The sequence below is a fragment of the Enterobacter sp. BWH64 genome, assembly GCF_001037645.1.
Taxonomy (GTDB): Bacteria; Pseudomonadota; Gammaproteobacteria; order Enterobacterales; family Enterobacteriaceae; genus Enterobacter; species Enterobacter hormaechei_C.
In genome coordinates, this window is sequence record NZ_KQ089922.1 from 1663872 (window position 1) to 1777115 (window position 113244).

The following is a 113244-nucleotide window of genomic DNA, read 5'->3' on the forward strand; positions in this document are numbered from 1 at the left end:
GGATGAGAAAAAAGAGGACACCATCGTGGTCCAGTCCACGGCGGGGAGTGATTTCAAACCCGGTGGTGACCAGCTGCTTCCAGCCTTCCTCGACGGCCAGGTGGCGAACGGCGGGCGCATGGGTATGCTCGGTCAGCAGAACGCCATGGACGTGCCGTTCAACATCATCAGCTACACCTCGAAGCTGGTGGAAGATCAGCAGGCAAAAACCATTGCTGACGTGGTTGCCAACGACGCGGGCGTACAATTTGTTCAGGGTTACGGCAACAGCGCGGAAACCTTCCGCATTCGCGGCCTGAAGTTTGACGGCGACGATATGACCTTTGGCGGATTGTCCGGGGTGCTGCCGCGTCAGGTGGTGGATGCCCAGATGGTCGACCGTATCGAGATCTTCAAAGGGGCCAACTCCCTGATGAACGGCGCCGCAAGCTCCGGCGTGGGCGGGATGATCAACCTTGAGCCTAAACACGCGGGCGACACCCCGCAGGCGAAAGTGGGCGTTGACTACACCTCGGATTCCCAGATTGGCACCACGCTGGATGCGGGTCGTCGCTTTGGCGATAACGACCAGTTTGGCGCGCGCGTGAACCTCGTGCATCGCGAAGGGGAAACCGGCGTGCCGAACGACCGCCGCCGCACCACGCTGCTCTCCACCGGCCTGGATTACAAAGGCGACCGCTTCCGCACCTCGCTGGACCTGGGCTACCAGAAAAAAACCTTCCACGGCAGCCCAACCAGCGTCAACATCTCGGCGGTGGACTTTGTGCCTGAACCGCCGAAGAACGATCGTAACTTCTCGCAGAAGTGGGCCTACAGCGATATCGAAAACGAGTTCGGGATGTGGCGCAGCGAGTATGACATCACCGATAGCTGGACGGCATATACCGGTCTCGGCGCGCAGCACGCGCACGAAGAAGGGATCTACAGCGCGCCGAAGCTCCTCGATAAGAGCGGTAATGCGACGGTCAGCCGCCTTGATACCAACCGCATCAGCGATTCCGTCAGCGGCATGGCGGGCATTCGCGGTAACTTTGACACCGGTTTTGTCTCGCACAAGGTCAACGTCGGGTATTCAGCGATGACCAAAAACGAAAAAATCGCGTGGAAAATGTCGGCGGCGGCAGATAACCCGACCACCAACATCTATCACAACACCGGCGTTGATATGCCGGACAGCACTAACTTCAACGGCTTAGGCGGGAAATACAGCGATCCGCTGACCAGCGGGCGCACCCGTACCCAGGGCTGGCTGCTGAGCGATACGCTGGGCGTACTGGACGACAAGCTGCTGTTCACCGCAGGCGCACGTCATCAGAAAGTTGTCATCCGCGGGTACAACAAAATCACCGGCGCGGAAAACGACGCGGACGGTTTCGACGGCAGCCGCTGGATGCCAACCTACGGCGTAGTCTATAAACCGTGGGAGGAAATTTCCCTCTACGCCAACCACACCGAGGCGTTACAGCCCGGTGAAACTGCGCCGAACACTGCTACTAACTACGGCCAGAGCACCGGTATCGTGCACTCTAAGCAGAACGAAGTGGGCGTAAAGGCGGACTTTGGCCGCGTGGGCGGCTCCCTGGCGCTGTTTGAGATCAAAATGCCGTCGGCGATCCTTGACGACAGCGGTCACTACGGCCTGGATGCAGAACAGCGTAACCGCGGCGTGGAGCTGAACGTCTTCGGCGAGCCAATGCTTGGGATGCGTCTGAATGCCAGCGCCACCTGGTTGCAGGCCGAGCTGACCAAAACCAAAAACGGCGTCAATCAGGGCAACGATGCGATCGGTATTCCGAGCTTCTACGCCGTGCTGGGCGCAGAGTACGATATCAAGCCGATTGAAGGCCTGACGGCGACCGCACGCGTTAACCACTCCGGCACGCAGTATGCCGATCTTGCGAACACCAAAAAGCTGGACAGCTACACCACGCTGGATCTGGGCATGCGCTATCGCTTCGCGGTGAACCACAATGAAAACCAGATGACCGTGCGGGCAGGCATCGACAACGTGACCAACGAGAACTACTGGTCAAGCGTGGACGATTCCGGTACTTACATCACTCAGGGCGAGCCGCGTACCTTTAAGGTCTCGGTTGGCTACGAGTTCTAAGCGTTCCACCTCGTTATCCGGGGCAGGGACGCCCCAATCCCTTCGTTGTCGTGTTATAAAATTGTAATAAAAGCTTCTTACACTGGTCGCCACATCCTTACCTCTTGGCCAATGACAGGAAGCCGCTATGGGCAGACCCCTCAAATCCGTATTTAAAAAAGAACATCGCGACGATATCAGTAACCGCAGCGCTAACCCGGTATTCTCCGAGGTTGCAGAGGTGTTCCTCTCCCGCCGCCGTTTTCTCCAGATGGGGGCCGTAGCGGGGGCCGCCGTATCATTCCCGTATCTGATCACACCCGAAAATGCCATTGCCGCGGTATCGAAGTCTTCCGCGCTGGCAAAAGCGGTTTCCCTGGGCTTTACCAGCATCGAGGTCTCCACGGAAGACACGGTCAGGGTGCCAGAAGGCTATATTGCCCGCCCGTTCTATCGCTGGGGTGATCCGACGGGAATCAAAGACAACATGCCGGCATTTAAGCCGGACGCCAGTAATACCACAGACGAACAGGCTGTGCAGGCGGGCATGCACCACGACGGCATGGCGTGGTTTAGCCTGCCGCAGGGGGGGCAAAATCCGGAGCATGGCCTGCTGGCGCTGAACCATGAATACATCGATAACGGGATGCTGTTTACCGACGGTACGGCGAACTGGAGCCTCGACAAAGCCCGCAAGGGGCAGAACGCGATGGGCGTGTCGGTGGTGGAAGTGAAAAAAACGGGCAGCGGCTGGGAGGTGGTGCGTCCGTCATCCTTCGCCCGGCGTATTACCGTCAATACGCCAATGCAGCTTACCGGCCCGGCGCGGCATCAGGATTTAATGAAAACCGCCGCCGATCCGCAGGGGGAACGCGTTCTGGGCACCATGCAGAACTGCGCCAACGGCCACACGCCTTGGGGCACCTATCTCACCTGCGAGGAGAACTGGTCGGACATTTTTATGAAAAAAGCCGATCTCAATCCGCTGGAAAAACGCTACGGCATCAGCGACAGCGATGAGTCCTACCGCTGGAACGAGGTGGATGAGCGGTTCAGCGTCGATAAAACCCCTAACGAACCCAACCGTTTCGGCTGGGTGGTGGAGATCGATCCCTACAACCCGACCTCCACCCCGCGCAAGCACACCGCGCTGGGCCGCTTCAAGCATGAGGGGGCCGCCGTCACGCTCGCCGCCGATAATCGCGTGGTGGTCTACATGGGCGACGACCAGAAGTTTGAGTACATCTATAAGTTTGTCTCCGACAAAAAATACGATCCCGCGAACCGGGAAGCCAATATGCAGCTGCTGACGTCCGGCACGCTGTACGTCGCCAGGTTCAACCAGGACGGAAGCGGCGACTGGCTGCCGCTGATCTTCGGGCAAAATGGCCTGGATAAAAGCAACGGGTTTGAAAGCCAGGGCGATCTGCTGATCAAAACCCGCCTGGCGGCCGACGCGGTGGGGGCAACGAAAATGGATCGTCCCGAGTGGATTGCCGTCGATCCGCACGCCAGCGGCAGCGTCTACTGTACGCTCACCAACAACAGCGATCGCGGTAAAGAGGGGAAGGCACCGGTCGATGCCGCTAACCCGCGCGCCAACAACGTGTTTGGTCACATCATGCACTGGCACGAAGAGGGTGCAGATCCTGCCGCCGCACGCTTTAAGTGGGATATTCTGGTTATGGCCGGGCGTACCGACGGCGACGATCCGAAGGCCAAAGGCTCCATGCAGGGCGCGGCATTCGGCAGCCCGGATGGGTTGTCGTTCGATCACCAGGGCGTCCTGTGGATCCAGACCGACGTCTCCTCCAGCACCATCAATAAGAAAGCGTACGAGGGGATGGGCAATAACCAGATGGTCGCCACCATTCCGGGCACCAACGAGTATCGCCGTTTTCTGACCGGGCCGCGCGGATGTGAAATCACCGGCATTGCGTTTACGCCGGACAACCGCACGCTGTTTATCAACATTCAGCATCCGGGGGAGGGCGGGGATGATATTACCGACCCGGCCAATCCGCGCGCTGTTTCCAACTGGCCAGACGCCAGCCCGAACGGGCGTCCGCGATCGTCAACGGTGGTGATTACCAAAGCGGACGGCGGGATCATCGGGTCGTGACGTTTATCCGCCGGGCGCATGCGCTGGCCCGGCGTTAAGCTTGCTACCACCAGCATGAAGTGTTAAAACGTGCCCCTTCTAAAAAAGAGACAGGGGTAGGGCGTGAAAGACGCGTCATCCGCTTCAGGCCATGGTAGCGCTGAAGCTTCGTCGGATCAGAGTCCGACGCTGCAACGTGGTTTGCAAAATCGACATATTCAGTTAATTGCCCTTGGCGGCGCGATCGGTACCGGGCTGTTTCTCGGCATCGGCCCCGCCATTCAAATGGCTGGCCCGGCGGTTCTGCTGGGTTACGCTATCGCCGGGATTATCGCCTTCCTGATCATGCGCCAGCTCGGCGAGATGGTCGTTGAAGAGCCGGTGTCCGGCTCCTTCGCACACTTTGCCTATAAATACTGGGGGCCGTTCGCAGGCTTCCTCTCCGGCTGGAACTACTGGGTGATGTTCGTGCTGGTGGGCATGGCAGAGCTGACCGCCGCCGGCATCTATATGCAGTACTGGCTCCCGGACGTGCCGACGTGGATTTGGGCCGCGGCCTTCTTCATCATCATTAACGCCGTTAACCTTGTGAACGTGCGCCTGTATGGCGAGACCGAGTTCTGGTTTGCGCTCATCAAGGTGCTGGCGATTATTGGCATGATCGGCTTTGGCCTGTGGCTGCTGTTCTCCGGTCACGGCGGCGAGCGTGCAAGCATCGACAACCTGTGGCAGCACGGCGGCTTTCTGGCGACCGGCTGGAAAGGGCTGATCCTGTCGCTGGCGGTCATTATGTTCTCCTTCGGCGGGCTGGAGCTGATTGGCATCACCGCGGCTGAAGCGCGCGATCCGCACAAAAGCATTCCGAAAGCGGTCAACCAGGTGGTGTACCGTATCCTGCTGTTCTATATCGGCTCGCTGGTGGTGCTGCTGGCGCTCTATCCGTGGGTAGAAGTGAAATCTGACAGTAGCCCGTTCGTGATGATCTTCCACGATTTGAACAGCAACGTGGTGGCTTCGGCGCTCAACTTCGTCATTCTCGTGGCGTCATTGTCGGTTTACAACAGCGGGGTTTACTCCAACAGCCGCATGCTGTTTGGCCTCTCCGTACAGGGCAACGCGCCGAAGTTCCTCACCCGCGTCAGCCGTCGCGGCGTGCCGATCAATTCGCTGTTCCTTTCTGGCGCTATCACCTCGCTGGTGGTGCTGATTAACTATCTGCTGCCGAAAGAGGCGTTTGGCCTGCTGATGGCGCTGGTTGTCGCCACGCTGCTGCTGAACTGGATCATGATCTGCCTGGCGCACCTGCGCTTCCGCGCGGCGATGCGCCGCAAGGGGCGCGAGACGCAGTTTAAAGCGCTGCTCTATCCGGCGGGGAACTACCTCTGTATCGCCTTCCTCGGGCTGATTCTGGTGCTGATGTGCACCATGGATGAGATGCGCCTGTCAGCGATGCTGCTGCCGGTGTGGGTGGTGTTCCTGTTTATCGCATTTAAGCTTTCACGCAAAAAGTAGCGCGGTTTTCTCCCTCTCCCTGTGGGAGAGGGCCGGGGTGAGGGCACCAGACCGCACCAAACCAGACCGCACCCGCCTTCACGCCCGGTGGCGCTGCGCTTACCGGGCCTACATGTTCGGGGACGTTATTTAGTAGGCCGGGTAAGGCGCAGCCGTCACCCGGCACCTCCCCTTCACCGTTATCGTGACTCCCCTCCCAATTCTGTTTTGATCCAGAGGATCTTTGTTTTGTAATCGATTACTTTTCATTTGAACGAATTTGTAATCGATTACTTTTTCCGGGTGAGGCTTATCATGGTGTCAACTGAGAGTAGTGAAAAGGCGATAACGCAGCACCGGCTGCTGGTGCCGCGTCTGTCGCTGATGATGTTTCTGCAATTTTTTATCTGGGGTAGCTGGTCGGTCACGCTTGGCCTGGTGATGACCCGGCACAACATGTCTTTGCTGATTGGCGACGCGTTCTCTGCCGGACCCATCGCTTCCATTCTTTCGCCGTTCGTGCTCGGGATGCTGGTGGACCGCTTCTTCGCCTCGCAGAAGGTGATGGCGGTGATGCACCTCGCGGGCGCGGCGATCCTCTGGTTCGTGCCGGGGGCGTTGATTGCTGAGAACGGCGCGCTGCTGATTGGCCTGCTGTTTGGCTATACGCTCTGCTATATGCCGACGCTGGCGCTGACCAACAACATTGCGTTTCACAGTCTGGCGAACGTGGATAAAACCTTCCCGGTAGTGCGCGTGTTCGGCACCATCGGCTGGATCGCGGCGGGCATTTTCATCGGCGTCACCGGCGTGGCGTCCAGCGTCACCATCTTCCAGGTGGCGGCGGTCAGCTCCGTGTTGCTGGCGATCTACAGCCTGACGCTGCCGCATACGCCCGCCCCGGCGAAAGGCCTGCCGGTAAAGGTGCGGGATCTCTTCTGCGCGGACGCCTTCGCGCTGCTCAAAACCCGCCACTTCTTCGTCTTCTCCGTCTGCGCGATGCTGATCTCCGTCCCGCTCGGCACCTATTACGCCTACACCGCCTCGTATCTGGCGGATGCCGGCATTGCCGACGTCAGCACCGCCATGTCCTTCGGGCAGATGTCTGAGATCGTCTTCATGCTGGTTATTCCTCTGCTGTTCCGCCGCCTGGGCGTGAAATATATGCTGCTGATCGGCATGCTGGCGTGGTTCGTGCGTTATGCCATGTTCGCGCTGGGCGTCAGCGAGGAGGGGCGCATTCTGCTGTATCTCGGCATTCTGCTCCACGGCGTCTGCTACGATTTCTTCTTTGTCGTTGGCTTTATCTACACCGACCGCGTGGCGGGCGAAAAGGTCAAAGGCCAGGCGCAGAGCATGATCGTGATGTTCACCTACGGCATCGGCATGCTGCTCGGCTCGCAGATTTCCGGCGCGCTCTACAACCGTCTGGTGGCAGGGCAGACCGTGCCGCAGGCGTGGGTCACATTCTGGTGGATCCCGGCGGTGGCTGCCGCGGCGATCGCGCTGATTTTCCTTCTCACGTTTAAGTATGACGATGACAAGGCGTAACGTTCAGGAGGTAGTATGAGGACAATGAAAGGACCGGGCATTTTTCTGTCGCAGTTTATTGGCGGGGAAGCGCCCTTCAACACGCTCGACGGGCTGGCTGGATGGGCGGCGGGGAAGGGTTACAAAGCGGTGCAGATCCCCTGCAACCATCCGCATATCTTTGATGTGGAGAAAGCCGCAGAGAGTCAGGCCTACTGCGACGACATCACCGCCAGGCTGGCCGCGCATGGGCTGGTCATCAGCGAGCTGTCGACCCATCTGGAAGGGCAGCTTGTTGCGGTAAACCCGGTTTACAGCGAGGCGTTTGACCACTTCGCCCCTGCTTCCGTGCGGGGTAACGAGGCGGCGCGTCAGGCGTGGGCGACGGAAAAGCTGAAGCAGGCGGCGGTCGCCTCGGCCCGATTAGGCCTGAAAGCACACGCCACCTTCTCCGGATCGCTGGCCTGGCCGTTTTTCTACCCGTGGCCGCCGCACAACGAGCAGCGTTTTCAGGATGCATTCGGGGAGCTGGCAGCCCGCTGGCGGCCGATTCTGGATACCTTCGACGAGCAGGGCGTGGACGTCTGCTTTGAGCTGCATCCGGGGGAAGATCTGCACGACGGCGTCACCTTCGAGCGTTTTCTGGCGCTGGTCGATAACCATCCGCGCTGTAATATTCTCTACGATCCAAGCCATATGCTGCTCCAGCAGATGGACTATCTGACCTTTATTGATATCTACCATGCGCGCATTAAAGCGTTCCACGTGAAGGACGCCGAGTTCCGCCCCAGCGGGCGCAGCGGCGTCTACGGCGGCTACCAGCCGTGGATCAACCGCGCCGGACGCTTCCGCTCGCCCGGCGACGGACAGATCGACTTTAAGGGCATTTTCAGCAAGCTGACCCAGTACGACTACGACGGCTGGGCGGTGCTGGAGTGGGAGTGCTGCCTGAAGGATGGCGATACCGGCGCGAGTGAGGGCAGTGAATTTATCCGCCGTCATATCATCCCGGTTTCCGGACGGGCGTTTGATGATTTCGCCGCAGGGGGCAGCCATGATTAACGTCGGGATTATCGGCAGCGGGTTTATTGGCCCGGCGCATATCGAGGCGCTCAGGCGTCTCGGGTTTGTGCAGGTGGTCGCGCTCTGTGACGGCTCGCTCGTTAAGGCGCAGGAAAAGGCGCACCAGCTCAATGTGCCGCACGCCTGTGCCAGCGTGGAGGAACTGCTCGCGCTCCCTAATCTGCACGCGGTGCACAACTGCACGCCGAACCACCTTCACGCGGAGATTAACCGCCAGATCCTGCGTGCGGGCAAGCACGTGTTTTCCGAAAAGCCGCTGTGCATGACGCCGGACGAGGCGCGTGAGCTGGTGGCGCTGGCGGAGCAGGCAGGCGTGGTGCATGGCGTGAGTTTTGTCTATCGCCAGTTTGCGATGGTGCGCCAGGCGGCGAGCATGATGCGTGCGGGCAGCCTCGGGCGGCTGTTTGCCTCGCACGGCAGCTATTTACAGGACTGGATGCTGCTGGAAACCGACTACAACTGGCGGGTGGATGCCGCGCTCGGCGGCGCGTCGCGGGCGGTGGCGGATATCGGCTCCCACTGGTGCGATACGGTACAGTATGTGACCGGCAGGCGTATTACCGGGGTGATGGCTGATTTATCCACCGTCTGGCCAACGCGCAAGGCCAGCGCGGGCGGTCATCAGACCTTCTCCCATGACGAGCAGGCGGAGTATGAAGACAAACCGGTCACCACCGAAGACTTTGGCTCGGTGCTGTTCCGCTTTGACGACGGCAGCAAGGGCAGCTTTAGCGTCTCGCAGGTGAGCGCGGGGCGAAAAAATCGCCTGACCTTTGAAATTAACGGCAGTGAGCAGTCGGTGGCGTGGGATCAGGAAATCCCGCAGCAGCTGTGGGTCGGCCATCGCGCCAGGGCAAACCAGATACTCTGCGACGATCCGGGCCTGATGAACCGTGACGTGGCCGACAGCGCCCACTTCCCCGGCGGGCACATTGAAGGCTGGCCGGATGCCTTTAAAAATATGATGGCGCAGTTTTACCGTGCCGTGCAGGCGGGCGCGATGCCGGATAATCCGCAGTTTGCCACCTTCCACGATGGCACCTGTGTGATGTATATCATTGATGCGATTATGAAAAGTCATCAGCAGCAGCGCTGGGTGCGCGTGGAATACTGACGCATTGCCCGGTTCGCCGGGCAATCAATTTATGGTAGCCTGCACAAAACGCTAACCGCAGGATGTATCGTCGCTATGTCAATTCAGAAAATCGCTCAACTGGCCGGGGTATCCGTGGCAACGGTCTCCCGCGTACTGAATAACAGCGATACCGTGAAGGCGAAAAACCGCGAGCGCGTTTTGCAGGCGATCCAGGAGAGTAACTATCAGCCCAATCTGCTGGCGCGTCAGCTGCGCACTGCCCGCAGCTATATGATCCTGGTGATGGTCTCGAACATCGCCAACCCGTTCTGCGCCGAAGTGGTGAAGGGCATTGAAGCCGAGGCAGAAAAGAACGGCTATCGCATTCTGCTGTGCAACTCCGGCTCGGATATTGAGCGCTCCCGCTCGGGCTTAAGCCTGCTCTCCGGCAAAATCGTCGACGGCATTATCACCATGGATGCATTCTCGAAACTGCCGGAGCTGGCCGCGCTGATTGGCAACGCGCCGTGGGTGCAGTGCGCTGAATACGCCGATGCGGGCGCGGTCTCCTGCGTGGGGATTAATGATGTTGATGCCTCCCAGCACGTTGTCAGCCAGCTTGCCGACGGGGGACGCAAACGCATTGCGCTCATCAACCACGACCTCAGCTACAAATATGCCCGTCTGCGCGAGCGCGGCTATAAGAGCGTCATACACCTGCGGGATCTGGACTATCAGGCGGTGGAGTACGCCAGTGAGCTCAGCTCTGGTGCGGGCATGGCGGCGATGCAAAACCTGTTAAAAGCAAACCCGCCGGATGCGGTATTTGCCGTTTCCGATACGCTGGCGGCGGGGGCGCTGCGCGCCATACAGCAGGCAGGGCTGCGGGTGCCAGAAGATATCGCGGTGGTCGGCTTTGACGGCACTGAGCTGGCGGAGATGATTTCACTCACCACCATTGAACAGCCGTCGCGGGATATCGGGCGCAAGGCGGTCGATCTGTTACTGAACAAAATCGACAACCCGGATGCGCCCACGGAAAGGGTCATGATGGACTGGCGCTTTATTTCCCGCGCCAGCGCCTGATTATCTGGCGATGACGCCAGCCAGCGAGCGAATATCGTTTCCGGTTGGCGACTGGTGAATACGCAGGCCAAATTCATCTACCACCGCGAAAATATGATCGAAGATGTCGGCCTGAATATCTTCGTATTCCGCCCAGATCACCGTGTTGGTAAAGGCATATATTTCAATCGGCAGCCCGTTGGCATCCGGCGCGAGCTGGCGCACCATCAGCGTCATATCTTTGCGAATGCGCGGGTGGTTACGCAGATATTCATTCAGGTAGGCACGGAAGGTGCCGATATTGGTCATCTTGCGCAGGTTTAATACCGATTCCCCTTCGCCGTTCTGCTGATTCCACAGGTTAATTTCCTCATGACGCGCCGCCAGATACGGCTTCAGCAGTTTCGCCTGAATCAGTTTCTGCTGCTCCTGCTCGTCGAGGAAATGAATGCTGGTGGTATCGATATTCAGGCTACGCTTGATGCGGCGACCACCGGAGGCGGACATGCCGCTCCAGTTGATGAACGCATCGGACACCAGCGCCCAGGTCGGGATGGTGGTGATGGTGTTATCGAAGTTGCGCACTTTAACGGTGGTCAGGCCGATGTCGGTCACCGTGCCGTTGGCGCCGTACTTCGGCATCTCCAGCCAGTCGCCGAGCTTGAGCATGTCGTTGGCGGAGAGCTGAATGCCCGCCACTAAGCCCAGTATCGGGTCTTTAAAGACCAGCATCAGAACGGCAGCCATCGCACCCAGGCCGCTTATCAGAATGGCGGGTGACTGACCGATCAGCAGGGAGATAATCAGTATCCCCACCAGAATGGCACTCACCAGCTTAACGCCCTGGAATATCCCCTTCAGCGGCAGCTGCGAGGCGGTAGCCATTTTCTGCGACAGATTGAAAATCACGTCCAGCAACGAGAAGAAGGAGAGCAGGGCATAAACCATCACCCACAATTTCGCGCAGGTGGTGAGTAATTCCGCCGCTTCGCTGCCTTTTTGCAGCCACAGAACCGCCTGAACGTTGACGATTATCCCCTGGAGGGTAAACGCCAGACGGTGAAATAATTTGTTCTGCGTAATGATCTGCAACCATAAATGACTGCTGGCCTGGGCGCGTTTCTCGAATGCGCGCAGCACCACTTTGTGCAGAATAAAATGAACGATAATGGCCGTAAGAAAAATAATACCAAAGATAATCACTAAAGAGGTGGTGTGATTAATTTCAATCCCTAACTCTTCAACCTGAGCAATTAATTCCTGCATAACGTCTCCTGTATTGATGCAGCCCCATAATGGCGGCTGCGGATCTATTATGCAAATTCAGGCAGTTTTATTTTGTCGCCGGACAGGCCTTGACGACCGGTAAACACAGACGATGACGCATACGCAGCGTGACCAGCGCCAGCACCACCATCATGGCCGTTTCCACCATCAGGAAGACGTTGACCGCCTGGGTATAATCTCCGTGATGATTTTGCAGCCCGTGCAGCAAAATCGCGCCGAAAATGGCCGGGCCAAGCCCCAGCGCAGCCTGTTGCAGCGTGCTTAAAATCGCGCTCGCGGCCCCCGCGTCGTCAGGCTGAATATCGCGCATCCCGATACGGTAGAAGCTGTTTACAATCAGCGCCTGCCCGTAACCCACCAGCCCGGTGGCTGGGGCCAGCGTCAGCGCGGTATTCTGCATTCCCCAGTGACGGAACGTGGCGATCAGCGCCACCAGGCCGACAAGCTGAATCGCAAGCCCGGTCAGCAGGATGGCGCTGGTGCTGTAGCGGGCAATCAGGCGTGGGGCGAACCAGGCAGAAATAAAATAGGTGACGCCAAGCGCGATAAAGCTGTTCCCGGACTGCCACGGCGCCATCCCCAGACCGCTTTGCATGGTCAGCGCCATACAGAACATGAACCCGGACCAGACGCTGAAAAAGAGTATCCCGATCAGCACGCCAAAGCGGATGCTGCGCAGCTGTAACAGGCGCGGCGCGATGAGCGGGTGGGCATTCTCACGCTCTTTTTTGCGCGCGTTCAGCACCATCAAACAGCCCAGCGGCACAATCGCCAGCAGTGCGGCCTTCAGCGGCCACGACCAGTGCCACTGCGGGCCGAGCGCCATCGGGAACAGCAGACAGCACAGTATTGCCGTCAGCAGGACAGTCCCGGTCCAGTCAATGCGCGACGGCGTGTCGCGGCGGGTTTCCGGCACGTAGCGACGGCTCAGCGCCAGCACCACCAGACAAATCGGCACGTTGATAAAGAAGGCGTTGCGCCAGCCCAGCCCGGCGATGTCCGCCGACACCAGCCAGCCGCCACCCATCTGGCCGACGATAAACGCAATTCCGCCGATACCCCCGAACAGGCTGATCGCTCTGGCGTGTGCCGTTCCTTTTAACGTCACATGCAACGTCGCGAGAATTTGCGGCATGATCAGCGCGGCGCCTGCACCCTGCATAATGCGCGCGCCAAGCAACTGTTCGATATTTCCCGCCATGCCGCACAGCAGTGAGGCCAGGCCAAAACACGCCACGCCCCACATAAACAGGCGACGGCGGCCAAGGTTATCGCCCAGCTTGCTGCCGGGGGCCAGGCAGACGGCAAAGGCCACGCCGTAGAGGGCGACGATCAGCTCCAGTTCGGTGGCGGTGGCGTGTAACGAATGGGTGATGGAATCCAGCGCCACGTTGGTGATTGAGGTATCAATCAGCGGCAGCATCTGGCCGGTTAACAGCAATATCAGGCCCGCACGACCCGGTGAAACAACTGACGTATTCATGGTGACTCCATTGCGTCAAACAGCGTAGAGTCGTAGCATCAACCATCTAATAAACGGGTACCAGTTCTTGCTTATACTGGTACTGACACTACCATGCAGGAGATGTTATGGCGCTGATGTCTGAACCTGTCACCTCTCTTCAGGATGACACCCGCAAGCAGCTGGGCGCGTTTTTGCGTGCCCGGCGCGAAAGCCTCGATCCGCAGCGGCTCGGCTTACCGCGCAGCGGCCGCCGCCGCACGCCGGGCCTGCGCCGGGAGGAGGTGGCGATGCTCGCGGATGTCGGCGTGACCTGGTACACCTGGCTGGAACAGGGCCGGGACGTCAATCCGTCCAGCGCGGTGATGGCCGCCATCGCAAAAGCGCTGCAATGCACCCCGACCGAAGCCCGGCATCTTTTTGTGCTCGCCGGTTTGCCGCCGGGCGAAGCCCCGCAGGCGGTGTGCTGCGAGGGGATCAGCGAAGGCACGCGTCGCCTGCTGGATACCCTGATGCCGAAACCTGCCAGTATTCAGAAACCGAATTTCGATATCGTGGCGTGGAACGACAGCTTCGGCCACCTGATGGGCGTCGATTTCAACGCCATCCCGCCGGAAGATCGCAACTGTATTTACCTGTTCCTCACCCATCCGGCGTGGCGCGCGCGGCTCGGCAAACGTGACGACGTGCTGCCGATTTTCGTCTCCTACTTCCGCGCGGCCATGGCTGAGCACCGTGGCGACCCGCTCTGGGAAGCGAAGCTGGCGCGTTTTTTTGCGGTGTCCGAAGAGTTTAAAACCCTGTGGCACCAGCGTAACGACGTGCGCGGCGTGGAGAACCAGCTCAAGCTGTTCACCCATCCCGAGCTGGGGGATTTTCATCTCCAGCAGATGTACTGGTACTCTGCGCCGCGAAACGGATCGCGGCTGCTGGTCTATTTACCCGTGGATGAGGCAGGGGAGAGGGCGATGGCGTGGCTGGCGGAGCAGGGGAAATAAGTTTTTTGCGAGGGGCTTTCAGGGAATCAACGCGGATCCGGTCCTGCCTGGAATAAGCTGGTAAGGTGAATCACGAAAGGCAAAATTAGCCTTTAATGCAAATTGCCTTACATGCTAATATTATCAGGGATGAAATACAGTGTTCAGACTTATCGTTCATGCGGCAGTCAGGGAGGAGATCCTCTCATTGCCTGCGGGAGTACAGGCGAAGCTGATTCGCCAGCTTGATAAATTACGCAACAACCCGACAGTATTGCGTGAACCTGACAGCAAACCCTTACCCAATGGTTTGTTCGAAATCCGAACCGTCGGGCTGATCCATACTCGTGGGATCTACGTTTATCAGCGGGAAAGAACCATTTTTCTGCTGCGGGTGTTTATCAAGAAGACGCAAAAAACGCCCTCTGCTGAACTCCGTCTGGCACTGAAACGACAACAGGAGATGTTGGATGAGCAAAAAGATTATTGACTGGGACGAACTCAGAGCTGAACTGTTAAGCGATTCAGAAGTTCAGGCTTCCTTTGATGCAGAAGAGCGCAAGGAGCGTCTGCGGGAGATGCTGGCGCAATGGCGCAATCATGCTGGTCTGACGCGCGCCCAGGTGGCGGAGCGGATGGGCGTCAGCGCCCCGACGGTATCACGAATGGAAGCAAATATTACCCGGGCGAGTCTCGATACATTAACGCGTTATGCGCTGGTGTGCGGGGTAAAGCATCCGCAGATAACGCTTTACTGAAAACGGGCACGCCGATAGCCGGCGTGCCAGAAGCGCTTAGCATTCAGTCACAATCGTGCTCAGCGGCAGGCGAGATTTCGGCAGCGTGGCGTTGAAATCTTCCACGCTGTGATGCCCGACCGGGACCACCACCAGGCTGGTGAAGCCTTTCTCTTTCAGGCCAAACTCTTCGTCGAGGATCGCGGCGTCAAACCCTTCGATGGGTACCGCATCCAGGCCCATAGCGGCCACGCCCAGCAGGAAGTTGCCGACGTTCAGGTAAACCTGCTTCGCCATCCACTGGTCGTCATCTTTCAGATCCACGCGGTGCATGTCGGCAAAATAGCAGCGGCCTTTGTGGTTCGCGGCTTTTGCTTCTGGCGTGGCGAAACGGCCGTCAGCCTCTTCCTGATCGACAACGCGCTCAAGCCAGGCATCGTCCATCGCGGTTTTCGCGCAGAACACCACCACGTGAGAGGCATCCAGCATTTTGCGTTCGTTAAACACATAGGTGCCCGCCGCGGATTTTGCCACGCGCGCTTTACCCTCTTCAGTGCTGGCAACAATAAAGTGCCACGGCTGGGAGTTGGTGCTGGACGGGCTGTATTGCAGCAGCGTTTTGATTTTTTCCGCTTCTTCTGCGGTCAGTTTTTTGGCTGGGTCGAACGCCTTGGTAGAGTGGCGTTTCAGGGCGACAGAAATAATATCCATAACAACTCCTGGTGATGAAATTCGCCCGCGGGCGGGCGTGAAAGGAAAGCAGATTACCGCGCGAAGCGGGAAAAGATAAGTGCGATTCGAGCGCTTATTCTGTTCGTCTCAGACGAACAATCAGGCTGGCCGAATCCACTTCTGATCTTTTTTCGGCAGTTTATCAACGACCAGATTCCACGAATCCGTAATCAGGTCGGTGACCAGTTCAGGCGTGATGTCGTCCGTGCCATAAAGTGAGATCCAGTGTTTTTTATTCAGATGGTAACCGGGCTCCACGCCACGGTAGATCTGCTGATTGAGCAGCGATTTTTCCGGATCGGATTTCAGGCTGACGTGGGCCCGACCGTGTGCGGTCGCCATCAGCATAAAAATTTCCCCGCCCACCTTAAACACGTCATACTCCGGGCCAAACGGCCAGCAATGTTCGGTAAAAGGCATCTCCAGCGCGACGCGTCTGGCATGTTCCTGCAAGGATCTACTGTCCATGGTTATCTTCCTCAGCAAGCCCGCGCCACATGGCTTCAAAGCCCAGCGCTTTAAAATCGACGGCACGGGACGGATCGCGCGCGGCAAACTCCATGGTGGTTTCAGCCAGCGATAAGAACATTGCATCACCGAAGGTCTTAAACTCGTCAGACATAAACACCGGGCGGATCGAACGACGACACAGTTCATGCAGTTCCGGGAACATGTCTTTCACCGCCTGCTCGGTTTCGGCGTTCAGCTTTTCACTGACGCCAATCTGGCGGATAGCCGCATGCGCCAGGGGGTTACGAATGCCCCAGTCTACATAGCTGTTCCAGATATTGCGGGTATGCTCTTTTGGCTCGGTGATGGTGCGATCGAGATTCGCCAGCATGGTCTGGCAGAGATCCTGCTTCAGATGCAGGTAGAGGGCATTCAGCAGATCGTCTTTGGTAGCAAAGTAGCGAAACAGTGTCCCTTCAGCGACGCCCGCATTACGGGCAATTAACGCCGTTGAGGCGGCAATACCTGACTGCGCAAACGCAGCCGTTGCTGCTTCCAGTAAGGCCTGTTTTTTATCTTCACTCTTCGGACGTGCCACTAAATTTTTCCTCCCGTCAATTGTAAAAGCCCTGATTGAAACACGAGCCTTGATACGCTGCAACGCGGAATGTCAAAGAACGAAAACCTTCTTGACGGCGTAATCATCCTATCTATAATGAGTGCTTACTCACTCATATTCAAGTGTCACCCGCGCAAACCATCGGATGGGGCGCGTAGGCGGGTCAGGAAATGAAAAAGCCTCTATTCATCTGCGTGGTGTTAGTCATGATTATTGCTTCAGCTGCCAGTTTACCGTTTGTACTGAATGCCGGATTTGGCCAGCCACCGCAGGGTGCGCAGCTCTCTGAAGTGGAAGCCTCTCCGCACTATCGCGACGGGCAATTCCATAACACGCTCCCTACGCCGGGCTTTACCGGGCAACAAAATATGCTGGTGGCGTGGTGGCAGTTCCTTACCCGTAAAACCGAAAACGCCCGTCCTGCGCAGCCGCTGCCGCTGGTGAAAACCGATCTGGCGAGCCTGTCGCCTGAACAGGACACGCTGGTGTGGCTCGGCCACTCCTCCTGGTATATGCAGCTGGCGGGGAAACGCATCCTGATCGATCCGGTTCTGAGTAGCTACGCCGCACCGTTCTCCTTCCTCAATAAAGCGTTTGCGGGGGAGTACCCGTGGCGTGCGGAGAGCATGCCGGAGATCGACCTGCTGATTATCTCCCACGATCACTATGACCATCTGGATTACGCCACCATCAAGGCGCTGCTGCCGAAGGTTAAGCGCGTGGTCACCCCGCTGGGCGTGGGGTCGCATCTGCGCTACTGGGGGATGAACCCTGAGATTATCGACGAGCGGGACTGGAACCAGTCGGTGCATATCAGCGATACGCTGACGGTGCACGTTCTGCCGGCGCGCCATTTTTCCGGGCGCGGCATTAAGCGTAACCAGACCCTGTGGGGCAGCTTTATGTTTGTCACCCCAGAGCGAAAGGTCTACTACAGCGGAGACTCCGGTTACGGCCCGCACTTCAAAGCGATTGGCGAGCAGTTTGGCGGAGTTGACTTAGCCATCATGGAAAACGGCCAGTACGACCAGGACTGGAAGTACATCCATATGCACCCGGCAGAAACGGCGCAGGCCTCGGCAGATCTCAATGCCAAAGCGGTCGTACCGGGACATAACGGGCGTTTTGTGCTGGCGAAACATACCTGGAACGATCCACTGATCCAGCTGGCGAAAGCCAGTAAGGATAAAAACTACCGGCTGCTGACGCCGGAGCTGGGCGAGCCCGTGCGGGTGAGTGATATCACGCAACAATTTCGCGAGTGGTGGGAATAATGTTTAAGCGAGAAGCAGAGGGGGAGAGCAGTATGACGATTTCCGCTCAGGTCATTGATACGATTGTCGAATGGATTGATGACAATCTACACCAGCCGTTACGCATCGAAGAGATTGCCCGCCATGCGGGTTACTCAAAATGGCATTTACAGCGGCTGTTTATGCAGTACAAAGGCGAAAGTCTGGGGCGCTACATCCGCGAACGCAAGCTGCTGATGGCGGCGCGCGATCTGCGTGAGTCAGACGAGCGCGTGTACGATATCTGCCTGCGCTACGGGTTTGACTCGCAGCAGACGTTTACCCGCATCTTTACCCGCACCTTCAACCAGCCGCCCGGGGCGTATCGCAAAGAAAACCACGGTCGGGCGCACTGAAAAACATCCCCTCACCCTAACCCTCTCCCCAAAGGGGAGAGGGGACGATTACACCCTCGCCCCTTTGGGGAGAGGGCCGGGGTGAGGGGATCAGACAGCACCATGCTTACCAGCTGTAATTCACCGTCGCCGTCACCGTCCGGCCAATCCCGTAGAAGCACGCCGTATCGCTTGCGCATGACGCCACATACTTCGTGTCTGCCACGTTATTGACGTTGAACTGCACGCTTGCCCCTTTCAGGCTGCGGTTCATCTCGCCCAGATCGTAGCGCAGCATCGCGTCATACAGATCCACCGATGGCACCTTGAAGGTGTTCTTCGCATCGCCGTAGCTGGTGCCGATGTAGCGCATCCCCACGCCAGCGGTCAGGCTCTTCAGCGCTCCGCCCGGAACGGTATAGCTGGCGAACGCCGATGCCATATGCGCTGGAATGCGCGCAGGCGTTTTGCCTTCAGTTCCCGCCACCGTGGTGCTTTCGGTTTTTGCATCGGTGTAAGTGTAGGAGCCAATCAGGTTGATGTTATCCATCAGCGTGGCGTGGATTTCCGCTTCAGCGCCTTTCGAACGCACCTTGCCCGCATTTTCGAACCAGCCTTCAGCGCTGTTATAGGTCGCGACGTTGTCCTGAGTCAAATCGTACAGCGCCAGGGTCATCAGCGTGGTGTCGACCGGCTGATATTTCACGCCAATCTCGGTCTGCTCCCCGGTAGTAGGCCTGAATGGCGCAACGCCCGGCGCACGGTTGGTTTGCAGGTTCGGTTCAAACGAGGTGCTGTAGCTGATGTACGGCGACAGGCCAGAATCAAACGCGTACAGCAGGCCAGTGCGCCAGGTAAATTTGCTGTCGTTCTGCTGCGTAAAGCTGTTGTCGGTGTAGTCGTTAGTACGCACTTCGCTCCAGTCGTAGCGCCCGGAAACCAGCCACTCCCAGTTGTTCCAGCTCATCTGATCCTGAAGATACAGGCCCATCTGGTCGAGATTTTGCTGCTCGTCGGTGGCCGTTTTGAAGGTACTTTCATCCACGTTCACGCCGTAAACCGGGTTTGTCCAGTCGAGGTCATACTGTGAGCCGCTCCCGCGCGCCAGCAGCTGTTTATCCTTACTGGTCTTGTAATCAAACCCGCCGAGCAGGGTGTGGTTGACGCTTCCGGTCTCCAGCAGATATTCCAGCTGGTTATCAAGGCCAAATTCGTTGGTCGTGCGCTCTTCACGCTGGGCGCGACGGGTCAACACCGTGCTGTTGGCCGCGCTGTTGGCGTAAACCAGATAACGATATTTCTGCTTGATGGTGGCGTAACGGGCGTTCTGGCGGAAGGTGAGGTTGTCGGCGAACTGGTGTTCCAGCTCGTAGCCAATCATCGTCTGCTCGCGCCAGGATTGATTGTAATTCGGATCGCTGACGTTAAAGTCGCGCGGGATGTACTTCCCGTCGGCACTTTTCACCGTGCCATACGCGGGCAGGAAGTTGCGGTATCCGGCATCCGGATCTTTCTGGTAGCTGGTCAGCAGCGTAAAGCGGGTCTGATCGTTCGGGTACCAGGTGATCGCCGGGGCGATCGCCATCCGCGTCTCTTTATAATCGTCCACCTGATTATGCTGCGTACGGGCGATACCGTTCACGCGATACAGCACGCGGCCGTCGTCGCTCAGCTTGCCGCCGAAATCAAACGCACCTTCGGCGAGATCGTTATTGCCGGTGCGGAACTGCACGTTGTGAATGGCCTCCGCCGTCGGGCGCTTGCTGGTCATACTGATTAACCCGCCCGGATTCACCTGTCCAAACAGCACCGACGCCGGGCCGCGCACCAGCTCCACGCGCTCCAGCAGCCACGGGTCAACTGTGCCCGTCTGTGAGGAAGCCGTTGCGCCAAAGCTTAAGCCGTCGAGGAATTTCGGCACGTAGCTAAAGCCGCGCACAAACACCTCGTCGTTACGGTTAGACGAGCCCCGGTACTCGGTAAACACGCCCGCCGAGTAGCGCAGCGCCTGCGAAACGGAGGTGACGTCCTGCATGTTCATCTGATCGCGGGTGATCACCGATACCGACTGCGGCGTCTTCACGATCTCCGCGCTGGTCTTGGTGGCGGAGAGCGTTTTCGTCGCCACAATGCCTTTTACGGGCGCAGTGGGCTCTTCACTCACGCCCTGCGTCACCGTAATCGTTTCTTCTTTCGTTTCTGCCTGAGCCGCGACGCTGGTCGTCGCCAGACTCAGCAGCCAGAGCTGCATTATCTTATTATTTTTAAACATTTTTATTGAACATCCTTGGTTGCTATCGCCATAAAAACACCGGTAAAACGCCGTTGATGATATTGCAAATTATTACCATTTGCATTAGCGTTGTTAACAAATTTCGTTGGGGAACAAGCGGTAATGAAGAGGGTATGGAGTGGGTTGCTGCTGGGGATCGGCGCGCTGCCCGCCGTGGCGGCAACGTGCGAGCAGTCGTCCCGGCAGGGCGATGTTCAGGGAAAGTTTGATGCCAGCGGCGAAGTCTGCTTCTCCCTGCCCGAGCTGGATGAAAATTACGTTTCCGCCACGCTGCATGGCGTGACGGATGCGCGCCTGCTGGATGGGCAAAACCGTCGCATCCGCACGCTGATCGAAAACGGTCCTGCGGACGGGGAACACACGCTGCTGTTTGCCCTGCCGGTGAAACAGAACACCTCGCTGGTGCTACACGGCGAAGCTGGCAAGCCGTGGCGTTTTCAGTGGCGGATGAAAGAGACCTCTCCGTTACCACGCGTGCAGATGCTGGCGCCAGAAAGCCCGACGCTGAAGGCGCTGGCAAACGTCATTTCTGCCGGTGGAAGTACCGAGGCGTTCTGGCAGGCGCAGCGTCGACAGGGAACGCCGATGGTGGAGCCGGTAGATGCGAGCCATAAGCGGGTGACCTTTCTGTGGCGCGGCGCGCGGGATAACGTCTTCATTCTCGGCTCTCCGGCGGGGGATCACGATCCGCTGTTCTGTCTGGGCAACAGCGACGTCTGGTTCCGCAGCTACGTGGTCCCCGCTGATACGGTGATGCAGTACAAGCTCGCCCCCGATGTGCCGATCGTTGAAGGCTCTGCCCGCGATCAACGCCGCGCCATCCTGGTAAGCGCGCAGGCCGATCCGCTTAACCCGAATAGCTTTGGGGAGCAGAAGACCGATCGCTGGAATCGCTATTCTCTGCTCGATCTCAGCCCGGCGCGCTACTGCTCCGTTCGGGCTACGGCACAGCCGCTGTTACACGGGACGTTGAGCCGCCAGAGGCTGAGCAGCAACATCCTCGGCAATGCCCGCGACGTGATGATCTACCAACCGCGCGGCGCACAGCCTGCACGCTGGACGCTCATCCTTTTCGACGGACAGGTTTATCAGGACGAATACCATTTTGCCAACGTGCTGGACGGTCTGATTGCCCGACATCACCTGCCTCCGATTAACGTGGTGTTTATCGACAGCCTCGATCACGCCCGTCGCGGCAACGAGCTGCCGCCGAACCCGGATTTTGCTGACTTTATGGCGCACGAGCTGCTGCCGTGGCTGCGGGGGAAGGGCATCGGCATGCAGCGGCAGAAAACCGTACTGGCAGGATCAAGCTACGGGGGAATTGCCTCTTCATGGGTGGCGCTGCGCTATCCGCGCCTGTTTGGCAACGTGCTGAGCCTTTCCGGTTCTTACTGGTGGGCGCCGGAAGGTGACGCTCCCGGCTGGCTGACGCGCCAGTACCAACAGTCTCCACCGTATCCGGTGCGTTTCTGGTTACAGGCCGGGAAGTTTGAAACCACGGGGCCGGGCGGCGGCATCTATCGCACCACGCAGGATTTTGAACAGGTGCTGAGGAAAAAAGGCTATCGCGTCAGCTTCCACCCCTCATCCAGCGGCCACGACTACGCGGCCTGGTGTGAAGCGCTGATCCACGGGATGCGCGATTTCACTGGCTTACGACGCCAGTGAAAACCAGCGGCGCCAGATGAAACGCAGGATAAAGAATTCGATGGCGCCGAGCACCAAAAACCACAGACAGAACAGAATGGTGTACAGCTGATTCAGATCGACCATATGAAAGGTCTGAACCAGCTTCTGCGCCAGCACCAGACCCAGCGACGGCGCGGGTAACAGCAGGCAGGAGAGCAGGGCCATCAGCAAAATGCCCCCTGCGGTGAGCAGCGATTCTAACGGGTGTTTCATCGTAATGTTAATCGTCAGTTAAAAATGTCATTGTCCGGCATCCTGAAACGTAAAGCAATATCATCCCCGCTGGCAAAATTGGGTAAAAGGCCACCGTTATTCTGCGAATTAATAACAGAAAATAGATAATATTTTCGGGGCGATTAAATTAATATCGCGTTATGTAAATAAACGTCTTTCTCACGAAAATAATTTTACAAAGCTATAGGTGCTATATCCAATTAACGTCGCAATAACAATGGCTGCGACAATGTATAACGCCAGACGCCGTCCGCGATAAATACCAAACATGCTTCCTCCTCGTTTAGTGTTGGTTTAGAAATATTTTGTAAAAATCAACGCGTCGAAATAATTTTAATCAGTTTTGAATAACCGGGTAGTCAATATATTGCGGTAGATCAATTTAACCCGCAAGACTTAAAAATGAATTATTTAAAGCCAGAAAGGAATTCCGGCTTCCGTCCACCGGATATTGAAGGAAAAATACCATGACCAAAAAAAATTTCTCGCAGAATATGCCACCCGCAGGCGGGCAGGCGTACCAGCAGACCGTAGAGCAGGTGCTTGCTCAGGCGCAGAGCCAGGCTAATGGCCTGGACCGTGCCGAGGCGCAGGCGCGTTTACAGAAGCATGGCCCGAACGCGCTGCCGGAGAAAAAAGGCAAGCCGGGCTGGCTGCGTTTTCTCGCGCATTTTAACGATGTCCTGATTTACGTCCTGCTGGCAGCCGCCGTATTAACGGCAGTAATGGGACACTGGGTTGATACGCTGGTTATTCTGGGCGTGGCGGTAATCAATGCCTTAATTGGCCACATTCAGGAAAGTAACGCGGAAAAATCCCTGAAGAGTATTCGCAATATGCTCTCCAGCGAGGCGCGCGTTATTCGTAACGGCAACCATGAAACTATCCCGACGACGGAAATCGTCCCGGGCGATATTATTGTGTTGCGCGCAGGAGATCGTATACCGGCGGATATGCGCTTAATCGAAGCGCATAATTTACGCGTGGAAGAGGCAATTCTGACCGGTGAATCCACCGTGGTGGATAAACACACGAACCCGCTGAACGGCGAATTACCGCTGGGCGACCGCACGAACCTGGTCTTTTCCGGTACGACGGTAAGCGCGGGCGGCGGCGTTGGCGTGGTCATTGCCACGGGCCAGGAGACCGAACTCGGCCACATCAACCAGATGATGGCGGGCATTGAAAAACACCGCACCCCGCTGCTGGTGCAGATGGACAAGCTGGGCAAAGCGATCTTCGCCATCATTCTGGCGATGATGGCCGCGCTGTTTGTCTTCAGCCTGGTGTTCCGCGAGATCCCGATGGGCGAGCTGCTGCTCTCCCTGATTAGCCTGGCGGTAGCCTCCGTGCCGGAAGGTCTGCCGGCGATTATCTCCATTATCCTCTCCCTGGGCGTGCAGGCGATGGCGCGCAAGCGGGCGATTATCCGCAAGCTGCCGACGGTTGAAACCCTGGGCGCGATGACCGTGGTCTGCTCGGATAAAACCGGCACCCTGACCATGAACGAGATGACGGTGAAAGCCATCATCACCGCCGACACCTGCTATCGCGTGGACGGCAACAGCTACGAGCCGGTGGGCAACATCTACCTCGAAGGCAGCGACGAGCCGGTGCAGATCCAGCCGGGCACCGTGCTGGAGCAGTACCTGCGCACCATCGACCTGTGTAACGACAGCCAGCTGATTCAGGACGAGCGTGGCCTGTGGGGCATCACCGGCGGGCCAACCGAGGGCGCGCTGAAGGTGCTGGCGGCCAAGGCCCACCTCGAGCCGGTCGTGACCACGCTGGTTAACAAGATCCCGTTCGACTCTCAGTACAAGTACATGAGCACCCACTACCAGATTGGCAGTGAGGAGCAGATTTTGATTACCGGCGCGCCGGACGTGATTTTCGCCCTGTGTGAGCAGCAGCAGACCCGCAACGGTGCGCAAGCCTTTGACCGCGCGTACTGGGAAACGGAGATGGAGCGCTATGCGCGTCAGGGGCTGCGCATGGTCGCCGCGGCGTTCAAGCCAGCGAACGGCGAGCAGGCATTAACTCACGACGACCTGAGCCACGGTCTGATCTTCCTCGGCATTGCCGGGATGATGGATCCGCCGCGTCCGGAAGCGATTGAGGCGATTAACGCCTGCCAGCAGGCGGGGATCCGCGTGAAGATGATCACCGGGGATCACCCGCAGACGGCAATGAGCATCGGCCAGATGCTGGGGATCACCAACAGCGAGCAGGCGGTTACCGGCTACCAGCTGGAGAAGATGGACGACGCCGAGCTGGCGGAAGCGGCGGTGAAGTATGACATCTTCGCCCGTACCAGCCCGGAGCATAAGCTGCGCCTGGTGAAAGCGTTGCAGGACAAAGGCGAAATCGTCGGCATGACCGGTGACGGCGTGAACGATGCCCCGGCGCTGCGCCAGGCGGACGTGGGTATCGCGATGGGCATCAAAGGCACGGAAGTGACCAAAGAGGCGGCGGACATGGTCCTGACGGACGATAACTTCGCCACCATCGCCAGCGCGGTGAAAGAGGGACGTCGCGTTTACGACAACTTGAAGAAGACCATCCTGTTCATCATGCCGACCAACCTGGCGCAGGGGCTATTGATTGTGATTGCGCTGCTGGCGGGGAACATCATTCCGCTGACGCCAGTGCTGATCCTGTGGATGAACATGGCGACCTCCGCCACGCTCTCCTTCGGCCTGGCCTTCGAGGCCGCCGAGCGCAACATTATGCGCCGCCCGCCGCGTCAGACCGGGCAGCACGTGATGGACGCCTACGCCGTCTGGCGCGTGGCCTTCGTCGGCACCATGATTGCCATCGCCGCCTTTGCGCTGGAAGCCTGGCTAGCCCCACGCGGCCACAGCGCGGAGTTCATCCGCACCGTGCTGTTGCAGATGCTGGTCTGCGCCCAGTGGGTTTACATGATTAACTGCCGCAACACCGACGGGTTCTCCCTGAACCGCGGCCTGCTGGCGAACAAAGGGATCTGGCTGGTAACGGGCGTACTGTTCCTGCTCCAGGCGGCGATTATCTACCTGCCGTTTATGCAGATGCTGTTCGGCACCGAAGCGCTGCCGCTGCGCTACTGGTTCGTGACGCTGGCGGTGGCGGGCGTGATGTTCTTCGTCGTCGAAATCGAGAAGCGACTGACCCGCAGGTTCCGTAAGGCTGCATAACCTTTTGCCCTCACCCTAACCCTCTCCCACAGGGAGAGGGAACTCTGACCTCCCTCTCCCTGTGGGAGAGGGCCGGGGTGAGGGAAAACAACGCCGAGGTACTCCCATGAAATTCCCACTCCTGTTCGCGCTCCTCGCCTGCACCCTGCCACCCGCATTCGCCGCGGCCATTCCCGTGCGTGTCGCCACCGTGGAGCAGACCGCCCACGCCGCCGAGCGTCAGATCCCGGGTCGCATTGAAGCTATCCACACCGTTGAACTGCGCGCCCGCACGGAAGGCGTCATCACCAGAATCCACTTCCGCGACGGGCAGTACGTGAAAAAAGGCGACGTGTTGTTCGAACTGGACGACGCCGAGCCGCGCGCCGCCCTGCGTCTGGCGCAGGCCGAAGTGAGAAGCGCCGAAGCCACGCTGCGTCAGGCGCAGCAGCAGCTGTCACGCTTCGAAAGCCTGGGCAGCAGCAACGCCATCAGCCGCCACGACGTGGACAACGCCCGCATGCAGCGCGACGTAGCGAGCGCCGCGCTGGAGCAGGCGAAAGCCCGGCTCGACACCCGCAGCGTCACCCTCAACTACACGCGCATTACCTCACCGATTGACGGGCGCGTGGGGCACAGCAACTTTCACGTCGGCAGCCTGGTGAATCCTGCCAGCGGTGTGCTGGTGGAGGTGGTACAGCTCGATCCCATCCGCATTGCCTTTGCGCTGGAAGAGGGCACGTTTGCCACTAAAGCCGGACAGCATGCGGATATCAGCGCCATGAAGCAGGCCTGGCAGGCGCTGATTGACAGCAACGGCCAGCGCATCAGCGGGGAACTCACCTCCGTGGACAACCGCATCGACCCGCGCACCGCCAGCGTGATGCTGCGCGCCGAGTTCGCCAACCCGCGCCATCAGCTGCTGCCCGGCGGCAACGTGAACGTCTACCTGCGTCCGTCAAGTGAGCAACCAGTGCTGACTCTGCCCGCCGCTGCCGTACAGCAGAATGGCGACGGGTTCTTCGCATGGGTGGTTAACGCCGAGGATAAAGCCGAAATGCGTCCGCTGAAGGTCGCCGTACAGATCGGCCAGCAGTTCCAGATTGCCTCCGGCCTGAAGCCCGGTGAGCGAGCGATTACTGACGGTGCGCAGCGCGTGCAGCCAGGCGTTGCCGTCCAGATACTGAATTAAGGAGCCATCATGCTGACGTTTTTCATCAAACGCCCGCGCTTTGCGATGGTGATTGCGCTGGTCATCACCCTGCTGGGGGCCATCGCGCTGAGGATTATTCCGGTGGAGCAGTACCCGCAGATCACCCCGCCGGTCGTGAATGTGTCAGCGTCATGGCCGGGCGCCAGCTCGGCTGACGTGGCGGAGGCCATCGCCACGCCGCTGGAAACCCAGCTGAACGGGGTGGATCATATGCTCTATATGGAGTCCACCAGTTCGGACGAGGGTAGCTATAGCCTGAACATTACCTTTGCGGCAGGCACCGACCCGGATCTCGCCGCCATCGACGTGCAGAACCGCGTGGCGCAGGCCGTGGCGCAGCTGCCGACCGAGGCGCAGCAAAACGGCGTGCAGGTGCGCAAGCGCGCCACCAACCTGATGATGGGGGTAAGCCTTTACTCACCGAACAACACCCACACGCCGCTGTTCGTCAGCAACTACGCCAGCACCCAGGTGCGCGAGGCGCTGTCGCGTCTGCCGGGCGTCGGGCAGGTACAGATGTTTGGCGCACGGGACTACAGCATGCGCATCTGGCTGCGCCCGGACCGCATGAACGCCCTGAACGTGACCAGCGATGACGTGGCGCAGGCGCTGCGCGAGCAGAACGTGCAGGGGGCGGCAGGCCAGGTCGGCACGCCGCCGGTGTTTAACGGCCAGCAGCAGACCCTGACCATTAACGGGCTGGGGCGCTTAAATCAGGCCGACGACTTTGCCAACATCATTATCCGCGCCGGGGAGATGGGTCAACTGGTGCGCCTGAAGGACGTCGCCACCATCGAGCTTGGCTCGCGCAGCTATAGCTCTGGCGCGCAGCTGAACGGGCACGACTCCGCCTACCTCGGCATCTACCCGACGCCGTCCGCTAACGCCCTGCGCGTGGCCGATGCGGTGCGCGCGGAGCTGGAAAGGTTATCCACGCGCTTCCCGGACGATCTGGTCTATGAAGTCAAATTCGACACCACCTCGTTTGTGGCCGCCACCATCAAAGAGATTGGCGTCTCGCTGGCGCTGACGATGCTGGCGGTGGTGGTCGTGGTGTCCCTGTTCCTGCAAAGCTGGCGCGCGACGCTGATTGTTGCCCTTGCCATTCCGGTGTCGCTGGTGGGCACCTTCGCGGTGCTCTATACGCTCGGCTACTCCGCCAATACGCTGAGCCTGTTCGCTATCATTCTGGCGCTGACCATGGTGGTGGATGACGCCATCGTGGTGGTGGAGAGCGTCGAAACGCTGATGGCGGAAGGGCAGAGCCGTACGGCGGCGACCGCGCTGGCGCTGCGCCAGATTGCCGGGCCAGTGATTGCCACCACGCTGGTGCTGCTGGCGGTGTTTGTGCCGGTGGCGCTCCTGCCGGGGATTGTCGGCGAGCTGTACCGCCAGTTCGCGGTGACGCTCTCGACTGCCGTCACGCTCTCAAGCCTGGTGGCGTTGACTCTTACGCCCGCCCTGTGCGCGCTGTTGCTGCGCCCGCGACCGGAGAAACCTGCGGCACTCTATCGCGCCTTTAACCACGGGCTGGACGCCACGCGCGGTTTCTACACCCGCATCGTGAACGTTTTAAACCTGCGCCCGTGGCTGGCGCTGCTGGCCACCGCAGGCGCGGCGGCGGTGGTGGTATTCAGCTTTATGTCGATGCCAAAGGGCTTCCTGCCGCAGGAGGATCAGGGCTACTTCTTCGCCAGCGTCCAGTTGCCGGAGGCAGCCTCGCTGGAGCGCACCGAAGCGGTGATGACCACCGAGCGCGAGCTGATCGCTAACAACCCGGCGGTAGAAGACGTGATTCAGGTCTCCGGGTTTAACATCCTCAACGGCACCAGCGCATCGAACGGCGGGTTTATCTCCATCATGCTCAAAGACTGGAGCGAGCGTCCGCCGCTGGATGAGGTGATGGGCACCCTTCAGCACCAGCTGCTGGCCCTGCCGGAAGCCACCATCATGACCTTTGCGCCGCCGACGCTGCCGGGGCTGGGCAACGCCTCCGGCTTCGACCTGCGCATTCAGGCGCAGGCGGGGCAAAGTCCGGCGGAGCTGGAGCGCGTGACGCGTGAGGTGCTGGCGAAAGCCAACCAGAACCCGCGGCTGAGCCGCGTGTTCACCACCTGGAGCAGCAACGTGCCACAGATGACGCTCACCGTTGACCGCGAGCGCGCGGCCCGCCTCGACGTGCCGGTGTCACGCATCTTCAGCAGCCTGCAAACCGCCTTTGGCGGCACGCGCGCCGGGGATTTCAGCGTCAACAACCGCGTCTACCACGTAGTGATGCAGAACGAGATGCAGTGGCGCGAGCGCGCGGAGCAAATCAGCGAGCTGTTCGTGCGCAGCAACAGCGGCGAGCGGGTGCGTCTGAGCAACCTCATCACCATCACGCCGACCGTCGGCGCGCCATTTATTCAGCAGTACAACCAGTTCCCGTCGGTATCGGTGAGCGGCTCGGCAGCGGAAGGGGTGAGCAGCAGCACCGCAATGGCGGCGATGGGCGAGATTCTGGCGGAAAACCTGCCAGCCGGGTACGACTACGCCTGGAGCGGCATGTCGTATCAGGAGCAGCAGACCGGCAATCAGGCGATATGGATCGTGCTGGCGGCGGTGGTGATGGCGTGGCTGTTCCTCGTCGCCCAGTACGAGAGCTGGACGCTGCCGGCGAGCGTGACGCTCTCGGTGCTGTTCGCCATCGGCGGGGCGCTGGTCTGGCTGTGGCTGGCGGGCTATGCCAACGACGTATACGTGCAGATAGGTCTGGTGCTACTGATAGCCCTCGCCGCCAAGAACGCAATTCTTATCGTGGAGTTTGCCCGCGCCCGGCGCATGGATGGAATGGCGATTGTCGATGCCGCACGGGAGGGGGCATCGCGCCGCTTCCGCGCGGTAATGATGACCGCCGTGTCGTTCATTATCGGCGTCCTGCCGATGATGCTGGCGACCGGGGCGGGTGCCCAGAGCCGCCGCATCATCGGCACTACGGTGTTCAGCGGCATGCTGGTGGCGACCGTGGTGGGGATAGTGTTCATCCCGGCGCTGTTCGTGCTGTTCCAGCGCCTGCGCGAGTGGGGCCACGGCCTTACGGACTCGTCGCCCACAGCTCACAGTGCTTCTGCACCAGAGAAATCAGCGAGCCGCCATCGGCGATAAAGTCCCGCATGCGCTGCGCCTCGCTCTTGCCCTGCTTTAACAGCAGGGCAATCTCATTGATTGCGCTTGTCGCGCCGAGCTTCTCGGCCGACGGCGCAACCTGCTCGAGCAGCCAGGCGATATCTTCCGCCACGGTTTTGTGCTCGCCGGTATGTACGTCCGTCAGAATGCCTTCCAGCCCGTAGCGACAGGCCTGAAAACGGTTAAAGCGATAGAGCAGAAAATCCCGTTCCTGATGCTTATACGGCCGCGCGGTCAGCAGCCAGTGCGACGTCGCCTGAATAAGCCCGGCGATGTTAATGGCGTGGCTGAGCGTCAGCGGCGTATCCATCACCCGCACCTCGACGGTGCCGAAGTGCGGGCTGGGGCGGATGTCCCAGTGCAGATCCTTAATGCTGTCGATCATGCTGGTGGAGCTCAGGCGGCGGAACAGCCCCTCGAACTCCTGCCAGCTGTTGACCCACGGCATCTGACCGTTATCCGGGAAGCCCGAGAAGATGTTGAGACGCGATGAGGCGAACTTCGTGTCCGTGCCCTGCATATACGGTGATGCGGCGGCCAGGGCGATAAAGTGTGGCACAAAGCGCGACAGGCCGTGCAGCAGGTAAATGGCGTCGTCCCCGGTCCGACAGCCGACGTGTACGTGCTGGCCGAACACCGTCGCCTGCAAAATCAGATAGCCAAAGCGCTCCAGCGTGACGTTATAGCGCTCGTCGTCGCACACTTCCTGCCGCTGCCATTTCTGGAACGGATGCGTCCCACCGCCGCAGATCTGGATATGCTGATCTTCCGCCGCGCGCAGGATGCTCTGCTGCATCACTGAAAACTGCGCCGCTGCCTGGTCGATGGTCTGGCACACGCCGGTGGCGATTTCGAGCATGCTTTCGGTGATGTCGTGTTTGACTTCCCCCCCTTTGATGTAGTCTTTGACGGCGGCGATGAGGGCAGAGGAGTCCTGGCTCAGATCGTAACCCGGCGGGTTAACCACCTGGAGTTCGAGCTCAATGCCGAGGGTATAAGGTTCAGAGGATTTGAAGTCGGGTAAAGGCATGGCGCACTCCGTTGTCTGTTATGAGTTGAGTATAGACAATGGGCGTGGCGCGCTCGTCTCAGGATGGTATAACTGATAGCAGGCTTAGCAAAAGGGGAGTGATCCATGTCTGACTATCCAACCATTGCGCTGACAGGACCCGGGGCGATAGGGACCACCATCGCCGCGGTGCTGCATGAAGCGGGCCGCACGCCGCTGCTGTGTGGGCGCACCGCGCATCCGGAACTGCGCCTGCGTCATGATGAGGGTGAAATTGTGGTGCCCGGTCCGGTACTCACCGATCCCAGCGTCATTACGCGCCCCGTTGACCTTGTTTTTTTGGCGGTCAAAACGACGCAAAATGCCGACAGCGCCGGGTGGCTGCGCGCTCTGTGCGATGAAAACACCGTGGTCTGCGCGCTGCAAAACGGCGTGGAGCAGAAAGCCCAGCTTGCGCCTTTGGTCAATGGCGCAACGGTGCTGCCCTCGGTGGTCTGGTTCCCTGCCCAGCGCGAGCCGGATGCCTCCGTCTGGCTGCGCGCCAAACCACGTCTGACGCTGCCGGACGTGCCGCAGGCGCAGCGGGTGGTGGAGGCGCTTCGCGGCACGCGCTGTGACGTTGAACTCTCGGCTGATTTCCCCACCGTCGCCTGGCGCAAGCTGCTGCAAAACGCGGTCGCCGGGCTGATGGTGCTGGCCAATCGCCGCGCCGGGATGTTCAGGCGCGAGGATATCAGCGAACTGGCGCTGGCCTACCTGCGCGAGGGGCTGGCCGTCGCCCGCGCCGAGGGGGCGAAGCTGGCCGATGACGTGGCGCAGGAGATTCTGGCGAACTTTCAGCGCGCGCCAGTGGATTTGGGCACGTCGATCCTCGCCGACCGTCAGGCGGATCGCCCGATGGAGTGGGATATCCGTAATGGCGTCATCCAGCGCTACGGCCGCAGGCACGGGATTGCGGTGCCCGTCAGCGATGTGGTGGTGCCGCTGCTGGCGGCGGGGAGCGAGGGGCCGGGGTGAGCCAGGGTCTGGCGAGAAGGAAGACCCGGCCGTTGTGCGCCGGGTAACTCTTACTTACCCTGACGGGCTTTCTCAGCGTTTAGCTCTTCCATTGTTGCTTCCAGGATCCAGAGGCACTGAGCACCCTCAACCGTATCCAGCAGCGCCCGGCGGGTGCGCTGATAGAACGCGTCGACTTCGGCGGGGGATTTCTCTAGAGGCGGCGTGCAGACGATATCGCTGCCAACCATGTGCGGCCACTTTCCCGCGTCAATGGTCTGGAGCGCTTTCAGTGTGGCGCTGGTGTTTGTTGTGAGCGCTGCGGCCAAAGCATCCTCCAGCAGTTGCGCCTGCCTGGCGTCAGCCGTGGCAGCCAGCGTTGGGGCTTGCTCAATCCAGTGTGTGTCACCTGAGGCGATTCCATGAAGTGCTGATGGCCAGTCAGTGCTGGCTGCAATGGCTGGGACAGTGAGCGCACAAAGCAGCAGGACGATTGGGTATTTCATCGCACTACCTCAAGCTCACCGCCGTCACGAAGGATTTTACGTCGCGTTGACAGTGAGAGAATGATGCACCCCTCCGAAGCAAATCCGGCTGGACCGTACTTATGGTCACCATGAATGCGGAACTCTGAACGACCAAAACTCTCTCCCGAAGTTTGCTCAAGGATAATGGTAATGGGTCCTTTAGAATTCGAATGTCCCGCAATTTTATATGTTCCGCGCGGCAATGGACCCAGACCCTTCACATGCTGACGGTCCGGATTATTTTTATTGGTAAGGGCACCGGAATATCCTGTCTCAATTAATTTGCCGTCTTTATACATCTTGCCAGTTGATTGCTCATACTTCCATCCCATAACGTTCTCCTTATGCCGTCTTACGGTCATTCCAGCTATCTGAATGCATGATGTTACCGTCCACGTAGCGCCAGGTAATTTTTTCATAGAGCAGCTCTACCAGCTCAAGATGGTTATGCTTCTCATAGTCAGGATCTTTGATATCAAGCATCATTGGACAGACGCTGGCGATCTTCACGCCTTCCAGAAGGGTGGAAAAATATTCCACTTCCTGACCAGCATCGTTGATACGGTAAAACTTTATCTCTGCGGATTTTAGCTTCTGGCCCGTGCTAACAGCCTTGTACAAATAGGGGCTGGAAGCGTCGATCTCTTTATCGAAAGAATAGGGGGAATGGATGCGAAGACTTGTCGCCTTGCCGTTATGCTTGTCCGTGGGCTGCATTATGGCGTGATTTAAGGCGATAATCTCGATGCTACCTTCACGTCCATATATATCGACAGAGCCTTTTATATCGGCGCCGCCGTCATCTTTAAGCCATAAATAAGCGGGAATAGCCATTTGTTTAAAACTCCATTTAAGGAAATCCTGAAAAGACCTTATGGTTTAGCTAGTTACGTAACTAGTGCAACGCTAGCGCGTACAAAATTGGCCGTCAATTTTGTACAGGGTGGATATAAAACGATCTGCGGTTTCGTTGATGTAAATTAAGAAAGTATGGGGGCTTATGGTTTGGATCTGGATAAATTGTTAATGATTAATACGGTGGTTTTGCTTAAATAATAATTAAGTGAATATTAATTGAAGATGTAATAAATACTTGAATGTTTATTGGGTATTCTGTCTATTTGACTCTTTATTAATTGTTTAAAAACTCATAACGGCTCGTCTGAATATCCACCTATCCGTAGCGACACACCTGAAAACGGTAAAGAGGTACCGCAGAAAATCCCGTTCCTGATGCTTATAAGGCCGCGTGGTCAGCAGCCAGTGTGACGTGGCCTGGATCAGCCAGGCGATATTAATCGCGTTGTTGAGCGTCAGCGGCTTATCCGTCGACCGCACCTGCATGGTGCTAATGTGCGGGCTGGGGCGAATGTCCCAGTGCAGATCTTTAATGCTGTCGATCCTGTCCGACCGTCAGGCGGATCGCCTGATGGAGTGGGACATACGCAACGGCGTGATCCAGCGCTATGGCCGCAGGCACGGGATTGCGGTGCCCGTCAGCGATGTGGTGGTGCCGCTGCTGGCGGCGGGGAGCGAGGGGCCGGGGTGAGAGAGATAGTGGTATTAACGTCTGGGGAATTGGTCTGGGTGAAAACCTCGCATCAGTTCCCTACAAACGCACTCACCGGCAAACCAAAACGCTTCGCCAGCGCGCATATGATCCAGCGTTAACGTGCCTGATCTATCTTGGTCTGAAATATTTGTTTAATTTGCGTAGCGTATTCAGGAATTGCTTGCTGAGAAGAAGTGCAGCGGAGATAGTTTTGCTAACCAGGTTATATAGAAACGTGTGAAAGATGCGTCCGCTATGTGCCAAAAGCGGACGTCATGATGTTTATTCAGCGAACGCCAGTTGAACGTTTCATAATGATATCTCTCTGCGGATCTGACCCAACCTGGAAGATATGCTCACCCACCTCGGTAAACCCAAGCTTATGATAAAAAGAAATTGCCCTTGGGTTATGTTCCCAGACGCCTAACCAGACAACATCCGATCCCTTTGCCTCAAATTCAGCAAAGCACATCCGCATAAGTTCTTGCGCAAATCCTCTACCATGATAGGGAGCATCAACATATAGACACAGGATTTCCCCGGCGTGAATGCTATTGACACAGGGAGGAAACTCTTCCCACCTCAGTTGGGTATACCCAATCAATTTGCTCTCGTGTTCACAGACTAATGTAACCCAGTCTTGTCTGAGGATCTCTTTCAACTGGATATGTGTTGAATAGCTTGCCTGGCAGTGAAGTTCCATATCCTCCTGAGTATTCCCATCCTGGAAAGTCTTTCTGAAGGTTCGTTCAGCTAAAATGGCAAGCTCTTCTGCATCAGAGGTATTTGCCCTGCGGATCAACATTTGTCTTTGCTTTCTGAAAGTATTCTTAGTTTTTCCCGGGTTTACGATAAATGTCTGGTCGATTGATCTGCCAGACAAAATCTGGCCGGTTCAAAGGGTTATACCCCAGTTTCTGATATAGCCAAGGCGCACTGTCGGTTACCAGCATTATTCGTCGCAGACGTGACATCAACGGATGTGCGTGACAGCATTCAATCAGCCAACGACCAAGACCACTTTTCTGATAATCGTTTAACACGTAGACATCGCACAAATAACCAAAAGTAGCATAGTCTGTGACCAGACGGGCGAAGCCGATTTGCCTTGTTCCATCCAAAAGTGCAAAGCAAAGGCTGTTCTGGACGGATAACCTTACCGTTTCGGCATCAATGTCTGGAGCCCAGGACGATTGGGAGAGGTAATCGTGAATGGCTTCCAGCTGAAAAAAAGCGGGATCGGTTGTGACAGTAAATTTGTCTTTGGTAAATCGCAGGTGCTGATTATTCACTGAACTTCTCCTTCAGGACTGACTCGCGATGAGACAGCAGGGCTGACCACTAAACCGGGGAGCACTCAGGATGCTCTTTCATGTACTGTCATGATAAATACCAATGGGTTCTCCCCCCGATTTTCATAGAAATGAGGAACGTCTGTTCTGGCCGTTGCCGAGCAGCCAGCCTTCACCAGATACAGGTGATCATGTACGCCGAGTGTGAGAGTGCCAGTTTGTACATAAAACAATTCAAGCGTTCCTTCCGGGTGACCAGGTGAAGCAAATTTTTCCCCTGGCTGCATTTCCCACATCCAGAGCTCGGTCATATCAGGGCCACCGGATCCGGCAAGCAACCTTGCTCTTCCGCCTTTTTCGCCTTCCCACAATTGAGGAATCTCATCTTCAGCAATGAGATGTACGGTCGGTTTGGCGCTGACATCCACAAAGTCAGCCACCGAAACACCCATCGCGGCAGCGAGGCGGCATAACAGGGCAATGCTGGGGTTCGCCCGGCATCCCTCAATCTCAACCAGCGCGCCCTTGCTGACGCCCGCCCGACGGGAGAGTTCATCGAGGGATATTTTCTTTTGCTTGCGATACAGCTTAATCCGCTGAGAGACGGCTTCGTTTACGGTGCTGGCTATCGCATTAGCATCGGTCATTAAATTGACTTTCTTAGTCATCGGTCATTATCATGGAATAAATTGGTCATAACAGGATTATCACGTGTTAACAGTCTCTCCGTCAATTGCCCCAGAAATCTATCGTATCGCTCCCGGCTTTCGGGCACTCAGTATCTGCGTAAAAGCCGCGCCGATTCTGAACCCTGGTATAGGGGAAACGGTACTGCTGGAAGCCTGTGAAGCGGTTCTGGCCGGCGAACCTGAATGGGCTGAATCTCATCTGGTCGCCTGGGCTGAGGTTTTCCAGACGTTTGGTGCTAAACCGAAACGCACACCATGTTCAGCGGATGCCTTACGTAAGCGCGTATTACGTGACAGTACGATGCCCGCACTCGATCCCATCGTTGATCTCTATAACGCCGTTAGCCTCCGCTATGCCGTTCCTGTGGGGGGAGAGAATATCGCTGCCTATCAGGGTTCACCGCGTCTGGTTGTGGCAAAAGGAACCGAGCCTTTTGATACCGTCAAAGACGGTGAGACCGCCATTGAATACCCGTCGCAAGGTGAGGTTATCTGGTGCGATGATGCAGGCGTGACCTGCCGTCGCTGGAACTGGCGACAGGGGGTCAGAACCCGCCTGGATGTGGAAGCTCAGCAAATGTGGTTCATTCTGGAGAGTCTGCCGCAGATGCCACTGGAGAAGCTTCATGAAGCCGGGAAGATGCTGACCGATGGCCTTGAAAAAATGATGCCCGGTCTGTGGTTTGAGGTGGCTCTTATCGAAGAGCAATACCAGTAATATCATTCAGGAGAAACACAATGTTCACCGGCTTGTCTGCTTTTCCGCTAACTCCCGTCACCGCCAGCGGCGTCGACGAACAGGGGTTCAGTAAGATTCTGGCCCGCCTGACGGCGGCCCGTGTTGATTCTCTGGGCATTCTGGGTTCAACCGGAAGCTACGCGTATCTGACCCGGGAGCAGCGCAATCGCATCGCGACTCTGGCTAAACAGCTTGCCGGAGATATCCCTGTGATGGTGTGCGTGGGGGCAGTCAGCACCGATGCCATCCTGCATCTGGTTGATGATGCGCAGGCAGCAGGCGCAGATGCCCTGTTGCTCCCGGCGGTCAGTTACCAGTCACTCCGTGATGAAGAGGTCTTCGCGCTTTTTGAGGCGGTGACCCGGCATGCGTCTGTTCCGGTCTGTGTCTACGATAATCCGGGTACCACACATTTTACCTTTACGGATGAACTGCACGGTCGTCTCTCATCACTGGCGGGGGTTCGTTCGGTTAAGATCCCTGGCGTCCCGGATAGCCCGGCAGCGGCCGCTGAGCGGGTGAATGCGCTACGCCAACATCTTTGCCCGGGAGTGACAATCGGTATCAGTGGCGATATGTATGCCGGACTGGGATTAAATGCAGGCTGCGAGGTCTGGTACTCTGTGTGTGGCGGTCTGTTCCCGCAAACCGCAAAGCAGATCACCGAGGCAGCAGCAGCAGGGGATCACGCTCGTGTTATGGCATTGACAACCCGACTGGAACCGCTGTGGGCGCTGTTCCGTAAACATGGCGGGAGTATTCGTGTGATTGCCGCTGCCGCTGGTGTGCTTGGACTGACCGATACAGATTGCCTGCCTCGTCCTCTGCAACCGCTGTCAGCGGGTGATATCGCGGATATTGCCCGAGTGATCACCGCGCTGGAGCTGAAGTAACCCACCGACAGGACCGGCACTCTGGCGGTCCTCCTGAAACCTGGCCAGGCAATAATCTTCATGACGACCCTTCAGTGTACAAACGCGCCTGTTAAGGCAGGTCTTGTCCGCTATGCCTGTGCCGCGATGCTGGCACGCATTGCGGATGGCGGCGGGGTGCTGGCAGTGATCTTACTGTGCCAGTCATCTGAACAGTATTACACAGTGACGGGGTGGATGGCTGCCTGCATTACCCTCCCACATATGCTGGGGCCGTTTATTGCCCGCAGGATCGATACCGCCAGCGACGGGCGCAGGGTCATTGCGATGGCCTGCCTGGCGTATGCCTTTATTACAGGGATTATGACAGTGACTTTCGGCCACGTCCCTTTACTTTTGACGGCATTACTTCTTATCGCCGCAGGACTCTGTGGCCCACTCCTGACAGGTGGGATCAGTGCTTTCCTGCCTGCCATGGCAGGGCCGGACCAGCGAAGTCAGCGCCGGGCTCAGGGTCTTGATGTGGCAACCTACGGTTTCGGTGGCACGCTGGGTCCCTCTGCTGTTGCCGCCATATCCGCCTGGGCTTCGCCTTCTGCGGCGTTTTACCTTCTGGCCGTTGGTACTGTTTTCGCTGCTTTCTTTATCATGCGGCTACCGGTTTCGCCGGTTACACACAGCGGCAAGCCTACAAAGGTTGCCGGTGCCATCACAACGATGAGTATGATGATCCGGTACACACCGCTGTGCAGGACACTGTACCTGACGATGGCCGTCGCTTTGCTGTCGCCGTCCTGCCGGTTGTTGCGGTGAGTATGGCTGATGTTCTTGGTGTTCCAGCAGCCACAGCCGCTTTTCTTACCGTGGCCTACGGAGCGGGCAATCTGGCGGGATCGGTATGCCTGATGGTTATCCCACTGAGAGGTGAACCCGACAGGCTGATGCTGAGCTCCGGAGGGCTGATTGTCGCAGGCCTGCTTTCCATTCTGGTGGTCAGCAGTTTTTTACCCGTGTTTTTCTGCTTCTTCATAACCGGAGTGCTTAATGCCGCTTTTTTCGCCGCCACGCTTGCCGCACGCAGTGAATACTCCCCACCATCCTGCCGGGGGCAGGTCTTTGTCTGGGTGGGTGCAATGAAAATTACTGCGGGCTCACTTGGCACCGCAGCTGCGGGTCAGTTGATGACGTTGGGAGCTTATGCGCCACTGGTGTTAAGCCTGTGCACGCTGTCGACAGTACTGGTTATTTCTCTGTTGGCCCGTATCTGGCCATCGTTCAAATCTCATTGCTGATGGTTTAAGCAGGGATTCCATTTTATTCAGGCCGTAGCGGGACGACCCGTTACATCAGAGGCTTTCTTCGGGACGACCCGGACATATATTAAGAGGAGAAATTATGGCCTGGTTAATGCTGACGGCTGCGGGTTTGCTTGAAGTCGTATGGGCTTATGCGATGAAATTGTCTGACGGGTTTACCCGCCCACTGTACTCGATAGTGACTCTCGTCGGTATGATAGCGAGTTTTGCCTTACTCTCGGCAGCAATGCGCTCATTACCACTGGGCACGGCATATACCATCTGGACCGGGATAGGGGCAGTAGGCTCATTTGTTGCAGGCCTTATTATGATGAAACTGGCATCCTGAGGTATGTCTTGTGCCAGGATGGAGCAACCTGTCCTGGCAGGAGAGTAATTATCATCATATTTTTGACGCGACATATTTATGTCCGCTTTTCGCTCACAGCGGACCTCCAGCTCAGTTAACTAGTCCGCTTCGTGCCAAAAGCGGACGTTATAAATTTCTTTTAGGGCAACCAAAAAAAGTATACGACCTATACTTGATTTGTATTTTAGATTACGCCTGTATCAGTATAAATTTAACCCAAGCTTACTAATTTCTTTTCTACGCATTCCAAAAATAACATCACCACTTCTAGAAATGAATGAAGCAATGCGTCGGTCATTGTCATCTACACCTTCCCAGAAGAAAGGGACGTTATTGTTCATCAGACTTTCTGCAAAGGTTAAATGTGTTAACGCCAAGAAAATCCTAACGAAATTAGATGGCTCATTGAAATTCTGATTCAGCAAATGTAGTGTCAAATGTCTATTGAAACTACCTTCATTAACACCTCCAGTTGGTTTATATATGACATTTTTAAAAAAAGATCTGGTTGAATTAATCACATCACACTGGGGGTTTAAATGTGTGAAAAAATCCACCTCAGTTTCAATGTCATAACCTTTGCCGGGATGCCAGTCAAAATTTGGTAGCTGCCGACTTCCCCATGTAATAATGAGTTTTCTAATTTCTTTTTCAAATCTGTCTGCACTTGTATTTGTGTTGTCACCATCACAAAATTTCACGAGTAAGTTCCTCAACCCTCCTTCAAAGACAGGGAAGAGCGACATTATAGATATATGATCATACCCCAAATAAAAAGCTTCTATAGCTTCAAAAATAATTGTTTTGTAGTTTTTTAGTGATTCACTCTTTATAAAATATTTGTTGAAATAAGCAATTGCAATTTCTAATGAGAAATTTTCGAACAACCATTTATTTGAATTCTCAAGTGGATTTTCACATCTTTTAATTTCATGGATTGCAGAAGAAAGAGTACCTTCTCCAATATATAGGGGTAATGCTATACCAAGTGAATTTGCATGCAACTGAATATTCGAACATCGTCCCCAATGTCTATTTAAGTACAATATTGGCCTTTCGGTAAGCAAGAAGTTTAAATCACCATTTTAACTGTGAAAGAAGCATGACAAAATTCACTTTTTGAGATCACTGGTTCTACGCTATGATTTCTCCTGAATTGATTTAAAATTTCATTCTCAGAGAGCTTGTCTAATTTTGATAAGCGTTTCAAAGTTGGCAGGAATTTTTCTAAATCTGACATAATAATCCTAAAAGTTAAGAATTAATCTTTACGAAAGATATCATATGATCCTTTGATTAATTATACTATTTAATGGTGTTTTTATCAGCACAGAACTAGCGCAAACGTCCGCTTTTCGCTCATAAGAGACAACCATACTCAAATCTCCCACATTGCAGGAGATTTGAGTATGAACACGTCACCGTGGAATAAAGACCGTATCATAGGCCAAAAAAGACCACTTCAGATATCTCATATCTGGGGGATCCGAATCCGGCTTGAACTGGAAGGTAAAACGCGTGATTTAGCTCTGTTCAATATGGCCTTAGACAGTAAGCTACGAGGCTGCGATCTGGTGAACCTGAAAGTATCTGATGTTGCATATGGTAGCTCGGTTTCAAGCAGAGCAACGGTGCTGCAACAGAAAACCGGTAGCCCTGTGCAATTTGAGATAACCAAAGGGACAAGAGAAGCTGTTGCTGCATTGATAAAGCTTGGCAATTTGCACAGTAAAGACTTCTTGTTTCGGTCTCGGAGCGGAACTAACCGGCACATATCAACCCGACAATACAGCCGAATTTTTCATGGGTGGGTAGAAAAGCTTGGTCTCGAAGCTTCGCTTTACAGCACACATTCCATGAGAAGAACAAAACCTTACCTGATATACAAGAAAACCAAGAATCTCCGGGTGATCCAACTTCTGTTGGGCCATAAGAAACTGGAAAGCACTGTCCGTTATCTAGGCATCGAAGTCGATGATGCGTTAGAGATCTCTGAATCGATTGAAGTCTAAGGTTGTCAGGGCTGCAACAGCAGCCCTGTGTCAATAACAGGCATTGCGGGATATGTATGAGACTGGCCGCCATTCCCGATAGCACAGCTCTGATGCTACACTGTTTTCAGTCCTCATTACCTCATCAAATAAATTTATGACTACCGCTGATTTCAAACGCCCTAAACTAGAACTCCCAAACGGGGCTGATAAACTGCTGCTGCACTCCTGTTGCGCTCCGTGTTCTGGTGAGGTAATGGAGGCGATCCAGGCCTCAGGGATCGACTACACCATCTTCTTCTACAATCCGAACATTCATCCGCAGAAAGAGTATCTGATTCGTAAGGATGAGAATATTCGCTTTGCCGAACAGCACGGCGTACCGTTTATCGATGCGGATTACGATACAGATAACTGGTTTGAGCGCGCCAAAGGCATGGAATGGGAACCCGAGCGCGGCATTCGCTGCACCATGTGTTTTGACATGCGCTTTGAGCGGACTGCGCTTTACGCCGCTGAAAATGGCTTCAACGTGATTAGCAGCTCACTGGGCATCTCTCGCTGGAAAAATATGCAGCAAATCAACGACTGCGGTCAGCGAGCCGCCGCCCACTATCCGGGTATGGTCTATTGGGACTATAACTGGCGGAAACAGGGCGGTTCGTCGCGCATGATTGAAATCAGCAAGCGCGAACAGTTCTACCAGCAGGAATACTGCGGCTGCGTTTATTCACTGCGTGACAGCAACCTGCACCGCAAATCCCAGGGCCGTCCTCTCATTCAGATCGGTAAGCTTTACTACGGTAAAGAAGACGACCAGGCCTGATTTTATGTCACGCCCTCTGTGGCGTGACCGCCTTCCTGTGCATTCCTCTAACAAACCGTCATTCATCAAACAACGTTGTCCTTTGTGTAAGGCCGACTCAGTGAGCCGTTATATAAGGCTCCTTCACAAACTCCGCTAACAACCCAGCAGTTGCTTACAGAGCGTAGAAAATGTCACCGCATCGTCCATTTCCACCAGTACGCTCACGTACGCCGCACAGGTGCCAGCCAGTTCAAAGAGATCCGCAGAATCGGGAAGTTGCAGGTGAAGAAGGTGATGAACAGCGCTTTCTTCAGCGTATACGTATGAAAATCCAGGGGTAGTCGCCATTTAGCATCCTCGTTGTCCAAAAAAAATGTCATGTCATGCTAATGGGTTCCTACGCCCGGTTACGGATGTGCCGCAACGCAGGCACTTTACGACCGCGGAGAAGGGATGAAAAGGGATGCCCCTGAATTACATAAGGTTGCTTAAAAGTTTGCGAGGCGGCTTCCAAAGGGCATTGCCGGGTGGCGGCTGCGCCTTACCCGGCCTACAAAACCGCCAACAAGCCAACCAACCCGCGACACGAACCGTAGGCCCGCGCAAGCGCAGCGCCGCCGGGCACAGCCACACCGTAGCTACCCCTCGCTCATCATCGCCAGAAACCGCTTCACCGTCCGCGAACGCTCAAAACGCCGCCAGCAGAGCGCGATATCGGTATAAAGCTCCGGTGAGCGCAGCGCATGGTAGGTGACATTCGGCGGAGAAATAGCGGCCATGGATTTCGGTACCAGCGCGAACCCGCCGCCAGCGGAGACCATGCTCAGGGAAGAGGAAAGTTGTGAAGATTGCAGCGTGTGTTGCATATCGATCCCGGCCCGCTCGCAGCTGCCGTAAACGCGGTCATACAGCCCCGGTGCTACCTCCTGGGGGAACAGCACCACCGGCGTATCCCGCAGCTCATCCAGCGCCAGATCGCCACATGCCGCCAGAGGATGATCGCGATGCAGCGCCACCACCATCGGCTCCCGATCGAGGATTTTTAATTCGAACACCTTACTGCTTTCGCACGGCAGGCGCACAAAGGCGATATCCAGCTCACCCTCCGCCAGCATCGTCGTCAGCGACGACATATTGGCTTCCACCTGGTGAACCTGCACCGCCATGTTCTGCACCTGAAACTGGCGAATCAGGGCGAAGATTTTGGGATGAAAAGCATCTGAACTGGTGATGCCAATCGACAGGCTGCCGTTCAGCCCGCGCGCGATGCCCCGGGCTTTCTCCAGCGCGGCATCGCTCAGCGCCAGGATCTTACAGGCGTCCTCATAGAAGGCCTCTCCCGCTTCGGTCAGCTCCACGCCCCGTGTCAGGCGCCTGAACAGCGGCGTGCCCACTTCCTCTTCGAGCCGTTTGATCTGCTGACTCAGAGGAGGCTGTGAAATACCCAGCGCTTTGGCCGCCCTGGTGAAGTGTCGCTCGCGTGCTACCGCGACAAAATAGCGCAGATAACGAAGTTCCATATCAAAAACGTCTCAAACCAGCATGGATTCTATATTGGAACTCTCTGCTGAATCGGGTCAACATTTATTTAACCTTTATAAATAAAGTTGAAGAGGACGGGCATGATGATGCATTCATCTGCATGCGACTGTGAGGCGAGTTTATGCGAGACCCTGCGTGGGTTCTCGGCTCAGCATCCTGACAGCGTGATCTATCAGACATCGCTAATGAGCGCCCTGCTAAGCGGCGTCTACGAAGGGGAGACGACTATCGCCGATCTGCTGGCTCACGGTGATTTTGGTCTCGGTACCTTTAACGAGCTGGACGGTGAAATGATTGCCTTTAGCAGCCAGGTGTACCAGCTGCGCGCCGACGGCAGCGCCCGCGCCGCGAAGCCGGAGCAAAAAACGCCGTTCGCGGTGATGACCTGGTTCCAGCCGCAGTACCGCAAAGCCTTCGACGGGCCGGTCAGCCGTCAGCAGATCCACGACGTGATCGACAAGCAAATCCCCTCCGATAACCTGTTCTGCGCGCTGCGCATCGACGGCAATTTCCGCCACGCGCACACCCGCACCGTACCGCGCCAGACGCCGCCGTACCGGGCGATGACCGACGTGCTGGATGACCAGCCGGTGTTCCGCTTTAACCAGCGCGAGGGCGTGCTGGTCGGGTTCCGCACCCCGCAGCATATGCAGGGCATTAACGTGGCGGGCTATCACGAACACTTTATCACCGACGACCGTCAGGGCGGGGGCCACCTGCTCGACTATCAGCTGGAGAACGGCGTGCTCACCTTCGGCGAAATCCACAAGCTGATGATTGACCTGCCCGCCGACAGCGCGTTTTTACAGGCCGACCTGCACCCCAGCAACCTTGATGCGGCTATCCGCGCCGTCGAAAACTAACAGGAGAACTACCGTGAACAGTGAGAAACAGTCACGTCAGTGGGCGCACGGCGCCGATATGGTTGTCGGCCAGCTGGAAGCGCAGGGTGTGAAGCAGGTGTTCGGCATACCGGGCGCAAAAATCGACAAGGTCTTTGACTCCCTGCTGGACTCCTCCATCGAGATTATCCCGGTGCGTCACGAGGCGAACGCGGCGTTTATGGCGGCAGCGGTAGGGCGGCTAACCGGTAAGGCCGGGGTCGCGCTGGTCACCTCCGGGCCGGGCTGCTCCAACCTGATCACCGGCATCGCCACCGCCAACAGCGAAGGTGACCCGGTGGTGGCGCTGGGCGGGGCGGTGAAGCGGGCAGATAAAGCGAAACTGGTGCACCAGAGCATGGATACCGTCGCCATGTTCAGCCCGGTCACCAAATACGCCGTCGAAGTCAATTCACCGGACGCGATTGCCGAGGTGGTGTCGAACGCGTTTCGCGCTGCCGAGCAGGGCAGGCCGGGCGGGGCGTTTGTCAGCCTGCCGCAGGATATTGTCGACCAGCCCACCACGGGGGCGATTTTACCCGCCAGCACCGCGGCGCTGATGGGCCCGGCGCCGGAGTCAGCCATCAACGACGTGGCGAAGCTTATCGCGAAGGCCAAAAACCCGGTCATCTTACTCGGCCTGATGGCCAGCCAGCCCGCCAACAGCGCCGCGCTGCATAAGCTGCTGGAGAGAAGCCGTATTCCGGTCACCAGCACCTATCAGGCCGCCGGGGCGGTGAATCAGGAACACTTCACCCGCTTCGCCGGACGCGTCGGCCTCTTTAACAACCAGGCGGGCGACCGGCTGCTGCATCTGGCGGACCTGATTATCTGCATCGGCTACAGCCCGGTGGAGTACGAGCCGTCCATGTGGAACAGCGGCGACGCCACGCTGGTGCACATTGACGTGCTGCCCGCCTATGAGGAGCGCAAGTATGTTCCCGATCTGGAACTGGTCGGGGATATTGCCGCCACGCTGAATCTGCTTGCCAGTCGAATCGAGCACAAACTTGAACTCAGCCGGCGCGCCTCGGAAATTCTTGTCGATCGCCAGCATCAGCGGGACCTCCTCGACCGTCGCGGCGCATCGCTTAACCAGTTTGCCCTGCATCCGCTGCGCATCGTGCGCGCCATGCAGGACATCGTGAACAACGACGTGACGCTCACCGTCGACATGGGCAGCTTCCACATCTGGATCGCCCGCTACCTCTACAGCTTCCGGGCGCGTCAGGTGATGATCTCCAACGGTCAGCAGACCATGGGCGTGGCGCTGCCGTGGGCGATTGGCGCGTGGCTGGTCAACCCGGGGCGCAAGGTGGTCTCGGTCTCCGGGGACGGCGGCTTTTTGCAGTCGAGCATGGAGCTGGAAACCGCCGTACGCCTCAACGCCAATGTGCTGCACATCATCTGGGTGGATAACGCCTACAACATGGTGGCCATCCAGGAAGAGAAAAAATACCAGAGGCTTTCCGGCGTCGAGTTCGGCCCGGTCGATTTCAAAGTCTATGCCGACGCGTTCGGTGCGAAAGGCTTTGCCGTCGAGAGCGCGGATGCGCTCGAACCGACGCTGCGTGCGGCAATGGATGTCGATGGCCCGGCCGTGGTGGCCATTCCCGTCGACTACAGCGATAACCCGCTGCTGATGGGCCAGCTCCATCTCAGCCAGATTTTGTGAATCAATATAAGGACAGAGAAATGCAAAAAGTGGCTCTCGTAACCGGCTCCGGCCAGGGGATTGGCAAAGCGATCGCGCTTCGCCTGGTGAAGGATGGTTTTGCCGTTGCTATTGCGGATTACAACGAAGAGACGGCGAAAGCGGTCGCGGATGAGATCACCCGTAACGGCGGGAAGGCCGTCGCCGTGAAGGTGGACGTCTCTGACCGCGAGCAGGTGTTCGCGGCGGTGGAAAAAGCCCGCACCGCGCTGGGCGGTTTTAACGTCATCGTCAATAACGCCGGGGTGGCGCCGTCCACGCCCATCGAATCCATCACGCCGGAGATTGTCGACAAGGTTTACAACATCAACGTGAAAGGGGTGATCTGGGGCATTCAGGCCGCAATTGACGCGTTTCGTAAAGAGGGGCACGGCGGCAAGATCATCAACGCCTGCTCCCAGGCGGGCCACACCGGTAACCCGGAGCTGGCGGTCTACAGTTCCAGTAAATTCGCGGTGCGCGGCTTAACCCAGACCGCCGCGCGGGATCTCGCGCCGCTGGGGATCACCGTTAACGCCTACTGCCCGGGGATCGTCAAAACGCCGATGTGGGCGGAAATCGACCGTCAGGTCTCCGAGGCGGCGGGTAAACCGCTTGGCTACGGGACGGAAACCTTTGCCAAACGCATCACGCTTGGCCGTTTGTCCGAGCCGGAAGACGTGGCCGCCTGCGTCTCTTACCTCGCCGGGCCGGATTCCGACTACATGACCGGTCAGTCGCTGCTGATTGATGGTGGGATGGTGTTCAACTAAATACACAATACTAAAAAGCTCTGACATGAACTTTCCCCTGCTCCCGTGCAGGGGCTTTTTTTTGTCTCGTCAGCCATTGTGCATTACACTGCGCGCTGCAAAACTTTAGTCTTGAGATCTGACAGGCGGTAACAGCGATGAACGGTACAATCACAACGTGGTTTAAAGATAAAGGCTTTGGATTTATCAAAGATGAAAACGGCGACAACCGCTATTTTCATGTGATTAAGGTCGCCAACCCTGATCTGATTAAAAAAGATGCGGCGGTGACCTTCGAGCCAACCACCAACAGCAAAGGCCTTTCCGCGTATGCGGTGAAGGTGATCCCGGAGAGTAAGCATCTCTATATTGCGGGCGAGCGCGTGAAGCTCACCTCAATTAAATCCTTCGTGGTGTTCAGCGAGGAAGAGCCCGTTGAGACCAAAATCGACAAAGAGAATGCGGTGCTGTCGGTGGGGCTGCTGATGAACAGCATCAAACCAAAAACCGAGAAAAAGCCGGGCGAAATGCGCACGGTGAAGAAGCTGGCGATCACCACCTTCCAGAACACGACGATGATCTTCACTGAAGATGAGATCGACATTGATGCCACGGTGAAGCTGCTGAAGTAACGTTTTGCCGGGTGGCGGCTACGCCTTACCCGGCCTACGAAATGCGTGCGGCACTCGCCGCCGCACGGTTTACCCCATCCTGTGCTCCCCCCGCAACATTGCTTCACGGTCAAATACCCGCTGGATCTCCCCGTGCGCCATAAATGCCGCCCGGTCGGACATATGCGCAATCACGTCCGCATCGTGGCTCACCAGCAGGTAGGTCATGCCGTGCTGCGCCTTCAGGCGGTTGAGCAGGTTCAGGATCTCCGCCTGTACCGACATGTCCAGCGCCGAGGTCGGTTCATCCAGCAGCAGAAGCTGCGGGCGCAGCAGCAGCGCGCGGGCGATGGCCACGCGCTGACGCTGTCCGCCGGAAAGCTGATGCGGGTAACGCCTGCCGGCGTCGGCAGCCAGACCCACCTGTTGCAGCGCATCCGCCACCTTTTCGGCAACCTGGGTTTCGCCGTGGATGTTTAACGGCTCCGACAGGGTGCGGGCAATGGTGTGGTTCGGGTGCAAAGACGCCCACGGATCCTGGAACACCATCTGCACGTTACGGCGAAGCGCGCCTTCAAAACGTCGTCCTGGCAGTAAATTTTCCCCGAGGACGGAAATGTGGCCATGCCACTCGCGCAGCAGCCCCGCCAGCACGCGCAGAAGAGTCGATTTGCCGCAGCCGGATTCACCGATCAGGCTGAAGGTTTCGCCTTTTTCGATCGCAAAACTGGCGGCGGAAACCGCCGTTTTTTCACCAAAACTCACCCGGAGCTGGTTAACCTCAACGAGTGCCATTGTCGGCCTCCTTCCACGGTTGCGAACGGTCGAGCGTCGGCAGCATCTGGCCAAACGTCCCGGCGTTCGGGCGGCAGGTCCAGAGCGTGCGCGTGTAGGGATGGGTTGCCTGCGGCAACTGGCTCGCCGCCATTTCATCAACTTTCTCACCCTGATACATCACCAGCACGCGGTCACAGTGTTCCGCGACGAGCGGCAAATCGTGGCTGATTAACAGCATCGCCATCTGCCGCGCCTCGCACTGCTGTACCAGCAGCTCCAGGATCTGGTTGCGCAGGCGTGCGTCCAGCGCGGAAGTCGGTTCGTCGGCGATCAGCACCTGCGGGTTGTTGATGAGCGCAATGGCGATCATCACGCGCTGGCCCATGCCGCCGGAGAGTTCGCCGGGATAGCGCTGGAGCACGTGCTCGTTCAGCCCCACGGCGCGGATGATATCGTGAATGCGCGCCAGGCGTTCGGCGCGGGGCAGGCGCTGATGGAGGGTCAGCGCTTCATCAAGCTGGGCGGCGACGGTTTTCACCGGGTTTAGCGCGTAGCGCGGGTCCTGTAGAACCATCGCAATGCCGTTGCCGCGCAGCGCCTGCCAGCGGCGGCTGTTCAGGGTCAGCAGGTCGTTGCCAAGCACGTTAAGCCGCTTAGCGCTCACGATGCCGGGCTTGCGCACCAGCCCCAGCAGGGCGCGGGCAGACATGGACTTGCCGGAGCCGGATTCTCCCACCAGCGCCAGCCGCTCGTTGCCTAACGTAAAGCTCAGGTTGTTGACCACGCGCGCGGCGGGGTAGTCGATATTTAGCGCATCGACGATGACGCGGTGTTCAGTCATGCTGTGGCTCCAGTACGTCGCGCAGGCCATCGCCCAGCAGGTTAAAGGCCAGGCTGGCAAACAGAATCGCCCCGCCTGGAATGGCGGCAATCCACCACTGGTCAAAAATGACCTGCATGCCGTCGGCTATCATCGCGCCCCATTCCGCCATCGGTGGACGTGCGCCCAGGCCAAGGAAGCCCAGCCCGGCGGCGGCCAGAATGATCCCGGCCAGATCCAGCGCCAGCCGTACAATCGCGGAGGGCAGGCACAGGGGCAGAATATGGCCGACCAGCAGGCGCGGGCCGCGAATGCCCATCATCTCCGCGGCGGCCAGATAATCGCTGTGGCGCAGACGCTGGATTTCACTGCGCGCCTGGCGCGCATAGGCAGGCCAGGTCGTTAAGGCCAGCGCCAGCGCGCCGTTCACCAGACCGGGGCCGAGCATCGCGACAAACGCGAAGGCGAGGATCAGGCGCGGCATCGACATCACCACGTCGGTAAAGCGCATCAGGATGCGCTCCATCCAGCCGCCGTAGTAGCCTGACAAAATCCCCACCAGCAGACCGGCGGGGAGGGTAATAACGGTGACTAAGGCCACCAGCCCCAGTGCCGGACGGGTGCCGTAGATTAATCGGGAGAGCAGATCCCGCCCATAGCTGTCGGTACCCAGCCAGTGCTGCGCGTTGGGCGGTTGCAGACGCGCGGCGGCGTCCTGCCAGTTGGGGTCATGCGGCGCAAGCCACGGCGCGAACAGGGCAATAAGCACCAGCAGCGCGATGGCGATCAGCCCGCAAAACGCGGCAGGAGAGCGGCGCAGGCGGCGTAAGAAGAGATAAAACGGCATTAGCGCACCCTGGGATCGGTCGCCCGCACAAGCAGGTCGGTAAGGTTATTGATCAGAACAAAGCAGACGCCAATCAGCAGCGTGCCGCCCATCACGGCGGTGGTGTCACCGGCGAACAGGGCCGTGGTGAGGTAGCGCCCGATGCCCGGCCACGAGAAGACGGTTTCGGTTAATACCGCGCCCTCCAGCATGCTGGTGTAGGCCAGGGCAATCACCGTCAGCAGGGTGCTGCGAATGTTCGGCAGCACGTGACGCAGCAGGATGGTCATCTCTCCAGCGCCCTTGGCGCGGGCGAGCAATATGTACTCTTTGTTCATCTCGCTCAGACAGGCGGAGCGCGTCAGTCGGGTGATACTTGCCAGCGAGTAGTAGGCCAGCAGCAGTACCGGCAGCACCAGGTGGCTGATGGCGTTGCGGAACGCCTCGCGGTCGCCGGAAAGCCAGGTATCAACCAGCGCAAATCCGGTTCGTGGCTCAACGGTGAATTGCCAGATGTCGTCCAGCCTGCCGGGGCCAGCGCTCCACTGTAGTTTCGCGTAGAACAGAGCCAGCATCAGCAGTCCGAGCCAGAATATCGGCACCGAATTGCCGAGCAGGGTGAGCGTTCTGATCGCTAAGTCCAGTGGCGAACCGGCGTAGCGGGCGCACAGTACACCCGCAATCACGCCGAGTACCGTGCCGATAATTAGCGCCAGCGTTGCCAGTTCCAGCGTGGCGGGAAAGGCGTGCAGCAGGTCCTGCAATACCGGCTGACCGGTAGCGCTGGCGGTGCCTAAATCCCCGTTAGCGAGGTTTTGCAGGTAGTGCCAGAACTGCACCGGCAGGGGCCGATCCAGCCCAAGCTGGTGGCGAACCTGATCGTAAGTGGACTGGCTGGCGTGATCGCCGACGATCTGCAATACGCGATCGACCGGGGAAAAGGCAGAGAGCGCAAACGTGACCAGCAGTAGCCCGAACAGCGTGAGCAGGAGAGTCAGCAGACCCTGAAGCACGCGGGTGGAAAGATGTGGCATGGGAAATCTCTTTATGCCGGGTGGCGGCTTCGCCTTACCCGGCCTGCAAAAACCAGGAACGTAGGCCGGGTAAGCGCAGCGCCACCCGGCAACAAGGGCTACTTCGTAACGCGATCGTACCAGACCATATCCGCGTTCAGCCCCTGCTGATACCCCTTCACGTTATCGCGCACCACGATCTGGGTTTTGCCCTGGTCAACGAACACATACGGCGAGTTATGCTGTAACTGTTCCTGCATCTTCTTATACAGATCCAGACGTTTTGCCGGATCCGGCTCGGCAACCGCCGCCAGCGTAGCGTTGTTCAGCTCCGGAATTTTCCAGCCGTTAAGCCCGGCCACGGTGCTGGATTTCCCGTCATTCCATGCGAAGGCGCTGGCGTTGGAGTGTGCATCGAAGTAGTCCGGGATCCACAGACGTATGGCCGCCTGATGCTGTTTCGCACGCACGCGGGCGTACACCTGGCTACCCGCCGCGGGCAGCAGATCCACCTTCACGCCGCCCTGAGCGAAGCTCGCCTGCATGGATTGCGCGATGGTGATGAACGGCGGTTTATTCTCTACGTCCAGCGTGAAATGCGCGTCTTTGATGCCCGCCCTGGCGAGGATCGCTTTTGCTTTTGCCGGGTCAAACGTGAACGGATTGTCCTCCAGCGCGCCCGGCAGGCCGACCGGCAGGAAGCTCTGATGAACAAAATACTGGCCTTTCAGCAGGTCCTTGGTGATGCCTTCATAATCCACCAGCCAGCGCGAGGCCTCCCAGAACGCAGGATTATTCAGCAGCGGGTTAGCGCTGTTGCCGGTGTTAAACACCAGATAGTTTTGCTCGGCAGAAGGAATGCTTAGTACCTTCACGCCCGGCTTGCCGCTGAGGGCGCTTATCTGGTCTGCACCCAGATCGCGCGCCACGTCCGCATCACCCTGCTGGATCAGCAGGCGGCGGGAAGCGGGATCGGGGACGTTTTTAATGATGATGCTTTTAAGCTTCGGCGCGCCGCCGGGCGCGGATTCGTTGGCTTCCAGCACGATGGCCTGATGCGGCTGGTAAACGCGCATTTTGAACGCGCCGCTGCCCGCAGAGTGCATTTTTAACCACGCGTTGCCGAAGTCGTTATCCTTCACGTTCGCCGCAACCTGCTTTTCATCGACGATGGAGGCAATCGGCGTGGAGAGTATATTCAGCGCTACCGACGGGCTGACGTCCGCCGTCCAGCGAAGCGTGAGGGTATGGTCGTCCACTTTCTTCAGCTGGCTGGCGATGTTGCTGGCGTCCCAGCCCAGTACGTTGAGGATAAACGCCGGGGATTTGTTCAGCGTCACGGCGCGGGTATATGAGAAGATCACATCTTCCGGGCGCAGCGGGTTCCCGGAGGCAAATTTTGCATCGGGCTTAAGTTTGATGGTCAGGGTTTTTGCTGCCGCGTCCGCTTCCCAGCTTTCGGCCAGAACCGGGGTGATTTTTTCCGGGTTATCGCGGTCCGGCTGTACCAGACGCTGATACAAACTCGGTACGGTCTGGATGCTGGAAAGTTCGTTGGCTTCGGCCGGGTCAAGGCTCACGATATCATCCAGACCCTGGGCGACAACCAGCGTGTTGGGCGGGGTAGCGGCGTGAGCAGCGCTTGAGAGCGCAGCCAGCACCAGTAACGGCAGCAGTTTTTTATTCATAGCGATCCCTGAAGAAAATATATTGTGATTGTTTTATGCACCGTTACGGTAGGCTGGCTGAGGATTTCCTCAAAGTCGAAATTCTGCTTTGCTTATGCCCTCCGGGAATAACGCATTCGGTCTGGTTATGAGTCACCTCTCTTTTCGTTCGCTTTTTAACCTGCTATAACAAACTCTTTACCTTTCAGGGAGTCACCGCCGTGCCCGAAATCAATCAACATGGTCAAACCGTTAACGATATTGTCCCGGACTGGAAATGCGCCCGCGCGTTAACCCGTACCCTGCTCACCGGGCAGTATTGCCGCCTGGAGCCGCTGGATGCCGACCGCCATTCAGCTGATTTGTTTGAAGCCTATGCGCTGGGTGACGACAGCGACTGGACGTGGCTTGCCAGCACCCAGCCTGGGAGCGTTGAGGCCACTGCGCACTGGGTGCTGGGAAAGGTGCTGGATGACGACCTGGTGCCCTTTGCCGTTATCGATCTGCGCACCGAAAAGGCGGTAGGGCTGGTCAGCTATATGGCGATAGAACGCTTTCAGGGCTCGGTTGAGATCGGCCACGTCACCTGGTCGCGCAGAATGAAGGGCACCCGCGTGGGTACCGAAGCGGTGTGGCTGCTGCTGAAAAATGCCTTTGAGCATCAATATCGCCGGCTGGAGTGGAAGTGCGATTCGATGAACATCGCCTCACGCAACGCGGCGGAGCGGCTGGGGTTTGTCTGGGAAGGGCGCCTGCGCCAGAAGCTGGTGCGTAAAGGACGCAACCGCGACAGCGATATGCTTTCGATTATTGACGGCGAATGGCCGCAGCGCGATGCAGAGCTGCGCGCCTGGCTGGCGGCGGAGAATTTTGACGGGGAAGGACGGCAGGTTAAGCGGCTTGAAGCATTTCGGCAATAATTTCCCCTCACCCTAACCCTCTCCCAGAGGGAGAGGGGACGATGACACCCTCTCCCTTTGGGAGAGGGCCGGGGTGAGGGGAGAAGTTCGCACTCAGCGGCGAACCGGCGCCCCATCCGCCACATAATACGCCGCCGTGCTCTTCGCCAGCGGCTCGCGCCCGCGAATGGCGTCGGCAATCTTTTCACCAATCATGATGGTGGTGGCGTTCAGGTTGCCGGTGATAATCTGCGGCATAATCGACGCATCCACTACGCGTAACCCTTCCAGCCCGTGAACCCGGCCTTCGCCGTCAACCACCGCCATTTCGTCGTAGCCCATTTTGCAGGTGCCGCACGGGTGGAAGGCGGTTTCGGCGTGGTTGCGCACGAACTCGTCCAGCTGTTCGTCGGTCTGGCATTCGACGCCCGGGCTGATTTCACGACCGCGATACTTGTCCAGCGCAGGCTGGTGCATGATCTCGCGGGTGATGCGGATCGCGTCGCGGAACTCCTGCCAGTCCTGCTCGTGGGACATGTAGTTGAACAGGATCGCCGGATGCTGGTGCGGATCGCGCGACTTGATGCGCACGTGGCCGCGGCTCGGCGAGCGCATGGAGCCAACGTGGCACTGGAAGCCATGTTCTTTCACCGCGTTCGAGCCGTTGTAGTTAATCGCCACCGGCAGGAAGTGATACTGAATGTTCGGCCACTCGAACTCCTCGCGGCTGCGGATAAACCCGCCCGCTTCGAAGTGGTTGCTAGCGCCCACGCCTGTGCCGCCAAACAGCCACTCCGCGCCAATCTTCGGCTGGTTCCACCATTGCAGGGCAGGGTAGAGGGAGACCGGCTCCTTACATTCATACTGAAGGTACATCTCCAGGTGATCCTGCAAGTTTTCACCCACCCCGGGTAAATCATGTACCAGCGGGATATCAAACTGCTTCAGCAGTTCAGCGTTGCCCACGCCGGAGCGCTGGAGGATCTGCGGAGACGCGATGGCGCCCGCGCACAGCAGCACCTCTTTCTTCGCCGTCGCTTTTGACGGAATGGTGCTTTCGCCTTCCAGCCACTCGACGCCCACCGCGCGCTTGCCGTCAAAGATAATGTGATCGGTCATGGCGTGGGTGCGGATGGTCAGATTCGGGCGCGGTTTGGCCTGGTCCAGATAGCCGCGCGCGGTGCTGGCGCGTCGGCCCTGCGGCGTGACCGTACGGTCCATCGGGCCAAAGCCTTCCTGCTGATAGCCGTTAAGGTCGTCGGTGCGCGGGTAGCCCGCCTGCACGCCCGCCTCTACCATCGCTTCAAACAGCGGGTTCACGCCCGGCTTAGAGGTGGTGACGCTCACCGGACCGTCGCCGCCGTGGTAGTCGTTCGGCCCCACGTCGCGGGTCTCTGCCTTGCGGTAATAGGGCAGGCAGTTGAGGTAGCTCCAGTGCTCCAGACCCGGTTCTTTCGCCCAGTTATCCAGATCCATTGCGTTGCCGCGCACGTAGCACATGCCGTTGATCAGCGACGAGCCGCCCAGCCCTTTACCTCGTCCGCATTCCATGCGGCGATTGTTCATGAAAGGCTCAGGCTCGGTTTCATACGCCCAGTTGTAGCGCTTGCCCTGCAACGGGAAGGCCAGCGCGGCAGGCATCTGGGTGCGGAAGTCAAAGCGATAGTCCGGCCCGCCCGCCTCAAGCAGCAGGACGGTGGTGTTCGGATCTTCAGTCAGTCGTGTTGCCAGTACGTTGCCGGCAGAGCCGGCTCCGATAATGATGTAGTCAAATTGCAAATAAACCTCCCGGTTAAAATATGGACTGGAATTTACCCATCTCAACCTGGATGGACTTCACCTGGGTGTAACTCTGAAGCGTCATGACGCCGTTCTCACGGCCAATGCCGGAGTGTTTGTAGCCGCCGACCGGCATCTCTGCGGCGGATTCACCCCAGGTGTTGATCCAGCAGATGCCCGCTTCGAGCTGATGAATAGCGCCGTGGGCGCGGTTCAGATCGGCAGTGACGATGCCCGCCGCCAGACCGTAGTCGGTATCATTAGCGCGGCGAATGGCCTCTTCGTCAGTGTCATAGGTAAGAATGGACATCACCGGGCCGAAGATCTCTTCGCGCACGATGGTCATTTCGTCGGTGCAGTCGGTGAACACGGTCGGGGCCACCCACGCGCCGTTGTCAAAGCCGTCACCCTTCAGCACGTCGCCGCCGCACAGCACGCGCGCGCCTTCCTCTTTGCCTTTGGCGATGTAGCGCAGCACGCTGTCGCGGTGCGGGAAGCTGACCATCGGGCCAAAGTTGGTGTTTTCATCGAACAGGTCGCCCGCGCGGATGCGGCCCACGCGCTCAACGATTTTTTGCTCAAACGCGGCTTTGACCTTCGCGGGCACGAACACGCGGGTGCCGTTGGTGCACACCTGACCGGAGCTGAAGAAGTTCGCCATCATGGCGATATCTGCCGCGAGATCCAGATCCGCGTCGTCAAACACTATCAGCGGAGATTTACCGCCCAGCTCCATCGTCACCTCTTTCAGGGACGAGGCCGCCGAGTTCGCCATCACCTTTTTGCCGCTGGCCACGCCACCGGTGAAGGAGACTTTGGCGATGCCCGGATGCTCGGTCAGGAACTGGCCGGTCTCTGCGCCCACGCCCGGCAGGACGTTAAACACGCCGTCCGGCACGCCTGCTTCGGTGTAGATCTCCGCCAGTTTCAGGGCGGTAAGCGGCGTCACTTCGCTCGGCTTGAAGATCATCGCGTTGCCCGCCGCCAGCGCCGGGGCCGATTTCCACAGGGCGATCTGGATCGGGTAGTTCCACGCGCCGATGCCCGCCACCACGCCCAGCGGCTCGCGGCGGGTGTAGACGAACGAGGTGTCGCGCAGCGGGATCTGGCTGCCTTCCAGCGCCGGGATCAGCCCCGCGTAGTACTCCAGCACATCCGCGCCGGTGACGATGTCGACGGTTGAGGTTTCAGAAAACGCTTTACCGGTGTCGAGGGTTTCCAGCGTTGCCAGCTCGTCGTTGCGCTCGCGCAGGATATCGACGGCGCGGCGCAAGATGCGCGAGCGCTCCATGGCGGTCATCGCCGCCCATATTTTTTGCCCGCGCTGTGCGCTTTCCACGGCGCGGTCGACGTCTTCGCGCCCGGCCGCCTGCACGGTCGCCAGAACTTCACCGTTCGCCGGGTTGATGGTCTCGAAGGTACGACCGCTGGTGGCCGATGTATAACCACCATTGATATAAAGCTGCTGTTCTGCCATTCGGGACATAAATTCTCCTCGGTTAATCGGTCGGTAAATGCTGGCTGATAAAGTGGCTGGTAAGCGACTGGGCCAGGGTTTTATCCAGCGGTTTGCCGCTGAGCGCAGCGCGCAGCCATAGCCCGTCAATCAGTGCGGCAAGCCCGTAGCCCGCCTCTTCAGCCTGTTCACGCGGCAGCTCGCGGCGGAACTCGTACACCAGGTTTGAGAGCAATCGGCGGCTGCTGACCTGCTGCAAACGGTAGAGCATCGGCTGATGCATGCTGCTGGCCCAGAAGGCCAGCCAGGCCTTCATCGCCGCGCCGCTAATCTGGGTTTCATCAAAATTGCCGCCGACAATCGCCTGCAATCGCTGCTCTGCGCTGCCGTCCGGCAGGGCGCGTAAACGGCTTAATACCGCGTCGCGCAGCTGACCGGTGATGTCACGCATGGTCGCTTCCAGCAGACCGTTTTTATCTTTGAAATAGTGGCTGATGATCCCCGTGGATACGCCCGCCCGACGGGCGATTTGCGCGATGGTTGCGTCATGCATTCCCACTTCATTAATTGCTTCCAGCGTGGCATCGATTAGCTGCCTGCGCCGGATCGGCTGCATCCCCACTTTGGGCATTTTTGCCACTCCATTCATCAGCGTTGGTTAACTATTAAAGCGGTTTTTGATTGGACGTTCAATATAAAATGTGTCTTAATTGTTGCGGATTTGGATTTTAATAGTTACAAAAACAGTGGGGATACTGGATGACAGACCTTTCACAGGACAGAGAAAAAGACAAAATCAACCCGGTCGTTTTTTATACGTCCGCCGGGCTGATTTTGTTGTTTTCCCTGACGACCATTTTCTTTCGTGATTTTTCTGCCGAGTGGATTGGGCGCACCCTGAACTGGGTGTCGAAGACCTTCGGCTGGTACTATCTGCTGGCGGCGACGCTCTATATTGTCTTCGTGGTCTGCATTGCCTGTTCGCGCTTTGGGTCGGTGAAGCTCGGGCCAGAGCAGTCCAAGCCCGAGTTCAGCCTGCTGAGCTGGGCCGCGATGCTGTTTGCCGCGGGCATCGGCATCGACCTGATGTTCTTCTCCGTGGCGGAACCGGTCACGCAGTATATGCAGCCGCCGGAAGGGGCAGGGCAGACGATGGAGGCCGCGCGCCAGGCGATGGTCTGGACGCTCTTCCACTACGGCCTGACGGGCTGGTCGATGTATGCCCTGATGGGCATGGCGCTCGGATACTTTAGCTATCGTTATAATTTGCCCCTTACCATCCGCTCCGCGCTGTACCCGATTTTCGGCAAAAAGATCAACGGCCCTATTGGGCACACGGTAGACATCGCGGCGGTGATCGGCACCATCTTTGGTATCGCGACAACGCTCGGAATTGGCGTAGTGCAGCTTAACTACGGGCTGAGCGTGCTGTTTGACATCCCGGATTCGATGGCGGCGAAGGCGGCGCTGATTGCGCTGTCGGTGATTATCGCCACCATCTCGGTGACCTCCGGCGTGGATAAAGGGATTCGCGTGCTCTCCGAGCTGAACGTCGCGCTGGCGCTGGGGCTGATCCTGTTCGTGCTGTTTATGGGCGACACCTCGTTCCTGCTGAATGCGTTAGTGCTGAACGTAGGTGATTACGTAAATCGCTTTATGGGCATGACGCTGAACAGCTTCGCCTTTGACCGTCCGACAGAGTGGATGAACAACTGGACGCTGTTCTTCTGGGCGTGGTGGGTGGCGTGGTCGCCGTTTGTCGGCCTGTTCCTGGCGCGTATTTCGCGTGGGCGCACCATCCGTCAGTTCGTGATGGGCACGCTGATCATCCCGTTCACCTTTACCCTGCTGTGGCTGTCGATTTTCGGCAACAGCGCGCTGCACGAGATCATCCACGGCAATGCGACTTTTGCCCAGGAAGCGATGGCGCACCCGGAGCGCGGCTTCTACAGCCTGCTGGCGCAGTATCCGGCGTTTACCTTTAGCGCGTCGGTAGCGACCATTACCGGCCTGCTGTTCTACGTCACCTCGGCGGACTCCGGCGCGCTGGTGCTGGGGAACTTCACCTCGAAGCTCAAGGACATTAACAGCGACGCGCCGAACTGGCTGCGCATCTTCTGGTCCGTCGCCATCGGCCTGCTGACGCTCGGCATGCTGATGACCAACGGCATTTCGGCGTTGCAGAACACCACGGTGATCATGGGCCTGCCGTTCAGCTTCGTGATCTTCTTCGTGATGGCCGGGCTGTATAAATCGCTTAAGGTGGAAGACTACCGCCGCGTCAGCGCCAGCCGCGACACCGCCCCGCGTCCGCTGGGCGCGCAGGACAGGCTGAGCTGGAAAAAACGTCTCTCGCGCCTGATGAACTACCCCGGCACGCGCTACACCAAACAGATGATGGAGACGGTCTGCTTCCCGGCCATGGAAGAGGTGGCCCAGGAGCTGAAGCTGCGTGGCGCCTACGTGGAGCTGAAAAACCTGCCGCCGGAGGAGGGCGAAACCCTGGGGCACCTGGATCTGCTGGTGCACATGGGCGACGAGCAGAACTTTGTCTATCAGATCTGGCCGCAGCAGTATTCGGTGCCCGGGTTCACCTACCGGGCGCGCAGCGGGAAGTCGACCTACTACCGGCTGGAGACCTTCCTGCTGGAAGGCAGCCAGGGGAATGATTTGATGGATTACAGCAAGGAGCAGGTGATCACGGACATTCTGGACCAGTATGAACGGCACCTGAACTTTATCCATCTGCACAGGGAAGCGCCGGGGAATAGCGTGATGTTTCCGGATGTTTGAGGCTTGATCTGAAGAACCTACAAAGGCAGCGCCGCTGCCCTCATGCCGGGTGGCGGCGATGCCTTACCCGGCCTACAAAACCGGTTTATCGTAGGCCTGATAAGCGAAGCGCCATCAGGCGTTTAATGAGCATTGGATCTGAAGGGCAATATTTCCTTTCTTTATATTCACCATTTTATTTTTCTTTATTTACTCGAGCCGCCTCGCATTTCCCTAATATTCGACCCCTGTACATTTATCCATGGCAGTATAATAGCGGCAGTTAAGCCAGCACTGAGATCTTGAAAGAATAGGTAAAAAGGTAAGAAAAGGAATCGCGGTACAAAGGTGTGCGACCACCTTCATACCGCTAACCACAAACAACTAAAAGGGAGTTGATTATGGCTGCGAAGAATTCTATGCCAGAGCGGGCTATTGCCCAAACAGAAAATGCAGATCTAGAGATTCAGCAAGAAAATCGCGAGAAGCTACGCAAAAAACGCATCCGGGCGTTGCATGACGAGCCGGTTCACTCTGCGTATCTTCATGAAAGAGGAGAGGCGGATTACGCCTGTGTGGAACTTTATACTCGAATGGAGCGCAACTATCTGCCGTTAACCGGCGCGTGGTTAACCCGCGCAGGGTTTAAAGCAGGAATAGCAGTGAAGATCCGCGTGATGCCGGATTGTATTGTGATTACGCCGCAAAATTCCCGTGAGCTGTGGGGCTGTCTGGAAGGCGTCAGTGCAACGTATACCAACAAACTGAAGATGATGAAGTGGCTGGAGACGTTTCCGGGAGCGTTAATTGATACGGGGGATTTGCCCGTGAACGAAAGTGGAAAAGGGTAGCGCTTAAGATTAACCAGGCGATCCAGGGAATACCAGGATCGCCGTTTCTGAGCAGCAGCATACATTGATCTTTATGAGCCAGGTAAATTATGCGTTACTCTTCTCTTTCTGAGCGGGTTTCATCCATGCATCGCCATAAAGAATATTACCTTTCACATAATTCCACTGAATGCCCCGGAATCGAAGCCCAACAACTTCATGCATATTCGGGGCTGAGCTGCCCGGGTAATAAACATGCGTGAAATCCAGAGATGAGATCACCACGCTATCAAGCGTAATGGTGTAGATCTCTCTTTCTGCTCCCGCTTCAACAATTTCATAATATTTGATAATGGCTTTTTGCAGCCGTCTGCCCTCGCAGGCGGCAACGGCAAGATAAGGGCTCACTTTATCCAATTGCTTATGCACGGTAACCGGACTATGCTGCCGTGTTCCGGTCATATTTCCGGTATGACTGTCCACTGCCTGCTTAATGCCATAACTGCTGTTCATGATTTCAATAGCACCTTCCCGGCCTGGCATCATACAGTCGCCCTGAACCTGCATTCCGTTCTCATCGAAGAGAAATAAGTAAGCGGGTAATGACATTATAATTCTCCTAAGTTGATTTGTTTTCCGTTATTATCAACATCGAATTGGTGTACATATTTTTTATTGTTTAATCCGTAATGAATAACGTAAGTACGACCATTTTCCCATTTTATATTTAAACATGTATCCGGGTAGGAGATGTCTAAATTATTATATCCCGACCCTGTTACGATAGTGATTTTATGATCTTTACTTGAATAAATAGTGTAAAAGTTCAGGACGTCATTTTTATCTATGCTAAAACATAGGCGGTTACCATTAATAAATGTAAATCTATTTTTGGGGGCGCGATTACCTCCCGGGCATCCAGTGATTAAAATGCAGAGGATAAAGATGACAAATATGTTTTTCATCCTGGAAATCCCTTTAAGACATTTTTGTATTTTTGCAGAAGGAAATACAAGCTTTCCCTAAGTTTTAAGTCTCTGCATTGTAATAATTCTTCATTCCTCTCCAAACCAAAGTATTTCAATAACCAGTAATCGCTTACAATTGACGCTTGCTGCTCTAACCCATAATGCAATAAATCTACTTTATCTAAGCTATAAGTATAGTCAGCAATACCGGAAAATAATCCTCTTGTTCTGACAAACATCCCTTTTTGAGTTTGCCAGACATGCATCATCTCATGCATGAATCGATGTTTTTTAACAATGTCATCCTCTAGCGAAAAATCCGGCGAATACGTTTCCTCTCTGTACCACATCTCCCCGTTGGGACTCATCGCCACATCAACGGGTTGCAGATTAAAAGGAAGATAGCTTTCCCTGTGTACCCACACCAGATGATAACGGATGCTGTAACCGTAAAGCGTCTTCGCAAGGGCGATTTCACCAATTGTGAGCTGTCGGATCCCGCCCGGATTAATCGGGGTTCCCGAAGTGGGGTGAATTCTTTCATTAACCGGCATGTCAATTCCCTTTTGTTAATATGGGTATTGGCCGTAAATAATACTCCTGACCGTGAGAGAAAAAAGAAAGCACATTTCCTAAAAATTCCGCCTGACAGTCCAGGTTGACATAACTTTAATGATAATTATTTTCATTTAAACATAGCCTGTGCTATACCTTATAGCACAGGCTAATTTTGCTTTGAATTTAATCACCTCAGGAGACTTCTGCGATGCATCCACGGCAAGGATTGAAGCGTTTGTTGCTCGGCGCGCTGCTCATGACCGCGACTACTACCGGCGCGCTGGCGGCTGAAAAGTTCCAGGTCATCACCACTTTTACCGTTATTGCTGATATGGTGAAAAACGTGGCGGGGGATGCCGCTGAGGTCACCTCCATCACCAAACCGGGCGCGGAAATTCACGAATACCAGCCCACCCCGGGCGATATCAAACGCGCGCAGAAGGCACAGCTGATCCTCGCGAACGGCATGAATCTGGAGCTGTGGTTCCAGCGCTTTTATCAGCATCTGAACGGCGTGCCGGAGGTGATTGTCACCAAAGGCATCACCCCGATGGGCATCAGCGAAGGGCCCTATAACGGCAAGCCCAATCCGCACGCGTGGATGTCGCAGGACAACGCCCTGATTTACGTCGATAACATCCGCGACGCGCTGGTGAAGTACGATCCGGCCAACGCACAGACCTATCAGCGCAATGCGGAAGCCTACAAGCAGAAGATCACCGCCACTCTCGAACCGCTGCGCAAGCAGGTCGCGGAGATACCGGAAGACAAACGCTGGATGGTGACCAGCGAAGGTGCCTTCTCCTATCTGGCGCGGGATCTGGGGATGAAAGAGCTTTACCTGTGGCCGATCAACGCCGATCAGCAGGGCACGCCCCAGCAGGTGCGCAAGGTTATCGATCTGGTGAAAAAACATCACATTCCGGCGGTGTTTAGCGAAAGCACGGTCTCAGATAAGCCCGCCCGTCAGGTGGCGCGTGAAACCGGCGCCCACTATGGCGGCGTGCTGTACGTCGACTCTCTGAGCGCGGAAAACGGCCCGGTGCCGACCTATATCGATCTGCTGAACGTCACCACCCGCACGCTGGTGCAGGGCATCCGTGACGGCATGAAGGAGTAACCATGCAGAAGGGGATTGTTGTAACCGACGTGACCGTGACCTACCGCAACGGCCACACGGCGCTGCGCGACGCATCGTTCAGCGTGCCGGGCGGATCGATTGCCGCCCTGGTTGGCGTGAACGGTTCCGGCAAATCCACGCTGTTCAAGGCGGTGATGGGCTTTGTGCGGGCGGCGAGCGGCACTATCTCCATTCTGGGGCTGCCGCCTCACCGGGCGCTGCGTCAGAACCTGGTCGCCTACGTGCCGCAGTCGGAAGAGGTCGACTGGTCGTTTCCGGTGCTCGTCGAGGACGTGGTGATGATGGGCCGCTACGGGCATATGGGGTTTCTGCGTCGTCCCAAAGAATGCGATAAGCAGATCGTCACCGACGCCCTGAAGCGTGTAGATATGCTCGAGCTGCGCCATCGGCAGATTGGCGAGCTGTCCGGCGGGCAGAAGAAGCGCGTGTTTCTGGCGCGGGCGATTGCCCAGCAGGGCGAGGTGATTCTGCTCGACGAGCCGTTTACCGGCGTGGACGTCAAAACCGAAGCCAGGATCATCAGCCTGCTGCGGGAGCTGCGCGACGAGGGTAAAACGATGCTGGTCTCGACCCATAACCTGGGCTCGGTCACGGAATTCTGCGATTACACGGTGATGGTCAAAGGCACCGTGCTGGCGAGCGGCCCGACGGATATCACCTTTACCGCCGAGAATCTTGAGCGCGCCTTCAGCGGCGTGCTGCGCCACGTGGTGCTCAGCGGCTCGGAAGATCGCATTATTACCGACGACGAACGCCCCTTTGTCACGCACCGTCAGGAGGCCAAATGAACGTGCTTCTCGAACCCTTCGGCTACGAGTACATGCTCAACGCGATGTGGGTCTCGGCGATGGTGGGCGGGCTGTGCGCGTTTCTCTCCTGCTATCTGATGCTTAAAGGCTGGTCGCTGATCGGCGATGCGCTGTCGCACTCCATCGTGCCCGGCGTGGCGGGAGCCTACATGCTCGGGCTGCCGTTCTCGCTGGGGGCGTTCCTGTCGGGCGGGCTGGCTGCGGGCAGCATGCTGTTTCTCAACCAGCGCAGCCGCCTGAAGGAGGATGCCATCATCGGGCTGATCTTCTCCTCCTTTTTCGGGCTGGGGCTGTTTATGGTCTCGCTCAACCCGACCTCGGTGAACATTCAGACCATCGTCCTCGGCAATATTCTGGCTATCGCCCCGGAAGATATCGTCCAGCTGGCGATTATCGGCGTGGTGTCGATAGTTATCCTGCTGTTCAAATGGAAAGATCTGATGGTGACCTTTTTTGATGAGAACCACGCCCGCGCCATCGGCCTGCGTCCTGAACGCCTGAAAATTCTCTTCTTCACGCTGCTGGCGGTTTCTACCGTGGCGGCGCTGCAAACCGTCGGCGCATTTCTGGTGATCTGTCTGGTGGTCACGCCCGGCGCGACCGCGTGGCTGCTGACCGACCGCTTCCCGCGCCTGCTGATGATTGCGGTCGCCATTGGCAGCATCACCAGCTTCCTCGGCGCGTGGGCCAGCTATTACCTGGACGGTGCCACCGGCGGCATTATCGTGGTCGCCCAGACGCTGCTGTTCCTGATGGCGTTCGTCTTTGCGCCGAAGCACGGACTGCTTGCCAGCCGCCGTCGGGCGCGGGAGGCACACCCATGTTGACGCTGCTTCTCGAACCCTTCCAGTTTGCGTTTATGAACAACGCGCTGCTGATTTCACTCCTGGTGGCCGTGCCCTGCGCGCTGCTGTCGGTTTTTCTGGTGCTGAAAGGCTGGGCGCTGATGGGCGACGCCATGAGCCACGCGGTGTTTCCCGGCGTCGTGCTGGCCTGGATGATGGGCCTGCCGCTGGCGCTGGGCGCGTTCGTGGCCGGTCTTTTCTGCGCGGTCGCCACCGGATATCTGAAGGATAACAGTCGCATCAAACAGGATACGGTCATGGGGATCGTCTTTTCCGGCATGTTCGGCGCGGGCCTGATCCTCTATATCGCCGTCAAACCCGAGGTGCATCTCGACCACATTCTGTTCGGCGATATGCTGGGCATTAACGGGATGGACATTCTGCAAAGCGGGATCGTGGCGGGGCTGATCGCGCTGGTGATTGGCCTGAAGTGGCGCGATTTTCTGCTGTTCTGCTTTGATTACCAGCAGGCGCAGGCGAGCGGGCTGCGCACCCGCTGGCTGCACTACGGCTTGCTGTGCATGGTTTCGCTGACCATCGTGGCGACGCTGAAGGCGGTGGGGATTATTCTGTCGATTTCGCTGCTGATTGCCCCCGGCGCTGTGGCGGTGCTGATCACCCGACGCTTCCACATGGCGCTGCTGGTCGCGGTAGCCGTTTCAGCCCTCGTGTCGGTAAGCGGTGTTTATGCCTCGTTTTATCTCGACAGCGCGCCTGCGCCGACCATTGTGGTCCTGTTCGCGATGGTGTTTATCGTGACGTTTGTGGTGACCAGCGTGAAGGCTCGTCGCCAGGAGCGTGTGACAGCAGGGTGATGACCTGTTCGCCGTGCTGCTGCCAGTGCAGGCGGAAGGCGGTGCCTTCTTCAAAGCCTGCCAGTTGACGGGTCAACGCCAGCGTGAGCGTCTTGTCGTCGAGCTTGGTAACGCGGGCGCTGTCAAAACCCATCCAGGCCTGTACCTGCGGAAAGAGGGCCTTGAACAGGCTCTCTTTGGCGCTGAAGACCAGCGTCAGGGCGAGGGCGAACGGGTATCCCTGGCGGGAAAGCACAGGTTCTTCCTGCGTATCAATAATGCCGTCTTTGATTTCCCTGGCTTCGTTTTCGAAGAGGATCGTTTCACAATCGATGCCGATAAGCGCCGGGTATTGCGTGACGACGGCTATCGCCTGCGTGCCGCTGTGGGTGATGCTGCCGGAAATACCTTGCGGCCAGAGCGGTTCCCCGCTGGGGCCAATGGCGGGCATGGTGTGGTCAGGTAAGGCGTGCGCGGCGGCGATGCGGCCTGCCAGGTGGTCGGCCTTGCGTTTGCGTCCGGCGTCAGCAAGCTGCGCGTGATGGGGGAGCCAGAGGAGATCGGCGTCGGTAAAGGTGGCGGGGTCGAAAGTGATGCGGTGGAGGGTGTGGCCGGCGAGAGAAAATGTGCTGTGGGTGGTGTGCATGGTTTTTCCCCTCACCCTGACCCTCTCCCCGGAGGGGAGAGGGAAGGATTGACTTCAGTGCCTTAAAAACGCGTATTCACGCTCATATACCAGGTACGGCCCGGTTCATTATACGTATACGCGCCCGCACCGTACATATACGCGCCGGTGGTGGTATTACCCGTGGTCTGGGCGTTACCTGCGCGCCACTGGCGCTTGTCGAAGACGTTGTCCACGCCGCCGGTCAGGCTGACGTTTTTGGTCACGTCCCAGGTCGCGCTCAGGCCAACGATGCTGTACGGGCTGACTTCGTCTTTTTCAGACCCGGTCACCGGCTGACCTTTGTAGTTGTACTTCTTCGGCTGCTGCTTGCCGTACCAGGTGAAGGTCGACTGGAGCGATACGTCCTGATGCACCTGCCAGCTCAGGGTAGAGTTCAGCGTATACTCCGGGATGATCGACAGACGATCGCCGGTCTCCTTGTTCTTGCTTTGCAGCATGTAGGTGATGTTATTGGTCCAGTTGATGGTATCGCTGACCGGCACGTTCAGGGAGCCTTCCAGACCTTCTACTACCGCCTTCGGCACGTTTTCCCACTGGTAGATATCGGTGGTGACTTTGCCGGTGGACGTCTGGCCAATCGGCGCGTAGCCCGCTTCAATCTTGTTGCGGTAGTCGTTGCGGAACCAGGTCACGCCCGCCAGCCAGCCGTCGCGTTTCCACTCCAGGCCAATCTCTTTGTTGATGCTGGTTTCCGCTTTCAGATCGTCGTTACCCATCATGTAGCAGCCCACGCCGTCGGAACTGGCGTAGCAGCCCTGGCCTTTACTGTACAGCAGGTAGTTAGGGTTGGTCTGGTACAGGCTTGGCGCTTTATAGGCGCGCGCGATGCCCATCTTCAGGGTGAAGTCATCCCCCAGACCCTGCGACAGGTTCAGGGACGGGCTCCAGTTATTACCCACAATGGTGTAGTGGTCGAAGCGCAGGGCAGGGGTCAGCATGGTGCTGTCGGTCAGCTCCATGTTGTTTTCGGCAAACAGGGAGAAGATCTCCGCTGAAGTGTACGGGCTACGGTCTTCGCTCATGCCCGGAATGGTGCCGCCCTGCTGGGTTTGCGTGAAGGAGGTCGAGTCCTTCATGCGCTGCTGGTTCCACTCGGTGCCGAGCGTCAGGTTTTGATTCACAATGAAATCAATCGGCAGGTTGATTTCGCTGTGCAGCATCACTTCGGCCAGGTCGGTATCGGTGAATTTATTGCTGTTGAACAGGCCTTCCAGACCGCCCGCCAGGCCTTCGCCCAGACGCGAGTTGCGGGTGTGCTCGTACTGCGCCCAGTTGCTGGTGGTGATGCCGTTATCCCAGCCGCCGTTCCAGGTCACGGCGAAGTTCTGACGATAGATACGGTTAGTCTCTTTACCGTAGTTCTTCTTCACCAGCCCGCTTGAGCTGTTGTCGTTGTTGGTATTCTGGGTATCGCCCGCGTAAAGGTTGTTCTGGCGGCTGTATCCCGCCTCAAACTCCAGGGACTGCATAGGCGCAAAGTCCCAGCGCACCACGCCGTTGATGTCTTTATTCTCGACCCCTTCACGGCCTGCCGGCAGCGTGTCGGCATATGCGCCGGTACGGTCAGACTGATGGCCCTGGTTAATGTCCCAGGCGTCGGCCTGGGTTTTATCCAGGTTACCGTACATGCGGAAGCTGAAATCCCCGCCCAGCGGGCCGCTCAGGCTGAAGTTAGTGCGTTTGGTGGAACCTTCGTCTTTATGCTCTGGCGCATTCAGGTAGGTGTTCCAGGAGCCGTGCCACTGGTCGTCAAATTTTTTGGTGATGATGTTCACCACGCCGCCCGCCGCACCGTTACCGTAGCGGGCAGCAGCCGGGCCACGGATCACTTCGATGCGCTCGATCATCTCCGGCGGGACCCAGCCGGTATCGCCGCGGGTATCACGCTCGCCGCGCCAGCCCAGACGGATGGAGTTGCGGCTGGTGACCGGCTTGCCGTCGATCAGGATCAGGGTGTTTTCCGGGCCCATGCCGCGAATGTCAATCTGACGGTTATTCCCGCGCTGGCCGCTGGTGGAGTTGCCGGTCAGGTTAACGCCCGGCATGGTGCGGATGATTTCCGCCACGTCGCGCGCGGGCGGGTTTTTGCGGATCTCGTCGGCGGTGATGGTCGACACGCCCGGCGCCTGCAAATTCTGCTCGGCGGCGGTGATCACCATGGTGTCTTCATGCTGCGCGGAGGCGGTGTTGTCGTCTGCCATGACGGGCAGCGCGACACCATAAATCCCTAAATTGACCAGCAAGGCCAGAGAGTGAATCTTCTTATTCATTGTACGTCCCGCTTTTATGGTTATTTAATGAGCGCGCTTCCCACAGCGCGGGCATTACGCTATTGCAAATGCAAATAGTTATCAATAATATTATCAATAAAATTTGCTCTGAAACAAAAAAGACTGTTAAACATGGGGTTATAAGGGTGACGGCGTTAACAACCGGAAGTGAAGCGTGGTGGCAGGCGAAAGACGGGCCGGAACGGGAACGTCATCAGGAAAACTATCGCGTGACATTCTGGTGGCGGGACCCGGCGGGAACGCAGAAAACGTCGACGGTTAAACGCGTCTGGCTCTACGTCACCGGTGTGACCGATCACCATCAAAATGCCCGTCCGCAGTCCCTTGAACGTATCCCGGATACCGACGTCTGGCATTGGCAGGGCGAGTTCAACCCCGAATGGCGCGGCAGCTACTGTTTTATCCCCTCCGACAATGAAAACGATTTTGCCAGCGCAGTGTTTGAAGGCGATCAGCCGGACCGCATGGCGCTGCGCGAAGGCTGGCGCAAACTGTTGCCGCACGCGGTGTCCGACCCGCTGAATGCCCAGAGCTGGCGCGGCGGGCGCGGGCACGCCGTCTCGGCGCTGGAGATGCCGGAGGCGCCCGTACAGCCCGGCTGGAACCATCCCTATACCCCTTACAAAAAGCCTGTCTGCATTGAGTGGCACAGCGCGCGTCTGAAGAACCGTCGCCGCGTGTGGATTTTTACCACCGGGGATGAAAGCCCCGAGCGCCCGCTGGCGGTGCTGCTCGACGGGCAGTTCTGGGCCGAAAGTATGCCCGTCTGGCCTGCGCTGGCGTCGCTCACCCATGAAGGCAAACTGCCGCCTGCGGTCTATGTCTTAATCGACGTGATTGACACCGCACACCGCAGCCGCGAGCTGCCGTGTAACCCTGATTTCTGGCTGGCGGTGCAGGACGAACTTCTCCCGCAGGTGAAAAGCATGGCCCCGTTCAGCGACCGCGCCGACCATACCGTGGTGGCGGGTCAGAGCTTCGGCGGGCTCTCTTCCCTCTATGCGGGCCTCAACTGGCCGCAGCGTTTTGGCTGCATCCTCAGCCAGTCCGGATCCTACTGGTGGCCGCACCGCGGCGCGCAGCAGGACGGGCTGCTCATCGAACAACTCAAAGCGGGTGACAAAACCGCTCGCGGGCTGCGCATCGTCCTTGAGGCCGGGCGCAACGAGCCGCTTATTTTGCGCGCAAACCAGGCGATCCTCGCCGAACTATACACTCAGCAACCGGTTTTCTGGCGTCAGGTTGACGGCGGACACGATGCGCTTTGCTGGCGCGGTGGGCTGACGCAGGGGCTGATGACCCTCTGGCAGCCGCTTATTCAATAACGGAGTCTGTATGGAATTCAGCAATCCTTTCGATAATCCGCAGGGACAGTTCGCCATTTTGCAAAATGACCAGGGGCAGTACAGCCTGTGGCCGCAGCAGTGCGAGTTGCCCGCGGGCTGGCGCGTGGTCTGCGAACCGCAATCTCAGGAGGCGTGCCAGCAGTGGCTGGCGGAACAGTGGCAGACGCTTGAGCCGTCATGTTTTGCGGGGGAGCGCGCATGAACCGTCTCCCTCTTGTCGCCGCCCAGCCGGGGATCTGGATGGCAGAGCAGCTTTCCTCCCTGCCAAACGCCTGGAGCGTCGCGCACTACACCGAGCTGAAAGGCGCTATCGATGCGCCATTGCTGGCAAAAGCCATCGCTGAAGGCATGATGCAGGCCGACACCCTGCGGATGCGTTTTGCCGAAGATAACGGTGAGGTGTGGCAGTGGATCGATGAGGCCATGCTCCTGCCGGAGCCGTCCATCGTGCGCGTTGACTCCCACGACGCCGCCGTGGCGGTGATGGAGGCCGATCTCAACCAGAACCTGCGCGTCGACAGCGGTCAGCCGCTGGCGTTTCACCAGCTGATCCAGGTGGGAGAAAGCCACTGGTACTGGTATCAGCGGTATCATCATCTGGTGGTAGATGGCTTCAGCTTCCCTGCTATTACCCGTCAGATCACCGCCATTTACGCTGCGTGGCAGAAAGGTGAATCCACGCCGGCCTCGCCGTTCACCCCGTTCGCCGAGGTGGTGGAGGAGTATCAGCGCTATCGCGACAGCGAGGCGTATCAGCGCGACGGTGCTTTCTGGGCCGAACAACGCAAACAGCTTCCTTCTCCGGTCTCGCTCTCTTCCGCGCCGCTGCCGGGACGCGCCGCCACCACCGATATCCTGCGCCTGAAAATTGCGATGGACGGCCGTGCGTTCAGCCAGCTTGCACAGAAGGCAGACCAGGCGCAGCGTACCGATCTGGCCCTTGCGCTGGTGGCGCTGTGGCTGGGCCGTCTCACCGGACGGCTGGACTACGCCGCCGGGTTTATTTTTATGCGCCGCATGGGTTCCGCGGCGCTCACTGCGACCGGGCCGGTGCTGAACGTGCTGCCGCTGGCGGTCAATATCGACGCGCAGGAGAGCCTGCCCGCGCTGGCGCTGCGACTGGCTAATCAGCTGAAAAAAATGCGCCGCCATCAGCGTTACGACGCCGAGCAGATCGTGCGCGACAGCGGACGTGCCGCAGGCGATGAAGCCCTGTTTGGTCCGGTGCTGAACGTCAAGGTGTTCGATTATCAGCTGAATATCGACGGCGTGGAGGCCATCACCCACACGCTGGCAACCGGCCCGGTGAACGATCTCGAGCTGGCGCTGTTCCCGGACGAGCAGGGCGGACTGAGCATTGAGATCCTCGCCAACGGGCAGCGTTACGACGAGGCGACGCTGAAGGGGCACGCGGCGCGCCTGAACGCAATGCTGACGCAGTTTGCCGCCAATCCGGACCTGCGCTGTGGCGACGTGGAAACCGTATCAGAGCAGGAATACGCCCGGCTGGCGCGCATCAACGATACCGGGCTGGCGCTGCCGTCTACCACGCTGGCGGATCTGGTGGCGGAGCAGGCGAGCAAAACGCCGGACGCCCCCGCACTGGCGGATGCCCATACTGAACTGAACTACCGCCAGCTGCGCGAGCAGGTGGTCGCGCTGGCAAACCTGCTGCGCGCGCGCGGCGTGAAGCCGGGCGACAGCGTGGCGGTGGCGCTCCCGCGCTCGGTGTTCCTGACCCTGGCGCTGCACGGGATTGTTGAAGCAGGCGCCGCCTGGCTGCCGCTGGATACCGGTTACCCGGATGACCGTCTGCGGATGATGCTGGAGGACGCGAAGCCGTCGCTGCTCATTACCACCGACGAGCAGCTTCCGCGCTTTAACGATCTGCCGATCGCCACCTTTAGTTACAACACACTATTACCGGCCACCGATGCTGAACCTCTGCGACTGGCGAAGCCGGAGCAGACCGCGTACATCATATTTACCTCCGGTTCGACGGGGCGTCCAAAAGGGGTGATGGTCGGCCATACCGCCATCGTTAACCGCCTGAAGTGGATGCAGGATCATTATCCACTGGCGGCGCATGACGTGGTGGCGCAGAAAACGCCGTGCAGCTTTGACGTGTCGGTGTGGGAGTTCTGGTGGCCGTTTATCGCCGGGGCGAAGCTGGTGATGGCCGAGCCGGACGCGCACCGCGATCCGCAGGCAATGCAGAGTTTCTTCGCGCAGTACGGCGTGACCACCACCCACTTCGTGCCGTCGATGCTGGCGGCGTTCGTCGCCTCGCTGACGCCGGAAAACGTCGACTGTTGCAGGACGCTGAAGCAGGTGTTCTGTAGCGGCGAGGCGTTGCCGACTGCGCTGTGTCGCGAGTGGGAACAGCTCACCCATGCGCCGCTGCACAACCTCTATGGCCCGACCGAAGCGGCGGTGGACGTCAGCTGGTATCCGGCGTTTGGCCCCGAGCTGGCGGCGGTGGAGGGCAACAGCGTGCCAATTGGCTTCCCGGTGTGGAATACGGGGCTGCGCATTCTGGACGCGATGATGCGCCCGGTGCCGTTCGGCGTGGCGGGGGATCTCTATCTCACCGGCATCCAGCTGGCGCAGGGGTATCTGGGACGCCCCGACCTTACCGCCAGCCGCTTTATCGCCGATCCGTTTGCCCCCGGCGAGCGAATGTACCGCACCGGGGACGTTGCCCGCTGGCTGGACAACGGCGCGGTGGAATATCTGGGCCGCAGCGACGATCAGCTGAAAATCCGCGGCCAGCGCATCGAGCTGGGCGAAATCGACCGGGCGATGCTCGCGCTGCCGGATGTGGCCCAGGCGGTGGCGCACGCCTGCGTGTTCAACCAGGCGGCTGCTACGGGCGGCGATGCCCGCCAGCTGGTGGGATACGTTGTCTCTGAATCCGGCTTACCGCTGGATCGCGACGCGCTGCTTGCATCACTCAAAGCCCAGCTGCCGCCGCATATGGTGCCGGTGGTGCTGCTGCAAATCAGCGCGCTGCCGTTAAGCGCCAACGGCAAGCTGGATCGCAAGGCGCTGCCGCTGCCGGAGCTGACCAGCAAAACTTCCGGTCGCGCGCCCGAGACGCAAACTGAAGTCACCGTGGCGCAGGCGTTTTCTGCCCTGCTGGGCTGCGCGGTGAACGATATCGAGGCCGATTTCTTTGCCCTCGGCGGCCACTCGCTGCTGGCGATGCGCCTTGCGGCTCAGCTCAGCCGTGCGTTCAGCCGCAAGGTCACGCCGGGGCAGATTATGGTCGCCTCGACGGTGAGCAAGCTTAGCGCCCTGCTGGACTCGCAGATGAGCGACGAGCAGGCGCAGCGTCTGGGGTATGAAACCGTTCTCCCGCTGCGTGAAAGCAACGGCCCCACGCTGTTCTGCTTCCATCCGGCGTCCGGCTTTGCATGGCAGTTTAGCGTCCTGGCGCGCTACCTCAGCCCGCGCTGGTCAATCGTCGGCATTCAGTCTCCCCGGCCTGAGGGGCCGATGCAGCAGTGTGCGGATCTTGATGCGGTGATCGAACATCATCTGAACACGTTGCGTAAGCAACAGCCGCAGGGGCCGTATTATCTGTTCGGCTATTCCCTCGGCGGCACGCTGGCGCAGGGCATTGCGGCGCGTCTGCGCGAGCAGGGTGAAGACGTAGCGTTCCTCGGCCTGCTGGATACCTGGCCGCCGGAAACCCAGAACTGGGCGGAGAAAGAGGCCAACGGCCTCGATCCGGAGGTGCTGGCGGAAATTGAGCGCGAACGCCAGGCGTTTATCGCTGCCCAGCAGGGGCAGGGCTCCAGCGAGTTGTTTAACGCCATTGAAGGCAACTATGCGGACGCGGTGCGGCTGCTCACCACGGCGCACAGCGCGCGGTTTGACGGTAAAGCGACGCTGTTTGTCGCCGAGCGAACGCGAACCCTGGATCCGCAGGCCGCGTGGGCACCGTGGGTGGGTGAGCAGGAGGTGTACAGCCAGGACTGCGCCCACGTGGATATCATTTCACCGCAGGCGTTTGAAAAGATTGGGCCGGTACTGAAGGAAATTTTGGGGTAACGTTTAAAGCCCCTCACCCTAACCCTCTCCCACGGGGAGAGGGGATGGTTTGCTCCCTCTCCCTGTGGGAGAGGGCCGGGGTGAGGGCATCAGACCGCACGCTTGCCCAACGGCACCACCAACGGCGTACCCGCCACCGGATCCTCAATAATCATGCAGCGCATGCCGTAGATCCGCGCGATCAGATCCGGCGTCACAATCTCTTTCGGCGCGCCCTGCGCCACAATCTCGCCGTCGCGCAGCGCAATCAAATGCGTAGCGTAGCGGCACGCCTGGTTTAAATCGTGCAGCACCGCTGCCAGGGTGTAGCCCTGCGTGCGGTTCAGCTCTCTCAGCAGCTCCAGCAGGTCAATCTGATGGCTGATATCCAGCCAGGTCGTCGGCTCGTCCAGCAGCATAATCGACGTTTCCTGCGCCAGCACCATCGCGATCCACGCGCGCTGACGCTGCCCGCCGGAGAGGGTGTCCACGCTCTGCTGGGCGAGCTCGGTAATACCCGTCGCCTGCATCGCTCGGTTCACCGCCTCGTCGTCCTCCTTGCGCCAGCGGGTAAACAGCGGCTGGTGCGGATAGCGCCCGCGGGAGACCAGCTCCTGCACGGTAATATCCCCCGGCGTGGTGGCGTTTTGCGCCAGCAGCCCAATTCGGCGCGCAACCTCTTTGCTGGCGAAGCGCTGGATCTGCTCCCCGTCGAGGAACACGCTGCCCTCAACCGGCGACATCAGGCGGCTCAGCGTGCGCAGCAATGTCGATTTGCCGCAGCCGTTTGGCCCGATAATGGCGGTGAAGTGGCCGTCCGGAATGGCAACGGATAAGTCCCGGGCAATGATTTTTTTACCGTAGCCGAGGGTCAAGTTTTCGCCGCGCAAGCGGGGTGTTGAATCTGTCATTTCTTGCGTGACTCCTGAACGAGCAAGACGATGAGGTAAATCCCGCCGAGGCTGACGGTCACCACGCCCACCGGCAGTTGATAAGGCGTAAACAGCCGCTGAGCGCAGAGATCGGCGGCCAGCAGTAATACTGCGCCGCACAGCGCTGCCTGGGTTAATCCCCAGCGCGCGGTGCCGCTAAGTCGCCGCGCGATATGCGGCGCGACAAGGGCAATAAACGAGATCGGCCCGGCGATGGCGGTAGACGCTGCGGTCAGCAAGACCGCCACCAGCATCAGCATCAGGCGCGAGCGCTCTACGCTCACGCCCAGCGCGCAGGCGCTGTCGTCGCCCATCTCCAGCAGCCGCATGCGCCTGACCAGCAGCAGCGCGCCAATAAACATCAGGATAATCAGCGGCGCGGCGGGCCAGGTTTTTCCCCACGTCAGACCGTTGAGGGAACCGGCGTACCACAGCCCGGCGGAGAGTGCGGTTTCCAGCGACGCCTGTAGCAGAAGCCAGGTGTTAAACGCCATCAGCATCGCGCGGATGCCGATCCCGATGATGATCAGGCGGAAGGTGTCGATGCCGTTGCGCCAGGCCAGGGCCCAGATAAGCAGGGAGGTGAGAATGCCGCCCGCCATCGCCGTAAAGGTAATGGCCGTGAGATGCTGCCCGAACAGCACCATCGCCACCAGCACGCCGCTCCACGCGCCGGTATTCAGGCCCATCACGTCCGGGCTGCCGAGGGGGTTACGCATCAGCGACTGGAATATTGCGCCGCTGACGCCAAGCGCTGCGCCAACCAGGATCGCCATCGCCACGCGCGGCAGTCGCCATTCGGTGACCACCATGGTGATGTTACGCGGCGCGCTGCCGGTGAGAGCATGAAAGACCTGCGCGAAATCAAGCGTTACGGCACCGCTTTGCAGGCTCCAGACCGCCAGCAGCAGACTGGCGACGACCAGCAGGGCGACGCTGGTGAGTAATCGACGGGACGGGGCCATCATGCGCCACCCCCGCGTCTGCGTCGTACCAGGAAGATCAGCACCGGCGCGCCGATAAAGGCGCTGACCACCGAGACGCGCAATTCACCCGGCACCAGCAGGCGGCCCAGTACGTCGGCAAACAGCAGCAGGGCAGGGGTCGCCAGCAGCGTGACCGGCAGCGACCAGCGGTGATCCGCCCCCACCAGCCAGCGCGCCATGTGCGGCATCATCAGGCCGATAAAGGCAATCGGCCCGACGACGGCGGTCGCGCTGCCGCACAGCACGGTGATGACAAGCAGGCCCGTCAGCTGCGTGCGCGCCACGCGGTTGCCGAGGGCGGTCGCGGTGTCGCTGCCGAGGCTCAGGCTGTTGAGCGCCCGGCTTAAACACAGCGCCACGGCGGCAGAGATAAACACCGGGAATGCCACCACTTTCAGGGTATCAAGGGTACGGATATCCAGCGAACCGGCCTGCCAGAAGCGCAGCTGGTCATACACGTCCGGGTTGAGCAGGGCGATGCCGTTCGATAAGCCTTCCAGCACCGCCGCGAGCGCCACGCCCGCCAGTGTCAGACGTACCGGGCTGAGCTGTCCGCCGCCCTGGCTGCCGGTAAAGGCCACCACCAGCGAGGCGGCCAGCGCGCCGCAGAAGGCCATCACCAGCTGTTCAGACGGAGAGGTGAAACCAAACAGCGCCGCGCCGAGCACAATGGCGAAACTGGCACCAGAGTTCACGCCGAGAATGCCAGGGTCCGCCAGCGGGTTGCGGGTGAGGGTTTGCATCAGGGCACCGGCAAGCCCGAGTGCGCCACCGGCCAGCAGGCCGGCAAGGGTGCGGGGCAGGCGGGCGTCGAGCACGATAATGCAGTCGGCGCTCTGGCAGGTACCGGAGAGCGCATCGACAATAACGGACGCGGGCAGCGGCTTCGCGCCAACCAGCAAACTGAGTGCAATCGCAAGGATCAACAGCAGCAATAAAACGGGCACGGCTACGGCGCGCACCGCGGAAGAGGAAAACGACATAGCAACGTCCATGATGTGATAATGATAGTAATTATCGTTATCTATCTTATTTGGCTATGTTAGCATGTGCGCCCATGGAAATGGTAGACCGATACCTCAAGGCCTTGTCATGAATCAAAAATCCTGGCTGCTCAACCTCAGCCTGCTGAAAACGCACCCGGCGTTTCGAGCGGTTTTTATCGCCCGCTTTATCTCCATTTTATCCCTCGGCCTGCTCGGGGTCGCCGTGCCGGTACAGATCCAGACCATGACCCACTCCAGCTGGCTGGTGGGGTTATCCGTCACCTTAACCGGCGGGGCGATGTTTATCGGCCTGATGGTGGGCGGCGTGCTGGCGGACCGCTACGAGCGTAAAAAACTGATCCTGCTGGCGCGCGGCACCTGCGGGGTGGGCTTTGTCGGGCTGTGTCTGAACGCAATGCTGCCGGAGCCGTCGCTGATGGCGATTTATGCCCTGGGCCTGTGGGACGGCTTTTTTGCCTCGTTAGGCGTGACGGCGCTGCTGGCGGCCACGCCCGCGCTGGTCGGGCGCGAGAACCTGATGCAGGCGGGGGCGATCACCATGCTCACCGTGCGTCTGGGATCGGTGATTTCGCCGATGGTCGGCGGCCTGCTGCTGGCGACCGGCAACGTGGCGTGGAACTACGGCCTTGCCGCGGCGGGAACCTTTATCACCACACTGACGCTGCTGCGTCTGCCGCTCCTGCCACCGCCGCCGCAGCCGCGCGAGCATCCGCTGAAGTCCCTGATGGCCGCGATTCGTTTTCTGTTCAGCAACCCGCTGATTGGCGGCATTGCGCTGCTCGGCGGCCTGCTGACGATGGCGAGCGCCGTGCGCGTGTTGTACCCGGCGCTGGCGGGCGAGTGGCAGATGAGCGCCTCAGAGATTGGCGTGCTGTACGCCGCCATTCCGCTCGGCGCCGCGTGCGGGGCGCTGACCAGCGGAAACCTGGCGCAGAGCGCGAGACCGGGGTTAATCATGCTGGTGGCGACGCTGGCCTCGTTTATCGCGATTGGTTTCTTCAGCCTGATGCCGGTGTGGGCGCTGGGGGTGATGTGTCTGGTGATTTTTGGCTGGCTGAGCGCGGTCAGCTCTCTTTTACAGTACACCCTGATCCAGACCCAGACGCCGGAAGGGATGCTCGGGCGCATTAACGGCCTGTGGACGGCGCAGAACGTCACGGGCGATGCGATTGGCGCAGCGATCCTCGGCGGGCTGGGGGCGATAATGACCCCGGTGGCGTCGGCGAGCAGCAGCGGGTTTGTGTTAGCCGTGGTTGGCGTAATTTTATTGGCGGTTTTGGTGGAGTTGCGTCGGTTCAGGCAGAACCTGTAGGTCGGGTAAGGCGTAGCCGCCACCCGACAAAACGCCCGGTGGCGCTGTGCTTACCGGGCCTACGGGAAACGTGCCACTTATTTAAAAATTGAATTCAAACGCTGCAACACCAACAACGCGCTGTAATAATCCAGGCGGAACGTCTCCGTTCCCAGCGCCCAGACGCGCTTGTTCTTGACCGACGGCAGATGCGCCAGCAGCGGATTGGCGTAAATCGCGTCCACGTCTTTCTGGTCGCCGGCAAACACGAACAGCCCTTCGCCGTTCAGCCCCGTCGCCAGGTTTTCCCCGCCCAGTTGAATAATGTCGTGACGCTTGCCCTGGCTTTTCGAGGTGTGCAATCCATCAGGTAACGCCGCCAGCGTGAAGCCCAGCTGGTGCAGCAGCTTGCCCTGAGCCGAGTCTGTCGTCCACAGGTTCGCCGTGTGCGCCGCGGCGGTGTAGACGATGGCGTTCACCGGCTGCGGCGGCAGCTTCATCTGCTGCTTCATCTGGGCGAGCTGTTTATCGAAGGCAGCGATGCGCTCTGCGGCCTGTGTTTCCTGCCCGGTGATCGTCCCCAGCTGGGTCAGCAGTTCCTGCCAGCTTTTGTCGTCGTAGTTAATGATAAGCGTCGGGGCGATGGCGGAAAGCTGATCGTAGAGTGCCAGAGCGGAATCCCCGCCGGTGGCGCTGATCAAAATCAGGTCCGGCATCTGGGCCGCGACCGCTTCGGCGCTCGGCTCGCCGATGTACAGCCGGGCAACCTTACGCTGTTTCGCGATATCGCCCCACTGACGTAAAAAGCCCTGTGCATCCGCCACGCGGTTGTTTGGCGTGGTGGCTCCGCTGGCAATAACCGGGGCGTCAATGGCCAGCAGGGAGCCGGTTAGGGTCACGCTGGTGGAGACAATGCGCGTCGGTTTGCTCTCAAGCGTATGAACGCCGCGGCTGTCTGTGACCTGACGCGGCCAGTCGGCGGCCGTCGCTGAGGTTAGTCCTAAAACAAAAAGTCCTGTTAAAAGAAAGGCATTACGGCAAACGGCAGGGAGTTTCACAGAGCGGCATCCTGTTTTTGTTGAAGTTAATGCTTCTCATTTTCATGATTGCGGGGAAGGGATGCAAGCGTTAGTCGCACAAGTTGTTTGCTCTGCGGTTGACACCAGGGCGATGTGGGATTAGGTTAGCCGACGAAAATATAAATGATAATCATTATTACTGCTTTTATCATTTTAGGAGGATGATATGGATACGTCATTGGCTGAGGACCTTCAGCACACCGCGACCACGCTGCAATCAGACAGCTTTTTCTTTATGTCGCCCTATCGCAGTTTTACCACGTCAGGCTGTTTTGCCCGTTTTTCTGAACCCGCCGTCGGCGGTGACGATCCGGCGGGCCCCTTTCAGCAGAAATTAGCTCAGGCTTTCCAGAGTGCGAAAAACAGCGGCATTGCCCATCCGGTGATGGTAGGGGCGATCCCCTTCGATACCCGCAAACCGTCATCGCTGTTTATTCCGCAACGCTGGCAAACCTTCTCTCGCCCGGCGCGTCAGCAGTCCGCACGCTACGCCTCCGGCGCGCAGACGCTGAACGTGCAACAACGCACCGAGATCCCGCCGCAGCCGGTTTTCGAGGAGATGGTCGCCCGCGCCGCGTCGCTCACCGCCACGCCGCAGGTGAATAAGGTGGTGCTGTCGCGCCTGATTGATATCGCCACCGACAAACAGATTGATAGCAGCGCGCTGATGGAGCGTCTTATCGCCCAGAACCCGGCGAGCTTTAACTTCCACGTACCGCTGGAAGACGGCGGCGTGCTGCTGGGCGCCAGCCCGGAACTGCTGCTGCGTAAAGAGGGCGCGCACTTTAGCTCGCTGCCGCTGGCGGGCTCTGCGCGCCGTCAGCCGGACGATGTGCTGGATCGCGAAGCGGGCACTAAGCTGCTGGCCTCCGAAAAAGACCGTCACGAGCACGACCTGGTAACGCAGGCGATGAAAACCATTCTGGAACCGCGCAGCCATCATCTGACCATGCCGGCTTCCCCGCAGCTCATCACCACCCCGACGCTGTGGCATCTGGCGACGCCGGTAGAAGGTGACGCGCGTGAAAACGAGAACGCCCTGACGCTGGCCTGTCTGCTGCACCCGACGCCAGCGCTAAGCGGCTTCCCGCATCAGGCGGCAAAAGAGCTGATTGCCGAGCTGGAGCCGTTCGATCGTGAGCTGTTCGGCGGCATCGTCGGCTGGTGCGACAGCGAAGGTAACGGCGAGTGGGTGGTAACTATCCGCTGCGCGCGGCTGCATCAAAATACCGTTCGCCTGTTTGCCGGCGCGGGCATTGTGCCTGCTTCCTCCCCGGTGGGCGAGTGGCGCGAGACGGGGGTGAAGCTCTCCACCATGCTCAACGTGTTTGGTTTGCACTAAGGAATACTCATGACCATCCCTTTTACCCGCTGGCCTGAGGATTTTGCCCGCCGCTACCGTGAAAAAGGCTACTGGCAGGATCTGCCGCTGACCCACATCCTGACGGACCATGCGGACAACGATGCGGTCGCGATAATTGACGGCGATCGCCGCATCACCTACCGCGCGTTTAATCAGGCGGTGACGAATCTGGCGTCTGTCCTTCAGGCGCAGGGGCTGCATCGCGGTGAGACAGCGCTGGTGCAGCTCGGCAACGTGGCCGAGTTCTACATCACCTTCTTCGCGCTGCTGCAAATCGGCGTCGCACCGGTCAACGCGCTCTTTAGCCATCAGCGCAGCGAACTCAACGCCTACGCGGAGCAGATCAAACCCGCCGTGCTGATTGCCGACCGCGACCACACGCTGTTCGCGGGTGATGATTTTCTCAATACCTTTGTGGATGCGCATCGCTCGGTACGCGTTGTGCTGCTACGCGGCGATAAGGGCGAACACGCGCTGGAGGCGGCGATTGCACGCCCGGCGGACAATTTCATCCCGAACCCGACGCCCGCCGACGAAGTGGCGTTCTTCCAGCTCTCCGGCGGCAGCACCGGCACGCCGAAGCTGATCCCGCGTACGCACAACGACTACGACTACAGCATCCGTCGCAGCAACGAAATCTGCGGTATCACTGCGCACACCCGCTATCTGAACGCGCTTCCCGCGGCGCATAACTACGCCATGAGCTCGCCGGGATCGTTAGGCGTTTTCACGGCGGGCGGCTGCGTGGTGCTGGCTAACGATCCGAGCGCCACGCTCTGCTTCCCGCTGATTGAGCAGCATCAGATAAACGTCACCTCACTGGTGCCGCCCGCGGTCAGCCTGTGGTTGCAGGCGATTGCCGACGGCGCGGGGAACGCCCAGCTGAAATCCCTCGAACTGCTCCAGGTAGGCGGCGCACGTCTCTCCGCCACGCTTGCGGCACGTATTCCGGCGGAAATTGGCTGCCAGCTTCAGCAGGTGTTTGGCATGGCGGAAGGGCTGGTGAACTACACCGCCCTCGACGATGCGCCGGAGCGCATCATCAATACCCAGGGCCGCCCGATGTGCCCGGACGATGAAGTGTGGGTGGCGGACGAGGACGGCAACCCGCTGCCGCGCGGGGAAGTCGGGCGTCTGATGACGCGCGGCCCTTACACCTTCCGCGGCTATTTCAATAGCCCGGAACACAACGCCAGCGCCTTTGATGCCAACGGTTTCTACTGCTCGGGCGATCTGATCGCCATTGATGAGCAGGGTTACATCACCGTGCAGGGGCGCGAGAAAGATCAGATCAACCGCGGTGGCGAGAAGATCGCCGCCGAAGAGATCGAAAACCTGCTGCTGCGCCACGACGCGGTGATCCACGCCGCGCTGGTGAGCATGGAGGACAGCCTGCTGGGCGAAAAAAGCTGCGCGTACCTGGTGGTGAAACAGCCCCTGCGCGCGGTGGAGGTGCGCCGCTTCCTGCGCGAGCAGGGCGTCGCCGAATTTAAGCTGCCGGACCGCGTGGAGAGCGTGGATGCGCTTCCGCTCACGCCGGTCGGCAAAGTTGATAAGAAACAGTTGCGCCTGTGGCTTGCTGAACGCGCCCGGGGCTGAGGAACAGAGAATGGCCATTCCAAAATTAACCGCATACGCGCTGCCAACCGCCGCCGAACTGCCGACCAGTAAAGTGAACTGGGCGTTTGAACCGGAGCGCGCCGCGCTGCTGATCCACGATATGCAGGAGTACTTCCTGAACTTCTGGGGCGAAAATAGCGACATGATGCAGCAGGTAGTGGCGAACATCGCTAAACTGCGCGCGTACTGCAAAGAGCACAATATTCCGGTGTACTACACCGCGCAGCCGAAAGATCAGAGCGATGAAGACCGCGCCCTGCTGAACGATATGTGGGGGCCGGGCCTGACTCGCTCGCCGGAGCAGCAGCGCATCGTCGCTGAGCTGACCCCGGACGAAGCGGACACCGTGCTGGTGAAGTGGCGCTACAGCGCGTTTCACCGCTCGCCGCTGGAGCAGATGCTTAAAGAGACCGGGCGCAACCAGCTTTTGATCACCGGCGTGTACGCCCACATCGGCTGCATGACCACCGCCACCGACGCCTTTATGCGCGACATCAAACCGTTCTTTATCGCCGACGCGCTGGCGGATTTCACCCGCGACGAGCACCTGATGTCGCTGAAATACGTGGCAGGACGTTCGGGCCGCGTGGTGATGACCGACGAGCTGCTGCCGTCCGTTCCGACAACGAAAGCCGCGCTGCGTGAGCTGATCCTGCCGCTGCTGGACGAGTCCGACGAGCCGATGGATGACGAAAACCTGATCGACTACGGTCTGGATTCAGTGAGGATGATGGCGCTGGCCGCCCGCTGGCGCAAAGTGCACGGCGACATTGATTTCGTGATGCTGGCAAAAAATCCGACCCTCGATGCCTGGTGGGCGCTGCTCTCCCGCGAGGTGAAGTGATGGCTTTTGATTTCACCGGTAAAACGGTCTGGGTGACGGGCGCGGGTAAGGGCATTGGTTATGCGACCGCGCTGGCATTTGTGGAGGCCGGGGCGCAGGTGACCGGGTTCGATCTGGCTTTCCCTCACGGCGAATATCCGTTTGCCACCGAAACGCTGGACGTGGCGGATGCGGCGCAGGCGAGTGACGTCTGCGGGCATTTGCTCAGCAGCCTTGAGCGGCTCGATGTGCTGGTTAACGCGGCGGGCATTCTGCGTATGGGCGCGACGGATCAGCTCTCGCAGGAGGACTGGCAGCAGACCTTTGCGGTCAACGTCGGCGGCGCGTTCAACCTGTTCCAGCAGACGATGGGCCAGTTCCGTCATCAGCAGGGGGGGGCGATTGTGACGGTGGCCTCTGACGCGGCGCACACGCCGCGCATCGGCATGAGCGCCTACGGCGCGTCGAAAGCGGCGCTGAAAAGCCTGGCGCTGACCGTCGGGCTGGAACTGGCGGGCAGCGGCGTACGCTGTAACCTGGTGTCGCCGGGTTCAACGGATACCGACATGCAGCGCACCCTGTGGACCAGCGATGATGCGGAACAGCGGCGCATTCGCGGCTTTGGCGAGCAGTTCAAGCTCGGCATTCCGCTCGGTAAAATTGCCCGTCCACAGGAGATTGCTGCGACCGTGCTGTTCCTGGCATCCGATGCCGCCAGCCATATCACCTTGCAGGATATCGTGGTGGACGGCGGCTCCACGCTGGGGGCGTAATGATCTGGAAACGTCATTTAACGCTCGAGGAGCTGAACGCCACTAGCCTGAATACGATGGTGGGGCACCTTGGCATCGTCTATACCCGCCTCGGGGACGATACGCTGGAAGCGGAGATGCCGGTGGATGCCCGCACCCACCAGCCGTTTGGCCTGCTGCATGGCGGCGCCTCGGCGGCGCTGGCGGAAACGCTGGGCTCAATGGCCGGTTTTCTGATGACCCGTGACGGGCAGAACGTGGTGGGCACGGAACTGAATGCCACGCACCACCGCGCGGTCTCTCACGGTAAGGTACGCGGCGTGTGTCAGCCGCTGCATCTGGGCCGTTCCAGCCAGAGCTGGGAGATCGTGGTGTTCGACGAGCAGGGGCGGCGGTGCTGTACCTGTCGGTTGAGTACGATGGTGTTGGGGTAAGTCATTCAGCTGAAAGTGATCGGCTTAACACTGTGGTGTAAATCTCTGGTTTGACCACGCATTATTGCGTTTCAAAGTTGTTAAATTTTATCCGTTGTTCTAGAAACAAAATGTAACATCTCACTGTTTCACAACAACGGACAACAACTATGAACAACTCAGGGAAATACCTTACGTGGGCGGTGCTCTCCGTGGTGGGAGCCTTTGCCCTGGGCTATATCGCCCTCAACCGGGGGGAGCAGATCAACGCGCTGTGGATCGTCGTCGCCTCCGTCTGCATTTATCTGATCGCATACCGTTTTTATGGCCGCTATATCGCGAAGACGGTACTGGGCGTAGACGGTACGCGCATGACGCCGGCCGTGCGTCATAACGACGGGCTGGACTACGTGCCGACCGATAAAAAAGTGCTGTTCGGTCACCATTTCGCGGCGATTGCCGGGGCAGGCCCGCTGGTGGGGCCGGTACTGGCCGCGCAGATGGGCTACCTGCCAGGGATGATCTGGATCCTCGCGGGGGTGGTGCTGGCGGGCGCGGTGCAGGACTTCATGGTGCTGTTCGTCTCCACCCGCCGCGACGGTCGTTCACTGGGTGAGCTGGTGAAAGAGGAGATGGGCGCAACCGCCGGGGTGATTGCGCTGGTGGCGACCTTTATGATCATGGTGATCATCCTCGCGGTGCTGGCGATGATCGTGGTGAAAGCCTTGACCCACAGCCCGTGGGGAACCTATACCGTCGCCTTCACCATTCCGCTGGCGCTGTTTATGGGGATCTATATCCGCTATCTGCGTCCGGGGCGCATTGGTGAAGTTTCAGTTATTGGCCTGGTGTTCCTGGTGTTTGCCATTATCTCCGGCGGCTGGGTAGCGGAAAGCCCGACCTGGGCGCCGTTCTTCGACTTCACCGGCGTGCAGCTGACCTGGATGCTGGTGGGCTATGGCTTTGTGGCGGCGGTGCTGCCGGTGTGGCTGCTGCTGGCCCCGCGTGACTACCTCTCCACCTTCCTGAAAATCGGCACCATCGTCGGGCTGGCGATCGGCATTCTGATTATGCGCCCGACTCTGACCATGCCTGCGCTGACCAAATTTATTGACGGCACCGGCCCGGTCTGGACCGGCAACCTGTTCCCGTTCCTGTTTATCACCATCGCCTGTGGGGCGGTGTCGGGCTTCCACGCGCTGATTGCCTCCGGGACCACGCCGAAGATGCTGGCGAATGAAAATCAGGCCTGCCTGATTGGCTACGGCGGCATGCTGATGGAATCCTTCGTGGCGATTATGGCGCTGGTTTCGGCCTGTATTATTGACCCGGGCGTTTACTTTGCGATGAACAGCCCAATGGCGGTACTGGCCCCGGCCGGCACCGTTGACGTGGTTGCCTCTGCCGCGCAGGTGGTCAGCGGCTGGGGCTTTGCGATTACCCCTGAAACGTTGACGCATATCGCTAATGAGGTCGGCGAGCAGTCGATTATCTCTCGTGCAGGCGGGGCACCAACGCTGGCGGTGGGCATGGCCTACATTCTGCACGGCGCGCTGGGCGGGCTGATGGATGTCTCGTTCTGGTATCACTTCGCCATTCTGTTCGAGGCGCTGTTTATTCTGACGGCGGTGGATGCCGGTACGCGTGCGGCGCGCTTTATGTTGCAGGATCTGCTGGGGGTGATCTCCCCGAACCTGAAGCGTACCGATTCACTCCCGGCTAACCTGCTGGCGACGGCGCTGTGCGTGCTGGCGTGGGGCTACTTCCTGCATCAGGGCGTGGTCGATCCGCTCGGCGGGATTAACACCCTGTGGCCGCTGTTCGGGATCGCCAACCAGATGCTGGCGGGCATGGCCCTGATGCTCTGTGCCGTAGTCCTGTTCAAGATGAAGCGCCAGCGTTACGCATGGGTGGCGCTGGTGCCAACGGCGTGGCTGCTGATCTGTACCCTGACCGCGGGCTGGCAGAAAGCCTTCAGCCCGGACAATAAGGTGGGCTTCCTGGCGATCGCCAACAAGTTCCAGGCGATGATCGACAGCGGTAAGATCCCGGCACAGTACACCGAATCTCAACTGTCGCAGCTGGTGTTTAACAACCGTCTGGACGCCGGGCTGACCATCTTCTTTATGGTGGTGGTTGTGGTGCTGGCGTTGTATTCTCTGAAAACCGCGCTGGCGGCTTTGAAAGTCGACAAACCGACGGCGAAAGAGACGCCGTATGAGCCAATGCCTGAGAACCTGGACGAGATTGTCACCCAGGCGAAAGGGGCGCATTAACCCGTGTGCCGGGTGGCGGCTTCGCCTTACCCGGCCTACATTTCCTGTGAGATCAGAACTATGTTCGACACCCTTTCCAAAGCAGGTAAATACCTGGGCCAGGCCGCTAAAATGATGATTGGCGTGCCGGATTACGACAACTACGTCGAGCATATGCGCGTCAACCACCCGGACCAGACGCCCATGACCTACGAAGAATTTTTCCGCGACCGTCAGGACGCCCGCTACGGCGGCAAGGGCGGGGCGAAGTGCTGTTAACCCTCTTTTGGTAAATAGAGGCTGATCTGCTCCTGTTTACAGCCGTAAATTGCCGCCAGCTTTTCGCGGGTGCGCTTTTGCGGTCGGGAGTCCAGCGCTTCCAGCTGTGACACGGCGGACTGGCTGATGCCAAGCTTCTCCGCCACCTCCTGCTGGGACATGCCGCGTAAAATGCGCCAGGCGGCCTGTAGGCTGACGTTCTCGTTATGCATGACGTCGCACACTTCCCCCGGTAAACCTACGTTATCGTAGATATCTGATTCATAAGGGATGTCTTCCCAGTCGCTTTCATCCTCATCGTCATACTCAAGCGTGGCTAAACGCATGCGAAAATATTCACTATAAGGAATGACAACATACTGTTTTTTCCCTTCTTTATCCTTTATGAACTGAACAGTCATATTCCGTATGCTCCTCATGAAGGTAGGTGGTTGTTGTCCGGCGTTTAACCGCCACTACGTAGCAGATATCACCCGGCGGATCCCCGAAGGTGTAAATTACCCTGTAATCACCTAATCGCAGCCTGTAGTGGTTTTCGGGAGATGATAATTTCTTGATATCCGCGACAGGTGATGTTTTATCATCCATCTTCTCCAGCCTGAATTTAATGCGGTTCTGATATCGCGTATCGATTTTAGAAAATTGCTTCTCAGCGGTCTTTGACCAGACAATCTTCATCCGTACCTCCACTGTACGCCCACACAAATTATAAGGAAATAATAAGACTATTAGATAAATTCCGAATTTCTTATGGGTTACTGTAGAGCGGAGAAAAACCGCGAGAAAGCGGCAAACCGCGAATCGTCGAGGCGGCTCGAACAGGCCTCTGCCGGGCGACAGAGGCATACAGTAAATTTGCGATCAGGCGTTCAGACCGCCGTCGACATCCAGACCGGTGCCGGAAATTTGCCCCGCAGCCGGGCTGGCGAGGAAGGTGACCGCCGCTGCGATATCCTCCGGCTGGCCGTAATGGCCCAGGGCAATAAGCTGACGCTGAGAGTCAGCCTGCTCGCCGTCTTCCGGGTTCATATCGCTGTTGGTCGGGCCGGGGTGGACCAGGTTGACGGTAATGCCGCGCGGGCCTAAATCGCGGGCCAGACCTCGGGTGAGGGAGTTAAGGGCAGACTTGGTCATCGAGTAGACGGCGATCCCCGGCTGTGCCACGCGGTTCGCCAGACAGCTACCGATGTTGATGATGCGTCCGCCGTCAGACATATGCACCAGCGCTTCCTGAATGGCGATCACCACGCCGCGGATGTTGACGTTGATCAGAGCGTCGATGTCCGCCAGGGTCATGGACTCCAGCGGGCCGCCGCGCGCAATCCCGGCGTTATTGACCAGAATATCCAGCCCGCCGAGGGAGCGCGCCGCCTGCGTGACCGCATCCTGAATCGCCTGCGCGCTGGCGCTGTCGGCCTGAATCGCCTCGCCGTGTCGCCCCAGCGCGTTGATCTCATCGACAACCTGCTGGGCTTTATCGACGGATTTTTCGTAGGTGATAACCACATCGGCACCGGCGCGTGCCAGCGACAGCGCAATCGCCCGACCCAGCCCACGACTGGCGCCAGTAACCAGCGCCTTTTTACCTGTTAAATCGATCTGCATGATGACCTCGTTGCAAGAGTGGAGAGAATCATCATTAGGTATAGCCCGTCGGCGCGATTAACGGCTGAAGGATTCCACCTTCGCAAACGCGGCGCGCAGAACCTCAGGCGTTAACGTCACCGGCAGATAGTGAATCGACTCCACCGGGCGCAGGGTGTGGGCAATGACCTTATCCAGCTCGTCGCGGTTGTGAATATCGACGTCCAGCTCGCGAAGCGTGGTCGGCAGATTGAAGCGCTGGTACGCCGCCACCAGCTGCGCCAGCACGTCGTCCTGACCGAGCAGGGCGCTCTGCACCAGAATGCCGTAGGCCACCTTGGTGCCGTGCAGGTATTTTTCCGTCTGCGGCAGCACGGTTAAGCCGTTGTGCACCGCGTGCGCCGCCGCCACGCGGGTATAGCGCTCACCCAGACCGCCGACCATTCCGCCTCCGGCAATAATCGCATCCACCACGTCCCGGAACGCCAGCGTCTGTTCGCCGCGCTGCTGATCCGCAAGCGCCTCTTCGCTGCGTTCCAGCAGCACGTCACGGATCGCCAGCGCACCGTTCAGGCCAAGACGCACGGTCAGCGGCAGACTCTCAGGTTGAGGGGCGAGCACCGCCGCTTCGTACCACTTCGCCAGCGTATCGCCGATGCCCGCCAGCAGATATTCCGCCGGGGCGTTAAGGATGATCTGCGGCTCCACCAGCACCAGAAAGTTGGCGTCGTCAAAAATCTCAAACTGTAGCGCCTGACCGGCATCGTTGTACCAGACGGAGAGCGGGGTCCACGCCGCGCAGGTGGCGGCGATAGTGGGAATGCCTACGAACGGCACGCCCAGACGACGCGCCACGGCCTTGACGGTATCCATTACCGCACCGCCGCCCACGCCAATCACCACGCTGGTTTCACTACCCGACTCGTTCACCAGATGGGTGACGTCACGCTCGCTGCAATGGCCCTTAAACAGCAGATGTTTTGCCCCCGTCGCGTTAAAACTCTGCGGCAGATAAGGGCGTGCGCCCTCGATTGCCCGCTCGCCGTAGATCCACACCGCGCGGGAAAGCTGTTCCGGAGTAAAGAAATCATCCAGGTGGGCAAGGCTTCCCGGATGAGAGAAGTAGTTCGCCGGGCCGGGCACGACGCGGATATCGGTGTTGCTCATGAAGTTGTCCTTTTTTAGCAAGCGCTAACCCGATGTTATGTCTGGACATCCGGATGGCTAATAATATTTTGCTTTAACTTATGCCTTTTACGTCGTTGTCAGTCAACAAGAGCTGTGAAAAATTCGCTAAATCAGAAGAGTAATGAAGGATTTACGCGGATGGTTTCCAGTCGCCTTGAGATGCGCGGTATCAGCCTGGCCTTTTCCGGCTTTCAGGCCCTGTCGCGCGTGGATTTCACCCTGAACGGCGGGTCGGTGCATGCGCTGACCGGCGCCAACGGCGCGGGGAAATCGACGCTGATGGCGGTGCTGTGCGGGACGCACGATCGTTATGAAGGCGAAATTTGCATTAACAACCAGCCGGTAAGTATCCGCGAGCCGCTGGACGCCAAACGGCTGGGTATCCACCTTGTGCAGCAGGAGGTGGATGTTGCGCTCATTCCCGGGTTAAGCATTGCCGAAAACATCATGCTCGACCAGCTGGCGCATCCGGGGCATCGCTACAGCTGGCGCGACATCCGCCAGCAGGCGCGGCAGGCGCTGGCGCAGCTGGATGTTTCGCTCGACGTACGCCGCTCCATCGACAGTTGCACGCTGGCTGAAAAACAGCAGATTTTGCTGGCGCGGGCGCTCTCGCACCACTGCCGTTTTCTCATCCTTGATGAGCCCACCGCGCCGCTGGACGCGCACGAGAGTGAGCGTCTGTTTGCGGTAGTAAGACGTCTGCAACAGCAGGGTATCGGCGTGGTGTTTATCTCTCACCGCATTCACGAGCTGAAGGCCATCTGCGACACCCTGACTGTGCTGCGCGACGGCAGGCTGATTGAGTCCGGCCCGATGGCGGATCTGAGCGGCGAAGCGATTGTTGAGAAGATGCTCGGCCACGAGCTGAGCGATATCTATCCGCCCCCGCGCCCGCCGCACGGTGAGGAGACGCTGCTGCGGGTGGAAGGGCTGCACGACGATGCGCTGCTGAAAGATATCTCCCTGCACCTGCGCAAAGGTGAAATCCTCGGCATTGCCGGGCTGGCGGGGGCGGGGAAAACGGAACTCTGCAAGGCGCTGTTTGGCGCCAGCAAAAGCCGCGTCGCGCGCGGCGAGCTGAACCATCAGGCCTGGAAACCGCGCGATCCGGCAGACTCGGTACTGCGCGGTCTGGCGCTGGTGCCGGAGGAGCGGCGCAAAGAGGGCATTTTTATCGACGAGCCGGTGAGCATGAACCTTGCCGTGTGCGCCGATAACAGCTTCTCGCGCTGGAGCCTGTTTGGTCATCGTCAGGCGTGGCGCTGGGCAGAAGAGGTGATTGCCCGCGTCGGCGTGCGCACGCGCGGGCCGGGGCAGGTGCTGCGACGCTTATCCGGCGGTAACCAGCAGAAGGTCGCCATCGGCAAATGGCTGCGCAATGACGCCAGCGTGCTGATATTCGACGAGCCGACCAAAGGCGTGGACGTGAAGGCCAAAACCGATCTGTTTCAGCTGATCGACGGCCTGGCGCGCGAGGGCAAAGGGGTGATTTACGCCTCGGGCGAGTTTGCCGAACTGGTCGGGCTGTGCGACCGCATCTGCGTACTGTGGGACGGGCGCATCGTGGCGGAAATCGCCGGGGCCGAGGCCCGGGAAGAGACACTACTTTATTATTCAACCGGAGGAACGGCGTCGTGAGCAAGGCCCTTTCAGTGAACGCGGCGGCGTCTGGCCGTCAGCAGATTTTCGATTTTCTCTACAGGTGGGGCATGCTGTTGACCGTCGTCGCGCTGGTGGCGGTGTTTGGCCTGGCGTCGGACAGCTTCCTCGATCCGAACAACATCATCAACATTCTGCGCTCGATTGCCATCGTGAAGGTGATTGCCATCGGCGTCTCGATTTCGCTGACCGTCGGCGGGTTCGATCTCTCGGTGGGGTCAACCGCGTCGCTGGCGAACGCGCTGGTGATTTCGCTTTTCGTCTGGCACGGCTTCGGCACCACCGAGTCGATTCTGCTTACCCTTGCGCTCTGCACGCTGGTCGGCCTGTTTAACGCCTTTCTGATCGTCATCCTGCGCATTCCGGACATGCTCGCGACCCTTGCCAGCCTGTTTGTCATCCAGGGCGTGGCGATGACCTACAGCTACGGCGGGTCGATTACCGAGAACATGGTGCTGCCGAGCGGCGACATGGCGGAAGGGACCATTCCGGCGGCGTTCAGCCTGCTGGGGCAGGTGCCGACCATTGTGATCGTCATGCTGGTGGTGACGATTCTGGCGCAGCTTGGCCTGTCGCTGACCACCCACGGACGCCGGATGTACGCCATTGGCGGCAACCCGGAAGCCGCGCGCCTTTCCGGCATTCGCACCACGCGCTACAAGGTGGCGGCCTACGTGATCGCCTCGCTGCTGGCGGGACTGGGTGGAATTTTGCTGGCTTCGCGTATCGGTTCATCGCAGGTGAATGCGGGGGGCGGCTACCTGATGGATGCGGTGGCGGCGGCGTGGATCGGGTTCTCGCTGGCCGGGTCCGGCAAGCCGAACGCGCTGGGCACGCTGGTGGGGGCGGTGATCCTCGGCGTGCTGTCGAACGGGCTGGTGATGCTCTCCGTGCCGTATTACGCCATGGACATTATAAAAGGGCTGGTGCTCGCGATGGCACTGGCGATTACTTACATACAAAAACGCTGACAACACAACGGGATAATAAATGAAAAAGATTGCGCTCTCTTTGGTAGCTCTTGGATTACTCACTTCTTTGCCGGGCCTGGCGGCTACCCCCGCGCCGGTTCCGGCCGCCATTGCCAGCCATGACGGCCCCATTCGCATTGCGGTGATCCGCAACCTGGGCTCGGACGACAACACCACGCAGTTTGTTGCCGGGGCGATTCAGGAAGGGAAAAAGCTCGGCTTTAAGGTCAGCACGTTTTTAAGTAACGGGGACGACGCCAGATTCCAGGATTTCGTGAACCAGGCCATCAGCCAGAAATACGACGGGATTATTCTCTCTCAGGGGCGCGATCCGTACTCCACCGCGCTGGTAAAGAAGGCGGTGGATGCCGGGATTAAAGTTTCGGTGTTTGATACCGCCGTGAACGGCGAGATCCCGGGCGTAACCGTTACCCAGCAGGACGATGCCTCCCTGACCAACCTCTCTTTTGGTCAACTGGCGAAAGATTTCAACGGCAAGGCCAATATCGTCAAGCTGTGGGTCGCGGGCTTCCCGCCGATGGAGCGCCGTCAGGCGGCGTATAAAGAACTGCAAAAGCAGTATCCGGAGATTAAAGAGCTGGAGTCCATCGGCGCGGTCTCCTCTGACGTGCAGGGCGACACCGCCAACAAGGTGGGGGCGATCCTCGCGAAATACCCGAAAGGTAAAATCGACGCCATCTGGGGGACCTGGGATGCCTTCAGCCAGGGCGCGTATAAGGCGCTGAAAGAGAACGGCCGCACCGAGATCAAGCTCTACAGCATCGACATCTCCAACCAGGATCTCCAGCTGATGCGCGAGCCGGGTAGCCCGTGGAAGGTGAGCGTGGCGGTAGATCCGAAGCTGATTGGCGCGACCAACGTACGCCTGATCGCCAATAAGATTGCCGGAGAAGCGACGCCTGCCACCTACGATTTCAAGGCGGCGGCTATTCCGCAGGCGCTGCTGACCGCCCAGCCGGGCGCGGTGAACGTGGCGTCTCTGGGGAAAATCATTCCAGGCTGGGGCCAGACGGAAGATTTTATCGCGCCGTGGTTTGCGACGCTTGCCGCTAAAAACAAGTAAACCAAGCCGGGTGGCGGCTGCGCCTTACCCGGCCTACATTTCGCACCCGTAGGCCCGGTAAGCGTAGCGCCACCGGGCGTAAGAAGCATAAGGTGTCTCAATTACCCCCTCCCGAATACAGCCGCAATATGCGGCTGATTGGCCATAGCGACCAGGGCGGTCGTCCGGACGGTGTACAGCTGATGGTGCACCGTGGTTTCGCCTATATCGGTCATATGGTGTCGCAGGGCTTTTCCATTGTTGACGTGCGCGATCCGAAAAAACCAAAAGCCGCAGGTTACGTGCCCGCGCCGCCGGGTACCTGGAACGTACACCTCCAGGCGCACGACGATCTGCTGCTGGTGATTAACGCCCGGGATCTGTTTGCCGATGCGCGTTTTGCCGATGAGAAGGTCTACTACACCCGCCAGGTGGGGGAGACCGTCAGCGACGTGCAGGATAAAGGCTGGAGCGCCGGGCTTCGCGTCTTTGATATCTCCACGCCGGACGCGCCGCGCGAAATCGGCTTTCTGTCGCTGAGTGGCATCGGCATTCACCGCATCTGGTACGTCGGCGGCCGCTGGGCCTACGTTTCAGCGCTGATCGACGGCTTTACCGATTACATTTTCCTGACTATCGATCTGGCGGACCCGCGTAAGCCTGAAGTCGCGGGGCGCTGGTGGCTGCCCGGGATGAACCAGGCCGAAGGTGAGAAGCCGGGCTGGCCGGAAGGCAAACGCTACGCCCTGCACCATGCGATTATTGCCGGCGACACCGCGTATGGCAGCTGGCGTGACGGCGGCCTGACGCTGCTGGACGTGAAGGACCGCACCCGGCCTAAGCTCATTAGCCACCGTAACTGGAGCCCGCCGTTTGGCGGTGGGACGCACACCGCGCTGCCGCTGCCGGACCGCGACCTGCTGGTGGTGCTGGACGAAGCGGTGCTCGACAATCAGGAAGACGGCGAAAAGCTGATCTGGCTGTTTGATATCCGCGAGCCGTCGAACCCGGTCAGCATCTCGACCTTCCCGCAGCCGGATGAAACCGACTACGTGGCGAAAGGGGCGCATTTCGGCCCGCACAACCTGCACGAAAACCGGCCGGGGAGCTTCGTCAGCTCAACGCTAATTTTTGCGACGTATCAGAACGCGGGCGTGCGCGCGTATGACATTTCCAATCCGTATCGCCCGGTAGAAACGGGAGCGCTGGTGCCCGCGGCGCCGGAGAGGATGATGGATACGCGGCCCAACCGCCCGCAGGTGATCCAGTCGTGCGACGTGTTTGTGGATGCGCAGGGGATTATTTACAGCACGGATTATAACGGCGGGTTGTCGGTGATTGAGTATTTGGGGTGAGTGCGGTTTGATGCCCTCACCCCGGCCCTCTCCCACAGGGAGAGGGAGAAAATCAGCTGTACTGCCGCACCCGTGCCAGCAGCTCTTCCGCGCTGTCGATGCGGTCGGCAATGACAATCAGCGCTTTACCGAGGGATATTGCATGGCGGAGGCATTCGTGGCGCATGGCTTCATCCTGGATGGTATCGATATCCGCCACGTGTGAAAGCCCGACGCTGCGGCGAATCAGCTCGGTGCCGCAGAACCCGATGGCGTCATGCCAGACCTTTTTCAGGAACGCGGAGGCATAGCCCGGCGCGCTGAGTGCGGCGTCGCGGGCTTTCTCGTTTGCCAGCGCCTGGAAGCGCTCCGCGAAGGTGTTCCACAGTTCCTGAATATCGTTCAGGCGCTGCTCGCGCGCGGCGGCGGCATCGCGAATGCCGAGGTGCCCAGGCAGGCCGCAGAAGTTCAGCAGCAGGTTGCCGATGGCGGTGCCAACGTCAAAGCCAATCGGCCCAAAATAGCCGAACTCAGCGTCGATGGCCTTCAGGCTGCCGTCGGCCACAAAAATCGAACCGCTGTGAATGTCTCCGTGCAGCAGGGCTTCGGCGTGCGAGAAAAAGCGGTGCTTGAGGGAGGCCACGGCGATTTTAAGCTGGGCGTCGTCGCGCAGGGCGGCAACGTCGTTTTCCAGCTCGGCCGGGTAGCTGTTGCGCGCGTGGATCTGGTACGGATCGTTAAAGAACAGATCTTCGGTGATCTCGCACATCTCCGGGTTGATGAATTTCGCTACCCGCGCTTTTTTATCGTGCGGATGCAGATAAAAATCGCTGGTGTGGAACAGGGTGTGAGCCAGATATTCCCCCAGCTGACGCGCCGCCTGGGGGTAGTAAATGTTGTTAATCAGCTCGCCGCGCCAGATGCGATGGCTGGAGAGATCTTCCATCACCATCACCGCCAGTTCCGGGTCAAAGTGGTGGATTTTCACCGTGTGCTGCGGGCTGTGCTGGTAATGCTCGACCAGGGTTTGCGCTTCAAGACGGGCACGATCCAGCGTCAGCGGCCAGGATTCGCCGACGCAGCGTACATAGGGCAGCGCCTGCTTAACGACGATGCGGCTCACGCCCGCGCGGTCGAAAATTTTAAAGACCAGGTTGAGGTTGCCGTCGCCGATTTCCTGCGCCTCTACCAGCGATGAAGGATCGTCAAGTCCGCCAAACTGCCTGGCATACTCCACGGCGTCCTGAGCGGTAAAGGTACGGTATTGCGACATGGCCTGCTCCTCAGTTTTGCTAATTAAGACATGTAGACGTCTATACATCTGGATTTCATCCTGACACAATGTGCTACAACAACGCAACAGGGAATTAACGACATGCAGACATTACAGACGACCAGCCTGCGGGTGGCGGATAATCAGCTCTTTATTCTCGACCAGCAGGCGCTTCCACAGGAGAAACGCTGGCTGGATGCCTCGACGGTCGAGGCGCTGGTCGGGCACATCCACGCCCTGCGGGTGCGCGGCGCGCCGCTGATTGGACTCTCTGCAAGCCTGCTGCTGGCGCTGTTAGCGGAAAGCGGCAAAAGCCGCGACGAGCTGGCGGTGGCGCTGGAAACCCTGCGCGCCTCCCGCCCGACGGCGGTGAACCTGATGAATAACCTCGATCGCATGAAGATTGCGCTGTGGCAGGAAGATTATATTCCGGCGCTGGTGGCTGAAGCGCTGCGGCTGATTGACGAAGACAAACGGCTCTGTGACGCTATTGCCAGTGCGGGCAGCGCGCTGGTGAAGCCCGGCAGCCGTCTGCTGACCCACTGCAACACCGGCGGGCTGGCGACGGCGGGCGTCGGTACCGCGCTGGGGGTGATTGCTCGCGCGCATCAGGAAGGCAAGGTAAGCAACGTCTGGGTGGATGAAACCCGTCCGCTATTGCAGGGCGGCAGGCTGACCGCGTGGGAACTCGGCGAGCTGGGCGTACCGTATCAGCTGATTACCGACTCCATGGCCGCCAGCCTGATGGCAAAAGGGCAGGTGGACGCCGTGTGGGTGGGTGCAGACCGCATTGCCGCCAACGGCGACGTGGCGAACAAAATCGGCACCTATTCCCTGGCGGTGCTGGCGAAGTTTCACGGCATTCCGTTCTACGTCGCTGCCCCGCAAACGACCCTCGACCCGGACTGCCCGAACGGTGACGCAATCCCGATTGAGCAGCGCGCGGCCAGTGAAGTGACGGGCGTGGCGGGGAGCTTTGGCGCGGTGCAGTGGGCGCCGCAAGAGGCGCAGGTCTATAACCCGGCGTTTGACGTCACCCCCGCCTCGCTGATTAGCGGCTGGGTGCTGGATACAGGCGTGGTCACACCGGACGAGGTAGCGAAAGGGAAATTTGCCTGAGTCCGGCTATCCTTTAAGGGCGTTCCCTGAGAGGACAACATCGTGACGCTCGATCCTGACACAGACTTAAAACTGGAGCGCGTGGTGGATGCACCGCGCGACCTCGGCGATTGCGCGTCATCCGACGAAGGAGATCCGCGAGCAACATGAGCAGATGGGCTTCCACGAAGCATGGGGCATGGTGCTGGATCATCTGGTGGGGTATGTTAAGGGGCTTAACGCGTAGTGCGCGCGGGTGCCCTCACCCCAACCCTCTCCCACAGGGAGAGGGGGCTAACCGTGCCTGTTCAGACTATGCCAGGCGTGGGTATGCATCCGCAATCGCATCCCCGGTAAACTGTGCGACCCAACCCTCCGGGTTATCGAAAATACGAATCGCCGTAAAGTTCGGCTCTGAGCCCATATCAAACCAGTGCGGCGTGCCCGCGGGAACGGAAATCAGGTCGTTTTTCTCGCACAGCACCTGATACACCTCATCGCCAATATGCAGGCAGAACAGCCCGGCACCTTCCACGAAAAAGCGCACTTCGTCTTCGCCGTGGGTGTGTTCGTTCAGAAACTTCGCGCGCAGCGCCTCTTTCTGCGGATTGTCGGCGCGCAGGCTAATCACGTCCCAGCTCTGGTAACCTTTCTCTGCCACCAGCTTGTCGATCGCATGCTGATACGCTTCGATCACGGCTTCGGGCGCAGGATCGTGGCCTAAATCGCGGTCAGCTGCCCAGCGTTCAAACCGCACGCCTTTCGCGTTGAGCTGTTGGGCAATCTCGGCGGCGTCGGCGCTGTGCCACTGGTGCTGACTGGCGTCTTTATCGGAATAAATGGTCAATGCGCTCATGAAGGGATTTGCTCCGGATTAATCTCGTCAAACTGGTGGATCTGATGATGATGGCTTGCGCCGTCATCTTCACCGCGAATCAGTTGCAGGGTGCGAAAACCCGCCTGCTCAGCTGCGTCCAGCTCCTGATGAATATCCGACAGAAACAGGATCTGCGACGGGGCAATGCCCGTTTGCGCCGCAATATTTTGATAAGACTGCACCTCGCGCTTGGCGCCAATGTGGGTATCAAAATAGCCGCTGAACAGATGAGTAATATCACCTTCGTCGCTGTAGCCAAATAACAGTTTCTGCGCGGTGACGGAGCCAGAGGAATAAACATAGAGATCAATCCCTTGCGCCTTCCATTTTTCCAGCGCGGGCAGTACGTCAGGATAGAGGTGTCCGGTAAAGTCACCGTTGACGTAACCGTCCTGCCAGATGATGCCTTGCAGGGCTTTGAGCGCCGTCGATTTGCGGTCTTCATCCATAAAGGTAAACAGTACGTTGATGAGATCGCTGACGCTGGCATGCGGAGCGCTGATTTCATCGCGCAGGTTGTCCAGAATCGATTTGACCGGCTCGGCGTACTGCTGCGCGGTCACAAAGGCCGCCAGCCGCTCACGCGCGTAGGGGAACAAAACATCATGGACAAAACGGATATCGCTGGTGGTCCCTTCAATATCCGTCACAATCGCGCGAATCATACTCTCTCCCATTGTCGTAAACGCATTTCGCATTCAAATAAGAATTCTAACCCTTCCAGATGACGGCGGGCTTCGGCCACGTCGCGTCCCCAGCAGGTTAAGCCATGACCGCGCAGAAGAAAACCATAATTAAGCGGGCGTTCCTGCGCGTAATGGGCGATGCGCGAGGCGAGGGCGTCGATGTCCTGGTCGTTATCAAACACCGGGATGGCCACCGTATCCTGGTGCGTGGTCTGCCCGGTAAGGGATTTTTGCATCTCGAAACCGGTGATCTTCAGCTCGGCCTCGTTGACCAGACGCGACAGCACCGTGGCATTGACAGTGTGAACGTGCAGGACGGCGTTAGCCTCGGGAAACAGGCGATAGATGAGGGTATGCAGCCCGGTCTCTGCCGACGGTTTAAGGCCAGACGGCGCACGGTTGGTGGCGATTTCAACCTGTAGAAAATCGGCGGTGGTCAGGCTGCCTTTATCTTTTCCGGATTCGCTCAGCCAGCACAGGTGTTCATCCTGACGCACGGACATATTGCCGCCGGTAGCGGGCGCCCAGCCTTTAGCGCCAATCCAGCGGCAGGCCTCGACCAGGTGTGTGAGTTGCAGGTTGTCTGTCATTTCCTTTTACCCTCTCGGTCAGGAATATTTATATCGTTTAGACGTCTAAGCGTCTTGATTGCCAAAGACTAACATCGTGTTATAGTGTCAGCAACATAAGTATTACAGGCAGGCACACTACAATGAGCAATAACCCGTTGATCCCGCAGAGTAAACTTCCAAATCTCGGCACGACGATTTTTACCCAGATGAGCGCCCTGGCGCAGCAGCACAACGCCATTAACCTCTCACAAGGTTTCCCGGATTTTGACGGGCCGAAATATTTGCAGGAGCGTCTGGCGTACCACGTGGCGCAGGGAGCCAACCAGTACGCGCCGATGACCGGCGTGCAGGCGTTGCGTGAAGCCATTGCGGATAAAACGGCTGAGCTGTATGGCTATAAACCTGATGCGAACAGCGATATCACGGTAACCGCAGGGGCGACCGAAGCGCTGTATGCGGCGATAACCGCCCTGGTGCGTACGGGCGATGAGGTGATTTGTTTTGACCCGAGCTACGATAGCTACGCCCCGGCGATTGAACTGGCCGGCGGCGTAGTGAAACGCGTGGCGCTCCAGCCGCCGCATTTTCGTCCGGACTGGCAGGCGTTTGCCGCGCTGCTGAGCGATAAAACCCGGCTGGTGATCCTGAATACGCCGCACAACCCATCGGCGACGGTGTGGCAGAAGAGCGATTTTGTCGCCCTGTGGCAGGCCATCGCCGAACGTGAAATCTATGTTCTGAGCGACGAGGTGTATGAGCATATCTGCTTCGCCGAAGAGGGGCATGCCAGCGTGCTGGCGCATCCGCAGCTTCGTGAGCGTGCAATCGCGGTATCGTCATTTGGCAAAACCTACCATATGACCGGCTGGAAGGTCGGGTACTGCGTGGCGCCCGCCGCCATCAGCGCTGAGCTGCGTAAAGTGCATCAGTATCTGACGTTTGCGGTGAACACACCCGCTCAGCTGGCGCTGGCGGATATGCTGCGCAGCGAACCCGGACACTACCGCGAGCTACCGGATTTCTACCGTGCGCGTCGGGATCGGTTTGTGGCTGCGTTGAGCAAAAGCCGTCTGGAGATTTTACCCTGTGAAGGGACCTATTTCCTGCTGGCCGACTACAGCGCGATTTCCGATCTGGACGACGTGAGTTTCTGCCAGTGGCTGACGAAAGAGGTGGGCGTGGCGGCCATTCCGCTGTCGGTGTTCTGCGCCGATCCCTTCCCGCATAAGCTGATCCGACTTTGCTTTGCGAAGCAGGAATCGACGCTGCTGGCAGCGGCAGCGCGGTTAAACGCGCTCTGACTATTTCACCGTCCAGGCTTCAGAAAAACGACGGTCTGCGAAGAGTTCGAGCAGACCGTTGATCTGCTTCAGACGCAGTACTTCATCGCTGTCCATACCCAACTCCTGGCCAATTTTCTGCTCACTCCAGCCCATAAGCACCAGCTCGCGCACGATTTCTGACATGGCGTTGATCTGGTGGCGTCCGCGCGCGCGGTTGTGGCGAATGGTCGCCGCCATGCGGTCGAACTTTTCCTGCCGCGCTTTACGCAGGCAGGTGACAGGAAGGTAACCCTTAAGCTGGCGCTTCAGGGGCGCCCGGTTACTGCCGATATCATGGCGGTGAAAACCATCGACAATTTCGTAGTGCTGTGGCGCATTTTCCGTCACCACGATAGGCTGTGTGAATCCATCCAGCTCCAGTGACTTGCTGAGCAGCCGCTTTTCCGGTGGCGCGACGTTATTTGGGTTGTAATCGTTAGCGCTGATGTTTGTCTTTTTTATCCACAATACGCAATCGACGGGCTGATCGCGAAAAGGGCTGATTTCATGTAATGCCTGACGAAACGCATTAATAGCGGCTATTCGCTCTTCCTCAGAAAGTGCCTGAAGGTACGTTTCCATTTCGGTGATTATTCGTTGTTGCATAAAATCCCCCATTCCTTGCGTTTTGCTTTCACTCTGTCGCTGTAGCGCTGATAGTGTTTGGGCTTATTTGGGCTAAACGAAAGTGCCCGGCACCAATAGTCATTGTTGAGTAAAACCTTACAAATGCGTCGCCAGGAGGGGATATCTTTTGCACCAATGTCACCCTCCTGCGTATCGGGAATATCGTTCATGCCTCGCTTTTGATACCAGTGGAGATAAACCGCGATTTTATTGCGGTAATGTTCCGCCGTATTTTGCGGCATGCTGTCGAGTAGCAGCATGGCGTATTCGCGCCAGCCAAGATGGTCTGGTTTCAGGATCTTCCGGTGGCCATAAAAATGGTTATCGTGCCCGGCATAAATACCGCCGCTGCGCACCCCGCAGGCACGCTCACACATCGCCGCCCAGCGTTCGGGTTCAATGACATGATAGAGCCACAAGCCCTGACGCTGTTCCGGGCCAAACGGTTCGCAGATGCGCATATAACGCGGCGGCACCCCCGCCTTGTACATCAGGTCGTATAACGGGTTATAGCAACATTTTGATTTCGCGAACCACGTCCAGATGTCGGCGGTTTTCCAGTCGTACAGAGGGTAGATGTACCAGGTGTGCCCGCCCGGTGCGACGGTCGTCCAGGGTTTATCGTCAGAAAAGCGCTGCTTACGTGCCGACGCGATAGCCAGAAAGCGGTTGTAGGATTCATCGGCGCGGATCCCCACCATAACGGCGGCAGGACGTTTTTGCGCATACCATTCGGCAAACTCTCGCACGAAGACTTCAAACGTCATTCCCTGCTGATAAAAATCGAAATAGTGATAATCGGTAATGGCATCTTCCGGTGGCTGGCGAACCCAGTTTGTCCCGGGTTCCCAGCACTGCCATTCAGGTTGAAACTGTGACAGGGCGTTCTGGGTCGTGAGCGGAAGCGCTACCCACCAGAACTGATGGATAACATCCCGATACAGCGTTCTCATCGTGTCAACATGCTGAATGGTTGAGGAGAATTGCGCTTCCCAGTCCAGAAAGATGACATCTATTTTTCGCTTTAATTGCCGTGCTTGCTGGGCAACGAGATGCAGCATCACGGTAGAATCTTTTCCACCGGAAAAGGAAACGCATACCCTGGAGAAATTGTTTAGCGTCCAGTCTATGCGTTCCGCTGAAGCGTCTAAAACATTTTCCTGTAAAGGAATTTTATAGATCGACATGGTTAATCGCATCCTGCGTGTTAAATGTCTGGAAAAAATTAAGACGATATTATGAAATCATTTTTCATTATTTTCACGGGATCATTTTTTCAGTTTGCGATTTTTATATTCATCATATAAATGATTTTACGCAGACGGAGCGGAAAGACAGAGTTTATGCATTTTCTCAATGAACGTTGAAAAAACACTGCTGTTCAGCGATGAACGGCTGTAAAGCATATAGACATGTATTTCGGGCAATTCAAATGGGGCGGCGATCCGTTTTATTTTTAACGTCTCTTTATAGGCTTCATAGATTGATACGGGTATAAAGCCTAACAGATCAGATGAACTGACCATGGAGATAAGCGAAATGATGGAGTCCGTGCGAAAAGCAATATCTCTTTCCGGGAAAAGGTCATTGGCACGATTCTGGAACTCTTTAACGCCCGGGTGCGCACTCTGGTAAAAGGTGAATTTTTCCCGGTATAACGCTTCAAGACTGACCGTATCTGCGAGTCTTGGGTGGTTTTCTCGGCAGATTAACGCTATTGGCACCGTGGCAAAGTGAGAACACACCACAGAGCGATTCTTAATTGGGGCAATAGTAAAGATCAGGTCGGCTTTACGGTAGGCGAGCAGGTCCTCTGCGGATTCCGGAGAGATAAGCATATCTCGTTGTTCTATCTCGTAATTTTCCTCTGACATTAGCAGCTTCATTGGTTCGAGCATATAGCCGGGCGACATCATTTGAGAGCAATAGATAACGAACTTTTTCTTGATGTCCGAGTGATGCATCATGTTGATCGTCTGCTCAATTTGGTTGAGATTCTGTTCAAGATGATGATGCAGGTTGGTGCCCACCGTGGTCGGCGTAATTCCCTTACCTGAGCGGATGAACAGGGGGTCATTGAGCTGGCCACGCAGACGTTGCAGCGACTGGCTCACGGCGGATGGCGTGATATAAAGTGTCTCGGCAGCCTTACTGATACTGAGATGTTGGTAAATGCATTCGAAGATGACTAACAGATTGAGATCGAATTTTTTTAGGTCGTAGAGGTTGGCCATGTTTCGTCCTGAGTGTGCTGTGTTTGCTGTCGTTATCACATCATGGAGTACGACAGAGGGAAGTTACCTTTAACAATCCGTGGGGGTAACTCGCTTAATTTAAAAATTAAGTGATCTTAATATATCACGGCTTTGGATTATTGAAACACAACTTCAAGATTTATTAAGATAATTTTATCTTTAAAGTGTGATTGAATTATTTGAATGACAACTGGCATTTATATATAGCGCGAAATTTATAATGAAATTAAATTTATAACGTTTCTGAGACCTGTTCGATTCTGCCTATCACAACCATAGGCAGGACTATCCCTCTTATGCATTGCTCAATGCGCGCACGGATGCTGTAATCAAACCGCTGTTACGGCCTTGATACAAGGTATGTAGAGCGCAACGCAACGCCAGCTTCGGCTGGCACTGAATGTACCTGCGGGGAATTCAGGTATCAGGGCCGCCCGTTGAGGCGGCCTTTTTACTTTCAGGCTTTCCTGTAAAAGGTTCACCTTGCTGTCTTGTTGCTGTTGTAAGGTTTGGCTGATTGATTTGATAAAGCATACGCATTAGCCCCGATGAACAAAGTTGGTTACCTTACATCTCAACGAAAACACGGAGGAAGTACAGATGTCCTTGATTAACACCAAAATTAAACCTTTCAAAAACCAGGCGTTCAAAAACGGTGAGTTCATCGAAGTAACTGAGAAAGATACCGAAGGCCGCTGGAGCGTGTTCTTCTTCTATCCGGCTGACTTCACCTTCGTTTGCCCGACCGAACTGGGCGACGTGGCAGACCACTACGAAGAACTGCAAAAGCTGGGCGTAGACGTTTACTCTGTTTCTACCGATACCCACTTCACCCATAAAGCGTGGCACAGCAGCTCTGAAACTATCGCGAAAATCAAATACGCGATGATCGGCGACCCGACTGGCGCCCTGACCCGTAACTTCGACAACATGCGTGAAGATGAAGGCCTGGCAGACCGCGCGACCTTCGTTGTTGACCCGCAGGGCATTATCCAGGCTATCGAAGTTACCGCTGAAGGTATCGGCCGTGATGCATCTGACCTGCTGCGCAAAGTGAAAGCGGCTCAGTACGTTGCTTCTCACCCAGGCGAAGTGTGCCCGGCGAAATGGAAAGAAGGCGAAGCGACGCTGGCTCCATCTCTGGACCTGGTCGGCAAGATCTAAGTCTGTAAAGCCTGGCGGCGCTACGCTTGCACAGGCCTACAGTATCGTAGGCCGGGTAAACGAAGTGCCACCCGGCAATCAATGGGCGCTCCCCGCGCCCATTTCATTCCAGCACCATGATGCAAGTTGCATTCAGGCAGCCCGTATAAGGCGGCTTGCATGATGACGTTTTAAGAGAGGGAAGAATAATGCTCGACGCTAACATGAAAACCCAGCTCAAGGCCTACCTTGAGAAACTGACCAAACCTGTTGAGCTGATTGCCACGCTGGACGACAGCGCGAAATCGGCAGAAATCAAAGCGCTGCTGACAGAGATTGCTGAGCTGTCGCCGAAGGTGACCTTCAAAGAAGACAACACGCTGGCAGTCCGTAAGCCTTCTTTCCTGATCGCCAACCCAGGGTCTGACCAGGGGCCGCGTTTCGCGGGCTCTCCGCTGGGGCACGAATTTACGTCCCTGGTGCTGGCGCTGCTGTGGACCGGTGGTCATCCGTCAAAAGAAGCGCAGGCGCTGCTGGAGCAGATCCGCGATATCGACGGTGATTTTGAGTTTGAAACCTATTACTCACTCTCCTGCCATAACTGTCCGGACGTGGTGCAGGCGCTGAACCTGATGTCAGTCCTCAACCCACGCATTAAGCACACGGCGATTGACGGCGGTACGTTCCAGAACGAAATCACCGAGCGCAACGTGATGGGCGTTCCGGCGGTTTACCTGAATGGTCAGGAGTTCGGCCAGGGGCGTATGACCTTGACCGAAATCGTCGCCAAAGTGGATACCGGCGCAGAAAAACGTGCGGCGGAAGAGTTGAACCAACGCGATGCGTACGACGTACTGATTGTTGGCTCCGGCCCGGCGGGCGCGGCGGCAGCGGTCTACTCCGCACGTAAAGGGATCCGTACCGGTCTGATGGGCGAGCGTTTCGGTGGTCAGGTTCTGGATACCGTTGACATTGAAAACTACATTTCCGTGCCGAAAACCGAAGGCCAGAAGCTGGCCGGGGCGTTGAAAGCGCACGTCAGCGACTACGACGTGGATGTCATTGACAGCCAGAGCGCCAGCAAACTGGTTCCGGCCGCGGTCGAGGGTGGTTTGCACCAGATAGAAACGGCGTCCGGCGCGGTGCTGAAGGCGCGCAGCGTGATCATTGCCACCGGCGCGAAATGGCGCAACATGAACGTCCCGGGCGAAGATCAGTACCGCACCAAAGGCGTGACCTATTGCCCGCACTGTGACGGCCCGTTGTTCAAAGGTAAACGCGTAGCGGTGATCGGCGGCGGTAACTCCGGCGTGGAAGCGGCTATCGATCTGGCGGGAATTGTTGAACACGTTACCCTGCTGGAGTTCGCCCCGGAGATGAAAGCGGACCAGGTGTTGCAGGATAAGGTGCGTAGCCTGAATAACGTCGATATTGTGCTCAATGCCCAGACGACAGAAGTGAAAGGCGACGGCAGCAAAGTGACCGGTCTGGAATACCGTGACCGCGTGAGTGGCGATATCCACAGCGTGGCGCTGGCAGGGATCTTTGTTCAGATTGGCCTGCTGCCAAACACCACCTGGCTGGAAGGCGCGATTGAGCGCAACCGCATGGGCGAGATCATCATTGATGCGAAATGCGAAACCAGCGTGAAGGGCGTATTTGCGGCGGGCGACTGCACCACCGTGCCGTACAAACAGATCATCATCGCCACTGGCGAAGGTGCGAAAGCGTCGCTGAGCTCGTTTGATTATCTGATCCGCACCAAAACCGCATAATAAAAGAAAGCAAGACGACACCTGCAATGCCAGAGGCCACCAAAAGGTGGCCTCTTTTTTTATCTCACGACCATCACCGGAATGTGGGTGTGGCGGATCACGCTGGAGGCGTTCGACCCCAGCAGGTGAGTGGTGATGGAAGGGTTACGTGAACCAATCACTACCACGTCGGCATTTAATTCCCCCGCCAGCTCATTAACGGCGTCGCGCACGCTACCGAACCGGACGTGGGTTTTGATGCGGGAAGGATCGATGCTGAAGTGCCCGACCATGGTTTGCAGGCGTGTCTCGGCTTCATGCTGTAAATGCTCTTCAAAACGACGCACATCAGCAGCGAAACGATGCAGGCTCAGGCTGGCAGAGCCCGGTAAAACATGCAGAAGATGAATAACTCCGTCCTGCTGCGCGAGAAATTCCGCGTGACGTACAGCCTTATCACTCAGTTCCATTTCGAAAACATCAACCGGCATAATGATTGTTTGATACATAACCGTTTCTCCTTGTTTATAAACGCTGAAATCATTCAACCACAAAATATAAAAGGTTTCTGTAATCCCGACAGCACTTTTTTATCTCGCCAGGATAAATCTCAAAACAGCCGGATTCCGGGGCAGATCCCGAGAGGTAGCTACCCTTTTATAAGCTTACCCACACCCTTTCGGAGGTTGCATGAAAGCTCTCACCTATCACGGTCCACATCATGTTCGGGTCGATAATGTCCCCGATCCGGGCATCGAACAGCCTGACGATATCATCCTGCGCGTAACGGCCACGGCGATCTGTGGTTCTGATTTGCATCTTTATCGCGGAAAAATTCCCAAGGTCCAGCACGGCGATATCTTTGGTCATGAATTTATGGGCGAGGTGGTGGAGTGCGGGAGCGAAGTGAAAAACGTGCAGAAAGGTGACCGGGTGGTGATCCCGTTTGTGATTGCCTGCGGTGACTGCTTCTTTTGCCAGATGCAACAGTACGCGGCCTGCGAAAACACGAACCGCGGGCAGGGCGCGGCGCTGAACAAAAAGCAAATTCCCGCCCCTGCCGCGCTGTTTGGCTACAGCCATCTTTACGGCGGCGTGCCGGGCGGACAGGCGGAGTATGTGCGCGTCCCGAAAGGCAACGTGGGGCCGTTTAAAGTGCCCCAGCTGCTGTCTGACGACAAAGCGCTTTTCCTGTCAGATATTCTGCCTACCGCCTGGCAGGCGGCAAAAAATGCGCAGATCCAGAAAGGCTCCAGCGTCGCCGTATTCGGGGCCGGGCCGGTGGGGTTACTGACCATTGCCTGCGCGCGGCTTCTCGGCGCAGAGCAGATTTTCGTGGTTGACCATCATCCCTATCGACTGCGGTTTGCCCAGGAGCGCTACGGCGCGATCCCGATTAACTTTGATGACGATAACGACGCGGCGGAGAAAATCATTGAGCAAACGGCCGGACAGCGAGGGGTGGATGCGGTGATTGATGCCGTCGGGTTTGAGGCCAAAGGCAGCACCACGGAAACGATCCTCAGTAACCTGAAAATTGAAGGCAGCAGCGGCAAAGCCCTGCGCCAGTGCATTGCTGCGGTGCGACGCGGCGGCGTGGTCAGCGTGCCGGGCGTGTACGCCGGTTTTATTCACGGCTTCCTGTTTGGCGATGCCTTCGATAAAGGGCTGAGCTTTAAGATGGGGCAGACCCACGTCCATGCCTGGCTGGGAGAGCTGCTGCCGCTCATCGAAAAAGGGCTGCTTACCCCAGAAGATATTGTGACCCACTATCTTCCGCTGGCTGATGCGGAACGCGCCTATAAGATCTTCGAAAAACGGGAGGAGGAGTGCCGCAAGGTGATCCTGGTGCCTGGCGCAGACACCCCGGAGGCAGCGCAGCAGAAAGTGAAGGGACTGGTGAATGCCTTCCCCGGCGGCGTTGTGTGAGGTTCCTCACTCACCAGTGGCGCTCAAGGTACAGCACCGCCACGACGAGGATCGCCAGGATGATGAGAAAAACCAGTGTGATAACAAGTATCTCACCCATGACCGTCCCCACGGCACTACAACAGACTAAGCGTGGATTAAGCGGTTTTTGTCCGGTATAGCACAATAGGGTGAATTTGCGGAAAGAGGATGCGGGTGCATCCTCTGTGCAAAGCGGGGTCGCTTGTTCAGAAGGGATTAACGCAGGTAATCGCCAGCGGCTTCGGGCTGGTAGAGCAGCTCAAGCACTTCCAGGTGAGCTGAGGCGCCGCCCGGGAGTTCCCAGTGGATGGTATCGCCCGTGCGCAGTCCAAGCAGCGCCGCGCCCACGGGTGCCAGCACCGACAGTTGCGTGCTGCTGTCGGTCATCTGCGCCGGATAGACCAGCGTACGGGTGAGCTCCTCGCCGGTGGTCAGGTTGCGGAACTTCACCTGGCTGTTCATGGTGACCACATCATGCGGCATGGTCTCAGGCGTACACATCTGCGCCCGGTCTAGCTCTTCGTTCAGCGCATCGGCTACCGGCAGCGAGGCGAATTCTGGTTTCTCCAACAGTCGGTCAATACGTTCTGCGTCGAGTTCATTGATGATAATCGTAGGTCTGGACATTTTTACTCCATGTCGTTAATGCTGCGTGTAACGCAGAAACCAATCCAAAAGAAAACCCTCGCCGTCTGGCAGCGAGGGTTTAACTTATCTGATGATACTGTCTGAAACCGTAAGTTTGAAGTGATGAAGGTCACAATCATGCGCCATATGAATTTTTGGCAATAAACCCGGCGTCCCGATTCACGCTGAACGGAAATTTCGTTACGCTGGAAAGACTGAACCCGGGCAATGCGCGTTGCAGCCCCAGCGTAGAGAGAGCGATATGTACTTTTACCAACCGTCTCAGGGGCACGGCCTGCCGCACGACCCGCTGAACGCCATTATCGGTCCGCGTCCGATTGGCTGGATCTCATCCTGTGACAAGGCCGGTCAACTGAACCTTGCCCCGTACAGCTTCTTTAACTGCTTTAACTATCGCCCACCGATCATTGGTTTTTCCAGCAACGGCTGGAAGGATAGCGTGCGGAATATTACCGAAACGGGGGAGTTTGTCTGGAACCTCGCAACGCGCGATCTGGCCGAGGCGATGAATGAAACCTCCGCCACGCTCCCTCATGGCGAGGATGAATTTACCTTTGCCGGCCTGACGCCCGTAGCCAGCCAGCTTGTGAGCTCGCCGCGCGTGGCGGAAAGCCCGGTGAATTTCGAGTGTCGATTGTCACAGTGCATTCAGCTTACCGGCGCGGATGGGACACCGATTGATACCTGGCTGGTGCTCGGCGAAGTCGTGGGCGTCCATATCGCCGAGAGTTTGCTGGAAGAGGGGATTTACCAGACCGCGAAAGCGCAGCCCATTCTGCGTGCGGGTGGACCTACAGCCTACTACGCCATCAGTGACAGCCATCGCTTCGACCTGGTACGCCCGGATGCGCGCAGGGGGTGATATGCGCGCAACCCTGTTGCCCGCCGATCAGCAGTTTTTTGCCGATCTGTTGAGCGGCCTGGTGCTCAACCCACAGCAGCTGGGGCGAGTCTGGTTTGCTCAACGTGGCGCGTCTGACGCTGTCGGAAGCGTGAGCCGCGACTGGCCACGGCTTGATGTCGTTCTTCGCGGGGAATATGGCAACAGACTGGTTACCGGGCAGCAGACCCTCTGCCAGGGGGAAATGCTGTTTCTTCCCGCCCAGGCCGCCAGCGTCCCGGTGTTTGAACGACCGGTCATGCTGCTGAGCATTCTTTTTGCTCCGTCGTGGCTGGGGCTGGTGTTTCATGATACCCGTCACGGGCGATCCGTGCCTGCGCAGCGACACGTTGAGCTTCCTCATCCTGAACGAGGCGAATGTGCTGCGATGCTGATGGCCCTGACGCACCTGAGCGCTTCCCCGCAGGATCAGGCCATTATTCAACCGCTGGTGCTGAGCCTGCTGCACTGGTGCCGGAAAGTGGTGTCGTCGCTGCCTGAACCGGGACTGTCGCGCGGGGATTTTCTCTATCAGAGCATTTGTAACTGGGTGCAGGAAAACTATGCTGAATCCCTGTCGCGGGACAGCGTCGCCGCGCTTTTTAATATTTCGGCTAACCATCTGTCACGCCTGTTCTCCCAACAGGGGACGATGAGTTTTGTGGATTACGTTCGTTGGGTGCGTATGGCGAAGGCGAGAACCATCCTGCAAAAATACCACCTGCCGGTGGGGGAAGTGGCGAAGCGCTGCGGCTATGCCGATAGCGACTATTTTAGCCGTCTGTTCCGGCGCCAGTTTGGCCTGACGCCGGGGGAGTATCGCGCACGCTTTCAGTGACAGTCAGAACGTGATTTCAGCGTTCAACAGATCCAGGATACTTTGCGGCGTCGTTGCTGCAAACAGCGACTCGCGAAACGTTTTATTGACCAGCTTCCGCGCCAGCTGGGAAAAGACCTTCACGTGATTAATCCCTTCCTGAGCGCCGAGCGTCAGCATGATCACCAGCTCGACGTCGCCCAAATCCGACTCCCAGTCAATCGCCTTGTCCAGGCGGGCAATGCTGATGCTGGAGTGGCGTATCCATTGCGATTTGGTGTGAGGGATCGCCACGCCAAACCCGACGGCGGTGGTGACAATCTCTTCGCGTTGCCAGAGATCTTCTTCAAGCTCCAGCGGGTTTTCGGTCCTGCCATGAATCGCAAGATTTCCGCATAAGAACTGAAGCACCTGCTCTTTTGAGGTCAGCGGCTCATTGACCACGATAGTCTCCAGCGCCAGCAAGGGACGCGGCGGCGCTTCCGGTGTGAAATCCGCCAGCAGGGCTTCAATTTTCTCTGCGCTGCGGCTGTCGCAGGCCTTATCTGCCAGTGCCCGGCAGGCCGCCATGTCCAGCTGACGCAGCTGGGTTTTTACCGCAGGGATGCGCGGCCCGCTCATGCTGAACTCATCTAAGCCCAGACCAAGCAGAAGAGGGAGGTAGCGCTGCTCTCCGCCAAGTTCCCCGCAAATGCCGACCCATTTCCCGTGACGATGCGCTGCGGTGACGATCTGGCGAACCATTCGTAAAAAAGACGGTGTGATGGGGTTATACAGCCCCGAAACGCGCGGGTTGTTGCGATCGACAGCGTAGAGATACTGAGTCATATCGTTCGAGCCGATACTGAAGAAATCCACCTCTTCGCAGAAGTGATCGATGATAAAGCAGACTGAAGGCACTTCAACCATGATCCCCAGCGGCAGGTGTGCGGTGTGACGTAACCCCTGTGAGGCCAGGGCGTCACGAACGTTTTGCAGCTCCTGTTTGATCCATAAAATCTGATCGAGACTGTGCACCATCGGGATCATCAACAGCGCATTGCCGCTGGCGCCTGCGCGTAAGATCGCGCGCAGTTGGGTGCGGAAGAGATCGGCAAATTCGGGATAAATACGAACGGCACGATAGCCGAGGAAGGGGTTTTCTTCCTGGGGAATGTTCAGGTAAGAGAGCTGCTTATCGCCGCCGATGTCCATTGTGCGAAAGATGACCGGCTTGCCCTGCGCGGAGAGCAGCACCTGCTGATAGGCTTCGAATTGCTCCTGCTCGTCCGGCGCGGTGTCTCTGTCCATATACAGCATTTCAGTGCGAAACAGCCCGATACCCTGCGCGCCGCAGGTAAACGCCCCGGGCGCTTCCAGCGCGCTGCCGATGTTGGCGGCAATCTCTACCGGCACGTTGTCGCGGGTGAGCGCAGGAAGACCCGCATCTTTGATCTGCTGCTGGTGGCGTCGGTCGGCAAGGCGCTGCGCCACGCTGTAGTAATCATTCACCGCGTCGTTGGGTTCAACGACCAGCACGCTACAGATGCCGTCCAGAATGACCTCTTTTCCCATCAACGGCGCCAGCGAGGCGACCGTTAAACCACTCAGCACAGGCACGGAGGCCGCGCGTGCCAGGATCAGCGTGTGCGACGTCCGGCCTGTTTTTTCAAGTACCATGCCTTTCAGGTACTGCGTGTCGAGGCTGAGAAACTGGCTGGGCGTCAGATCTTCCGCCACCAGAATGGTGGGGGCGCTGAGGGTGAATGCGGAGGTTTGCTGTAACTCCGGCCAGGTAATGTTAAGAAGCTGCTCGCTGATGTCGCGAATATCGCTGACGCGTTCACGCAGGTAGTCGCTGGCGGAGAGCGACAGCTTGTCGCAGATCAGCTCCATGTTACGAATGATCGCCTCCGCAAGGCTTAGCCGCTCCTCGGCGATCAGTCGGCGTATGGTGCCGCCAAACTCCTCATCCTGGATCAGCGAAAGATGCGCGCTGAGAATGGTTTTACTCTCGCCGTCCAGCCCGCGCAGGCGGTGGTTGAGCTGTTCAGCCAGCGTCGCCAGGCTGTGTTCCAGGCGGGTAATATCTTCCGGCGAGGCGGGGATCTGACAATAACGTTTGAGGTTATCGCTCTGCCAGCCTCGCAGAGTGCCAGCCCCGATGCCACTGGCGAGCGTAATGCCGTGCTGAAGGTGGGGAGCAAGCCTTACAAGCGAACGGGGCAGGGGATGCGCAACGTGCGGCGCGTCGCCGGAGGGAATACTGTCGCTGTCGATAAACGCGCCGGTGAGATACGCCTCCAGCACGCGTCGGGCCTGCTCCTCGTCGCTGCCGTTAATTTCCAGCACGCAGCTGTCATTAAACAGCGTACCGGTACTGATCAGCGCCAGCGAGCTTTTGGCATCCGCGTGAGTGTTAAGCCGTCTGTTGATAAAACGGATGTCGCTGCGCCATGCGCTGCACTGCTCTTTTAACGCCCAGGCCGGACGCGCATGCAGGCCGTTGGGCAGTGGGCAGAAAAATTCAATTGAAAGCATACTTCCTCCTGACCGCGTGAGATCAGCATCTGAAGTCCGTCAGATGATCCACGGTCTCACGGTTCATGCCTGCCACAAGCGCGACAAGCAGTTGTTGGGTGTGATGAATGTCTTTTTCGTCGGCAATGGATGCCGCGCAGTGCCCGTGTCGGGTCGGGGGACCAAGCACAAGAGTCGGCACGCCAGTGCCGGAGAGATGGATCGCCCCGC

General features: G+C 58.2%; 108 protein-coding genes and 2 pseudogenes (2 of these 110 running past the window's edge). 59 read left to right on the forward strand and 51 right to left on the reverse strand.

Annotated elements, in window-relative coordinates; genetic code table 11:
• From SK50_RS07875 to SK50_RS07905, 7 genes are all read left to right on the forward strand, one after another.
• Positions 1-2110 carry the 3' portion of a TonB-dependent receptor gene (locus tag SK50_RS07875; protein WP_017382561.1) on the forward strand. 74 nt of this gene lie to the left of the window's left edge, so only the last 2110 of its 2184 coding nucleotides appear in the window; the start codon falls outside the window, past its left edge; its stop codon occupies positions 2108-2110.
• Positions 2111-2237: 127 nt separating this feature from the next.
• Complete coding sequence (locus tag SK50_RS07880; RefSeq protein WP_045344578.1) at positions 2238-4211, forward strand: PhoX family protein; 1974 nt, start codon at positions 2238-2240, stop codon at positions 4209-4211.
• Positions 4212-4313: 102 nt separating this feature from the next.
• Positions 4314-5702 carry a phenylalanine transporter gene (gene pheP / locus SK50_RS07885; RefSeq protein ID WP_017382559.1) on the forward strand — a complete coding sequence of 463 codons (1389 nt, stop codon included), beginning with the start codon at positions 4314-4316 and terminating at the stop codon, positions 5700-5702.
• Between the two features lie 294 nt (positions 5703-5996).
• A complete protein-coding gene (locus tag SK50_RS07890; RefSeq protein WP_015571216.1) occupies positions 5997-7232 on the forward strand; it encodes an MFS transporter in 1236 nt (411 codons plus the stop codon).
• A gap of 15 nt (positions 7233-7247) precedes the next feature.
• Positions 7248-8273, forward strand: coding sequence for a sugar phosphate isomerase/epimerase family protein (locus SK50_RS07895; protein ID WP_017382558.1), 1026 nt, complete (start codon positions 7248-7250; stop codon positions 8271-8273).
• A complete protein-coding gene (locus SK50_RS07900) occupies positions 8266-9408 on the forward strand; it encodes a Gfo/Idh/MocA family protein (protein ID WP_045344576.1) in 1143 nt (380 codons plus the stop codon). The genes SK50_RS07895 and SK50_RS07900 overlap by 8 nt, the downstream gene beginning before the upstream one ends.
• 75 nt (positions 9409-9483) lie before the next feature.
• Positions 9484-10455 (forward strand): LacI family DNA-binding transcriptional regulator, encoded by a 972-nt coding sequence (locus tag SK50_RS07905; protein ID WP_045344575.1) that lies wholly within the window; start codon positions 9484-9486, stop codon positions 10453-10455.
• On the opposite strand, the gene SK50_RS07910 is transcribed toward SK50_RS07905, so the two are convergent.
• Positions 10456-11700 (reverse strand): mechanosensitive ion channel family protein, encoded by a 1245-nt coding sequence (locus SK50_RS07910; protein WP_015571212.1) that lies wholly within the window; start codon positions 11698-11700, stop codon positions 10456-10458.
• Positions 11701-11767: 67 nt separating this feature from the next.
• Entirely contained in the window at positions 11768-13204 is a 1437-nt protein-coding gene (locus SK50_RS07915) for an MFS transporter (RefSeq protein WP_045344574.1), read from the reverse strand.
• Positions 13205-13311: 107 nt separating this feature from the next.
• On the opposite strand from SK50_RS07915, the gene SK50_RS07920 reads away from it, so the two are divergent.
• From SK50_RS07920 to SK50_RS07930, 3 genes are all read left to right on the forward strand, one after another.
• Entirely contained in the window at positions 13312-14181 is an 870-nt protein-coding gene (locus tag SK50_RS07920; RefSeq protein WP_017382554.1) for a helix-turn-helix transcriptional regulator, read from the forward strand.
• 139 nt (positions 14182-14320) lie between these two features.
• On the forward strand, positions 14321-14650 hold the full coding sequence (locus SK50_RS07925) for a type II toxin-antitoxin system RelE/ParE family toxin (RefSeq protein WP_017382553.1): 330 nt from the start codon (positions 14321-14323) through the stop codon (positions 14648-14650).
• On the forward strand, positions 14631-14918 hold the full coding sequence (locus tag SK50_RS07930; protein WP_015571209.1) for a helix-turn-helix domain-containing protein: 288 nt from the start codon (positions 14631-14633) through the stop codon (positions 14916-14918). Before SK50_RS07925 ends, SK50_RS07930 begins: the two co-directional genes overlap by 20 nt.
• Before the next feature lie 36 nt (positions 14919-14954).
• Here SK50_RS07930 and nfsB read toward each other — a convergent pair whose 3' ends face one another.
• The 3 genes from nfsB to SK50_RS07945 all read right to left on the reverse strand — a co-directional run bounded on the left by nfsB (position 14955) and on the right by SK50_RS07945 (position 16677).
• Positions 14955-15608, reverse strand: coding sequence for an oxygen-insensitive NAD(P)H nitroreductase (gene nfsB, locus SK50_RS07935; RefSeq protein ID WP_003858884.1), 654 nt, complete (start codon positions 15606-15608; stop codon positions 14955-14957).
• A 120-nt stretch (positions 15609-15728) separates the two neighbouring features.
• Positions 15729-16097: an MmcQ/YjbR family DNA-binding protein gene (locus SK50_RS07940; protein ID WP_048229278.1), complete on the reverse strand. Its 369-nt coding sequence runs from the start codon at positions 16095-16097 to the stop codon at positions 15729-15731.
• Positions 16087-16677, reverse strand: coding sequence for a TetR/AcrR family transcriptional regulator (locus SK50_RS07945; protein ID WP_003858882.1), 591 nt, complete (start codon positions 16675-16677; stop codon positions 16087-16089). Before SK50_RS07945 ends, SK50_RS07940 begins: the two co-directional genes overlap by 11 nt.
• Positions 16678-16868: 191 nt before the next feature.
• Between SK50_RS07945 and SK50_RS07950 the strand changes: the two genes are divergently transcribed.
• Both SK50_RS07950 and SK50_RS07955 read left to right on the forward strand, forming a co-directional pair.
• A complete protein-coding gene (locus tag SK50_RS07950) occupies positions 16869-17972 on the forward strand; it encodes a RomA family MBL fold metallo-hydrolase (protein ID WP_045344572.1) in 1104 nt (367 codons plus the stop codon).
• Positions 17973-18004: 32 nt separating this feature from the next.
• Positions 18005-18346, forward strand: coding sequence for a RamA family antibiotic efflux transcriptional regulator (locus SK50_RS07955; protein WP_003858880.1), 342 nt, complete (start codon positions 18005-18007; stop codon positions 18344-18346).
• A 106-nt stretch (positions 18347-18452) separates the two neighbouring features.
• Here SK50_RS07955 and SK50_RS07960 read toward each other — a convergent pair whose 3' ends face one another.
• On the reverse strand, positions 18453-20597 hold the full coding sequence (locus tag SK50_RS07960; protein WP_023303240.1) for a TonB-dependent siderophore receptor: 2145 nt from the start codon (positions 20595-20597) through the stop codon (positions 18453-18455).
• Between the two features lie 123 nt (positions 20598-20720).
• Here SK50_RS07960 and SK50_RS07965 point away from each other — a divergent pair, with 123 nt between their 5' ends.
• Positions 20721-22289, forward strand: coding sequence for an alpha/beta hydrolase-fold protein (locus SK50_RS07965; protein ID WP_048229280.1), 1569 nt, complete (start codon positions 20721-20723; stop codon positions 22287-22289).
• Here the strand turns inward: SK50_RS07965 and SK50_RS07970 are convergent.
• Positions 22275-22523, reverse strand: coding sequence for a DUF1158 domain-containing protein (locus SK50_RS07970; protein ID WP_003858875.1), 249 nt, complete (start codon positions 22521-22523; stop codon positions 22275-22277). The genes SK50_RS07965 and SK50_RS07970 overlap by 15 nt on opposite strands.
• Before the next feature lie 488 nt (positions 22524-23011).
• Here SK50_RS07970 and SK50_RS07975 point away from each other — a divergent pair, with 488 nt between their 5' ends.
• The 3 genes from SK50_RS07975 to SK50_RS07985 all read left to right on the forward strand — a co-directional run bounded on the left by SK50_RS07975 (position 23012) and on the right by SK50_RS07985 (position 30056).
• Positions 23012-25720, forward strand: a complete 2709-nt coding sequence (locus tag SK50_RS07975; RefSeq protein WP_017382547.1) for a cation-transporting P-type ATPase — start codon at positions 23012-23014, stop codon at positions 25718-25720.
• A gap of 106 nt (positions 25721-25826) precedes the next feature.
• Complete coding sequence (locus SK50_RS07980) at positions 25827-26891, forward strand: efflux RND transporter periplasmic adaptor subunit (protein ID WP_023303242.1); 1065 nt, start codon at positions 25827-25829, stop codon at positions 26889-26891.
• Positions 26892-26900: 9 nt separating this feature from the next.
• Positions 26901-30056 carry an efflux RND transporter permease subunit gene (locus tag SK50_RS07985; protein WP_048229281.1) on the forward strand — a complete coding sequence of 1052 codons (3156 nt, stop codon included), beginning with the start codon at positions 26901-26903 and terminating at the stop codon, positions 30054-30056.
• Here the strand turns inward: SK50_RS07985 and SK50_RS07990 are convergent.
• A complete protein-coding gene (locus SK50_RS07990) occupies positions 29986-31107 on the reverse strand; it encodes a YbdK family carboxylate-amine ligase (RefSeq protein WP_045344571.1) in 1122 nt (373 codons plus the stop codon). The two genes, SK50_RS07985 and SK50_RS07990, sit on opposite strands and share 71 nt — an antisense overlap.
• 105 nt (positions 31108-31212) lie before the next feature.
• On the opposite strand from SK50_RS07990, the gene SK50_RS07995 reads away from it, so the two are divergent.
• The gene (locus SK50_RS07995; protein ID WP_047642348.1) at positions 31213-32103 is read left to right on the forward strand and encodes an oxidoreductase; all 891 of its coding nucleotides are present in this window, start codon (positions 31213-31215) and stop codon (positions 32101-32103) included.
• A gap of 50 nt (positions 32104-32153) precedes the next feature.
• Here SK50_RS07995 and SK50_RS08000 read toward each other — a convergent pair whose 3' ends face one another.
• From SK50_RS08000 to SK50_RS08015, 4 genes and pseudogenes are all read right to left on the reverse strand, one after another.
• On the reverse strand, positions 32154-32588 hold the full coding sequence (locus tag SK50_RS08000) for a hypothetical protein (RefSeq protein WP_017694362.1): 435 nt from the start codon (positions 32586-32588) through the stop codon (positions 32154-32156).
• Positions 32585-32941, reverse strand: coding sequence for a tlde1 domain-containing protein (locus SK50_RS08005; protein ID WP_006809708.1), 357 nt, complete (start codon positions 32939-32941; stop codon positions 32585-32587). Before SK50_RS08005 ends, SK50_RS08000 begins: the two co-directional genes overlap by 4 nt.
• Before the next feature lie 10 nt (positions 32942-32951).
• Entirely contained in the window at positions 32952-33443 is a 492-nt protein-coding gene (locus SK50_RS08010; protein WP_017694361.1) for an Hcp family type VI secretion system effector, read from the reverse strand.
• Between the two features lie 343 nt (positions 33444-33786).
• Positions 33787-34010: pseudogene (locus tag SK50_RS08015) on the reverse strand (glutamate-cysteine ligase family protein); the annotation flags it as partial.
• On the opposite strand from SK50_RS08015, the pseudogene SK50_RS08020 reads away from it, so the two are divergent.
• Positions 34006-34158, forward strand: a pseudogene (locus SK50_RS08020) (ketopantoate reductase C-terminal domain-containing protein); the annotation flags it as partial. The pseudogenes SK50_RS08015 and SK50_RS08020 sit on opposite strands and share 5 nt — an antisense overlap.
• A gap of 289 nt (positions 34159-34447) precedes the next feature.
• Here the strand turns inward: SK50_RS08020 and SK50_RS08025 are convergent.
• The 3 genes from SK50_RS08025 to SK50_RS08035 all read right to left on the reverse strand — a co-directional run bounded on the left by SK50_RS08025 (position 34448) and on the right by SK50_RS08035 (position 36121).
• Positions 34448-34966: a GNAT family N-acetyltransferase gene (locus SK50_RS08025; protein WP_048229283.1), complete on the reverse strand. Its 519-nt coding sequence runs from the start codon at positions 34964-34966 to the stop codon at positions 34448-34450.
• A gap of 25 nt (positions 34967-34991) precedes the next feature.
• A complete protein-coding gene (locus SK50_RS08030) occupies positions 34992-35453 on the reverse strand; it encodes a GNAT family N-acetyltransferase (protein WP_048229285.1) in 462 nt (153 codons plus the stop codon).
• Between the two features lie 65 nt (positions 35454-35518).
• A complete protein-coding gene (locus tag SK50_RS08035) occupies positions 35519-36121 on the reverse strand; it encodes a helix-turn-helix domain-containing protein (RefSeq protein ID WP_048229287.1) in 603 nt (200 codons plus the stop codon).
• Between the two features lie 43 nt (positions 36122-36164).
• Between SK50_RS08035 and SK50_RS08040 the strand changes: the two genes are divergently transcribed.
• The 5 genes from SK50_RS08040 (at position 36165) to SK50_RS08055 (ending at position 39397) form a co-directional block, all read left to right on the forward strand.
• Entirely contained in the window at positions 36165-36860 is a 696-nt protein-coding gene (locus SK50_RS08040) for a B3/B4 domain-containing protein (RefSeq protein ID WP_048229289.1), read from the forward strand.
• Positions 36861-36880: 20 nt separating this feature from the next.
• Positions 36881-37774, forward strand: coding sequence for a dihydrodipicolinate synthase family protein (locus SK50_RS08045; protein WP_048229290.1), 894 nt, complete (start codon positions 36881-36883; stop codon positions 37772-37774).
• A 60-nt stretch (positions 37775-37834) separates the two neighbouring features.
• Positions 37835-38566 carry an MFS transporter gene (locus tag SK50_RS23810; protein ID WP_156171087.1) on the forward strand — a complete coding sequence of 244 codons (732 nt, stop codon included), beginning with the start codon at positions 37835-37837 and terminating at the stop codon, positions 38564-38566.
• A 2-nt stretch (positions 38567-38568) separates the two neighbouring features.
• Positions 38569-39045 (forward strand): MFS transporter, encoded by a 477-nt coding sequence (locus SK50_RS23815; protein ID WP_156171088.1) that lies wholly within the window; start codon positions 38569-38571, stop codon positions 39043-39045.
• A 103-nt stretch (positions 39046-39148) separates the two neighbouring features.
• Complete coding sequence (locus tag SK50_RS08055; protein ID WP_082197597.1) at positions 39149-39397, forward strand: DMT family transporter; 249 nt, start codon at positions 39149-39151, stop codon at positions 39395-39397.
• A gap of 221 nt (positions 39398-39618) precedes the next feature.
• On the opposite strand, the gene SK50_RS08060 is transcribed toward SK50_RS08055, so the two are convergent.
• Positions 39619-40422 (reverse strand): hypothetical protein, encoded by an 804-nt coding sequence (locus tag SK50_RS08060; protein ID WP_255353952.1) that lies wholly within the window; start codon positions 40420-40422, stop codon positions 39619-39621.
• 405 nt (positions 40423-40827) lie between these two features.
• Here SK50_RS08060 and SK50_RS08065 point away from each other — a divergent pair, with 405 nt between their 5' ends.
• Positions 40828-41430, forward strand: a complete 603-nt coding sequence (locus SK50_RS08065; RefSeq protein ID WP_045344558.1) for a site-specific integrase — start codon at positions 40828-40830, stop codon at positions 41428-41430.
• A gap of 136 nt (positions 41431-41566) precedes the next feature.
• Positions 41567-42235: an epoxyqueuosine reductase QueH gene (locus tag SK50_RS08070; protein ID WP_023296073.1), complete on the forward strand. Its 669-nt coding sequence runs from the start codon at positions 41567-41569 to the stop codon at positions 42233-42235.
• 135 nt (positions 42236-42370) lie between these two features.
• On the opposite strand, the gene SK50_RS08075 is transcribed toward SK50_RS08070, so the two are convergent.
• Entirely contained in the window at positions 42371-42565 is a 195-nt protein-coding gene (locus tag SK50_RS08075) for a hypothetical protein (RefSeq protein WP_223230141.1), read from the reverse strand.
• A gap of 290 nt (positions 42566-42855) precedes the next feature.
• Entirely contained in the window at positions 42856-43737 is an 882-nt protein-coding gene (locus SK50_RS08080) for a LysR family transcriptional regulator (RefSeq protein ID WP_003858850.1), read from the reverse strand.
• A gap of 105 nt (positions 43738-43842) precedes the next feature.
• On the opposite strand from SK50_RS08080, the gene budA reads away from it, so the two are divergent.
• The 4 genes from budA to SK50_RS08100 all read left to right on the forward strand — a co-directional run bounded on the left by budA (position 43843) and on the right by SK50_RS08100 (position 47717).
• Positions 43843-44622, forward strand: a complete 780-nt coding sequence (budA, locus tag SK50_RS08085) for an acetolactate decarboxylase (protein ID WP_045337981.1) — start codon at positions 43843-43845, stop codon at positions 44620-44622.
• Complete coding sequence (gene alsS / locus SK50_RS08090; protein ID WP_369799554.1) at positions 44594-46315, forward strand: acetolactate synthase AlsS; 1722 nt, start codon at positions 44594-44596, stop codon at positions 46313-46315. Before budA ends, alsS begins: the two co-directional genes overlap by 29 nt.
• Positions 46316-46335: 20 nt before the next feature.
• Positions 46336-47106, forward strand: a complete 771-nt coding sequence (locus SK50_RS08095; protein ID WP_003858846.1) for a (S)-acetoin forming diacetyl reductase — start codon at positions 46336-46338, stop codon at positions 47104-47106.
• Positions 47107-47243: 137 nt separating this feature from the next.
• A complete protein-coding gene (locus SK50_RS08100; RefSeq protein ID WP_017382537.1) occupies positions 47244-47717 on the forward strand; it encodes a cold-shock protein in 474 nt (157 codons plus the stop codon).
• Positions 47718-47786: 69 nt separating this feature from the next.
• On the opposite strand, the gene SK50_RS08105 is transcribed toward SK50_RS08100, so the two are convergent.
• From SK50_RS08105 to SK50_RS08125, 5 genes are all read right to left on the reverse strand, one after another.
• A complete protein-coding gene (locus tag SK50_RS08105; RefSeq protein ID WP_045344557.1) occupies positions 47787-48491 on the reverse strand; it encodes an ABC transporter ATP-binding protein in 705 nt (234 codons plus the stop codon).
• Positions 48478-49314, reverse strand: coding sequence for an ABC transporter ATP-binding protein (locus SK50_RS08110; RefSeq protein WP_045334409.1), 837 nt, complete (start codon positions 49312-49314; stop codon positions 48478-48480). The genes SK50_RS08105 and SK50_RS08110 overlap by 14 nt, the downstream gene beginning before the upstream one ends.
• On the reverse strand, positions 49307-50140 hold the full coding sequence (locus SK50_RS08115; protein WP_015571190.1) for an ABC transporter permease: 834 nt from the start codon (positions 50138-50140) through the stop codon (positions 49307-49309). Before SK50_RS08115 ends, SK50_RS08110 begins: the two co-directional genes overlap by 8 nt.
• Complete coding sequence (locus SK50_RS08120; RefSeq protein WP_045344556.1) at positions 50140-51153, reverse strand: ABC transporter permease; 1014 nt, start codon at positions 51151-51153, stop codon at positions 50140-50142. Before SK50_RS08120 ends, SK50_RS08115 begins: the two co-directional genes overlap by 1 nt.
• Before the next feature lie 98 nt (positions 51154-51251).
• Complete coding sequence (locus SK50_RS08125) at positions 51252-52820, reverse strand: ABC transporter substrate-binding protein (RefSeq protein ID WP_045142670.1); 1569 nt, start codon at positions 52818-52820, stop codon at positions 51252-51254.
• Between the two features lie 200 nt (positions 52821-53020).
• Here SK50_RS08125 and SK50_RS08130 point away from each other — a divergent pair, with 200 nt between their 5' ends.
• Positions 53021-53719, forward strand: coding sequence for a GNAT family N-acetyltransferase (locus tag SK50_RS08130; RefSeq protein WP_017694354.1), 699 nt, complete (start codon positions 53021-53023; stop codon positions 53717-53719).
• A 93-nt stretch (positions 53720-53812) separates the two neighbouring features.
• On the opposite strand, the gene betA is transcribed toward SK50_RS08130, so the two are convergent.
• From betA to betI, 3 genes are read right to left on the reverse strand one after another with little or no spacing between them, the layout of a single operon-like run.
• The gene (gene betA / locus SK50_RS08135) at positions 53813-55477 is read right to left on the reverse strand and encodes a choline dehydrogenase (protein WP_017694353.1); all 1665 of its coding nucleotides are present in this window, start codon (positions 55475-55477) and stop codon (positions 53813-53815) included.
• A 13-nt stretch (positions 55478-55490) separates the two neighbouring features.
• Complete coding sequence (gene betB / locus SK50_RS08140) at positions 55491-56963, reverse strand: betaine-aldehyde dehydrogenase (RefSeq protein WP_045344554.1); 1473 nt, start codon at positions 56961-56963, stop codon at positions 55491-55493.
• Between the two features lie 13 nt (positions 56964-56976).
• On the reverse strand, positions 56977-57564 hold the full coding sequence (gene betI / locus SK50_RS08145; RefSeq protein WP_017382531.1) for a transcriptional regulator BetI: 588 nt from the start codon (positions 57562-57564) through the stop codon (positions 56977-56979).
• A gap of 128 nt (positions 57565-57692) precedes the next feature.
• Between betI and betT the strand changes: the two genes are divergently transcribed.
• Complete coding sequence (gene betT, locus SK50_RS08150) at positions 57693-59726, forward strand: choline BCCT transporter BetT (RefSeq protein WP_045344553.1); 2034 nt, start codon at positions 57693-57695, stop codon at positions 59724-59726.
• Positions 59727-60106: 380 nt separating this feature from the next.
• Positions 60107-60556: a SymE family type I addiction module toxin gene (locus SK50_RS23120; RefSeq protein WP_023303254.1), complete on the forward strand. Its 450-nt coding sequence runs from the start codon at positions 60107-60109 to the stop codon at positions 60554-60556.
• A gap of 87 nt (positions 60557-60643) precedes the next feature.
• Here the strand turns inward: SK50_RS23120 and SK50_RS08160 are convergent, their stop codons facing one another.
• The 3 genes from SK50_RS08160 to SK50_RS08170 are packed head-to-tail and all read right to left on the reverse strand — an operon-like array spanning position 60644 to position 62057.
• The gene (locus tag SK50_RS08160; RefSeq protein WP_032620116.1) at positions 60644-61144 is read right to left on the reverse strand and encodes an Hcp family type VI secretion system effector; all 501 of its coding nucleotides are present in this window, start codon (positions 61142-61144) and stop codon (positions 60644-60646) included.
• Positions 61144-61500: a putative T6SS immunity periplasmic lipoprotein gene (locus SK50_RS08165; protein WP_017382527.1), complete on the reverse strand. Its 357-nt coding sequence runs from the start codon at positions 61498-61500 to the stop codon at positions 61144-61146. Before SK50_RS08165 ends, SK50_RS08160 begins: the two co-directional genes overlap by 1 nt.
• Complete coding sequence (locus SK50_RS08170; protein WP_048229295.1) at positions 61497-62057, reverse strand: hypothetical protein; 561 nt, start codon at positions 62055-62057, stop codon at positions 61497-61499. The genes SK50_RS08165 and SK50_RS08170 overlap by 4 nt, the downstream gene beginning before the upstream one ends.
• 212 nt (positions 62058-62269) lie before the next feature.
• Between SK50_RS08170 and SK50_RS08175 the strand changes: the two genes are divergently transcribed.
• The 4 genes from SK50_RS08175 to SK50_RS08190 are packed head-to-tail and all read left to right on the forward strand — an operon-like array spanning position 62270 to position 65671.
• On the forward strand, positions 62270-63181 hold the full coding sequence (locus tag SK50_RS08175) for a metal ABC transporter substrate-binding protein (RefSeq protein WP_045344551.1): 912 nt from the start codon (positions 62270-62272) through the stop codon (positions 63179-63181).
• A gap of 2 nt (positions 63182-63183) precedes the next feature.
• On the forward strand, positions 63184-63990 hold the full coding sequence (gene sitB, locus SK50_RS08180) for an iron/manganese ABC transporter ATP-binding protein SitB (RefSeq protein ID WP_032657506.1): 807 nt from the start codon (positions 63184-63186) through the stop codon (positions 63988-63990).
• The gene (gene sitC / locus SK50_RS08185) at positions 63987-64838 is read left to right on the forward strand and encodes an iron/manganese ABC transporter permease subunit SitC (RefSeq protein ID WP_023296090.1); all 852 of its coding nucleotides are present in this window, start codon (positions 63987-63989) and stop codon (positions 64836-64838) included. Before sitB ends, sitC begins: the two co-directional genes overlap by 4 nt.
• Entirely contained in the window at positions 64832-65671 is an 840-nt protein-coding gene (locus SK50_RS08190) for a metal ABC transporter permease (RefSeq protein WP_039271384.1), read from the forward strand. The genes sitC and SK50_RS08190 overlap by 7 nt, the downstream gene beginning before the upstream one ends.
• On the opposite strand, the gene entD is transcribed toward SK50_RS08190, so the two are convergent.
• Positions 65607-66296: an enterobactin synthase subunit EntD gene (gene entD / locus SK50_RS08195; protein ID WP_045344550.1), complete on the reverse strand. Its 690-nt coding sequence runs from the start codon at positions 66294-66296 to the stop codon at positions 65607-65609. The two genes, SK50_RS08190 and entD, sit on opposite strands and share 65 nt — an antisense overlap.
• 62 nt (positions 66297-66358) lie before the next feature.
• Complete coding sequence (locus SK50_RS08200) at positions 66359-68608, reverse strand: TonB-dependent siderophore receptor (protein WP_048229298.1); 2250 nt, start codon at positions 68606-68608, stop codon at positions 66359-66361.
• Between the two features lie 146 nt (positions 68609-68754).
• Between SK50_RS08200 and fes the strand changes: the two genes are divergently transcribed.
• The 3 genes from fes to entF are packed head-to-tail and all read left to right on the forward strand — an operon-like array spanning position 68755 to position 74031.
• On the forward strand, positions 68755-69954 hold the full coding sequence (gene fes, locus SK50_RS08205; protein ID WP_048229299.1) for an enterochelin esterase: 1200 nt from the start codon (positions 68755-68757) through the stop codon (positions 69952-69954).
• A gap of 10 nt (positions 69955-69964) precedes the next feature.
• The gene (locus SK50_RS08210; RefSeq protein WP_015571182.1) at positions 69965-70177 is read left to right on the forward strand and encodes an MbtH family protein; all 213 of its coding nucleotides are present in this window, start codon (positions 69965-69967) and stop codon (positions 70175-70177) included.
• Positions 70174-74031 (forward strand): enterobactin non-ribosomal peptide synthetase EntF, encoded by a 3858-nt coding sequence (gene entF, locus SK50_RS08215; protein ID WP_045344548.1) that lies wholly within the window; start codon positions 70174-70176, stop codon positions 74029-74031. Before SK50_RS08210 ends, entF begins: the two co-directional genes overlap by 4 nt.
• Before the next feature lie 89 nt (positions 74032-74120).
• Here entF and fepC read toward each other — a convergent pair whose 3' ends face one another.
• From fepC to fepD, 3 genes are read right to left on the reverse strand one after another with little or no spacing between them, the layout of a single operon-like run.
• Entirely contained in the window at positions 74121-74921 is an 801-nt protein-coding gene (gene fepC / locus SK50_RS08220; protein WP_039271377.1) for an iron-enterobactin ABC transporter ATP-binding protein, read from the reverse strand.
• The gene (gene fepG / locus SK50_RS08225) at positions 74918-75907 is read right to left on the reverse strand and encodes an iron-enterobactin ABC transporter permease (RefSeq protein ID WP_026080545.1); all 990 of its coding nucleotides are present in this window, start codon (positions 75905-75907) and stop codon (positions 74918-74920) included. The genes fepC and fepG overlap by 4 nt, the downstream gene beginning before the upstream one ends.
• Positions 75907-76911 (reverse strand): Fe(3+)-siderophore ABC transporter permease, encoded by a 1005-nt coding sequence (gene fepD / locus SK50_RS08230; RefSeq protein ID WP_017382515.1) that lies wholly within the window; start codon positions 76909-76911, stop codon positions 75907-75909. The genes fepG and fepD overlap by 1 nt, the downstream gene beginning before the upstream one ends.
• Positions 76912-77020: 109 nt before the next feature.
• Between fepD and entS the strand changes: the two genes are divergently transcribed.
• A complete protein-coding gene (gene entS / locus SK50_RS08235; RefSeq protein WP_017382514.1) occupies positions 77021-78247 on the forward strand; it encodes an enterobactin transporter EntS in 1227 nt (408 codons plus the stop codon).
• A gap of 77 nt (positions 78248-78324) precedes the next feature.
• Here entS and fepB read toward each other — a convergent pair whose 3' ends face one another.
• Positions 78325-79284: a Fe2+-enterobactin ABC transporter substrate-binding protein gene (gene fepB / locus SK50_RS08240; RefSeq protein ID WP_045344547.1), complete on the reverse strand. Its 960-nt coding sequence runs from the start codon at positions 79282-79284 to the stop codon at positions 78325-78327.
• 187 nt (positions 79285-79471) lie between these two features.
• Between fepB and entC the strand changes: the two genes are divergently transcribed.
• From entC to SK50_RS08275, 7 genes are all read left to right on the forward strand, one after another.
• The gene (entC, locus tag SK50_RS08245) at positions 79472-80647 is read left to right on the forward strand and encodes an isochorismate synthase EntC (protein ID WP_045344546.1); all 1176 of its coding nucleotides are present in this window, start codon (positions 79472-79474) and stop codon (positions 80645-80647) included.
• 9 nt (positions 80648-80656) lie between these two features.
• Positions 80657-82267, forward strand: a complete 1611-nt coding sequence (gene entE / locus SK50_RS08250) for a (2,3-dihydroxybenzoyl)adenylate synthase EntE (protein WP_017382511.1) — start codon at positions 80657-80659, stop codon at positions 82265-82267.
• 10 nt (positions 82268-82277) lie between these two features.
• A complete protein-coding gene (locus tag SK50_RS08255; protein WP_015571175.1) occupies positions 82278-83132 on the forward strand; it encodes an isochorismatase in 855 nt (284 codons plus the stop codon).
• A complete protein-coding gene (gene entA, locus SK50_RS08260; RefSeq protein WP_045344545.1) occupies positions 83132-83884 on the forward strand; it encodes a 2,3-dihydro-2,3-dihydroxybenzoate dehydrogenase EntA in 753 nt (250 codons plus the stop codon). Before SK50_RS08255 ends, entA begins: the two co-directional genes overlap by 1 nt.
• Positions 83884-84297, forward strand: coding sequence for a proofreading thioesterase EntH (entH, locus tag SK50_RS08265; protein WP_015571173.1), 414 nt, complete (start codon positions 83884-83886; stop codon positions 84295-84297). Before entA ends, entH begins: the two co-directional genes overlap by 1 nt.
• Before the next feature lie 149 nt (positions 84298-84446).
• Positions 84447-86552 (forward strand): pyruvate/proton symporter CstA, encoded by a 2106-nt coding sequence (cstA, locus tag SK50_RS08270; protein WP_015571172.1) that lies wholly within the window; start codon positions 84447-84449, stop codon positions 86550-86552.
• Between the two features lie 60 nt (positions 86553-86612).
• Complete coding sequence (locus SK50_RS08275) at positions 86613-86810, forward strand: YbdD/YjiX family protein (protein ID WP_006809671.1); 198 nt, start codon at positions 86613-86615, stop codon at positions 86808-86810.
• On the opposite strand, the gene SK50_RS08280 is transcribed toward SK50_RS08275, so the two are convergent.
• From SK50_RS08280 to SK50_RS08295, 4 genes are all read right to left on the reverse strand, one after another.
• Positions 86807-87211, reverse strand: coding sequence for a helix-turn-helix domain-containing protein (locus SK50_RS08280; protein ID WP_017694334.1), 405 nt, complete (start codon positions 87209-87211; stop codon positions 86807-86809). The genes SK50_RS08275 and SK50_RS08280 overlap by 4 nt on opposite strands.
• Complete coding sequence (locus SK50_RS08285) at positions 87186-87488, reverse strand: type II toxin-antitoxin system RelE family toxin (RefSeq protein WP_015571170.1); 303 nt, start codon at positions 87486-87488, stop codon at positions 87186-87188. Before SK50_RS08285 ends, SK50_RS08280 begins: the two co-directional genes overlap by 26 nt.
• Before the next feature lie 183 nt (positions 87489-87671).
• On the reverse strand, positions 87672-88415 hold the full coding sequence (locus tag SK50_RS08290; protein WP_017382507.1) for an SDR family NAD(P)-dependent oxidoreductase: 744 nt from the start codon (positions 88413-88415) through the stop codon (positions 87672-87674).
• Between the two features lie 57 nt (positions 88416-88472).
• Positions 88473-89561 carry an oxidoreductase gene (locus tag SK50_RS08295; protein ID WP_047642353.1) on the reverse strand — a complete coding sequence of 363 codons (1089 nt, stop codon included), beginning with the start codon at positions 89559-89561 and terminating at the stop codon, positions 88473-88475.
• A gap of 159 nt (positions 89562-89720) precedes the next feature.
• On the opposite strand from SK50_RS08295, the gene SK50_RS08300 reads away from it, so the two are divergent.
• From SK50_RS08300 to SK50_RS08315, 4 genes are all read left to right on the forward strand, one after another.
• Positions 89721-91223, forward strand: a complete 1503-nt coding sequence (locus tag SK50_RS08300) for a sugar ABC transporter ATP-binding protein (protein WP_015571168.1) — start codon at positions 89721-89723, stop codon at positions 91221-91223.
• Positions 91220-92215 carry an ABC transporter permease gene (locus tag SK50_RS08305; protein WP_048229303.1) on the forward strand — a complete coding sequence of 332 codons (996 nt, stop codon included), beginning with the start codon at positions 91220-91222 and terminating at the stop codon, positions 92213-92215. Before SK50_RS08300 ends, SK50_RS08305 begins: the two co-directional genes overlap by 4 nt.
• A 19-nt stretch (positions 92216-92234) precedes the next feature.
• On the forward strand, positions 92235-93299 hold the full coding sequence (locus tag SK50_RS08310) for a sugar ABC transporter substrate-binding protein (protein WP_015571167.1): 1065 nt from the start codon (positions 92235-92237) through the stop codon (positions 93297-93299).
• A 92-nt stretch (positions 93300-93391) separates the two neighbouring features.
• Positions 93392-94633 (forward strand): LVIVD repeat-containing protein, encoded by a 1242-nt coding sequence (locus SK50_RS08315; protein ID WP_045344543.1) that lies wholly within the window; start codon positions 93392-93394, stop codon positions 94631-94633.
• A 52-nt stretch (positions 94634-94685) separates the two neighbouring features.
• On the opposite strand, the gene mtnK is transcribed toward SK50_RS08315, so the two are convergent.
• Positions 94686-95885, reverse strand: coding sequence for an S-methyl-5-thioribose kinase (gene mtnK, locus SK50_RS08320; RefSeq protein ID WP_045340913.1), 1200 nt, complete (start codon positions 95883-95885; stop codon positions 94686-94688).
• Between the two features lie 102 nt (positions 95886-95987).
• Here mtnK and mtnA point away from each other — a divergent pair, with 102 nt between their 5' ends.
• Complete coding sequence (gene mtnA, locus SK50_RS08325; RefSeq protein ID WP_017382501.1) at positions 95988-97004, forward strand: S-methyl-5-thioribose-1-phosphate isomerase; 1017 nt, start codon at positions 95988-95990, stop codon at positions 97002-97004.
• An 88-nt stretch (positions 97005-97092) separates the two neighbouring features.
• The gene (locus SK50_RS23820; RefSeq protein WP_226874315.1) at positions 97093-97230 is read left to right on the forward strand and encodes an SRPBCC family protein; all 138 of its coding nucleotides are present in this window, start codon (positions 97093-97095) and stop codon (positions 97228-97230) included.
• A 66-nt stretch (positions 97231-97296) separates the two neighbouring features.
• Here SK50_RS23820 and SK50_RS08330 read toward each other — a convergent pair whose 3' ends face one another.
• Genes SK50_RS08330 through SK50_RS08340 form a run of 3 tightly spaced genes read right to left on the reverse strand, consistent with a single transcriptional unit; the run spans position 97297 to position 99136 of the window.
• Positions 97297-97839: a 1,2-dihydroxy-3-keto-5-methylthiopentene dioxygenase gene (locus tag SK50_RS08330; RefSeq protein ID WP_045344541.1), complete on the reverse strand. Its 543-nt coding sequence runs from the start codon at positions 97837-97839 to the stop codon at positions 97297-97299.
• Entirely contained in the window at positions 97836-98525 is a 690-nt protein-coding gene (gene mtnC, locus SK50_RS08335; RefSeq protein ID WP_032647663.1) for an acireductone synthase, read from the reverse strand. Before mtnC ends, SK50_RS08330 begins: the two co-directional genes overlap by 4 nt.
• Positions 98522-99136: a methylthioribulose 1-phosphate dehydratase gene (locus tag SK50_RS08340; RefSeq protein ID WP_048229305.1), complete on the reverse strand. Its 615-nt coding sequence runs from the start codon at positions 99134-99136 to the stop codon at positions 98522-98524. The genes mtnC and SK50_RS08340 overlap by 4 nt, the downstream gene beginning before the upstream one ends.
• A gap of 122 nt (positions 99137-99258) precedes the next feature.
• Here SK50_RS08340 and SK50_RS08345 point away from each other — a divergent pair, with 122 nt between their 5' ends.
• On the forward strand, positions 99259-100419 hold the full coding sequence (locus SK50_RS08345) for a pyridoxal phosphate-dependent aminotransferase (RefSeq protein WP_048229306.1): 1161 nt from the start codon (positions 99259-99261) through the stop codon (positions 100417-100419).
• Here the strand turns inward: SK50_RS08345 and SK50_RS08350 are convergent, their stop codons facing one another.
• From SK50_RS08350 to SK50_RS08360, 3 genes are all read right to left on the reverse strand, one after another.
• Positions 100420-101046 (reverse strand): IbrB-like domain-containing protein, encoded by a 627-nt coding sequence (locus SK50_RS08350; RefSeq protein WP_017382492.1) that lies wholly within the window; start codon positions 101044-101046, stop codon positions 100420-100422.
• A complete protein-coding gene (locus SK50_RS08355; protein WP_017382491.1) occupies positions 101031-102254 on the reverse strand; it encodes a phosphoadenosine phosphosulfate reductase in 1224 nt (407 codons plus the stop codon). The genes SK50_RS08350 and SK50_RS08355 overlap by 16 nt, the downstream gene beginning before the upstream one ends.
• Positions 102255-102380: 126 nt before the next feature.
• Positions 102381-103301, reverse strand: a complete 921-nt coding sequence (locus SK50_RS08360; RefSeq protein ID WP_015571158.1) for a DNA-binding transcriptional repressor CitR — start codon at positions 103299-103301, stop codon at positions 102381-102383.
• A 621-nt stretch (positions 103302-103922) separates the two neighbouring features.
• Here SK50_RS08360 and ahpC point away from each other — a divergent pair.
• Both ahpC and ahpF read left to right on the forward strand, forming a co-directional pair.
• Complete coding sequence (ahpC, locus tag SK50_RS08365; protein WP_014882974.1) at positions 103923-104486, forward strand: alkyl hydroperoxide reductase subunit C; 564 nt, start codon at positions 103923-103925, stop codon at positions 104484-104486.
• A gap of 188 nt (positions 104487-104674) precedes the next feature.
• Positions 104675-106240 carry an alkyl hydroperoxide reductase subunit F gene (ahpF, locus tag SK50_RS08370; protein WP_017382489.1) on the forward strand — a complete coding sequence of 522 codons (1566 nt, stop codon included), beginning with the start codon at positions 104675-104677 and terminating at the stop codon, positions 106238-106240.
• Positions 106241-106299: 59 nt separating this feature from the next.
• Here the strand turns inward: ahpF and uspG are convergent, their stop codons facing one another.
• On the reverse strand, positions 106300-106728 hold the full coding sequence (uspG, locus tag SK50_RS08375; RefSeq protein WP_006809652.1) for a universal stress protein UspG: 429 nt from the start codon (positions 106726-106728) through the stop codon (positions 106300-106302).
• A gap of 181 nt (positions 106729-106909) precedes the next feature.
• On the opposite strand from uspG, the gene SK50_RS08380 reads away from it, so the two are divergent.
• Positions 106910-108148 (forward strand): zinc-dependent alcohol dehydrogenase, encoded by a 1239-nt coding sequence (locus tag SK50_RS08380; RefSeq protein ID WP_015571156.1) that lies wholly within the window; start codon positions 106910-106912, stop codon positions 108146-108148.
• Between the two features lie 10 nt (positions 108149-108158).
• Here SK50_RS08380 and yldA read toward each other — a convergent pair whose 3' ends face one another.
• Together yldA and rnk are read right to left on the reverse strand one after the other, a co-directional pair.
• Positions 108159-108248 (reverse strand): small membrane protein YldA, encoded by a 90-nt coding sequence (gene yldA, locus SK50_RS24260; RefSeq protein WP_015571155.1) that lies wholly within the window; start codon positions 108246-108248, stop codon positions 108159-108161.
• Between the two features lie 137 nt (positions 108249-108385).
• Positions 108386-108796 (reverse strand): nucleoside diphosphate kinase regulator, encoded by a 411-nt coding sequence (gene rnk, locus SK50_RS08385; protein ID WP_006809650.1) that lies wholly within the window; start codon positions 108794-108796, stop codon positions 108386-108388.
• Between the two features lie 262 nt (positions 108797-109058).
• Between rnk and SK50_RS08390 the strand changes: the two genes are divergently transcribed.
• Positions 109059-109679: a flavin reductase family protein gene (locus SK50_RS08390; RefSeq protein ID WP_003858756.1), complete on the forward strand. Its 621-nt coding sequence runs from the start codon at positions 109059-109061 to the stop codon at positions 109677-109679.
• A gap of 1 nt (position 109680) precedes the next feature.
• A complete protein-coding gene (locus SK50_RS08395) occupies positions 109681-110535 on the forward strand; it encodes a helix-turn-helix domain-containing protein (protein ID WP_026094381.1) in 855 nt (284 codons plus the stop codon).
• A gap of 3 nt (positions 110536-110538) precedes the next feature.
• Here the strand turns inward: SK50_RS08395 and ptsP are convergent, their stop codons facing one another.
• Together ptsP and ypdE are read right to left on the reverse strand one after the other, a co-directional pair.
• The gene (gene ptsP / locus SK50_RS08400) at positions 110539-113034 is read right to left on the reverse strand and encodes a phosphoenolpyruvate--protein phosphotransferase (RefSeq protein ID WP_045344539.1); all 2496 of its coding nucleotides are present in this window, start codon (positions 113032-113034) and stop codon (positions 110539-110541) included.
• Between the two features lie 22 nt (positions 113035-113056).
• Positions 113057-113244 carry the final stretch of an aminopeptidase gene (gene ypdE, locus SK50_RS08405; RefSeq protein ID WP_045344538.1) on the reverse strand. It continues 853 nt past the right edge of the window, so only the last 188 of its 1041 coding nucleotides appear in the window; its start codon lies beyond the right edge, outside the window — the gene reads right to left on this strand; the stop codon is at positions 113057-113059.

Excerpts from the sequence above, each read along its gene's own strand:
- SK50_RS07880 (WP_045344578.1), top strand. The coding sequence starts at position 2,238 with ATGGGCAGACCCCTCAAATCCGTATTTAAAAAAGAACATCGCGACGAT.
- SK50_RS07890 (WP_015571216.1), top strand. The coding sequence starts at position 5,997 with ATGGTGTCAACTGAGAGTAGTGAAAAGGCGATAACGCAGCACCGGCTG.
- SK50_RS07895 (WP_017382558.1), top strand. The coding sequence starts at position 7,248 with ATGAGGACAATGAAAGGACCGGGCATTTTTCTGTCGCAGTTTATTGGC.
- SK50_RS07900 (WP_045344576.1), top strand. The coding sequence starts at position 8,266 with ATGATTAACGTCGGGATTATCGGCAGCGGGTTTATTGGCCCGGCGCAT.
- SK50_RS07905 (WP_045344575.1), top strand. The coding sequence starts at position 9,484 with ATGTCAATTCAGAAAATCGCTCAACTGGCCGGGGTATCCGTGGCAACG.
- SK50_RS07910 (WP_015571212.1), bottom strand. The coding sequence starts at position 11,700 with ATGCAGGAATTAATTGCTCAGGTTGAAGAGTTAGGGATTGAAATTAAT.
- SK50_RS07915 (WP_045344574.1), bottom strand. The coding sequence starts at position 13,204 with ATGAATACGTCAGTTGTTTCACCGGGTCGTGCGGGCCTGATATTGCTG.
- SK50_RS07920 (WP_017382554.1), top strand. The coding sequence starts at position 13,312 with ATGGCGCTGATGTCTGAACCTGTCACCTCTCTTCAGGATGACACCCGC.
- SK50_RS07930 (WP_015571209.1), top strand. The coding sequence starts at position 14,631 with ATGAGCAAAAAGATTATTGACTGGGACGAACTCAGAGCTGAACTGTTA.
- nfsB (WP_003858884.1), bottom strand. The coding sequence starts at position 15,608 with ATGGATATTATTTCTGTCGCCCTGAAACGCCACTCTACCAAGGCGTTC.
- SK50_RS07940 (WP_048229278.1), bottom strand. The coding sequence starts at position 16,097 with ATGGACAGTAGATCCTTGCAGGAACATGCCAGACGCGTCGCGCTGGAG.
- SK50_RS07950 (WP_045344572.1), top strand. The coding sequence starts at position 16,869 with ATGAAAAAGCCTCTATTCATCTGCGTGGTGTTAGTCATGATTATTGCT.
- SK50_RS07955 (WP_003858880.1), top strand. The coding sequence starts at position 18,005 with ATGACGATTTCCGCTCAGGTCATTGATACGATTGTCGAATGGATTGAT.
- SK50_RS07960 (WP_023303240.1), bottom strand. The coding sequence starts at position 20,597 with ATGTTTAAAAATAATAAGATAATGCAGCTCTGGCTGCTGAGTCTGGCG.
- SK50_RS07965 (WP_048229280.1), top strand. The coding sequence starts at position 20,721 with ATGAAGAGGGTATGGAGTGGGTTGCTGCTGGGGATCGGCGCGCTGCCC.
- SK50_RS07970 (WP_003858875.1), bottom strand. The coding sequence starts at position 22,523 with ATGAAACACCCGTTAGAATCGCTGCTCACCGCAGGGGGCATTTTGCTG.
- SK50_RS07975 (WP_017382547.1), top strand. The coding sequence starts at position 23,012 with ATGACCAAAAAAAATTTCTCGCAGAATATGCCACCCGCAGGCGGGCAG.
- SK50_RS07980 (WP_023303242.1), top strand. The coding sequence starts at position 25,827 with ATGAAATTCCCACTCCTGTTCGCGCTCCTCGCCTGCACCCTGCCACCC.
- SK50_RS07985 (WP_048229281.1), top strand. The coding sequence starts at position 26,901 with ATGCTGACGTTTTTCATCAAACGCCCGCGCTTTGCGATGGTGATTGCG.
- SK50_RS07990 (WP_045344571.1), bottom strand. The coding sequence starts at position 31,107 with ATGCCTTTACCCGACTTCAAATCCTCTGAACCTTATACCCTCGGCATT.
- SK50_RS07995 (WP_047642348.1), top strand. The coding sequence starts at position 31,213 with ATGTCTGACTATCCAACCATTGCGCTGACAGGACCCGGGGCGATAGGG.
- SK50_RS08000 (WP_017694362.1), bottom strand. The coding sequence starts at position 32,588 with ATGAAATACCCAATCGTCCTGCTGCTTTGTGCGCTCACTGTCCCAGCC.
- SK50_RS08005 (WP_006809708.1), bottom strand. The coding sequence starts at position 32,941 with ATGGGATGGAAGTATGAGCAATCAACTGGCAAGATGTATAAAGACGGC.
- SK50_RS08010 (WP_017694361.1), bottom strand. The coding sequence starts at position 33,443 with ATGGCTATTCCCGCTTATTTATGGCTTAAAGATGACGGCGGCGCCGAT.
- SK50_RS08025 (WP_048229283.1), bottom strand. The coding sequence starts at position 34,966 with ATGTTGATCCGCAGGGCAAATACCTCTGATGCAGAAGAGCTTGCCATT.
- SK50_RS08035 (WP_048229287.1), bottom strand. The coding sequence starts at position 36,121 with ATGACTAAGAAAGTCAATTTAATGACCGATGCTAATGCGATAGCCAGC.
- SK50_RS08045 (WP_048229290.1), top strand. The coding sequence starts at position 36,881 with ATGTTCACCGGCTTGTCTGCTTTTCCGCTAACTCCCGTCACCGCCAGC.
- SK50_RS23810 (WP_156171087.1), top strand. The coding sequence starts at position 37,835 with ATGACGACCCTTCAGTGTACAAACGCGCCTGTTAAGGCAGGTCTTGTC.
- SK50_RS23815 (WP_156171088.1), top strand. The coding sequence starts at position 38,569 with ATGGCTGATGTTCTTGGTGTTCCAGCAGCCACAGCCGCTTTTCTTACC.
- SK50_RS08055 (WP_082197597.1), top strand. The coding sequence starts at position 39,149 with ATGGCCTGGTTAATGCTGACGGCTGCGGGTTTGCTTGAAGTCGTATGG.
- SK50_RS08065 (WP_045344558.1), top strand. The coding sequence starts at position 40,828 with ATGAACACGTCACCGTGGAATAAAGACCGTATCATAGGCCAAAAAAGA.
- SK50_RS08070 (WP_023296073.1), top strand. The coding sequence starts at position 41,567 with ATGACTACCGCTGATTTCAAACGCCCTAAACTAGAACTCCCAAACGGG.
- SK50_RS08075 (WP_223230141.1), bottom strand. The coding sequence starts at position 42,565 with ATGGCGACTACCCCTGGATTTTCATACGTATACGCTGAAGAAAGCGCT.
- SK50_RS08080 (WP_003858850.1), bottom strand. The coding sequence starts at position 43,737 with ATGGAACTTCGTTATCTGCGCTATTTTGTCGCGGTAGCACGCGAGCGA.
- budA (WP_045337981.1), top strand. The coding sequence starts at position 43,843 with ATGATGCATTCATCTGCATGCGACTGTGAGGCGAGTTTATGCGAGACC.
- alsS (WP_369799554.1), top strand. The coding sequence starts at position 44,594 with ATGCGGCTATCCGCGCCGTCGAAAACTAACAGGAGAACTACCGTGAAC.
- SK50_RS08095 (WP_003858846.1), top strand. The coding sequence starts at position 46,336 with ATGCAAAAAGTGGCTCTCGTAACCGGCTCCGGCCAGGGGATTGGCAAA.
- SK50_RS08100 (WP_017382537.1), top strand. The coding sequence starts at position 47,244 with ATGAACGGTACAATCACAACGTGGTTTAAAGATAAAGGCTTTGGATTT.
- SK50_RS08105 (WP_045344557.1), bottom strand. The coding sequence starts at position 48,491 with ATGGCACTCGTTGAGGTTAACCAGCTCCGGGTGAGTTTTGGTGAAAAA.
- SK50_RS08110 (WP_045334409.1), bottom strand. The coding sequence starts at position 49,314 with ATGACTGAACACCGCGTCATCGTCGATGCGCTAAATATCGACTACCCC.
- SK50_RS08115 (WP_015571190.1), bottom strand. The coding sequence starts at position 50,140 with ATGCCGTTTTATCTCTTCTTACGCCGCCTGCGCCGCTCTCCTGCCGCG.
- SK50_RS08120 (WP_045344556.1), bottom strand. The coding sequence starts at position 51,153 with ATGCCACATCTTTCCACCCGCGTGCTTCAGGGTCTGCTGACTCTCCTG.
- SK50_RS08125 (WP_045142670.1), bottom strand. The coding sequence starts at position 52,820 with ATGAATAAAAAACTGCTGCCGTTACTGGTGCTGGCTGCGCTCTCAAGC.
- betB (WP_045344554.1), bottom strand. The coding sequence starts at position 56,963 with ATGTCCCGAATGGCAGAACAGCAGCTTTATATCAATGGTGGTTATACA.
- betI (WP_017382531.1), bottom strand. The coding sequence starts at position 57,564 with ATGCCCAAAGTGGGGATGCAGCCGATCCGGCGCAGGCAGCTAATCGAT.
- betT (WP_045344553.1), top strand. The coding sequence starts at position 57,693 with ATGACAGACCTTTCACAGGACAGAGAAAAAGACAAAATCAACCCGGTC.
- SK50_RS23120 (WP_023303254.1), top strand. The coding sequence starts at position 60,107 with ATGGCTGCGAAGAATTCTATGCCAGAGCGGGCTATTGCCCAAACAGAA.
- SK50_RS08160 (WP_032620116.1), bottom strand. The coding sequence starts at position 61,144 with ATGTCATTACCCGCTTACTTATTTCTCTTCGATGAGAACGGAATGCAG.
- SK50_RS08165 (WP_017382527.1), bottom strand. The coding sequence starts at position 61,500 with ATGAAAAACATATTTGTCATCTTTATCCTCTGCATTTTAATCACTGGA.
- SK50_RS08170 (WP_048229295.1), bottom strand. The coding sequence starts at position 62,057 with ATGCCGGTTAATGAAAGAATTCACCCCACTTCGGGAACCCCGATTAAT.
- SK50_RS08175 (WP_045344551.1), top strand. The coding sequence starts at position 62,270 with ATGCATCCACGGCAAGGATTGAAGCGTTTGTTGCTCGGCGCGCTGCTC.
- sitB (WP_032657506.1), top strand. The coding sequence starts at position 63,184 with ATGCAGAAGGGGATTGTTGTAACCGACGTGACCGTGACCTACCGCAAC.
- sitC (WP_023296090.1), top strand. The coding sequence starts at position 63,987 with ATGAACGTGCTTCTCGAACCCTTCGGCTACGAGTACATGCTCAACGCG.
- SK50_RS08190 (WP_039271384.1), top strand. The coding sequence starts at position 64,832 with ATGTTGACGCTGCTTCTCGAACCCTTCCAGTTTGCGTTTATGAACAAC.
- entD (WP_045344550.1), bottom strand. The coding sequence starts at position 66,296 with ATGCACACCACCCACAGCACATTTTCTCTCGCCGGCCACACCCTCCAC.
- SK50_RS08200 (WP_048229298.1), bottom strand. The coding sequence starts at position 68,608 with ATGAATAAGAAGATTCACTCTCTGGCCTTGCTGGTCAATTTAGGGATT.
- SK50_RS08210 (WP_015571182.1), top strand. The coding sequence starts at position 69,965 with ATGGAATTCAGCAATCCTTTCGATAATCCGCAGGGACAGTTCGCCATT.
- entF (WP_045344548.1), top strand. The coding sequence starts at position 70,174 with ATGAACCGTCTCCCTCTTGTCGCCGCCCAGCCGGGGATCTGGATGGCA.
- fepC (WP_039271377.1), bottom strand. The coding sequence starts at position 74,921 with ATGACAGATTCAACACCCCGCTTGCGCGGCGAAAACTTGACCCTCGGC.
- fepG (WP_026080545.1), bottom strand. The coding sequence starts at position 75,907 with ATGGCCCCGTCCCGTCGATTACTCACCAGCGTCGCCCTGCTGGTCGTC.
- fepD (WP_017382515.1), bottom strand. The coding sequence starts at position 76,911 with ATGTCGTTTTCCTCTTCCGCGGTGCGCGCCGTAGCCGTGCCCGTTTTA.
- entS (WP_017382514.1), top strand. The coding sequence starts at position 77,021 with ATGAATCAAAAATCCTGGCTGCTCAACCTCAGCCTGCTGAAAACGCAC.
- entC (WP_045344546.1), top strand. The coding sequence starts at position 79,472 with ATGGATACGTCATTGGCTGAGGACCTTCAGCACACCGCGACCACGCTG.
- entE (WP_017382511.1), top strand. The coding sequence starts at position 80,657 with ATGACCATCCCTTTTACCCGCTGGCCTGAGGATTTTGCCCGCCGCTAC.
- SK50_RS08255 (WP_015571175.1), top strand. The coding sequence starts at position 82,278 with ATGGCCATTCCAAAATTAACCGCATACGCGCTGCCAACCGCCGCCGAA.
- entA (WP_045344545.1), top strand. The coding sequence starts at position 83,132 with ATGGCTTTTGATTTCACCGGTAAAACGGTCTGGGTGACGGGCGCGGGT.
- entH (WP_015571173.1), top strand. The coding sequence starts at position 83,884 with ATGATCTGGAAACGTCATTTAACGCTCGAGGAGCTGAACGCCACTAGC.
- cstA (WP_015571172.1), top strand. The coding sequence starts at position 84,447 with ATGAACAACTCAGGGAAATACCTTACGTGGGCGGTGCTCTCCGTGGTG.
- SK50_RS08275 (WP_006809671.1), top strand. The coding sequence starts at position 86,613 with ATGTTCGACACCCTTTCCAAAGCAGGTAAATACCTGGGCCAGGCCGCT.
- SK50_RS08280 (WP_017694334.1), bottom strand. The coding sequence starts at position 87,211 with ATGACTGTTCAGTTCATAAAGGATAAAGAAGGGAAAAAACAGTATGTT.
- SK50_RS08285 (WP_015571170.1), bottom strand. The coding sequence starts at position 87,488 with ATGAAGATTGTCTGGTCAAAGACCGCTGAGAAGCAATTTTCTAAAATC.
- SK50_RS08290 (WP_017382507.1), bottom strand. The coding sequence starts at position 88,415 with ATGCAGATCGATTTAACAGGTAAAAAGGCGCTGGTTACTGGCGCCAGT.
- SK50_RS08295 (WP_047642353.1), bottom strand. The coding sequence starts at position 89,561 with ATGAGCAACACCGATATCCGCGTCGTGCCCGGCCCGGCGAACTACTTC.
- SK50_RS08300 (WP_015571168.1), top strand. The coding sequence starts at position 89,721 with ATGGTTTCCAGTCGCCTTGAGATGCGCGGTATCAGCCTGGCCTTTTCC.
- SK50_RS08310 (WP_015571167.1), top strand. The coding sequence starts at position 92,235 with ATGAAAAAGATTGCGCTCTCTTTGGTAGCTCTTGGATTACTCACTTCT.
- mtnK (WP_045340913.1), bottom strand. The coding sequence starts at position 95,885 with ATGTCGCAATACCGTACCTTTACCGCTCAGGACGCCGTGGAGTATGCC.
- mtnA (WP_017382501.1), top strand. The coding sequence starts at position 95,988 with ATGCAGACATTACAGACGACCAGCCTGCGGGTGGCGGATAATCAGCTC.
- SK50_RS23820 (WP_226874315.1), top strand. The coding sequence starts at position 97,093 with ATGCACCGCGCGACCTCGGCGATTGCGCGTCATCCGACGAAGGAGATC.
- SK50_RS08330 (WP_045344541.1), bottom strand. The coding sequence starts at position 97,839 with ATGAGCGCATTGACCATTTATTCCGATAAAGACGCCAGTCAGCACCAG.
- mtnC (WP_032647663.1), bottom strand. The coding sequence starts at position 98,525 with ATGATTCGCGCGATTGTGACGGATATTGAAGGGACCACCAGCGATATC.
- SK50_RS08340 (WP_048229305.1), bottom strand. The coding sequence starts at position 99,136 with ATGACAGACAACCTGCAACTCACACACCTGGTCGAGGCCTGCCGCTGG.
- SK50_RS08345 (WP_048229306.1), top strand. The coding sequence starts at position 99,259 with ATGAGCAATAACCCGTTGATCCCGCAGAGTAAACTTCCAAATCTCGGC.
- SK50_RS08350 (WP_017382492.1), bottom strand. The coding sequence starts at position 101,046 with ATGCAACAACGAATAATCACCGAAATGGAAACGTACCTTCAGGCACTT.
- SK50_RS08355 (WP_017382491.1), bottom strand. The coding sequence starts at position 102,254 with ATGTCGATCTATAAAATTCCTTTACAGGAAAATGTTTTAGACGCTTCA.
- SK50_RS08360 (WP_015571158.1), bottom strand. The coding sequence starts at position 103,301 with ATGGCCAACCTCTACGACCTAAAAAAATTCGATCTCAATCTGTTAGTC.
- ahpC (WP_014882974.1), top strand. The coding sequence starts at position 103,923 with ATGTCCTTGATTAACACCAAAATTAAACCTTTCAAAAACCAGGCGTTC.
- ahpF (WP_017382489.1), top strand. The coding sequence starts at position 104,675 with ATGCTCGACGCTAACATGAAAACCCAGCTCAAGGCCTACCTTGAGAAA.
- uspG (WP_006809652.1), bottom strand. The coding sequence starts at position 106,728 with ATGTATCAAACAATCATTATGCCGGTTGATGTTTTCGAAATGGAACTG.
- SK50_RS08380 (WP_015571156.1), top strand. The coding sequence starts at position 106,910 with ATGAAAGCTCTCACCTATCACGGTCCACATCATGTTCGGGTCGATAAT.
- yldA (WP_015571155.1), bottom strand. The coding sequence starts at position 108,248 with ATGGGTGAGATACTTGTTATCACACTGGTTTTTCTCATCATCCTGGCG.
- rnk (WP_006809650.1), bottom strand. The coding sequence starts at position 108,796 with ATGTCCAGACCTACGATTATCATCAATGAACTCGACGCAGAACGTATT.
- SK50_RS08390 (WP_003858756.1), top strand. The coding sequence starts at position 109,059 with ATGTACTTTTACCAACCGTCTCAGGGGCACGGCCTGCCGCACGACCCG.
- SK50_RS08395 (WP_026094381.1), top strand. The coding sequence starts at position 109,681 with ATGCGCGCAACCCTGTTGCCCGCCGATCAGCAGTTTTTTGCCGATCTG.
- ptsP (WP_045344539.1), bottom strand. The coding sequence starts at position 113,034 with ATGCTTTCAATTGAATTTTTCTGCCCACTGCCCAACGGCCTGCATGCG.